This window comes from Paenibacillus turicensis, assembly GCF_050461185.1.
Lineage (GTDB): Bacteria > Bacillota > Bacilli > Paenibacillales > Paenibacillaceae > Fontibacillus > Fontibacillus turicensis_A.
The window spans coordinates 264,065-379,407 of the sequence record NZ_JBCMOR010000005.1 but is presented as its reverse complement, the minus strand read 5'-3'; the positions used below and the strand labels follow the sequence as shown (position 1 = coordinate 379,407).

The window sequence follows — 115,343 nt, the reverse complement described above, 5'->3', positions numbered from 1 at the left end:
GCCACAAATTTTATTTTTAGATGAACCTACAATTGGACTTGATGTCATTGCAAAGGTTAAAATTCGCCAGTTTGTCCGAGAGATGAATCGTAAGCATAATATGACCTGCATTTTAACTACACATGATCTGGAAGATATTGAAGAATTAGCTCATCGCGTCATCGTCATTAATCATGGCACAAAAGTTTTTGATGATTCATTATCACAGTTCAAGCTTTTTTTAGGTGATAAAAAACAGGTCAGTCTGACATTTACAGACCCCATTGATGGATCCATTTTTGATAATCACTATACGAGAGTTGTTGATCAACCCTCTGAATTGCAAATTACACTTGAAGTGGATACTGCTTTAATTTCAATTAGTGATTTTATCGAAAATATTTCTAGAGATCACCGTTTTTCTGATATTTCCATTAAAGAACTGCCCATTCAACAGGTGGTATTGAAGCTGTATGAGTCAGAGCAATCTGTAGTATAAAATGAATGTAAAAAAAAGATTTGAGGTGACAATATGCCAAAGTTTTTAGATGTTACTGGTAAAATTACAATCGTGCTGGGAATTATTTTAGGTATTGTGTATGGGAATTCTACGAACTACTTAACTGGTGATGACTCCTTTCAATGGCTATCTGCCATCGTTTATTGGATTAGTAGTATCATCTCAGGCTCAGTCCTGATTACACTTGGATTGATACTAGATTATGCAGAGGAAAACAATGCATTTTTGCGTGAGCTAGTTGCTAAGTCTAGAGCCGCAGACCAAGAAAACAGAACACCCAGAAAACCTTTAGGAAATAGTAAGGCATCCTTAGCCGCAATCACAGACTATAAATTTAAAGCCAATGATTAAGGATTTAAATTTAGCCATAAATATGGTTTAAAAACAGTACTTGATAATGACTTAGGTGGCAGCTACGATACAGAGAGTTCTTACGATTGTTGTTAAAATCATATTCCTTTTTATTTAAGTAGGTTTGTTGGTGGAATTTGATTTTAAGAGACAATCTTCAGAATCTCTCTGTCCCTTCGCTAGTTTGGGTTAGTTATCAAGTACTTATTTTAAGGTTAAGCCATATAATTATGGCTAATATTTAAATTAGGAGATGACAAATACACCAAAATTGCAAAGGGATAAAGGATTGTGAGGAAGTGAAACGTTCGTATTAAAAACTAGATTTTATCCATATTTATTGGCTCAACTTAGAAATTAGTGGTTGAGAGGAAGCAAAACTAGCGAAGGGGTAGAGGGATGGTGGAGAAGTGAACACGTCCGCCTTTACAGACTGTTTTTCAACCGATAAATATCTAGTTCAAGAAAATCAGGCTGTAACAGGGGTCGAAGCCACCCTCTGCGCAGTAGCTGCTTTCCTCAGAAGTTAGCAACCACTAATTTGGTTTTGAGCAATTTTTAGCATAAAAAATCTAGTTTTAAAAACGATCGGTAGAACCTTTGTTCCGTAGCCTCCATCACGCTTAATGTCATCCACTAATTTAAATTATGTGAAAATTATATCAATGTGCAATTTATGTTATTGACAAAATAGCCGCTAATGATTAGTATTGTGAATTAATAATTGAAAGACGGGATTACTTAAAAATTTAATAATCAGCAGGCTATGATTGTTACGGATCACACTGTAACAGGAGCAGCTTCTGGAGAGATCATGATTGACTTCATGACGCCGAAGGGTTCACAATCTCAGGCAAAAGGACAGAAGAGTATGAAATAGATGATTTGTTTTATTTATTTTAGTTTAAAATAACAAATTATTACTATTTATGCTTTTATGACCATGAGATTGGATACTTCCAATCTCTTTTTTTATTTTTAAGCATCAAAATTTATTGAATTCCGTACTGTGTAGATGAATTAAGGGGGAGCTTATTTTGGCAGAACAGGAACTAAAAAGAGATCTAGAAAACAGACATGTTCAACTTATTGCGATTGGAGGAACGATTGGTACAGGACTCTTCCTTGGTTCAGGAAAAGCAATTCAGCTTGCAGGACCTTCCATCGTTTTTGCTTATTTAATCGTTGGGATCGCAGTATTTTTTGTCATGAGAGCTTTAGGGGAGCTGTTGTTATCCAAGGCAGGTTATCAGACTTTTACTGACATTGCTGAAGACTATCTTGGACCAAAAATTGCTTTTGTTACAGGCTGGACCTATTGGTTTTGTTGGATTATGACTGCTATGGCAGACGTAATTGCTGTAGGCATGTATGTGCAATATTGGTTTGATATTCCGCAATGGGTACCTGAAATCTTATGCTTAATTATTTTGTTAGGCTTAAACCTGTTGACGGTTAAAAATTTTGGAGAGCTAGAATTTTGGTTCGCTTTAATTAAAGTTATTACGATTCTTGCCTTAATTGGTATTGGTATTGTTCTACTCGTTATCGGCTTTCGTACTGAATCTGGCGTTGTTAGTGTCCAAAACATTTGGGCACATGGTGGTATTTTTCCAAATGGCATTACAGGCTTCTTACTGTCGTTTCAAATGGTTGTCTTTGCATTTGTTGGTGTAGAGCTTGTTGGTGTCTCTGCCGCGGAAACGTCTAATCCCGAAAAAAATATTCCTTCTGCAATAAATAAAATTCCATTACGTATATTATTCTTCTATGTAGGTGCAATTTTAGCGTTATTATGCATTAACCCTTGGACTCAGCTTAGTGCATCTGAAAGCCCTTTTGTCAAAACCTTTGCGTTAGTGGGTGTGCCAATTGCGGCGGGTATAATCAATTTTGTTGTATTAACCTCTGCTGCGTCTGCGTGTAATAGTGGTATGTTCTCAACTAGCCGTATTTTATACAATTTAAGCAAAAACAAACAAGCTTCTGCCTCCTTTGGCAAACTAAATAAAAACCATGTGCCTCGTAATGGCTTATTAATTTCTACCCTTGTTTTATCTGGTGGTGCTTTACTTAGTAAGCTCATTCCTGAGCAAGCATTTGGAATTGTGACAACCATTAGTGCCATCTGTTTCATTTGGGTGTGGGGCGTTGTTGTTGTCTCCCACTTAAAGTATAAAAAAACAGCTCCACAGCTCCATGCCACATCAAAATTTAAAGCGCCTTTAACTCCTTTTATTAATTATGTGGTTTTGGCATTGTTTGCAGCTATTTTAATTATTATGTTGTTTGCAGGTGAGACGCGTCCTGCTTTACTATTAACTCCGTTATGGTTTATTTTATTGTTTATTTTGTATCATATAAGTACACGTAATAAGAGTAAAAGTACTACAACAACCTTCAAAAGTTAGATAACTCCATAAATAGTGAATCGTTATAAAAAAGCCATCACTGATATTTGGCTGATTAACAATCAAATATTCAATGATGGCTCATTAAATCTAAACAACATCTATAACACCAATTATTTTTTAATCGCAACGTAACCTTCAACCATATATGAGCCAAAATAACGTGTAACGTGTTCAAAACCAGCAAGCTCTAACCATGTAACAATCTGCTCGGAAGGTTCTGGGTAGGATGTGTGTCCAATAGAAGCTTGGAACTTCTCCCAATGCTCCTCACTAATACCAGCAGATAACATACTTGAACGATAAGCAGACATCAAAATTGGATAAATCTTGGAAGAAGGATCGGCACTCAGCGTTGCCATAATAAACATTGCGCCTGATTTCAATCGGCTTGCAATTTCTTGAAGCATGTTTAGCTTCGTTTGTTCATCTTGTATGAAATGAAGAACTAACATACAGGTTGCACCATCGTATTGATTGGATTGTGGCAGGTCTGTTACAGTGCCTTGAAGTAATGTCGTTTGCTCTAAAATTCCCGCTTCTTTTATGCGTAAGCTCGCTTCCGCCAACATTGATTCCGAAGGATCAATGCCTGTAAATCTCCAGCTTTGATTAAGCTGACCTAAGCTTATTATTTCTTGTCCCCCACCTGCTCCAACAATTAAAAGCTTGTGATCCTCTCCATTTAAATGCGCATGCATCATAAACGCCATTTGCTCATGTAACAGTCTGTAACCTGGTATTTTGGCCGCTATACTTGTGGTGTAATGTTGACCATTTACCTCTTTCCAGCTCATTTTTTCTGTAGAATTTATCGACACTGCAATACACTCCCCCTGCCCATGCTTTAACCCTACTTATAATATCGTTGAAATCTGCTTTATTATTAATCCGTTATATTGTACAATTAAGAATCATTCTCAATTATATAGAAATAATAAATAATAACAATCCCATTTACTTGGGATATCCTTAATAATTCTAACTACAGAAGGTAGTGTGCATGAATGGTGACACCGCAGCAGTCCTCCTATCAATATCGGGAAGATATATTAAAACAAATAAAAAAACATATTCCTTTTGATGCATATTGCTTTAGCTTAATTGATCCTTATCGATTGTTATCTAGTGGAGCTGTTACACATGAGGGTATTGAATTAATCCATGATTCATTATTTTCTAATGAGTACCAAGTAAATGACTATAACCAATTTATTGATCTTATGATGGAGAATCGTCCTGTAGCTTCTCTATATGAAACAACACACGGACAACCTGAAGTAAGTGAGCGATATCGTACTATTCTAGAACCAGCTGGATTTATTGATGAATTAAGGGTTGTTTTTATGGATGAGGGAAAATGCTGGGGACAACTTGCTTTGTTTCGCAGTAAAACACAAGTACACTTCAAACCCGATGAAATTAAATGGCTTTATTCGATTCTCTCCTCAACTACAGCTTCCTTAAAGCAATTTTATTTGCAAGGTGTAGAGAAGGACTGGAGCCATGCTCCATCAGAGACAGGAATAATGATGTTATCAGAGCAATTAGAGCTAATAGGGGCAAATGAGACCGCATTAGAGCTACTTGAGCAGTTAAGAGCAGAAGAACAAATCGTAGGTCCTACATTACCACGTTCTATACGTGTATTATGTAAATCAAGTCATGGAGAAGAGAAAGCAAACTCACCTTCTCGTTCTAATCTACTTGTTTATGTACCAACAGGATTTTATGTTTCTATTGAAGCAAATGCACTTTTAAATTATGAGGGCAAATTGCAATTTGCGATCTCATTTCAAAAGGCAACTGCGAATGATCTGATCCCACTACTATCTGATGCATATCATTTATCCTTGCGGGAAAGAGAAGTATTAACCCATATTTTACGTGGGAGCTCAACCAAGGAAATTTCTCAAGCTTTATATATTTCACCTTACACTGTACAAGATCATTTAAAATCAATTTTCACCAAAACAAAAGTGACAACTCGGCGGGAATTAATATGGAAATTTCTTTCTCAGTTTAATTTCAGTTCATCTTTACAGTGATTCAGTTAAAAAGATCACATTTGCTTGCATAATAAACCTTTATAATCACTATGGTCGATGTTTTTTTATGAAACACAAGTTGACGATAACGTGATAAATGGAGGTAACATAAGAAAAATGAACAAGCTGAGTGAAAAAAAATATAAATTTCTTGAGCTAGTTAAGCCTGAAACCTATGCGCTAGAGGCATTAGAGGTAGGGGTTACGTCCAGTTGTAACTTCCGTTGTGATTATTGCTGTGCATATGAACGTAACGATGGAAACTCAATAAACGGCAAAGAAGTCATTTCGATTTTAGAGGACATACCTACAATTCGCCGCGTACGTCTATCTGGTGGGGAAGTGACACTGAAATATGATGATTGTCTTGAAATTGTTGCCTATTGTGCATCTAAAGGTATCGAAACACAATTAAATTCTAACGGTAGTCTTCTAAATAAAGAGCGGATTGATGCGCTTGCTGAAGCAGGTCTCACCACGATTCATATTTCCTTTAATTTTACAGAGGCAGATAAATTCTCGAAGTACTACAATATCCACCCAACTGTATACAAAAAAATTCGTGAAAACATTGCTTATTGTGCCCAAACTAGCATTGATACTGTATTAGAAACTTTATTGTTTGCTGAAACAGAGCATCATATGCATGAAATTAGTGAGCATGTATATGCGATGGGTGTAAGGACTCATGAAATCCAAAACAGTATTATTATGGGGCATACCGGCTGGAAGGCCATTGCGGCTCGTGATGCTTTAAAAAAATCAGTTGAAGATTTAATTGCGAATAAAAAAGAAGATACTACCTTGTATTTTACTTGTATGGATCGCTTTGCGGATGCCATGGGCTTTAAAGAGCAGCCTGGCGTGTATTTCTCCCACTGCATTGAAGGAATGAAACAACTCCATCTTCATGGTAATGGCGATATCCTAATTTCTGAGCTGTGCCATCCTGTTATTATCGGAAATATTTATAAGGGTACTTCCTTAAAAGACATTTATTCCAACATGCCTGCACCATTAGAACGCTATCTTGATAAGCGTCCTTGTCCTGCGCTGGACGCACTATTTCCTCAGGGTGTTAACCTTTAAGTACCTACGTGAAAAGAGGTATACCTTCATTCCTAAATGTTAATCCTACATAACAAGGAAGGAGGTGAGTTCACATGGCCGCTGATGTAAAATGCGAAGTGAACAGTTGTAACTTCCATGCAGCAGGTAATAAATGTACTGCTTCATCCATTTATGTTGTTTATAACAAAGGTAATCATGCTCGCAGTTCCGAAGAAACAGATTGCAAAACGTTCCAACCTAAAATGTAGACATGAATAAACCTCCGTCCATATATAATGAACGGAGGTTTTAAAATTGCGAACTGCTTATTCAAACGGTAGGGATTAGATAAATGCTCTAGAAACAATAACTAACAAGATGAACAATACTAAAATTGTTCCAGTAGAAGTCCATAATGCTGCTGCACCCAAACCTGCACCATTTCCGCCATAACATTCTGACATTCGTTTCGCCTCCTCTGTGAGTATGTGATATCATATTGCAGTCCCTCCTATTTAGCCACGGCGAATGCACATTTCTGATCCGAAAAACCTTATGCCACACTTGTAGATATGCGCCTATACAAATTCAACCTCTTTATGCATATGATAATGTACATACGGTGAAAAGCAGGTGATTCCTTTGGCAAAAAACAAAACAAAAACAAAACAACCAGAGCAAAGCTTATTAGCAGACGAAGTTTCCGCAGAAGATCTTGCTTTAATCAGTGCTGCATTCAGCACCCTTGCACAAGCATTTACATTTCTTTCATTACTTAAGGTAAGAGAGGACACCCAGCAGTCAGAAAATCAAGAGGGCTGGGGTGGGCTAGAAATTAATTTACCCCCTTTCCGTCGCAAATCGTAAGTAGTTACTCCCACATTTAAAATAAAATCTCTATGTCTAGGCACTTCCCCAGTTCATCCTGCATAACATAAACACAGAGGGAAAATACGACGATGGAGGTATATAATATGGCATTGCAAGAAGGACGCAACGAAGTGGTTTATCAAGCCAATGAACAGACGGTTAAGGTGCTACAACAGGTTACAACGGAAGTGCACACCATTTGTAAACAACACACAGGTAAATTCGTACGAGTACAAACTGTGGATGGACTCACGTATGAAGGTAAAATTTTGTATACACATGCAGGATACCTACATTTAATCGTAGCAGGACCAGAGGTAGAGGCAAATCGTGGGTTATTCAATCCATATTGGAACAACTACAATAGCTATAATAATGTAGTGTTACCGTTAGTTTTATATAATTTATTAGTGATTTCATTATTATAATAATAAATGACTCATTTAGAATAAGTACTTGATAACGACGGTCGGTAGCTACGATCCAGAGAGTTGTTGCGATTGTTGTTAAAATCATATTCCTTTTATTGAAGCCATTTTATGGATGGAATTTGATTAATTATTGGTAATATAACTAAAACTTTAATAAGCGTTAAGTTTTAAGGGTATTATTAGTTTCTACCTTTCCCCCTAAAGCTTAACGCTTTATTTTCTTAACTGCCAAATCAGTGCTTAATAACGATAAAACAAAGAGATAGATAGCTTGTGGAGAAACAACGCTCGGACAAACTCTCTGGAACGTAGCATGTTACCAAACCTTGATATCAACCAAACCTACCCGAAATATAATCCGCAGTCCGTTGATCACTTGGATTAGTAAACATAACTGGTGTTTCTTCAAATTCAACCAGCTCACCCATGAGGAAAAAGGCTGTTTTGTCTGATACACGAGCTGCTTGCTGCATATTATGTGTCACAATAACGATACAATACTCCTCTTTCAGCTCTGTAATTAATTCTTCAATCTTTGAGCTAGACACGGGGTCAAGTGCAGAGGCTGGCTCATCCATTAATATAATTTGCGGATTTACCGCAATCGAACGAGCAATACACAACCGTTGCTGTTGTCCACCAGATAGGGAAAGCGCTGATTTATGCAAACGATCCTTCGTTTCATTCCAAATCGCCGCTTTTGTTAAAGACTCCTCTACAATTTGATCCAACTTCTTTTTATCCTTAATTCCATGGTAACGTGGACCAAAGGCAATATTGTCGTAAATGGATTTATGAAAAGGATTAGGCCGTTGCCAGACCATGCCTATTTTTTGCCGTAGCAAAACAACATCGGTTTTAGAGTCATTAATATTTTCGCCCTCAATCCAAATATCCCCCGTAATTTTAGCACCATCAACAAGGTCGTTCATGCGATTTAAGCTACGTAAGAAGGTTGATTTTCCGCAACCAGAAGGTCCAATTAGCGCGGTCACTTGCTTTCCTGCAAAATCAAGTGAAATATCCTTTACGGCATGCTTTTCGCCATAAAATACATTTAAGTTTTTTACTGACAAGGCAATATCTAGATTTGTCTTTGAGACACGCTCTAATGTAGCATTTTCCATCCCTTTTCCCTCCTATTTACCTGCTGTAAATTTCCGATGCATCCATCTGCCAAGTAAACGAGCACATACATTAAATAGAAGCACAGTAATAATGAGCACTGCCGAAGCACCTGCAGCAATTTCTGCAGCATCTGGTGCTAAGCCTTCTGCATTTATTTTCCAAATATGCACAGCTAACGTCTCAGCAGGACGAAATGGATTTAAGGGAGATGTAGGATTAAGTGGATTCCAATCACTAAAATCTAATCTAGGACTACTCATCCCCGCGGTAAATAATAACGCTGCAGCTTCACCAAACACACGGCCTGCTGATAAAATTGTGCCAGTCAAAATCGTTGGCATAGCAATTGGAAGCATAACTGATTTGATCGTTTTCCATTTAGACAAGCCAAGTGCAAGGCTTGCTTCTTTTTGAGGTAAAGGCACACCAGCTAACCCTTGCTCTGTAATCCGCACCATTAATGGTAAATTAAATACTGTTAACGCCAACGCACCTGAAAATAAGGAAAACCCAAAATCAAACATGTTAACAAAAACTAATAGTCCAAATAAACCTACAACGATAGATGGAAACGAAGATAACACTTCTACAATTAAGCGAATAAAGTTTGTCACTTTCCCTGGCTTAGCATATTGACTCATATAAATACCTGCACCTAAACCAAGAGGGATCGTAATCATCATCGTTAAAAATAATAAAAAAATTGAATTAAATAATTGCGGCCCAATTCCGCCACCTGCATTAATAGATTGAGGTGCTGATGTCAGGAAATGAAAGCTAATATGGCCTACACCACGAAATAAAATAAACCCTAATAAGCCTGCCATAATGAGTACAATTATGCTAGCAATAGCAATAATGACTGTGGTAGCGATTTTATCTGCTGTTTTTGCATTCATCGTCTCGCTCTCCTTTCCAGCCATCTAACTAAGAATACAAAAATGAAGGTCATTAGCATCAAAATTAAAGCCAACGTCCATAGTACGTTATTCTGCACAGAATCTGTAACTGTGTTCCCCATACTTAATGTAATTACACTAGTTAAGGTTGATGTCGATTCAAACAAGGAGCTAGGAATATGAGGTGCATTACCGATTACCATCTGTACAGCCAATGCTTCGCCAAAAGCACGAGCCATCCCCAATACAACACCTGTTAATAAAGAAGGCATCGTAGTTGGAAGAACTGTACGATACAGTGTTTGCCATCTTGTCGCGCCTAATGCGTAGGAAGCTTCTTTTAAACCACCTGGCAAGGCTGATAAGGCATCAGAGGCAATCGATGTTATCGTAGGTAAAATCATGATGGATAATACGGTTGCCCCTGCTGCAATACCAAGCCCTTGACCTGGAAATACACTGCGATAAAAAGGTACAATTACACTTAAGCCTACAAAGCCATATACAACCGAAGGAATACCTGCAAGTAATTCAATGACAGGTTGCATATATTTTTTACCGACCTTCGGCATAATTTCAACCATAAATAAGGCTGCACAAATACTAAGAGGTGCCGCAATTAGTGCTGCTAAAATGGAGGTGCTAAATGACCCAAAAATAAATGGCAATGCACCAAAAATAGGATTATCACCTTCCGGCATCCACTCTACACCTGTAAATATTTCTTTTAAGCTAACCCCGTTTGTTATAAATGTACTTACCCCTTTAGAGGCAACAAAATACACCATAGAAAAAATGGTAATGATCAAAAGGAAAATACAGATTGAAGCAAATATCTTCCCTCTCCACTCTTCAATTATATGATGTTGTAACTTATTTTTTTGGCCGGACTGTGCCATCATACCGCTCCCTTTATCCAGCGCAGAAAAGAGGCGGCTAATTTGCGCCTCTTTTCCTGCAACATTGATGTAATGCAGGTCATGCTAATATGCTAATTTTACTTTTGTTATAAGCTTTATTACTTGTTCGTAATTTTACCTTCAATGTCACGTTCAATTTGCATTTTGCTTACTGGAATGTAACCCAACTTAGTTACAGCGCCATCTTGTACTTCATCAGATACCATGTAATCTAGGAAAGCTTTGGCTATTTCATTTGGCTCACCTTTTGTATACATGTGCTCATAAGCCCATACTGCATATTTTCCGCTAGCTACATTATCTACAGTTGCTTCCACACCTTCATATTTCACTGCTTTAACTGTATCGTTCAAGTATGACAATGCAAGGTATCCAATTGCCCCTGGTGTATCAGCAACTAACTTTCTTACGTTACCTGATGATTCCTCTTGTACGGAACCTTTAATATCGGCAGATTTTGTACCAAGCGCATATTTTTCAAAGGTAGCACGTGTACCAGAGCTAGAAGGACGGTTAATAATTTGAATGGCTTGATCTGGACCGCCAACTTCTTTCCAGTTAGTAATTTTACCTGTGAAGATACCAACCAACTGATCTTTTGTTAAGTTATCTACAGTGATTGATGGATTAACTACAGCAGCCATGGCTACTACAGCGACCTTATGGTCTACTAGTTCTTTTGCTTTATCTGCATCAAGCTTTTCTTCTGCGAATACATCTGAGTTACCAATGTCTGCTTGTCCGCCAGAAACTTGAGTTAAACCAGTACCACTACCACCTGCTTGAACTTGAATAGATACTTTCGGATTTTTATCCATAAATGATTTAGATGCTTCGTCCACTAATGGCATTAAAGCAGAAGAACCTAAAGATAATAAGTTGCCAGATAGCTCTGAGGTAGTATTTTCACCTTTAGCTGTATTTTCAGTTTTAGACCCATTTCCATCCTTTGCAGTCCCATTTTTGGATGCACCATTGCTTTGACCACAGGCTGCCAAAGTCACGCTTAGGATTAAAGTTAAAACTAACATTAACGATTTTTTCATTTCAAGTGTTGCCCCCTTGATTTATTTGTTACCTTGATTATAAAAACCATGCATTAACTCCCTGTATTCGTTTTGTAAACGCAATGTAAAAAATAAAAAAAACACATCCGCTTATCGCAAATGTGTTCTTTTAGTATTAAGTTTGCCGTTAGTTTTTGGCATTTGAGTTTTTGGAAGCTAACCGCTCAAGCTCCTGCATAAACATGTTGATATCCGTGAATCTACGATAAACAGAAGCAAATCGTACAAAAGCAATTTCATCAACAGGGTATAGTTGCTCCATAACTAGCTCACCAATATCTTTACTTTCAACCTCAGTGCTACCATTTTGCCTCAGCGAAAGCTCTGTCTGAGAAGAGATTTCCTCAAGCTGCTCCATTGATACGGGACGTTTCTCACAAGCTCGTATTAATCCACGCAATAACTTTTCACGACTAAATTCTTGCCGGCTTCCATCCTTCTTCACAACGATCAACGGAATTTCTTCTACCATCTCAAAGGTTGTGAATCTTCGACTACATTGCTCACACTCTCGTCTGCGACGAATCGATCGATTATCATTAGAGGGTCTAGAATCTAAAACCTTCGTACCGAAATAATCACAATAGGGACATTTCATATGCACACTCCTCTCTATATAGTCCACAAATCACTGGCGAATTTCCCAAAAAATATTCATCCTTTTATTTACCAATAAATAACTCTAAAAAAACGTAATGAAGTTTGCATTCTTGGCACATAATACTTTTACCAACCGCAAGGAGGTGAACATACATGAGCCAAAGTAATTCTTCTTCTAACAACTTAGTAGTTAAACAAGCTTCTGGAGCATTGGAGCAAATGAAATACGAAGTTGCTCAAGAGCTAGGCATTAATTTCCCTAAAGACGGATATGCTGGTAACTTGACTTCTTACGAAAACGGTTCTATTGGTGGTTACATCACTAAAAGATTAGTAACCCTAGCTGAACAACACTTAGCAGGACAAGCTGGTCAATTCTAAAAATGTTTATCTAGAAAGCACTTGAGAAAATTCTCCAGTGCTTTCTTCTTATTATACACAGATTACAGCTCCTTATAAATATCACAATATTGCTTGTAATAATGAGAAACACGTTGAACATAATGTCTTGTTTCTCCAAAGGGGATATTTTTACTTGATTCCAGCGTCCCATCCCATGTTCCTTTTTTAATCCAATTCATCACATTGGTAGGTCCTGCATTGTATGCTGCAATGATTGCAATTTCATTACCATCAAATTTTTGAGATAAAAATTCAAGATACCAGGTTCCCATTTTTATGTTTTCATCAATTTCATTTTTAATTCTGTTAAGGGGTACGTTTTTAAATTCAGCTTTTTCCATAATCCATTTTGCTGTATCAGGCATAATCTGCATAACCCCTAACGCACCTTTATGTGATTCAGAGCCTGGTTTAAAATCCGATTCGACTTTAATAATAGCGGCTACCAATAATGGATTAATGCCATGAGTTTGAGCATGTTGACGAATTTCATCTTTATAATAAATCGGATAAAACAAAGTTAACCATTTTGAACTAAAAAAAAGAAGAACTAAAAAAGATAAAAAAAGCAGTAAAAAGGTTCTTTTCCTTTGAAACCATCTCATAATAAAACCTGTTCCTGCCAAAAACGGTCTATTTGAGTCTCTAAGTGTGGTACACCTAAGCTATTATCAATCAAAATATCCGCCCTCTCTTTTTTAATCTCAATATCCATCTGAGCTGCTAAACGCTTCTCAGCTTCATTTCGTAATAGTCCATCTCGATTCATCAATCTTTGAATTTGAATTTGTTTTGGTACATAAACAACCATCACAGCATCAAACATTTCCTCCATTTGAAGCTCGTACAATAATGGAATGTCGCTTACAATAAGCCGATCTGGATGTTGTGCTAAATATAAAGCTTGTCTATCCTTTATTTCACTGCGGATCGCAGGATGAGTAATTTGATTTAGCTTCTCCCTTGCTGCCGCTTTACCAAAAACAAGGCTTCCTAATTTCTTACGATCCAATTCGCCATTGTTAAGTAGGATCTCTTGACCAAAGACATCAACAACCTGCTGTAACACAGCATGTCCTGGTTGCATCACTTCTCTCGCAATGAGATCTGCATCAATAATAATCGCACCACGATCTGACAATATGGTAGACACCGTGCTTTTGCCTGTGGCAATGCCACCGGTTAATCCAATGTTTCTGAGGTTCCTCATTGAGCTTCCCCTAACCCAACCATCGGTGCAATTTGACACTGAGCACAATAATGTGTGCCACGTCCTCCAACCACTGTTTTTTGTACTGGGGCCCCACAATGAATACATGGCTCGTCCTTTCGTCCATAAATCTTAAGAAGATGCTGGAACATGCCCATCTCACCTTGTCCATTAACATAGGATTTTATGGAGGAGCCACCCGCATTCACTGCTTCATTTAATGTACTCACAATTGCATCAAACAATCGTTGTAACTGATCATCTTCTAGCTTGCCTGTGATTTGCTCAGGATGTACACCTGCACGAAACAAGGCTTCATCCACATAAATATTGCCAAGCCCAACGATATATGACTGATTCAGCAAAAATGGCTTGATTTTGGTTTGCTTGCCTGTAGCTAATTGCTTAAATACGTCTAAGGTAAATGTAGGGTCAAGTGGTTCAACACCAAGCTTTTTAAGAGGATTTATTGTAAATTCTTCACCTGGAGCAAATAAATGCATCGTACCAAACTGTCGAACATCCTTATATCTTAACTCTGTGTCATCATCAAAATGGAAAATGACATGGGTATGCTTCTCCACAGGCTCATCACTGTGATATAAACCATATCTGCCTTCCATTCGTAAATGAGACACTAAGACTAAATCATTCATCACAATTCGCAAAAATTTTCCACGACGACCAATTTCCACAATATGCCGATCTATCAATTCAAGCTCAAATTGTTTATAATCTGTAGGCTTTTGTATTATACGTGGGAGCGATACAGTCACTGACTTGATGCGCTTTCCTACGATAAGCTCGCTTAACGTTCTACGAACCGTTTCTACCTCTGGCAATTCCGGCATCTCTCTCACCTCATTTTTTTATTTTAATTTTTTGCTTTAGGCTCGATTTTATATAGACTCCCTTAAAAAAGTCAGTTCATCTATGAAGCTCAAAGTGAAGTGTAGGGGGATTGTGAAGCTCGCCTCTTAAAACTAAATTTTTACAATGTATCTTTTATCTTAATAAATTAAATTTAGTTTTAACAGAGAGTGTAACAACCCGCTACACGTAACGTCAGTTATTTATAAGCTCTATTTTTGAGACTATTAAAATCACTTCGCCTCGTACCAATTGGTCCCACTACTCACTTCTGCTTTTAAAGGCACAGATAACTCAATCGCCTTTTCCATCGTTTCAGGCACTAGGCTCTTCATGAGCTCTAACTCTTCTGGCGGAACCTCAAATACAAGCTCATCGTGTACCTGAAGTAACATAACACTTTGAAGCTTCCGTTCCTTCAATTCTTTATCCATCAATACCATCGCTAATTTAATAATATCAGCAGCGGTCCCTTGAATCGGTGTGTTCATCGCAGTCCGTTCTGCAAAAGAACGCAAATTAAAGTTAGACGCATTAATATCCGGTAAATAACGACGACGTTCTAGCAACGTCTTAACATAACCGTTTTGCTTCGCTTCACGTACGATATCATCCATATATTTACGTACCCCTTCAAAAGCATCAAAGTACTGGTCAATAAACCTTGCTGCTTCCTTACGGGTAATATTTAAATTTTGAGATAATCCATAATCACTTATACCATATACGATCCCAAAGTTAACCGCCTTAGCAGAACGACGCATATTGCTGTCGACTTGCTCAGCAGGAACGCCAAACACATCCATCGCTGTTTTAGTGTGAATATCCATATCGTGCAAAAAGGCTTCCTGTAAGCCAGCATCACCAGAAATATGTGCCAACACACGTAGCTCAATCTGAGAATAGTCAGCAGCAACAATCTTCCAGTCTTTTTGAGAAGGAACAAAAACTTTACGAATTTTCCGTCCTTCCTCCATCCGAATTGGTATATTTTGCAAATTGGGGAATTGGCTACTCAAACGTCCTGTAGCAGCAATCGTCTGACGATAATAAGTGTGTACCTTACCTGTAATTGGAGATATTTCCTTCATTAAACCTTCAACATAAGTGGATTGTAGCTTTGCAAGCTGTCGATAATCCAAAATATATTTCATGATCTCATGATAAGGCGCCAGCTTTTCTAAAACCTCTGCATCTGTGGAATAGCCTGTTTTTGTTTTTTTAATGACAGGTAACCCTAACTTATCAAACAATACTTCTCCTAATTGCTTTGGTGAGTTTAAATTAAACTCCATTCCGGCAATTTCATATATTTTAAAGATCAAATGTTTAATTTGAGTTTCAAATTCTTGACCTAATGCCTGCAATTCCTGCTCATTAACCGCAATTCCTTGCTTCTCCATATTTGCTAAAATGATCGATAACGGCATTTCCATTTCCTCAAATAAAGCCGTCATTTCATTTTTCTCAAGCTCTTCACGCTGTAGAGGAACGATATTAAGTAAAGTAACTGCTTTACGTGCCAAATGCTGACTTAACACTGCTTCATCAGGCACTTTAAATTTTGCACCTTTTCCATATACATCATCATCTGAAGCAACATATGGCAAATTATATTTCACTGCGAGCGCACTTGGACTCTGATAATTAGATTCAGTTGGATCAAGCAAATAGGCTGCCAATTGCACATCATGTGCTTCTCCAGCAAGCTTAATGCCTTCCCAATGGAGGACTAAATTTGCCCGATGTAAATCAAATCCATATTTCGGGATTTGGTCATCGCCGAGCCAATCAAGCACTGGTTTGCTAACCTCATTTTTTAACATTGCCCGAGAAATATAATAGTTTATCTCATGTGTCGCAAGCACAAGTCCAATTAGATCGGCACGATGAGGGTTATCCCCATGTGATTCTACATACATCATCTTAATTTGGGATAAGCTTGTCAATAGCTGATCGATGGTGTCTTCATTTACGATGACTACCTCTACATCCATATCTACATTTTCAATTTCATTGGCTCCACCGTCGTCTTTAAACAACGGAGCCATTCTTTCCAAAATAGATTTAAATTCTAACTTCTGAAGCATCGGTACAGCTGTACTTTTATTGACACCCTCATAAACTAAGCTGTCCCATTTCTGCTCAACAGGTACTTCACGATAAATTGTAGCGAGTTGTTTACTCATGACAGCATCATCCGCATGAGTTTCAATCTTCTCTTTCATCTTACCTTTTAATTCTTCTATGTTAGCTAACACACCTTCAACTGATCCAAATTGATGTAGTAGCTTTAATGCCGTTTTTTCTCCCACACCTGGAATTCCAGGGATATTATCTGAAGCATCACCCATCAGCCCTTTTAAATCAATAATTTGTAATGGCTTGAGCCCATATTTTTCATTTAACTGTTCAGGGTCATATTTATCGACCTCACTAATTCCTTTACGCGTAAGGGCAACACTAACACGATCCGATACAACCTGCAATAAGTCCTTGTCCCCTGTAACAACAAGTACTTCAAAACCTTCCTCTTCACCTTGCTTGCTTAATGTGCCGATAATATCATCTGCTTCATACCCTGCTAGCTCAAACCACGATACACCAAAGCTTTCAAGTAATTGTTTTAGCAAAGGGAATTGCTCAGACAGCTCACTTGGAGTTTTGTCCCGTCCACCTTTATATTCTTGATACGTTTCATGGCGAAACGTCTGTTTTCCCGCATCAAATGCAACTAATATATGACTAGGCTTTTCTTCCTGTATCAACCGTAAAAACATATTCGTAAATCCATAAACCGCATTGGTGTGAAGCCCACTACTATTATTTAAAGGCGGCATGGCAAAAAAAGCGCGATAAATAATGCTATTTCCATCTATAAGAATTAATTTATTCATTAGACACCTGCTCTTTCATAAAACTACATTTTCACTTCTTCCATTCTAACACAAGCGTTCCCTATAACAAAAAGGTTAAACACCGTTAATTCAAGGAAAAAGACAAACAAAAACACAAGGAAAGGTAATTCCCCTGTGTTTTGCTCTGTGTAACTGTGCTATTTTTTCTACTCTATTTTTCACCTTATGCTACTACTTCAATTTCTACACTGTTTTCTTCTTAACTACTGATTCAAGTCAGGTCGATGTCCAGTCACTAAATAGACTGCACTCTCGCCAATATTAGTGGCATGATCTGCGATGCGTTCAATATATCTACCAACCAATGTCAGTGACATCGATTGCTGCAATGTCGTTGGATTATCGATCATAAACGTATACAATTCACGAATCATCTGGCTATATAAGCGATCTACCTCATCATCATCTTGCGCCATTTTATAAGCTAAATCTGTATTTTCATCTAAATAGGATTGAAGAGATTCACGAATCATTAAATTGACATATTGCTGCATTTTCGGAATATCAATAAGCGGTTTTATTAGCTTTTGTCCTTCCAGACGCATCGTGACCTTCGCAATGTCTACAGCTAAATCGCCCATCCGCTCTAGATCACTGGAAATTTTAAAGGCAACGATAATTCTGCGCAAATCTTTGGCGACTGGCTGCTGTGTAACAATGAGCTTAGAGCCCATCTCCATAATTTGCTCTTCCATTTTGTTAAGTGTGATATCATTTGCAACGACATTTTTGGCCTTTTCAATATCCATACTTTGCAGAGCAGAAACAGCATCCTCTACAGCACGCTCAACGTGTTCACCCATTTGCCGAAGTAGCTGTCGCAATTCCTCTAAGCTGTGGTCAAAATCTCTTCTTTGAATCATGAATCATAATCCTCCTGTCATTAACCGAAACGTCCGGAAATATAGTCTTCTGTACGAGAATCAAAAGGTGTTGCAAATAATACCTCAGTGTCGTTGGCTTCCACAATTTCACCATTTAAAAAGAAAACCGTTTTCCCAGATACACGTGCCGCTTGATGCATATTATGCGTCACCATCACGATGGTATAACTTGCTTTTAATTCTTGCACTAATTCTTCAATACGAAGGGTAGAGATAGGGTCAAGCGCAGAGGTGGCTTCATCCATTAATAAAATTTGCGGTTCAACTGCAATTGCTCTGGCAATACAAAGTCGCTGCTGTTGCCCTCCTGACAAGCCAAGTGCCGATTTTTTCAAGAAGTCCTTCACTTCATCCCACAATGCTGCCTGACGTAAGCTACGCTCTACAATTTGATCAAGCTCCTCCTTACGCTTAATGCCATGAAGTCTAGGTCCATAAGCGACATTATCATAAATCGTTTTCGGAAAAGGATTAGGCTGCTGAAATACCATCCCTACTTGCTTACGGAGCTGTTCTACATCGACATCCTCACTATATATCTCTTTTCCTTGGATCTGAACCGAACCTACAATCCGAGTTCCTGCGATCATGTCATTCATTCGATTCAGAGAACGTAGCAAGGTTGATTTACCACATCCAGAAGGTCCAATGAACGCCGTAATCGTTTTTTCGGGTATTTCTAGGCTTATATTTTTTAGCGCATGAAATTGATCATAATATAAGTTTAAGTTTTTCACATGAATTAAGGGTTGAGTCTGCATATGATTCCCCTTCTATAATTTATCTGTTATTTAATTTTGCATTCGTATTTGACAATGATTGAAGTAAGAGGCTACGATGCAGAGAGTGGCTTCAACCGCTGTTAAGGTCCCATTTTCTTTTATAATATGTGTTAAATTGTTGAAATTGTAACCTTAAAGGCGGACGCTCTCGCTTTTCCACCATCTCCCTGCCCCTTCGCTGAGTAAGTTTATTGTCAAATACTATTGTTGAAACCATTTATATAAATTCTAAATCTATAAATTAATAAGCACTTCATCTAGTCTAGCTAACGTATGTTAATGCAAGTGATGATGAATGTAAAAACTATGTAAAAAAACATCCATCATTGCTAGACCTGAATGGTGGATGTTTTCTTTTTATTGATGACTAATTTATAACCTACACCACGAATGGAATCGATATGAACAGACCCAGGGTCAAGCTCTAGTTTTTTACGAAGGGAGCTGACATGGACATCCACTGTTCGTTGACCACCAATGTAATCAAAACCCCAGACTGCATTCATCAAATCATCACGTGTCATTACTACGCCAGGCTTGCGGGCAAGATATAGCAAGACTTCAAATTCCTTAGGTCGAAGAGTGATCTGTTCCCCGCCAAGTGTAACTTCATATTTTTCTGGGTAAATTTTCAACTCACCTAAAGTAATGTTAGAAGCATTCTCTTCTTCGTGCACCACGGGCTCTTCTATTGGAGCGCCCGATACTCTACGTAAAACTGCACTTACTCTCGCTAACAGCTCAGCAACTCCAAATGGCTTCGTAATATAATCGTCTGCTCCAGACTTTAAGCCCTGAACAACTTCTTCTTCCGCCGTTTTAGCCGTCAAAATAATAATAGGTGTTTTTACACCTTCCTGTCGCACTTTAGACATGACCTCAAAGCCATTCATACTAGGAAGCATCAAATCTAATAGGATAAGATCAAACTGCTCCTTAATTGCTGTATCACAACCAGCTTGTCCATCCTCTTCAACAGTAACATCATAACCTTCTGTTTTTAAGTTGTATGATAATAACCGAGATAATGTAGGTTCATCTTCAATTACTAACAGTCTTTGCATGAATGCGCCCCCTTCACAATAATAGCTATTAATAGCTAACAAAAAGCTTTCTTTGCACAGCATATCACGGAAATGTTAACGCCATGTAAAAAGTGAATAACATTTTGAAATGAAATTACAGCTAGATTACATCTCTTTAATCTATATTATGCATCACAGGTAAATCTAAAATAAATGAGGAGCCTTCTCCTACTTTACTTTCTACTGTAATGGTTCCATGATGTAATTCAACTAGATGCTTCACGATGGACAACCCTAGCCCTGTTCCACCTGAGCTTCGTGATCTTGCCTTATCCACACGATAAAAGCGTTCAAAAATACGCGGCAAATCCTTTTTAGGAATACCAATCCCTGTATCACTTACTGTAATAATAATCCGTTCATTTTCCTCATTTTCATGATCAATTTTAGCTTCAACACGTACACGTCCACCTTCTGGCGTATAACTAATCGCATTGGACAGCAGGTTCATAAATATTTGCCGTAAACGATCCTCATCTCCTTCAATGAAAATGTAGTCCGCAATGCTATGCTGCATGCTTATTGATTTTTTAGAAGCAGAGGAATGTAAGACCTCAAAAATACGATCGAATAAATCCTTAACATGAACAGGCTCATACTCTAACAATACTCGTCTAGATTCAATTTTGGATAAATCAAGAATATCTCCAATAAGCCGATTTAAGCGATCCCCTTCATCATAAATAATTTTGAGAAAGGAACGTGCTGTCTCTTCGTCCTGAACACCACCTGTAAGTAAAGTTTCTGCAAAGCCTTTAACCGCAGCAATTGGCGTCTTAAGCTCATGGGATACATTGGCGACAAACTCACTACGCATGACTTCCAATCGACGTATATCAGTTACATCCTGTAGCAAAAATAACATGCCCTTAAACACACGGACATCACCATTACTTTCATTTCCCTCATACATCGGTACACCATCAAAATGTAATATACGATCCTCTGGATCATACACATGGCGTTCCTCCTGCAATCGTTCCTTGCTTTCTAGCCCTGCCTCTATAAATTTCGTAAACTCATAATTTCGCTTAATCGCTTGATAAGGCTTACCTAACAATTGATGCTCCTTCATCTTTAAAATTTGTTGCGCCTCAGCATTAATTAAGACGACGCGATTTTGCGGGTCAATCATTAAAATGCCACCTGTCATGTTAGCAAGGACACTTTGTAATAAATGCTCATTTTCACGGATTCGTTTTAACTGCTGTTGCAAGCTATCTGCCATTCCGTTAATCGCAAGCCCAAGCTGTCCAATTTCATCGGTTCTTGTAAGCTTTACACGTGCGTCATAATCTAATTTAGAAATATCGTTGGCTACTTTTGTAATGTGCTCTAACGGCTTCGTTAGGCTTGCCGCGATCCGATAGCTAACGATGGCTGCTGCAAGAAATAACACGATCAATCCACCTACCATAAGCATCCAGCCTTTATTTAGACCTTCACTTACATTAGATAAGCTCATCGACAACCGAATGTATCCCTCAAATCCATTGCTAGATTTTACATAGTCCGCTACATACAGCATATCTTCACCAATCGTATCGCTAAAACGAATCGCACTGCCGATTTTTCCATTTTTGGCTGAAATGATTTCCTTCCGACTTAAATGATTGTCCATTCGTATTGCATCCATTTCTGAATCACCAATGACTACACCATTTAATCCAATAAAGGTTACTCTGGAATCAATTAATTTTTCTAGCTCCATTGCTTTAGACGTATAGTATTCAGTAACCTGGGGGGAGCCATCAACAGGATGAAAATCAAAGGTAGTTTCGAGTAGCTTAATTTCACGACCCATGTTCAGTTCTAACGCTTCAATGTGAGAATTTTTAAAGATTTGTGCCAAAATAAGTCCAGAAGCTAGCATTGACAAGCCAATCAGCGCCATAATAATTAACGTTAAATTCGTTCGGAACGTTCTCATGAGTCACATTTACACCTTTCTATCATGAATAGGACATGTCAAAACACATGTGCATATAAACAACTGCAATAATGTAAATAGTATCATAGCTATATTAACGTAGTGTCAAGTCTGTCAACTTAACTTTTTTTAGGCTGAACATATTAAATCAGTGCTTGACAATCTTTGGGGTGGGAGGCTACGTAGCAGAGGGAAATTTATTAAGTTATCATTTTGAATTCTCTATAAAGTTTAAAAATCAATAGTTGGAAAAGAAACAGATAAGCTCGATAATCGTGAAAGTTATGGGCTATATGCTCATGATCAAGATAAAGATGCTGTCCACTATTTTGATGATATCGAGTTATACTCTAGACTCAAAAATTAAATTGTTTACTTTATTTTATAGTGCTTGATTAGAGAGCTAAAATCTCTCTTGTGATCAAGCACTATTTTTTATTACCCGTTTACAACTTCTCCACCATTCACATGTAGCACTTGTCCACTCATATAGGAGGAGTCGTCAGACGCTAAAAAGACATAAGCAGGTGCAACCTCCTCTGGTTGTCCAGGGCGCTTCATTGGCGTATCTCCACCAAATGTACTAACTTGCTGCGCGTCAAAGGAAGCAGGGATCAGTGGCGTCCAAATTGGGCCTGGGGCAACTGCATTCACACGAATACCTGTACTGCCAACAATGTTCATAGATAACGCTCTAGTGAAGCTAACAATCGCTCCTTTTGTAGAGGAGTAATCAATCAGTAATGGATTGCCCCGATAAGCTGTCACCGAAGCCGTATTAATAATAGAGCTTCCCTTTTTCAAATGTGGGATGGCAGCTTTGACTAAATAAAACATAGAAAAGACGTTCGTCTTAAATGTTTTTTCAAGCTGTTGAGCTGTAATCCCGGTTATATCCTGCTGTGGATGTTGTTCAGCTGCATTGTTTACCAATATATCAAGCCCGCCTAGCTCTTGTACCGTGCGAGAGACGGCTTGTCCTGCAAATGCTTCATCCCCGATGTCACCTGCAATTAAGATACATTTGCGTCCTTCCTGCTCTACCTGTTCCTTTGTCTTGCTTGCGTCTTCATGTTCATTTAAATATACAATCGCCACATCTGCACCTTCCTTAGCATAAGCCACAGATACCGCTCGACCAATACCGCTATCACCGCCTGTAATTAGAGCCACTTTTCCTGCTAATCTCCCCTGTGGGTTCGGAAAACGCTCAAATTGAGGTGCAGGATTCATTTGTTCCTCACTACCAGGTTGTTTACTTTGTTGCTGTGGAGGCAAGGTTTGCTTACTTTGTGATGAAGATTGTCCTTGTGATGGCATGAATGATACTCCTTTCTTGAATGCGTACACATTGTATGGTGTACCGACTATAGGAATTTGTTGTAATACTTAGCTTTAACCTTTCCTATTTAATCAAGAATATGCCTATCACCTAATTTAGCCCAATTCGCTTGGCATGCATTAAGACCTTATCAATCTCAAATTTATGACAATACCAATCATCATCATAACATCGTCTAGCCTCATAATATTGTCGTCTTTGTATCACTTTTTCAGTGACCTCCTGCGGCTTGCAGTACTGTATAAAATAGGATTTCACAATAGTTTGACAGTATTGATAACGTGTTTCATTAAAATGAAGCTTCGCCATCAACAATAAATCTTCGCCCCAGCTTTTCTCTAATGAATCTTCAGGAAAATTAACCCGAAATACAGAGGTGAGCACCGCACTTGGCTCATAATAGCAACTTCCACCAAATAACCATATTCTCATCGAAAATTCGTAAATTTCAATTTGTTTATTGTTAAAATGAAAATCAAACCCACCCACATCTAAATAAGCCTCTGCTGAAATCGCAAAGCATTCCTGCGATAACGTAGGCACAACCTGTGCAGAAGGGCCATTCAGAAACTGATCTATGTACTTCGTGAAACCGTAAGGAAGACAGCTTGTTATATCCCTTTCATTTCGTCCCATTGCTTTAAGTAAAGGGGAGACTGCCCACACCTTCCCTTTAACTAACGGTTTAATTAGCTTAGTCATCCACCCATCATCAAAATACAGCCTTGGACTACAAAATATGTAATAATCACCACGTGCTTGACTAGCACCTAAATGACGTGCATTGGCTCCTTTTGTTGCCTTCACCTTTTTTATTGGATATGCAAAGTTATAATCTAACAAAAAATCGCAGCAACCATCCACTGAACCTTCATCCACGATAATAACCTCGTAGTCATAGCCACTGTGACATACCTTCATTGTCTCCAAAGCCATGTACAAATCAATTCCTGCATTACGGACTGTAAAAATTACCGACACGATGAAATCTTGTTGAAAAAACATCACGTTATTTCGCTCCTTATCATTGGTCATAATATAATGATGGATTTCATGTTGTTTTGTCATAAATACAATATTAGACCAAACAAAGCCAATAGTAAACATAAATAAAACTATTAGTTTATTAAATTTCATTCTTAATCTAACTAAGGTAAATATAGGAGGGGTGTTATGGACTATGATGCATTAGGGAGCAGGTTGCGTCAAGAACGACACAAGATGCACTGGACCCAAGAAAAGCTCGCTGAAAAGATTGACGTTTCAGATGCCTACATAGGTCAGATTGAACGTGGTGAACGTAGCTTATCACTAGAAACATTGGTTAAATTAGCTAACCAGCTAGGCGTAACCGTAGACTACCTTCTACATGATTCAATCGAGATCAACGATGATCACTTCATGCAACAGATTCATCAGATTATGGCAGAACGAACACCAAAAGAAAAACAGCTCGTATTAGACCTCATTAAGTTAATGTTAACTCATTTAGATGATATGAAGGAATAAAAAATTTAGCAGTAAACTCCAAAAATAAGACCCGAATTCTATGGAAAGGGAAATTCCCCTCTAGAATTCGGGTCTTTATAATTATGTGATAAATCAAATAATTTTGCTGTAAACCATAAAAAATGAAATAACAATCACGGTGATGGATAGACCTGTGCTTAACATTTTTAGTTTCCCTAAATGGGCTTGTACATTACTTTTTTGCTTAATATTTTGAAGTGCTAAACGAAGTGGTTTACCCATCATACCACTAAGCGCGCCAATAATGAGGAATAAGACAACGACCACAACCATCCATGCAATCGAAAACTTTCCTTTGCCAACCATATATCCGCCAGTCAATAATTGAATAACAAGCCCAATCTGTGCATAGCGGTTTAATGAGGATATTAATGAAACCGTTCCTTCCTGAGCAGGATTAGAAAGCTTATTCACTTTAGCAAATATAAAAGGTAACACTAAATAAAAACCTAAAGCCAACGCACCAATAATGTGTACAAATAACATCGCTTTAAACATGAAAAAATACTCCCTTCATTTTTCAATTTTAATTAATTGAGCTAAAAGCAATTAAAACAATTTCTAATTAATATTCATTATTATATTATACAATCTATTATAACGATGAAAGCTAATAATGAAAAGAAGCCCTCTATTTTTCGTAGAGAGCTTCCTGTTGTATGTGTACAAGTTTTTTAAGCAAATGGATGCTCAAACTACAATCACATATTTTCGATAACATGATCCGCAAACTGGGAGCATTTCACTTCTGTTGCATCTTCCATTAGACGTGCAAAATCATAAGTTACTGTTTTATTGTTAATGGATGTCTCTAACCCTTTATAAATTAAGTTAGCCGCTTCATGCCAACCAAGATGCTCAAGCAACATCACACCAGACAAAATAACTGAACCTGGATTTACAACATCCAAATCTGCATATTTTGGTGCAGTTCCATGCGTTGCTTCAAAAATAGCATGTCCTGTTACATAGTTAATGTTAGCACCTGGTGCAATTCCAATGCCACCAACCTGTGCAGCTAACGCATCGGATAAGTAATCTCCGTTTAAGTTCAACGTTGCAATCACATCAAAATCAGTTGGGCGAGTTAAAACTTGCTGTAACGCAATATCTGCAATCGCATCTTTAATTAAAATTTTACCGCTATCTAATGCTTCCTGCTGTGCTTTATTAGCAGCCTCTACACCTGATTGCTCTTTAATTACATCATATTGGTTCCAAGTAAACACTTTATCACCAAACTCAGCTTCAGCCACTTCATAACCCCAGTTTTTGAAGGCTCCTTCAGTAAATTTCATAATGTTGCCTTTATGAACTAAAGTTACACTCTTACGGCCATGATCGATAGCGTATTGTACCGCTGCACGAACAAGACGTTTAGAGCCCTCTTCAGATACTGGCTTAATACCAATACCAGAAGTTTCAGGGAAACGAATTTTGTTTACGCCCATTTGCTCCTGTAAGAAGGACAATACCTTCTTCACTTCTTCAGTGCCTTCTTGATATTCAATTCCTGCATAAATATCTTCTGTATTTTCACGGAAAATGACCATATCTACTAACTCAGGACGTTTTACAGGAGAAGGTACGCCGTCGAAGTAACGAACAGGTCGCAAACATACGTATAAGTCTAATTCTTGACGAAGAGCAACGTTTAAAGAACGAATTCCACCACCAATAGGTGTGGTCAAAGGACCTTTAATTGCTACGATATAATTACGGATGGCAGTTAGTGTATCAGCAGGCAACCATTCCCCGTATGTATTAAATGCTTTTTCACCTGCAAACACTTCATACCAAGCTATTTTCTTTTCACCTGCATACGCTTTGTCTACTGCAGCATCCAACACTCGCTTAGAAGCTTTCCAGATGTCTCTACCTGTACCATCGCCTTCAATAAATGGAATAATAGGATGATTAGGCACATCAAGCTTACCATTCACGATTTGAATTTGTTCACCTTCAACAGGCAATGCAAACTTTTCTAACTTTAACATATATTCAGACATCCTCCCGGCAATATTTATTTGGATTTATGCATATCTCTTGTATATATCCTGATCTATATTCTAACACAATTCATGTCTTTATATCATAATTACATTGCGATTTGCATGATGTAAGTTTATAAGAATAGTAATTAACGTAACTCCAACGGTACATATTTCTGTCCATCTACACCTATATATTCAGCACGCGGGCGAATAATTCGGTTATCATCCAATTGCTCAATAATGTGCGCAGTCCATCCTGATAGACGACTAATTACAAATAAAGGTGTAAAAAGATCACGCGGAATACCAAGCATAGAATATACTGAAGCTGAATAAAAATCCACATTAGGCTTAAGCCCTTTATGTTTAGTTACTAACTCTTCAACACGAACTGAAATATCATACAAGGTTGTATCCCCTTGCAGCATTCCTAATTGATAAGACATTTTTTGCAAATGTTTTGCTCTAGGATCACCATTTTTATAAACGCGATGACCAAAGCCCATAATTTTTTGACGATTTCTTAGCTTTTGTTCAATATAAGAATCTACATGATCAATAACTTCGATTTCATCTAACATTTTCATAACCGCTTCATTGGCACCACCATGTAAAGGGCCTTTCAAAGTCCCAATTGCAGAAGTCACTGCAGAATAAATATCAGTTAAGGTCGCTACAGTCACTCGTGCAGAAAAAGTAGAAGCGTTAAATTCATGATCCGCATGCAAAACAAACGCTTTATCTAATGCAGAAATCGCAATTTCTGAAGGTTGTTCTCCTGAGAGCATATACAAAAAGTTGTGTGCAATTGACACATTAGGTAACGGTGCTACCGGTTCCTTCCCATCACGAATACGAGCATAGGCAGCTACAATCGTAGGAATTTGAGCCTGCAATTTGATTGCCTTAGCTTGATTGCTTTCTTTAGATGTATGATCTGCATCCTCATCATAAAAGGCAAGTGCAGACACCGCAGTCCGCAACACAGCCATTGGATTAGCATCCTTTGGATACATTTTTAATTGTTGTATGATTTGTTCTGGCAATGCCGAATGATGGCTTAAACGAGCCCGTAGTTCAGTAAGCTCCTCTTCATTTGGCAAATGTCCATACCATAATAAATAAGCTGTCTCTTCATAACTTGCATGCTCTGCCAATTCATCAATATTAATACCTCGGTAAGTAAGTATACCGGCATGAATTGAGCTAATGGAGGAAGTTGCGGCTACAATACCTTCCAAACCCTTCATAGCTGTCATAATACATCGCTCCCTCATTGTTTATTATGAGCAAATAGTTAAAATATAAATGTCTTAATGTATAATTAACCGAATTCCCTTTTAAAATATCATACTGGATTTTTTTTAGCATGTGAACAAAATTGCATATCAAATTATTTTTTCACTCTGAACTAAAAACATAATAACGCAAGCAAAATAAGGAAAAAAGCGCCCTCCTATCAGAAAATATGACGAGAGAGGCGCTTAATAAACTTATACAATATTCAAATTATACAAATTCTAAAGGTTAATACAGAAGCTATACAGCTATACTTTAAATTTGTTTACATGCTCTTGTAGCTGCTCTGCCATCTGGGACAAGGAGCTTGAAGATGCAGCAATTTCTTCCATAGAAGCAAGTTGCTCTTCGGTAGCCGCAGATACGTTATGAGCTCCTTCAGAAGCACCCATCGCGATGCTAGAAATTTGCTCCATATATTTAACAACCTCATCCGAGCTGGCCGCCATCTGTTCTGCGCCAGCTGATACTTCTTGAATTTCTCCTGCTACCTTATTTACTGCATTTAAAATTTGTTCAAATGCATGACCGGCTTTGGTAACGACCTCCATTCCATTTTCAGTCTCAACACTGTTTTCTTTTACCGCAGCTACCGCTTGGGAAGTATCCTGCTGCATGAGGTGTACCAGATCTGTAATTCTCTGCGCGGATGTTGATGATTCTTCAGCTAATTTCCGTACTTCATCTGCAACAACCGCAAAACCTCGACCATGCTCTCCTGCACGAGCGGCTTCAATCGCAGCATTTAATGCAAGTAAATTAGTTTGACGCGCAATCCCGTTAATTACCTCTGTAATTGTTCCAATTTCGGCGGAGCGCTCACCTAGACCCATCATAAGCTTGGACAACGAAGTAATTGATGCCTGAACTGATCCCATTTGCTCTACTGCATCTTGAATAATAACATTACCTTCTGCAGATTGATTAGCGGCATCAATCGCTGATTCAGACACGCTTTGTGCCAATTCTGCAATTTGTCCTGAACCCGTTGCCATTTCATTCATCGCTTGGGAAGAACGAGATACGATATCAACTTGTCCAGAAGTGCCCGTAGCTAACTCCTCTACAATCTCAGAAATTTGCTCAGATGCCTTCGTGTTTTGCTCCGCACTAGCCTGTAGCTCTTCTGAGGAAGCAGCAACCTGCTCTGATGTTGCCCCAACCGCTTCGATCATTGTCCGGAGATTGGTTGTCATCGTATTAAAGGAAATAGCTAGGTCATTGAGCTCATCCCGATTACGTAATGTGATCTCTTCTCCTGTTAAATCTCCATTCGCAATCTGATTGGCAGCGTCACTAATTCTTTTAACAGGTTTTGAAATCATAATCGAAATTACAAAGGCAATAATTAGTGCAATCACAACCGCTACAATAGTTAAAGCAATAATTGCTATAAATGCTTGCTTCGCTAATTCAAGTGCGCTATTGCTTGTTTTACCTGCTTCTTCATTCACAAGCTTAATTAATTGAGTAATATTATCATTTGCTGTATTCCACAGTGGGTAAGCTTCCCCATGTAATTTGCTTGCTGCATCATAATTATTTTCCACACCTAACTTTACAAACTCAGGCATTTTGATCAAATATTCATCAAATTTACTATTAAATTCGTTCAACAGGCCCATAATTTCCTCATTGCCCTCATCAACCAGAGGCACTAACTGTTTCAACTGCTCTCGCTCCATATTAATCTTTGTAAGTAACTCATCCAGTAATTTTTTCGCTTTTTCAACTTCTGCAGCATTTTGTTCTACAATTATATTTAGAGCGAAACGTTCGACATCTGAAACGTCCCCATTCATTATGCCTAATAAAGTTACTGTAGGCATCATCGTACTGTTAATTTGATCTGATTTTGAAGTCATTCCCTGAATTTGATTCACGGAATACGCGCTCACGGCCGCTAACAATACTACAATGGATAAAAAGCCTAATAACATTTTAGTACGAATTGTCATTTTAAAATTTCTTTGCTTGGTTTCTTTTTTATTTCCCATGTTGACCACTCCTACGCTGAATATAAAACTAATATAAGTAAAGTAACTAATAGTATATCGACATATTTTTGATGAAATTTAGAGTGGGATTAAAATATTTAATAAACTTTATTAATAATATTGATAGACATGGTACAGCATCCTCTAAATGTAAAAAGATGGACCTCCCTTTACCTAATTTGGGAGATCCATCCTCATTTTATATTAAACCCATATAAATCCATTCGCCTTGTTTTGTGGGATGTAATCCCAACCCTACCCGATCACCAATACGTGGAATTTGTAGCTTAGAAACAAGCGTCTCTAACGTTATGTCATGACTTTTACCATTTCGATCTGTGACCTTTAATTTTAATACAACTATCGGATCAAAATTTATTAATTTTCCGGTGTCCATAACTTCTTCAACTATCGCGGTAGCTTCGACTGGAATACCACTTGAGCCAAGCTGTGCATTTCTCGCTGAGTTTAACCCTTCATTAATACGATCCCGGTGCTCCTTAGGTACAAAACCTTTCATCATCAAACCAGTTAAGCCTTTATTCATTACTTTATCTGCGTGATCAATTGGATTTTCATCTTTTTTCTTTTTACCAAATAAATTAAACATATACAACACCTCTTTACTCGTATTGGGGAATCTTGAACCCTGTAACATAAGTATAAGGTGCCTACGAGGGAGTAAACAATGGGTTTACGGCGATCCAAAACTTTTCAAAAAAATCTTAAATGAGATACTTCTTAACCAAAAAATTTATGAAAAAGGATCGTTTTTCACAATAAATCTTAATTTTACGATTACTCATTTTAAAAAAAAGGTCTTTTTATTTATTTTTTAGCAAGTAAACTAGTTTACGATAATACAATGCAACTTCCTTGTAACGTCTTTTTTCCTCACAGGCAACTGCCAATTCCTCATAAAGCTGCTCTAATCTCATCTTGTGACTAATTTGCTCAAAGTAAGGTAAACACTCAAGTGCTAAGGTCATAAAAGCATCCATATCATTTTGTCCAAATGAAAATTGGCTCTCGTAAAATAATAACGCCATACCTTGATCTGTAGATAACGACGAATAGTTTTTTAATTGCTTAATCCCGTGTGCTAAAAGACCCCACTTTTTCTCCATACATGCAATTTCACAATAATATATGATGATGACTGGCATCAGCTTAAGCTGTGTTTCCTCTGGTTCCTGCTGTACAAGCTGCTCAAAGCGCTCAATTTCTAATTTGGCTTGATCCAATCTCTCCACTAATGTAAGCATTACAATTCGATTGTTCAAAATTGTCGTCATTAAGTCACCTTGATTAGGTGAATACACAAGGTTCGCCTCTGCCATTGATAGAGTAAGTAATGCCTCCTCATACAGTCCAATGGCAAAGCAACTGCCACTATAAGCGATATACAGCCCAGATAAGCGGTGAAACCAACGATTTTGATACAACAGATTTAAGGTGAATTCAAAACGCTGCTTTGCCTTTTCAAATTGTCTTGTAGATACATAAGCTTCAATTAAAATATGCTGCAAGGTAACCCATGCCTCACTACCTTCTAGCATAAGCCCCTCAAGCTTCTCAGCATAAACTACAACCTCATAAAAACGGCTTTGTGAACGGCCCTGTTGTATGTAGTAGTATAGTAGTGCTCTCCGTAATGAAGCTGGAAGTGTTGAATCATTGAGATCCTCATATTTACTTAAGTAAAATTGAAGATAAGACTGATGTATGTAGTTAAATGCATCTACCTCATTGATTTGCTGATAATATATAGCCTTCATTAACGCAACTGTTAATTCAATCAACAACGGATCATGCCGATCAGGGATACTTTCGATCATACTTTCATCCATCAGAGTTGCAGGCTGGAATAGAGACTCGAAAATGGCGTTTGCTTCAGCCTCTGTTGCATCATCCACCTTATCTGCCAGTAGTAAATATGTGGGCGTAACATCCAACCTCTTGGCTATTTGTTCGGCAATATCCTCGGCAAGAGGGTAGCGCCTTGCCAAAATATTAGCAAAATGAGTCTGAGTCACTAATCCCTCTACCAACTCCTTACGACTAATCCCCTTTTTTCGGCACAAATAATCAATTCGTTCCTTTAGCACAATAGCTTCACTCCCTACAATCTATCATCTAGTTAATATCAATTATCGATTATTAGTTATCCAATGGTCACAGTAACTGTATTATAAAGGATTGGAAGTATATCGAGCCAATTTCATTAATATGATAACTAATAAAGAGCTTGTACGGAATAGGAGGTGACACAAGGTGCAACACCAAATAACTAAACGTTTGTTACGTTTTACTTGGATAAGTGTTGTTGTCGTTGCAGTTGCGCTCACTTTTTTTTATTCGTTACCTTATATTTATCCATTTATCATTGCATGGGTCATTGCTTATGCAATCCAACCTTTTGTTGGTTGGCTTAATCAATCTGCTAAATTACCTAGGTGGTTAGCAATTATGGTTGCACTCCTAGTATACTTTGGCGCAGCTATCATTATTTTGGCAGCAGCCATTACAAAGCTGATTAGAGAGCTAGTTCACCTTACAAGTACAATTGAGGTCCAGCTATTACATTGGAAAAATGCTTTTATACATTGGAGTCAGCAAGAATACATTCAAAATTTGATTGCAGAGATCAATTTATTTTCTACTAACAACTCAGGATACGGTTATACTGTGACTAAAAATATAGATAATACTACTGCAAAAATTAGTGAATTTATTAGTTCTATGATCTCCACCTTACTTGGGAGTATTGTGAATATCATTACTTCCTTACCTAATCTTCTCTTTATTGTAGGTGTGGTTTTATTAGCAGCTTTTTTTATAAGTCAACATTGGGAAAATTACCGTGAAGGAATCAAAAGCTATATTCCACTTGATTATCGTGTAACTTCGGGGATGGTACGAGGTGATTTACAGAAGGCTTTTTTTGGTTACTTACGTGCACAGTTAATTTTTATTTTTATTACAGCCTCCTTAGTTTTTATTGGATTGTTAATACTACAGGTAGATTCACCTTTTATTTATGCTTTATTTATTGGCTTAGTCGACTTTCTCCCCTATCTTGGGGCGGGAACCATCATGTTGCCATGGAGTATTTATCTTATCGTTACAGGGAGCTTGCAGCTTGGATTAGGGCTAGCTGTTTTGTACGCTGTCATTCTTGTCGTTAGACAAATCATCGAACCCAAAATACTAGCAACTAATGTTGGTCTGAAGCCCCTGCCTACACTTATTTCATTATTTGTTGGGCTTAAAATGTTTGGTATTTTAGGCTTTGTTGTTGGACCTGTATTTCTTGTAGTTACGGGTGCTATATATCGAGCTGGTATTTTTGAAAATATACGAAACTATATTTTACATGGCAAGCTACGCTGACTAATACTAACCCTAACTAACCCCTAGCGACGATAATATGTAATTGAACCATCTTTCATTTTTTTAGCTAGCCATTTTAACAAGAAAAAGCGATAAATCGGACGGGTTAATGGAAATACAAGCGTGAATCCGATCACATCTGTAACAAAACCTGGGATAAGCAATAAAATACCGCCACCAAAAATACAAAGTCCATCTAGCATCGTACGCCCTGGAATTTGTTTGTCGCGTATTTGATGCTGGGCATCTGCAACCACTTTACGTCCTTCAAATTGCATCATTACACCACCAATAATCGAAGTGGCTAAAGTTAAAAATAGTGTTTTACCGATCCCAATCCGTTCACTTACCTCCACATACCCCCAAAACTCTAAGATTGGTAATAGTACGACAATTGCAATCATCCATTTACGCATATAAGAACTCCTTTATAATGTCTTTATTGTCTTTGCTTTCTCAAATGCAGCATACCAGTCAGGGAATACCTTTTTAAACTGAACAGGCTTGAAATCCTCACGTCTCACAATATAGTGAGAAGACATGCCTTCTACTCGAAGCTGTCCTTCTCCATCGAGCACTTCATAGGCATATGTAGTTTTAACACCACCATTTTCATGAATACGTGTGCGAAGTATTACTTTTTCTCCATATGTAATGCCACGCTTATAAATTACATTCATCTCATGAACTGGGGAAATATAACCAGCTTGCTCCATATCAAAATATAAAAATCCTAAATCAGCACATAATTTCGTTCGACCCATTTCAAACCAATTTAAATAATTCGCATGATAAATTATACCCATCATATCAAATTCTGAATACTTAGGTTCAATACTTAATTCGCTGACAAACACTTGAGCTTCACTCCTATCTAACGCTTCTTTCTTTCATATCATAACCTATTAGCCCCCATTTTGCCAAAAAAGCAAAAAACAACAGCACCCATTTAAGGATACTGTTGCTTCTTAGAAACCGATCACTTTTCCAAAAAGGATAGGTTTATATTTATTTTCTAATTTGTCCAATTTTAATTAAGTTCGTAGAACCCGAACGACCTAATGGTACACCTGCTGTAATGACAACAAGGTCTCCTTCTTTAACTAGGCCAGACTCAAGTCCACCCTTCATTGCATAATCAAACATTTCGTCAGTTGAGGAAGCAAAGTTTCCTTTAACAGGAGTTACCCCCCAAGTTAAAGCAAGACGACGTAGAGTTTGATCTTCTGTAGTCACTGCGATAATTGGAGACTTAGGACGATATTTAGAAATCATACGAGCAGTATAGCCAGTTTCTGTTGAAGTTACAATGGCTTTAGCATTGAGCTCCAATGCAGAATTCGCTACAGCTTGACTGATTGCTTCTGTTACTGTTGTTTGTTGCGCATTTGCTTGCTTCATAAAAATTTCATGATATTCTAATGCAGATTCAGCTTTTTCAGCAATACGAGACATTGTTAATACAGATTCGATTGGGTACTTCCCTGCTGCTGTTTCACCAGACAACATAATTGCATCTGTACCATCAAAAATAGCGTTTGCCACGTCACTTGCCTCTGCACGTGTAGGTCTTGGGTTACGTTGCATAGAATCCAACATTTGAGTTGCTGTAATAACAGGTTTACCTGCAATATTACATTTCTCAATCATCATTTTTTGTGCTAAAGGTACATCTTCTGCTGGAATTTCTACACCAAGGTCACCACGAGCAACCATCAAACCATCTGAAACTTCAAGAATTTCATCCAAGTTGTCAACACCTTGTTGGTTTTCAATTTTGGAGATGATTTGAATGTGGGATGCATTATGTTTTTCAAGCAATTGGCGAATTTCCAAAACATCACTTGCTTTACGAACGAAGGATGCAGCAATAAAATCAATGCCTTGTTCAATCCCAAATTTGATATCGTTAGCATCTTTTTCTGTAATGCCCGGAAGTGAAATTGCAACGCCTGGAACGTTAACACCTTTTTTACTCTTGATTGTTCCACCATTCACAATACGGCATTTAATTTCTGTGCCTTGGATATCAACAACAGTAAGACCAATTAATCCGTCGTCAATTAAAATAGTAGAGCCTACTTCTACATCATTAGGAAGATTTTCATAAGTAATAGAGATACGATCCTTATCACCTTTAATCTCTTCTGTAGTTAGAGTGATAAATTCATCCTGCACAAGCTCTAATGAATCTTCTTTTAATACGCCGGTGCGGATTTCAGGGCCTTTTGTATCAAGCAGTATGGCTACAGATTTCCCTAATTCTTCACTCGCCTTGCGGATTGTATTAATCCGATTGCCATGCTCCTCAAAATCTCCATGGGAGAAGTTTAGACGAGAAACATTCATTCCGGCCATAATCAGCTTTTTGATGTTTTCTAACGATTCGCTGGAAGGACCGATCGTACATACGATTTTTGTTTTGCGCATTTGTGTTTCCTCCGTTTTTTTGTTCTCTCTATATGTTCTGTTCCAACAATTAAATTTACTATAGTTTTTAACATTTGTATAGGAAATTCATCATAGTTCTATAATTATTTCTAAGATTCTTCACTTTCTGCTTCCGCAACGTCTTCATTCTCATTATTTGTCATGTTGAACGGGACTTCTTGACTAGGTTGACTTGCATCTGCAAACTGACCTATTTTGCGGAATTTTAGATAACGATCCTCTAATAATTCATCACTATTCATAAGAGATAACTCTTTCAAATGAATCAACAGCGCTTTCTTGATTTCTTCCGCAGTAAACTGATAGTCGTTATGTGCGCCGCCACGAGGTTCTGCAATTATTTCCTCAATGACCTCCATCTCAAGCAAATCGTCCGCTGTTATTTTCATTGCGGCTGCAGCCTCATCCGCTCTCGAGGCATCTTTCCATAATATAGAAGCGGCACCGTTTGGTGAGATCGCTGAATAAATAGCATGCTCTAGCATCAGCACCCGATTGCCAACTGCCAACGCCAAGGCACCACCGCTACCTCCCTCGCCGATAACTACACATATAACAGGAACACGCAACAAAGACATCTCTCGCAAGTTACGAGCGATTGCCTCAGCTTGTCCTCTCTCCTCTGCTGCACTACCTGGATAAGCACCCTTGGTATCAATGAATGTAATAATAGGTCGCTTAAACTTATCGGCCTGCTGCATTAATCTAAGCCCTTTACGAAACCCTTCAGGATGTGCGCTACCAAAGAAACGAGCGATGTTATCTTTCGTATCCTTCCCTCGTTGCTGTCCAATCACTGTGACAGGTATGCCATCTAGCTTCGCTAAACCACCAACAATAGCAAGGTCATCTCCGTATAAGCGATCACCATGCAACTCGATAAATTCGTCAAAAATTAATGAAATCAAGTCAAGCGAGGTTGGACGTTGGTGCAAGCGAGATAAATACATTTTCTCTGATGGAGAAATATTGCTATATATTTCTTCCTCTAGCTGCTTATAACGCTCTTCCAATCGTGCAATTTCATCGCTAAAATCAATTCCCTTTTCATTGCCAAACTGCTCCAACTCCTGAATTTTTTCCCGAAGCTTCACAAGGGGGCTTTCAAAAGGTAAATCTCCTGCCATATATACTATTCTCCCTTCCCGCCATGCAAATCAAGCAATTTAGACAACATGGATTTCAATTCTTTGCGGTGAACTACTAAATCAATTTGTCCATGCTGTAGGTTAAACTCTGCCGTCTGGAAATCCTCCGGCAACTTTTGACGAATCGTTTGCTCGATAACAATTCTTCCAGCAAAGCCTAACACAGCACCTGGCTCTGCAATAATAATATCACCAAGCATAGCAAAGCTGGCCGAAACGCCCCCTGTTGTAGGGTCTGTTATGACCGAAAGATACAGGCCTCCTGCCTCGCTTAATCGAGCTAAAGCGCTGCTTGTCTTTGCCATCTGCATCAGACTCAAAATACTTTCTTGCATTCTAGCCCCACCTGAGGTGGAGAAAATAATCATAGGTAATGATTTTTCGATAGCTGCCTCAATGGCACGCGTAATTTTCTCACCTACAACAGAACCCATACTCCCTGTGAAAAAATCAAAGCTCATGACAGCAACAACGGTTTCAAAGCCACCTATTTTGCCTTGGCCTGTCACTACGGCTTCACGTAATCCAGATTTGAGTGTTTGCTGCTCAAGCTTGGTCGCATATCCCGGAAAATTAAGCGGGTCAACCGATACTAAATCCGCATCATATTCAATAAAGGTGCCTTCATCTATTGTATATTTAATCCGATCCATTGCATTTAGCCGCATATGATATCCACAGGACGGACATACCTTTAGATTTTTTTCTAATTCTTTACTATATTGAATACTCCCACATTTATCGCATTTGCTCATTAAGCCTTCTGGTATTTCACGCTTTGGTCGATCAGTTAACTGTGACTGATCGTCACCAACCATACGCTCTGAAGGAATGGTCGCATACTTTCTTTTTTTCTGGAATAAGTCTTTAAACACAACTACACCTCTTCAGCCGTAAATTTATTGCCTACTTCCTACAGTTAGAAATGATTAGGATGTAAAATTGAATTCAATACCTCTTGAATTTCATCCAATTCCCCTGAAGGAACTAAAATCTCAAACTGTTGCTTGGATAAACCTGCAGGACGTGTCTGGACGAGGAACCCTTCTTCCGATAATTTATGTTTAATGATTTCCGCAGCTTTAGCGGTAGGCGCGATATATATAACAGTCCACATGTCCTTGACAATGCCCCCTAACCTTTACTTCCTGTGCCCGTTTAATAGAGTAATGATAACATAATTTTCAAATTCACCGCAACAGAAGGAGAATTAGCTAAAAGCTAACAACTAAGCAGTAAAGGCACTCTTTTCATTCTAAGGCTTGTCTTGACATCATACCATATTTCTAAGAAACATAGGTGTTTAAGTCTATGCAAGTCCAATCCTAAATTTGCTTACTTTTTAAATATTCCTTAATGACATTATCCTTTATTCTACTTTACTCTCACCGTTCCTTCTCCCAACATGCTTTCGATTCGACTAAATAAAACAGGAGAAGGTTTAATACTGTACTCACTATTTAACGCTAACAATTTCCCAGTGCTTTCGTAAAATAGCACCGTTTCCATTGTACCATGATGTTGTTGCAACAATGCTCTCAAGCTGGAGAGCATATCGGGATTTTCAGCCTCCTGCTTAATTTTGATGAAGACACGTTGATTGTCTTGTTCTTTTGCTGCCTGCTGAATTGTTGTCCCTTGAGTTGTTGTCTTTTGACTTGACTTCTGAGCTGTAGTTTTCTGAAATGTTGGCTTCGAGCGTTTATCAGATTGCTTCTGCTTATAATTACGCCGCTCGATTAATTGATGCAAATTGGAGGGCTCAAGTGGCAATACTTCATCCGCTAACAGCTTAAAGCCTTCATCCTGCTGTTGAACATTTCCTAATAATATGAGCAATTCACCTTTCGCTACGTATTTAGCCCCACGCTTCCATACTTCAGGAAATAAAACAACCTCTACCCGCTCAATTTGGTCTTCAATTTCGATAAATGCCATCGCTTTGCCTTGCTTTGTCGTAATTTCCTTCAAAGACACGACCATACCTGCCACAATTACTGAGCTATGATCACTTGCATCTCCTAACTCCATTAAGCGGTCTATTGAAGATGCTTCTAGCCACTGTGCATGATCATCCAATGGATGTCCTGATAAATACAAACCAAGTAACTCACGTTCAAGCTCCAATTGCTGCCCCATTGTATAGGGTGAGATTTCAGGATAATTAATTTCCCAATTTAGATTTTCTGCAACATCAAAATCAAATAATTGCAGTTGTAAATCATCACGATCCTTACGCCATTTTAGTGCTGCCTCGACAGTTTCATCCACCATCGCAAGCAACTGTGCACGGTGACCACGTAAGGAGTCAAATGCCCCCGCCTGAATTAGGGATTCAATCACACGTTTATTACATACACGTAAATCAACACGACGACAGAAATCAAGCAAGCTGTCAAACGGTCGCTCCGCTCTTTCACGTAAAATACTTTCCATCGCTTGTGTGCCTACATTTTTTATCGCAGCTAACCCAAAACGGATGTTACCATGCGTACCCTGTTCCTCTTGGGCTTGATCATCAAGGTTATCATGTGATGTATGACTCAGTTCAGGTGTAAAATAAACCCCACTGACATTGACGTCTGGTGGCATCACTTCTATTCCCATACGGCGACACTCTACAATATATTCTGCAACTTTACGATGACTGCCCATGACAGCGGTCAACATTGCCGCCATAAAATAGACAGGATAATGTGCTTTTAAATAGGCGGTCTGGAACGCAAGCACACCATAGGCAGCCGCATGAGCACGCGGGAATCCATAATCTGCAAACCGAACGATCATATCATATACTAAATTTGCTTCCTGCTCACTATAACCTTGGTCTAAGCTACCCGACACAAAATGCCCACGTTGCTCATCAAGCACTTCCCTTTTCTTCTTCGACACTGCTCTTCTTAATAAATCTGCTTCACCTAAGGAGAAGCCCGCCATTTTAGAAGCAATCTGCATAATTTGCTCCTGGTACACAATAATACCATACGTATCACTTAAAATGGGTTCTAAGTCATTATGAGGATATTTAACCTTTGTTTCTCCATGCTTTGCTGAAATGTAATTAGGGATAAATTCCATTGGTCCTGGGCGATATAATGCCAAAACTGAAATAATATCCTCAAATGCAGTTGGCTTCAAATCTCGCAGCACACGCCGCATACCCGCCGACTCTAGCTGAAAAATACCTGTCGTTTCTCCGCGTCCAAGCATTTCATACGTTAACTTATCATTATCTGGAATCACCTTGAAATCAGGAATAAGCTGATGCTCTTCCTTTATCCATCTCATACAACGTTCAATGATAGAAAGCGTCCGTAATCCCAAAAAGTCCATTTTAAGTAGCCCAATCGCTTCAAGATGCTCCATGGAATACTGCGTAAGTGCCGCTTCTTCACTCCCCGCCTGAAGTGGCACCGCATTTGTAAGCGGATCACGTGAAATAACTACCCCTGCGGCGTGCGTAGAAGCATGTCTTGGCATTCCTTCTACCTTCATTGCCATCGTTAGCAACGTTTTTATCCGATCATTTGTTGTGTAAAGTGTGTTCAACTCTTGATTTAGCTGCAATGCCTTTGTAATCGTCATACCGGGATTGCCTGGAATCAGCTTCGCAGCCTTGTCCACTTCCCCAAAAGGAATCCCTAAGACCCGCCCTACATCTCGAACAGCCGCCCGCGCGGCCATCGTACCAAACGTAATAATCTGGGCAACATGCTCGGCACCATATTTTTGCGAGACATAAGTGATCACCTCATCTCGGCGCTCATCACTAAAGTCAATATCGATATCTGGCATCGTAATACGTTCTGGATTCAGAAATCTCTCAAACAATAGCTGATACTTAATTGGATCTACATCTGTAATATGAAGCACGTAAGCAACTAAGCTCCCTGCTGAGGAACCACGTCCTGGTCCTGTTGCGATTCCTTGACTATGTGCATAGCTAATAAAATCCCAAACAATTAAAAAGTAATCACTAAAACCCATATCTGTAATGACAGATAACTCATACTCTAGGCGTGCTACTAGCTCCTGACGTTGCTCATCATTTTGCCAAATCGTTAATTGCTCATACCTTTCCTGTAGCCCTTTAAAGCATAATTCTTTTAAATAACTTTCTGCATTATGATTTTCGGGGATGGGTCCATATCGCGGCAAAATATGTTGGTCAAACTGTAATTCGAGCTGACATTTATTTGCAATCTCTATTGTATTTTGGATCGCCTGAGGTACATGTGGAAATATTTTCTGCATTTCCTCGCCAGTTTTCAAATAGAGCTGATTATTGTCAATTTTGAATCTATTTTCATCATCAACGGACTTTCCTGTACCAATACAAATTAGTACATCCTGCACCTCAGCATCTTCTGTCTCTAAATAATGCACATCATTAGTTACCACAAGAGGAATGGAGAGCTCCTCTGCCAGCTTCATAAGCAATGGATTTACCTGCTTTTGCTCCCTGATCCCATGATCCTGTAGCTCTAAGTAATAATCATCTCCAAAAATTGTTTTGTACCATAGAGCTGACTTCTTCGCTTCCTCATATCTTCCTTGTAGCAAGTGCTGAGGAACCTCTCCACCTAAGCAGGCACTGAGGCAAATAATCCCTTCATGATACTTGTCTAGTACCTCCCGATCGATCCTAGGCTTGTAATGAAAACCCTCTAGATGACCAATCGAGCATAACTTCATTAAATTACGGTATCCTGTTTCGTTTTTGGCAAGTAAAATCAAATGATAAATCGGCTGATCCTTTCGGCTCCCCCGTTCCTTACGTGAATTGGCGGTAAAATAAACCTCACAGCCAAGGATCGGCTTAATACCATGTGACTTACATAATTTATAAAAAGGGATCGCCCCATACATAACGCCATGATCAGTTAATGCTAAGGAAGTCATTCCAGAAGCAGCAGCTTTAGCCACTAATTCTTCTAATCTGGCGGCGCCATCTAATAGGCTATATTCACTATGCACGTGTAAATGAACAAAACTGCTCATGGTTTACCTTCCTTCAAGTAGAATTTACAAAAAATTAAGCTACTACATAAAGATCAATACTTAATAATCATAGAGGTGGAAGCTACGGTACAGAGGGTTGTTTCGATCGTTGTTAAAATCAGATTCCTTTCCTTACACAATACTCATAGTTGAAATCCGATTTTAAATACGAACGCTTTCGCTTCTCCACAATCCCTCTGTCCCTTCGCTAGGCTGGTGTTGTTTATTAAGTATTGATTGAAAGTAAGGGCTTTATTTTTTAAAGTTAAGTCACTCTTTAATGGGGAGTCCCCCTAGATTTCTACTACCTTCTGTCCTAGTCTTACTCCGCTCGGACATAAGTATGGCCTTTCTAAATAGAAGCCAAAATTGAGAAAGTGCCCGATTGTCTATATTGTATCATTAAGCGTTATAAAGCAAAGGAGTAAAATGAACAATGAAATTTCATCATCTATACCTCCCCACCTCATGAAAACACATCAGTGGAGTTTTGAAGGAATGTGGACAAGCGAACGCGGTCGCCTTTAAAAAGTAGATTTCTTCCTTATATAAAGGCTCAACCTTAAAATCGGTACTTGACAATAAGCAAACTAAGCGGAGGAGCAGAGAGATGGTGGAAAAGCGATAGCGTCCGCCTTTAAGGTCCCACTTTTATCATTTCAAGACAGGTTATAAAAAAAAGTGGAACTTTAACAGCGGTTGAAACCACTCTCTGCTACGTAGCCTCCCACCTCAAAGATTGTCAAGTACTGATTAATATGTTGAGCCTATATAAAAAATCATTTATGAAATCTACTTTTAAGAGCGATGGGAACACCCTTCAAAATGTAACGCTGTTTTATTAAATATTTTATCATATAACACCAACCTCCGCCCATACAATGATAGTAAGGGAAAGGGGGGACAAGCAACATGAGTACATTTATTTCAAAAGCAATTATGGATTTTTTTGTTGCGTTTGGCATTGTGTTAGGCGGTGCTTTAATTGGAGGCATAGGGGCGATCGTATCGTTACAGCCACCTACACAATCGATGCTTGATATTGCTGATCGCATTAAAATTTGGGCACTTGCTACAGCAGTTGGCGGAACTATTGATCCGATGAGAGTAATTGAAAGCAACTTTTTTGATGGTAATCTATCTCCTGCTATTAAGCAGATTTTATATTTGTTGTTTGCTTTTGCGGGAGCTCACTTAGGATCATTACTTGTTAGATGGGCATGTGGGGGAAGTCGGGGATGAACGATAATAAGTCGTCCTGGAAAATAAAAATTCAGCGCTTTATGCATCTCACTTCGATATTTATATTAGGAATAATTGCTGGAACCCTTATTTATAATCTTATCTACCAAGCTAGCTACAACACGTTATGGATACAAAATAAAGATCTGCAAATTCAGCTTCATCAAGCAGAAGAAGATAATAAAACGCTTAAAAAATATAATAAAAGAGCAACAATTATTAAGGAAATTAAAGTGCGAATTGAAGAAAATGACCCTCCTTTAGATGAATTGGCGATGAAAGAAGTGACAAAGCAGCTTCAAGAGGAGCTTGAGGTTTTACGCGGACGAAGTATTTTTGAAATTGATGAGGATGCTAAAATGGCACGCACATTGTTAAATCGCAAGATTTATGATGTACGGGACAAAGAATATGCGATTCAAATTAAAACGATGCTTGTGAGCGAAGGTGTCTTGCAGGTATGGGTATCCATGCGTCCTTATATAAGAAACTAAGGCAAAAAGCACCTTAGGGCGTGTCTGAAAACTCACTCAGGGTCATCTATTCCCGCCTTTTCGCCTCCTACTGCGTTACTTTTCCTTGACTTACCCCGGTAAGCCTGCGAAAAAGTGCCTTGTATGAAGCGAAAATTCGCCAATATCTACTCCATGCTGACTTTTTAGACACGCCCTAGTCCCTTGTTAGGATATAATTTTTCTACTTCTTTCATTAAGAATGATCTATAGATTGTAACGTAATCATCGCTTTGGTGACCACATGCTCCTGATAAGTCATTGCGATTTCTAGTTTACACGCTCTCCGACTCATTTCTAATACGACAGGGGCAATAACCACTGGATTTTCAATTTGCAACGGTCTTACAAAAAAGGTCGTTAAGTTATCAACGACATAGTCGCCACCCGTAACATCCTTTGCGGCACGAATCGCTGCTTGTGTTAACAAAGATGTGATTACGCCATGAGAGATTGTGCCTAATTCACTGGACATTTGTGGTGTAATCATCCCATGGAAAATAAGCTTACCACTATCATCACGTTCCTCAGCAAAACCATTCCACATTAGATGCTCAAATGTTTCACCAAGCTGCGGCTGATTACGTGCATCTCGCATAGCTTGTAATACCTCACGTCTTGTGACGGAGGAAACTAACTTACGATTACGATCAACTACAGGTAAAAAATCAATGCCTTCCCATACCATAATTTGCGCGGCAGAAGCTAGTGATGTCTGCAAACCAACTGTAATGGGATGTCTTGTTACATATTTTTCTATGCACTGATCCCCATGAAGCTGTTCAATATCTTTACGGCTAATAATACCAATTACACGATTCCATTCGTCTACGACAGGAAAATGATATAGACCCGTTTCAATCGACAATTCATCAAAGTCTGAAATATTACTCGTCATTTTAAGCAAATTCACACGTGGCTTTAAGGAAACGATATCTTCAATTAACATAATTTTTTTCTTAATCAACCGGTCAAATAAAGCCCGATTAATCATGGATGCAACTGTAAACGTATCATGGCGAGAGGAAATAATCGGTAATGCGAGCCGATCAGCTAATGCTTTTACCTCACGGCTTGTACCAAATCCCCCTGTAATTAGCACGCCTGCCTGCTGCTGCAAGGCAAGTGAATGTGCATTTTCTCTATTCCCGATAATAAGCATACTTCCAGCATCAATATATCTTGCCATTGCATCAATTTTCATCGCACCAATTACGTATTTATGCAATGTTTTATCCAGACCTTCAGCACCACCAAGAACATGTCCCTCTACAATTTCTACGACATCCGCAAAGGAAAGCTGATCGGAAATATTGCGAGGTTTCTTCTCAATTCGTATTGTACCAATTCTTTCCTTGGTGACAACAATACCCAGGTTTTCAGCTTCCTTAAGTGCACGATATGCAGTTCCTTCACTGACAGAAAGCGATTTTGCTAGCTTTCTCACAGAGATTTTAGTTCCAATTTGAAGACCTTCTATATATTGAAGCAACTGCTCATGCTTGGTGACAGTCTCTTCATACCCTTCCAACTGTTATACCTCCTAGTTAAATCTGTACTATTCTGTACCTATTATACACCAACCTTTACTCTATTTTATACCCATGATTTATTGTTAGAAATCTTATATAAACATACTGTAAAATATAATTCATCTATAAACTATAATTTAGCAATTCATTAATCCATTCATTCAATAGCTATTAAAAAAAGGAATACACCGTATATACTGACGGCGTATTCCTTTTGATTTAAATTTTCGATTACATTATCATTTGAGTTTTTTCAAACTTGCAGCAATTCTATTATTCAGCATCATCTGCTAGCTTATGTTGCCATTGTCTTGCCTTTTCACGTCTAATCGCATCCAAGGCACGCTCTTTTTCCTCGTTTACACCTAATAAATAATATAAGTGTGCACCAATAACAAGAAATGCAAAGGCAGCCCACACAATACCAAATATAGAAACAAAGGTAGCTCCAGATGTAAATGTAATCATCGGAAGGGCATAAACTAACATGGCAAGTGCCAAAATTAAATATACAGCGTGTTTGAATTTACTTGGTTTTTTGACCGTTTTCATCGCAAAACAGCTCCTTCTTCTCTTAAACTATATTTCTATTCTATGAAGTAAATCCTGAAATATGAGCCAAGCTTCTCTATTTTATGAAGTAATTCATAAAACTTTAGCTAGGCTTCTCTATTTTTAAAAGCAATTCACAGATTATGAGCCACGTTTTAAGAAAAAGAAGGTGTGAATAATTTCGTTTATTGCATTTCTCCACCGTAAAGGTGCGCTAAGCTATCAGTAATGATTTTGTTTACATCTTGAATAATAACGCTAAGTCTACGTTCTGCATCAAATAGTTTATGAATATGTGGATTCTGACTGATCAGTTCGAATTGCTTCTCCATCTTTTCCATTTCCTCAGGAGCTGGCATTTCGCCTGTCATCATTTTTTGTTGTACTTCATTTTGACGCAAGCGGAAATTATCTAGCATCTCTTTACTTTGAACGTCTGCCTCAATCAATTTCATCGCTTCACTAATTTGTGTAACCTCTTCGCTTTCCTTCAAAGCACGTGCAAGCTCATGTGCGTGATCATAAATTTTCATATTAAACTTCCTCCTCAAAATATTAAATATAACATCCCTAGGTTAATCACCAAGGTTTCTACGTCCTCATATGATGCATTACATGCAATTAAGCAGAGTAAACCATAGCCCAAGACGAAATGCCTTGATAATTGGAAGGAGTCCCTCTTCATGTCCTCCAAAAAAATGATATTACAGATCATGAATTCAGGATTACTGGAAGATGACTGCCTTGTGCTCGGAGATTCACACATCAAGCAATGGAGAATTCCGATCCATCGTCCATTGATGCTGAGCTTTGGCGCATCTCGCCACAGAGTTAAAGTTATTCCCTTAAGCAAGTCTCAAGAAGCCAAAATCAGTCCAAGACTTGCAAGCAAGCTAGGTATATTATCAAAAACTACGTTGAGACTTCACTATCAACCACAATCTTCGACGCTTAAACTCGGACCCGTTATCGGTGTACTCATCAGCAAAGATTATCCCGCGACACCTGAAAGACCATTTGGTCAAATCACGATGTTTTGTCAAGAGCTTGTTAACGCCTGCAAGCAACAAGGCCTGTATGTTTACTTTTTTACCCCAGATCATATCGGCACAAACGCAAGTCAGTTATCAGGCTGGGTGTATGACAATGGGTGGAGGAAAATGACAGTACCTGCAGCAGATGTTTTTTACAATCGATTAACCTCACGTAAATTAGAGAACAAACCTAGCGTACAGCATTTTTTAAAAGAAGTAAAATCTAGCTTCGGGAGTCAATTCTTTAATGAAAAGTTTCTCGATAAAACCGAGGTATTTGATGCATTAGCACATGACCCTTCATTAAGCCGTTACTTGCCAGAATCACATCTATTTAAAAACTATGCCATGCTCAAAACGATGTGCGCCAGGCACCCTGTTGTATTCCTCAAACCTATCCGTGGCAGCTTAGGCAAGGGCATTATCCGCATTTCTAGAACTGAAGGTGGATATCAGTCCTTAACTGCTCAGGTTGGAGGAACACGCAAGCAAAGCTATACGAGCTTAGCCAAGTTATTTGCTTCCCTATCTGGCAAAATGAAAACAACACGTTATCAAATTCAGCAAGGCTTAAATCTCATTGAAATTGAGCATCGTCCAGTTGATTTTAGAGCCCTAGTGCAAAAAAATTTAACGGGTAAATGGAATATTACTTCTATTGTAGGTCGTACTGCCGGTAGTCAGCATTTTGTATCTAATTTAGCACGAGGCGGCACGTTAAGCACCGTTAAAGAAGCGGTTGCTCGCGCTACACTTCCTGCTCAGGTCAAGGGTAAAATTGCCGGACGCCTACAAAAAACTGCGCTAGATATCGCTCAAGGGATTGATAAATATATTCCGGCTCATTTCGGGGAATTAGGGATTGATCTCGCAGTCGATAACACAGGGAAAATATGGCTCTTAGAGGTGAATTCTAAACCATCAAAAAATGATAATACACCGATTGGAGCAAGTAAAATTCGCCCCTCAGTGAAACAAGTTATTGAATACGCTCGATACTTATCTGGCTTCTAGGGGGGACTTAGAACAATGAGCAAATTACAGCTAGGCTCGTTAGGCATCTTAGTTACAGAAAGCAACGGCTCTCTTCCCTTTACTGAAGGCCAGCTATGCCGAAGATTATGCTTGCTAGGACACAAGCAGCAAATACAGGTATTTGTGTTTTGTCCAGAATGGTTTAAACCAGGAGAACAGTCCATCAAAGGGTACAGTTATGGAGAGCAAGGCTGGCGCAAAGGTAATTTCCCTTTGCCAGATGTGGTATATGATCGATATTTTTCCCGTAACGCCAAACAACATCAGTCCAAAGTGATGTGCCTTACTCAGTTAAAGGAAGCTCACGAGTTTATGTATTTAACGCGAGGATTAGCAGGGAAATGGATTGTACATCAAGCTTTGTTACAAAACAAAGAGTTAACCCCTTATTTACCTGAAACGCTATTATTCGAGGGGAAAAATCAATTGGGAGACTGGTTAACCATTCATCAGGGGGAAGCTTTTTTAAAGCCACAATGTGGCACACATGGTAAACGAACACTATATATTAAAGCCATAGGGCATAAAGACCAATTATTTATAAGAGGACGTAGTGGGGCAAATACCGTTTTTACACGTTATTTAAATACGAGTGCAGGTTACAGCTGGATTGAACGATTTACACAACACAAAAATTACTTATTACAGCCTTATTTACATTTAACTAACATACAAGAGGAGCCGTTTGATATCCGTGTCTTAATGCAAAAGGAGCAAACAGGGACTTGGAATCTTACTGGTGCCGCTGCCAGGATTGGAAGAAAAAACTCGCTTACCTCCAACCTGCATGGCGGAGGCAAAGCCCATAAAGCACGCTCTTATCTTATTCATGAATTTGGTAAAGTCAAGGCGACAGAAATTATGGATACCATTACACATTTATCAACCATTATCCCTTTTACATTAGAAGCTAATTTTGGACGTCTTGCAGAGCTTGGTATTGATTATGGTGTAGATAAGCAAGGCAAGGTATGGGTGCTTGAGGTCAACTCTAAGCCAGGGCGATCTGCCTTTTTCCAGATTGGAGAAGCCGACAGTGCTAGGAAATCAGTAGAAAATCTGATTGATTATACTCATTACCTGCTTACACACAGAATGTTTAGGAGGATAAATTCATGAGCTTGACTTTTGGCAACGTTCATTTCACACAGCAGCCCCAGAAGGTCGTATATGTATCTGGTGCTTTAATGAAAAACTTGAATTTGTCAGGAAAAAAATCAGTTCAGCTTCGCTTAGGTGGCGAGCGGATGCCTGCAATGCTTAAGCCCATCAACAAATCAGGCAAACACTTATACCTACCCACTAGTGTTAGAAAAAAAATGAAGGTGCCTAGCTCTGGTAGCGTATTTTTGCGAAGCCTACAAGAAGGAGAAGTACAGATCGGTCCCTTAATTGGAGTTTTATCAGATGGCCCAACTTCTTCTGCCCAAAACCCTTTTGGCTCTAGAACGGACTTTATTAAGCAACTCCTTCGAGCTGGAAATAAAAAATCTTATATTTTTGCCTTTACACCTAAAGATATTCATTTTGAAAATGATACCGTAAACGGATATTTCCTTAACGAAGCTGGTAGGTTTATACGTAAGACCGTCCCTCTTCCCGATGTCGTTTACAATCGTCTTCCTAGTCGTAGAGCAGAAACCTCTAACTCCATTAACCAATTACGTGAAAAGCTAGCTCGTCGGAGAATTCCTTTTTTCAACTGGAGCTTCTTTAATAAATCAGATATTTATCGTTTGCTTGAAAATGATAACACTGTGAATCGTTATGTTCCGGAATCGATTATGAATCCAGCCCCAGAGCAAATAAAGGAAATGCTAGAACGACATTCAATCGTTTATTACAAACCAAATAGCGGTAGTCTCGGTAAAGGTATTTATCGTCTCTCCTATATTCCAAAAAGTGGATACTACGCTCGTTATCGCAACAAAGATCGCAATGCACTGCTGAGATTTAAATCGTTTCAGAGTCTGATGCGTACATTGCAGACACGTCATGGCGGGCAATTGCGTGGATATGTAGCACAACAAGGAATTCGTTTAATTGAAATTGATAGTTGCCCCATTGACTTTAGATTCCACATGCATAAAAATGGTAAAAATCAATGGGTTGTTGTAGGCATTGGCGCTAAAAAATCTGGTAAAGGTAGCGTGACAACACACCTTAAAAATGGCGGCTCCCTTTTGACTCCAGAACAGGCACTAAGCCGCACATTCGGCGCTCGAAGTGACGAAGTATTACGAAATGCAAAGGCAGTAGCAATACGACTTGCAGAAGCCATTGAACTCCATCATCAACATTTAATCGGCGAAATTGGATTTGACTTAGGGATTGATCAAGACGAAAAAGTGTGGATGTTTGAAGCTAATGCGAAACCAGGGCGATCTATCTTCAAGCACCCTTCTCTTCGAGCCGAGGGAAAAGCATCTGTTGAGCATATTCTTGAACATTGCTTGTTCCTTAGCAAATTTCGGAGGAGGGAGGTATAATGAACTACCCTGTTGATGAGCAAAGACCTGTCATTGCAATTTTGACTGTGTCAGATAAAGTAAAGCTATTTAGGGGTAACCATGCTAATTTTCGGGATATCGTTAAAACAGGTCGTGAAATGAATACTTTAGTATATGTAGTCACCGTGAAGGATTTAAAGCTACATTCACCAAAGGTTCAAGGTTATGGTTATGATCCAAATGAAAAAACATGGATTAGAAACTGGTTTCCATTACCTGATGTTATCTATAATCGGATCCCATTACGCGAAGATGAAAATAAACCTAAGGTGAGACAAAAAATTGAGGAGTGTTTAGAGCACCCTTCGATCCAACTGTATAATCCGTACTTTTTTAATAAATGGCGACTATTTGACTGGCTCAAAAAAAGCCAAAGCACAAAGGCACTTGTACCCGATACAAAGCGTCTTCTTTCCTCCAAGTCACTTGCAGCTATGCTTAAACAATATGGTTCGTTATATTTAAAGCCTGAAAGTGGTAAGGCAGGAAAAGGGATTATGCTTTTGCAGTGGGATGAAGCCAGTCCTCGTCCCTTGTGCCTAATCATTCAAGGTCATCACCACAAAAATATCGTATACCGGACTGCCTCGCTACCGAAGCTATGGAAAAGAATACGTAAGGAAAGTGGAACTTGTGCCTATATTATGCAGGAGGCGATTGAATTATCCTCCTATCGTAATCGTCATTTTGACCTTCGAGTACTTGTACAAAAAACAGGCAAAGGGAATTGGATGATTACAGGCATTGGCGCAAGACTGGCAGGACTAAAAAGAATTACGACACATGTCCCTCAAGGGGGAAGTATTGAAGAGCCTGAAAAACTGCTACTCTCCTCCTTTGGTCAGGAAATGACCAGTTTATTAATGAATAAGCTGAAATCTAGTGCCATTCTTATCGCAAAACATTTAGAGAAGTCTTGTGGTTATATGCTGGGGGAAATGTCGATGGATCTAGGGATCGATCGAAACGGGAAGCTATGGTTTTTTGAGGCTAACGCCAAGCCGATGAAATTTGATGAAACACATATTCGTAAAAAGTCACTTGAGAGAGTGATTCAGTACAGTCATTATTTATATCGGAATGCCAAGCAAATACAAAATTAAAATAAGCTCATTTAAAGTTTAAGGTACATTGACACAAAGACTTGATTTAATGGAATGGGAGGGGAACTCTACATGAACATAAGAGCGATGAATATAAATCAAGATGGTTCTTGGGAACAAATTCATCAGCATATTTTATCCTTATATAAGAAATACGCAAAATGTAATGAACTAGATTCACACTCTATATTCCCTTCCCTATACAAATTATCATCTGCCAAACTACATCAAAAAGACTCTTCCTTCTTACTAGCTACGGTTAGAACCGAAGAGGGGGAACGAATTGCAGGCTTCGCCATTACAACAAATTATGGTCAAGATATCGGACTAATTATTGTCCACCCCCTGTATCGCAATATGGGCATAGGTACACAGTTATTATCTAGACAACTTATAGAACTAGGAACTGTATGTTATCAGGTCCCCATGTGGAATAAAGCTGCTGTAAAAATGTGCTTTAATAGTGGGCTTATAGCTACGCAAATGATTACTTTTTCTAAACATTATTCTTTTCTTATTATGGAAGCTTCTCACACCAACTTTAAAGCAGCAACCACCATCCAATAATAGTTAAATCGTAGTTTGATTACTTAAGCTTGAATGAACTTGAAGAGGTGATCGTGTGTGCCACAGCCTTCATTAGGTATACTAACATTATACCTGAACGATAAAAAGCAACTTGAAGAGAGGCAAATTTATCAAAAAATGATCGTAGAAGGTCAAAAGCTGGGCTTAGATATTTTTGTATTTACCCCTATGGATGTTCATAAGAATAAGGACATGATTTGGGCACTTGTTTACAATCCCAGCACAAAAAAGTGGTCTAGGAAGTGGCAAAAGTTTCCTCAATTAATTTTTGACCGCTGTCGTATTCAAAAAAGCAAACGCTTTGAGCAACTCAAAACATTCCGTGTCCGTTATCGTGATAAACTATTTTTAAACCGTCCCCTACGAGATAAATGGACCATACATCAAACGTTATCTCAAAAGAGTAAATTCCGCCCCTTTCTTCCTCAAACAAAACTATTTTTAAATATAAATAATGTTTTGGAAATGCTACAGGAGCATCAATGTGTGTATGTTAAGCCCATAAATGGAACCGGTGGCAGAGGCATTTTAAGAATTGAAAAATTGTCTCCGAATCAATACCGTATTCAAGGTAGGAAACCGTCAAGACAAATTATTCCTGAACGTAAAGTGAACCTAGTGCAGCTTAAATCGTATTTGCTTCATTGGCGAGGCGATAAACGTTTTCTAGTACAGCAAGGCATACAGATCAAGTTGCCTAATGGAAGAGTACATGATTATCGCATGCTAGTTCAAAAAAACGGAAATGGAAAATGGCAGGTCACAGGTTGTGCAGGTCGTATGGGCCCTGAGCGAAGTGTAACCTCCAACCTACATGGCGGGGGTAAAGCCATTCCGATGGATAACTTATTAAAAGAATGGAAATTTACTGAGGTAAAACGCGAGCAAATTAGAACAACCGCTGAGCAGCTTAGTCTTGAAATTGCTGCTTATTTAGAAGATACGTATGAAGCATTATGTGAGCTTGCTTTGGATTTAGGGATAGATCGCCAAGGTCGAATTTATCTAATTGAGGTCAATCCTAAACCAGCACGTCAAGTGTTCCTGCAATCTGGGGATACGGAGGCTTATCAGCAGGCGATTCGCAGACCACTGGAATATGCATTATGGTTGCATAAACAAAATAATACCGCCTCATCTTAAATTAGATCGAGGCGGTATTTTAATGCTGTATTACAGCTTTTGTATTACAAAATATTCGCTTTATGCTTCAAACGATAACCTGCATGGAAAACAGGTCCTACGTATTCGTTAAATTGATAACCACTAGCAATCGCTTCAGTAACGAAATCTTTTGCTTTGGCTACAGCTTCTTTGACATTTAAGCCATTTGCTAAACCACCTGTGATCGCAGCCGCAAATGTACAACCTGCACCATGATTATGTGCTGGCTCTATTTTTTGTGTCTCAAACACAGTAAACTCTTGCCCATCATAATATAAATCGATCGCATGATCACCGTCTAATGCTTTACCGCCCTTAATAACTACATTTTGGGCACCAATTTCATGAATTTTAATCGCAGCTTGCTTCATATCATCAAGACTTGATAATTTGCCCAATCCGGACAATACGCCTGCTTCAAACAGGTTTGGTGTTACAACTGTAGCTAGCGGCAACAACAAATCACGAATAGCATCTGCACTTTCTGGATTTAATACCTCGTCTTCCCCTTTACATACCATAACAGGGTCAATGACAACATTTTTCTGATCGTTAGCCTTGATCATCGCTTCAACAACCTGTATGATTTCCACACTACCTAACATCCCTGTTTTCATCGCTGCTACAGGACCACCAGCTAAAATCGTTTTTAGCTGCTCTGCCACTAACGCCGCATCAATCGGATAAACACGATGGTGCCAATCTTGATCAGGGTCCATCGTCACTATGGTCGTAAGTGCACTTAAGCCATACGTACCATATTCCTCAAAGGTTTTTAAATCGGCTTGGATTCCTGCTCCACCACTAGAATCACTACCGGCTACAGTTAAAGTTTTAAGTACACTTCCCAAAATAATTACTCCTTTTCAAAACGCAAATTAGCAACGTCAAGTCGCAATGTTTTTATATAGTATAATACATTTTTGTGTGTGCTCAAACTTTTTTTGCACAAATTTCGCCCTATTTCGCTCCCTTTATCGCGGCAAGAGGTAGGCATTTAGCAACAACACTGGCAAGTGATGCTCCAGTTACACTATTAATGATATCATCTACATTTTTATACGCTTGTGGTGACTCATCCAAAATCGATTCTAAGGAGTTCTGATTTACAACAATTTCATCCTCCTGCCCTACTCTTAACGCACTTGCAAACTCATCTACCGTAATTAATCGCTTCGTAGCTGAACGCGAGCGTACACGGCCTGCACCATGGCAAATGGAATAATAATTATCCACGCCACTTGGCTGACCTACCATAATATACGAAGCTGTGCCCATCGAGCCAGGAATGAGTGCAGGGTGCCCAGTAGCTACATAAGGTTTAGGATTGCCTTCATGCCCAGCAGGTAATGCACGCGTAGCCCCTTTACGATGAACAAATACATCTCCGTATTGCTCATGATGTTCTTCTAAAGCATAATTATGCATTAAGTCATAAAGGGTAGCAAACTTCGTTTTTGGGCCAAATATATCTAAAAAGGCTTCACGAATAGCATAAGCGATTAAATGTCTGTTCACGATCGCATAATTTAAAGCCGAATACATTTGGTTGACATACTTTTGTGCCTCGGGCTCATTCATTGGGGCAAACACTAAACGTGGATCACTTGTCCCTAAGCCAAGACGTTGCATTGCCTTCTGTACCTGAGTAAGTCCTACCTGACTTACATATCCACCCCAAGCTCTTGAGCCAGAATGGATCATGACCACGACTTGACCATCAAATAACCCCCATTTTTCAGCAATCTCACGTTGCTCTGGTGCAATTTCTATCGCTTGGATTTCAGCAAAGTGGTTTCCTCCTCCAAGTGTGCCAAGCTGACGATGCGCACGATGCCACGTCATATCCTCGATATCATTAAGCACTTCCTCGTCAAAAGCATACTTACTGCTCTCAACATGACTTAATGAGGTTGCCTTTTTAGGCGTATAGCCATCAGGAACATATTTAGACGGAAGGCCATGCAAGCCTTTTTTCACAATATGCTCTAAGCGAATATCACTAAAATGTCCACGTTGATGTGCCTCCATCGGTAAAAACTGTTCAATTCTACGAACAAGCTTGCGCCGAAGTCTAATGTCCTGTACATCCTCTTTATGGAGATTAGTCAAATGAACCCTCATACCACAACCAATGTCACTCCCAACAATTGACGGAGATACAACCCCATTATCCATGTTCCAAGCGGCTGTTGTACCAATACATGTTCCTACTCCTACATGCACATCAGGGGTGTAGCTCATATGTTGGATATTAGGGATCTGCAAATTGTTATTTGCCATCTCTAACACTTTGTAATCCAGTGTATTAAACATATCTTCATTCATATATACTTTTAATTTTCCAGCAGGTAATTGTACCTCGTGAATGTAACTCATAAATTACTCATTTCCCTTCTCGGCTCAAACCAAAATTAGGGGTTAAAAATCCTTAGCAACACCTAATTTTTAGATTGAGCCACCAATTGTATTATTATTTTCTTTTAGGGGTCTGATAACAAATGTTGTATATGGACGCAAAAAAACCATGGAATTAAGCTCCATGGCGATATATTCTGATATTAAATTACACCCATTAACAAGATATAGAAAATAATGGAACTACATTTAGTATTATGTCGTACGTATCAGACCCATGAGAACGGTTCTTGCATATTCAGATTGATTGTGTAATTTCGTATTGTTTGTCATGATTCTCATGGCCTCCTTTGTTATAATTTAGAAATATAATACCTAATTTTTCTACATGCTGTCAATCCTTTTAAAAGGAATAAACAACTATAATTAATTTTCTAACAACCTTTTCCATGCGGTGTGCATCTTTTGAATATATTTAGGATCGTTGTTCGTACACATTAAAGAAACGGTTCCCTTATGCTCTGATAAGTGCAATTCAGGGTGTCCTAATACTTCACTTAGACGGTGAACAGTACCCGCGTTTCCATCAATAATTTTAATGTGTGTAGGGACAATTTGACTTAAAATATGACGGTAATAAGAGTAATGCGTACACCCTAATACAATCGTTCCATATTGATTTAAATCATATCCTGCAAGTTTATTGTTAAAGTATTGCTTCATTTCGTCTTCATCAAATACTAAGCTTTCACAATAATGAACTAACTCTGGTAGTGGCATTGAATCCACTAAGGACTCATCATCAATACTTGACACAAGCATATGATATTTTGGTTGTTTAAGTGTAAGTGGTGTTCCAAATACAAGTACTCTTAGCCCTGCACGCCGACTCATTTCAAGCGCTGGCTTTACTGCAGGCTCCATTCCAATAACAGGAAAGTGATATTGCTGCCTTAGTTCTTTAATTGCAATGCTAGTCGCCGTGTTACAAGCCACCACAAGGGCTTCAATCCCCTGCTCTGCTAAAATGGATGTGGCATCAAGAACATATTTTTTAACATCCTCAGCTTGCTTTGTACCATAAGGAACATGTAACGTATCCGCAATATATAAATAATCCTGATGAGGCATCGCCTTGTAAGAATCCGCTAATACTGTTAAACCTCCCAGCCCTGAATCAAAAAAACCGATCGACATAATACGTTTACTCCCAACATCATAAATTAATACTAACCAATCCATTAAACATTATAATAACAGCATAACGCGACATATTGCCCTATGGCAAGTAGCACTGACTAGCGCATTTTTGCAGCTTTCAGAAATTGCAGTAAAATTTCCTCCTGATATTGAACCCGCTTGTTAAAAGGTAAGCTCCAACAGGTCTCTACCGTTACCGATGCAGCCTTAAAGCTATGAACCATTGCCATCCGTGAGGAACCTCCTAGCGGCTTAACTTTTAAATTAAAATGGTGAGCTTTACTTGAAATTGTACCATTTAGGCGTGAAATTATTTTTTTGGCACTCCCCATTGCTTTGTTGCCTTTATTCACAATTAACGTTTGCCCTAAATATTTTGCATTTAATTGTGATAATCCATTTGCTTCATGGAGATCAAGATACCACGAGGGCTTATATTTTCGAGCTAATGCCATCCAATCCTTAGCGATCGGGTGAGTAGCAAAACCACCAGCGTAGTACGGAAAGGTACGATTTAAATCAGGTACACCTCTAATTCGCTTTGAATAAGCTTGCTTATTCATAATTGGAGCAACAACCAAAGTGCCCTGACGAAGACCCCATTTTCCTGTATTTAATTTGGCGATCAAGTTTTGGGCTGCTCGTATGCTTGCCGTTTCATTCCCATGTATGCCTGCTGCAATCATCATCACAGGCCCTGCTTGCGTGCTACGAAATAGAGTATAAGGTGTGCGATACGAGGTTTCAGGTGCTAATATCCCTTTTGTTATTTCCATCCCTACGGTCGCCTCCTTTTTCCTATTATTGTATGCACGTGGAGGTAGTGTGCATAACGTTATCAGTCCCGAAATTATAAAAAGAGCCTTCTCCCTAAGACAAAATAGGAAAGAAAGCTCTTGTGGTATCAAGTTTATGCAGGAAAAAGCTGATCTATTTTTGAAATTTCATCCGCAGTTAATTGGACATCAATCGTTTTTAAATTCGCCAGCACCTGCTGAGCATTTTTAGCACCTGGGATAATCGCTGGAATTGCTTCTCTTGTTAAATACCATGCTAATACGATATGACTAATTTCCACGCCTTTCGCTTCTGCCATCGGTCTGAGTTGCTCAATTTTTTCTAATGTAGGAATGAAATTTTCTTCTTTAAAGTAAGGAAGTCCTTTACGCAAATCCTTAATTTCTGTTTGGGGTGTATATTTCCCCGTCAACAGGCCAGATGCAAGTGGGAAATAAGGAATAAAAGAGATTTGTTGCTCGATGAGATAAGGAAATAATTGTTGCTCCGCGGAGCGATTTAGTAAGTTGTATTCGCCTTGGAATACATCTACATCACCATGGAGATTAGCTTGCTTTAGCTGTTCCAGCGAGAAATTTGAAACGCCAATGGCACGAATCTTACCTTCATCCTTTAACCGTTTTAAAGCCCCGATTGCTTCATCTTTAGGTGTAGCTTCATCAGGAAAATGGATATAAAACAAATCAATATAGTCTGTCTGTAGGCGCTCTAAGCTCCCATGAACAGATTCGGTTAAATACTCAGGGGAGTTATCCATGACGACATCTTGTCCAACAATTTTATGTGCCCCTTTGGTAGCAATGATGACATCCTCACGTTTTCCCCGTTCAGAAATTACCTCACCAATCAATCTCTCAGAATGACCTGGGCCATATATAAAGGCAGTATCGATAAAGTTAATTCCTGAATCTAAAGCCGTGTGAATTAACTGCTTCCCTGCTGCTTCATCCAAATTACCGTATAAATTATGTCCACCTACCGCATTTGCACCTACACCAATCGGGTGCACTAATAAATCAGATTTACCTAATCGTTTGAATTCAGTCATCCTTAACATCTCCTATTCATCCGCAAATTTTATGGAAAAGATCCATACAAAATAATAACCCAAAATAGCTTTGTTATACTTTGCAAAAACAAGAGTAAACCTATCGAAATTATACCATAAAACTGGAATAAAAAAACTTTGTATACAATAGACAAAAGGATAACACTATGGCAAGATATGAATGCTGACAAACAAAAATCAAATTAAGCAAAATTAGAACCTACAAAAATACGACGAATAAAAACAAAACTAATTAAAGAGGTAGAAAGATGATTAAAAAAATATTTACATTTAAATGGTGGAAGTTATTCCTTCTAATCCTATTACTGCTCGTCATCGGTGGAGCAATCTATTTACAGCCTTATCAGCCTGAACCCACTGCACTGCAAGCAATGCAAATGAAGCAAGAAGAGGGTATTGCCATTGATGAGCAAAGTCATTGGATTTCCTTTACCCCCATCCATCCTGTAGAACCTGCGGTAATTTTTTATCCGGGGGGACTTGTAGACGAAAAAGCTTATGCTCCTTTTGCACATGCCTTGGCACAGTCTGGACATCCAACTTATATCGTAAAAATGCCGTTAGATTTAGCTGTACTTGCTGGCGATCGAGCTGAAGAAATTGTTAAAAAAGAGCCTTATCAGCAATATGTGATTGGTGGTCATTCCTTAGGAGGGGTTATGGCAGCTAGATATACCGTTTCCAATCCAGACAAAATTTCCGGCGTGTTTTTTCTCGGCTCCTATGCCGATGAGAAAGGGAGCTTAGCAAATATGAAATTGCCTGTGCTCTCGATTGTGGCCTCAAACGATAAGGTGCTAAACTGGGCACGTTATGAAGAAAGTAAAGTTAATTTACCTGCGAATACTAAGTTTGAGCAGATTGAAGGGGGTAACCATAGTCAATTTGGCAGCTATGGCTTCCAAAAAGGGGATGGAACTGCAACAATAAGTGGGGAACAGCAAATGAAGCAAATTGTAGATCACATTTTGCAATGGTTGCCTTAATTTCCAATTGACCAATTTATAAAGGGGATAACTACATTGCAAGGCAATAAGGGAGTTTTTTTAATACTTATTATGTTTTTTAGTTTGATAACATCTGGATGCCAATCTTCTCAAAATAAAGCTGCTCTGGAGCAATACCGACGTGAGGGTTGGGATCTTGACCACTTTATAACTACAGCTTCAAGTGAGTTCTCACAACCAAAAACCGACTATCAACTATCGGCTGAAATTCAGTTACAGAAAGCTGAGAATGGCATAAACGAGTTAAGCTATCATGTTGTAATGCAATATAATAAAATTAATCTAAAGGGAGTAACATTAAGCTTTTCCTTACATCCTGATATGGCTGATAAGCTAGGTATTTATTCAATGAATGCTGTTGTGGCAAGTAGTATTCCATATCTTCCTAATGGCGGAACAAAGGTCATCGTATCAAAGGATTCCCTGTCAATCCGTAAGCCCTTTGGTCTTGCAGTAGCAACCGTTGATAACCATTTTCTTGCGATTTATAAGCTTCTTTACGTAAAAGTCACATACTCAATACAAAATGAACAAAAAATAGATTATTATAAGCTAGAAGTCACTCCCTCTACGGAGTTAAGTTCTTACTTAAAATCGCTTTAACTTATACATTTTATTTACACCAAATAATATAAATTAAGAAGCTTGTCACAGTTCACTTTGAACAATGACAAGCTTTTTTAATAAATCATGCAAAAACACCATAAAGGACATTTGTTAAGCTTCGTCATTGTTTATGTAAACTTTTCTTTTTGTAACGCTTTTAATCTGTCACTGTTTGGGGCAGGTTCACTGCCATCTGTCATAATCTCTATAATTACAGGTCCTTTTCTATCCTTTAAAATTTCGGGAAGTTTGGTGATCTCACTGTTATCCTCGATGACTAGGGTCTTAAGACCGCAGGTTGCCATCATATTTGCGATGCTGATTCTTTTCTGGTGAAAATCTTCAATGACTCTATTAAAGAGGAATTGATGACCATGTTCAACAAAGCTAAGCATAGCATTATTAATTATGAAATAGATAATAGGCAACTGATATTCAGCTGCTGTCAGTACTTCCATTCCATTCATAAAAAAGCAACCGTCGCCTGCAAAAACAGCTACGTTTCGCTGTGGATAGGCCATTTGCACTCCGATAGCCCCGCCGATCGCAGATCCCATAGCCGCATAGTTTAAGCCCGTCTCAAAATCTCCTTCCTCTGGGATTTGTAAATATTGAAATGCAAAATTCATAAATTCCCCCATATCCGCTACGTAAAAGGTATCTCTAGGCATATATTGGGGTAAATCTTCCATGAATTTTTTAATACTAACTCCAGTATTCATCTTTTTTGACGGTTGATTTATGGTCCCTCTTTGAAAGACTTCATTTTTTACTTTGGTATTTTTAATCAGATAGGGTATTGCCGTTGCTAAGTCAGCGCAGATTTTGAAATGCGTTTCATATACCTTTCCAAGTTCTCTCTCATCCCAGTCAATATGAATAACCTTCTTACCCTGAGTGAGCGCTTCGCTATAGTTATTCGTAGCACTCTCACCTAAACTTGTTCCCAAGATAAGAATGCAATCAACAGTAGGATCGTTTACGTAAGAAAAAGCGGCATGGGTGCTAGCAAAACCGTAATTGCCAAGGTTTAAAGGAAAATCCTGAGCTATGACGCCTTTTCCCTCAGGAGTAGTAATAACCGGCCAGTTAAGGTGTGTGCTTAACTCTTTTATTATATTAGTGTTACCTCTTGATCCCTTACCTACTAGAATCAACCCTTTTTCAGAATTATCTATAGCCTTGCAGGCATTAGCCATGATCTCTTCTGATTCAATGCAAGAATGATAGATAGGGGCTTGAAATTCGGGTATTTGCAGTGGCAGATCAGCATTTTGAATGTCAATAGGAATTGATAAATGAACTGGCCCCATAGGAACAGTTAAAGCTGTCTCTATTGCATATGCCAGTTCTTTCATTACATCTTCTTCCTTTAATATTGTTTTGCTGTATTTGGTAATTGGCTTAAAAATTTGTTCCGTATCTAGTTCTTGAATTGCCCCCTTACCAATCTGCCATCTATGAATATAGCCAGTAAGAAACAGGACAGGAGCCTTACCTCTATGTGCATCCCCTACGCCATTCATCATGTTATTGGCACCAACGCAGCCGGCACCAATACATACAGCAAGTTTTTTGCTTACACTGGCATATCTGGTAGCCATATAAGCGGCACCGCCTTCATTTTTAGTAACAATAGGTTGAATAGGAACATCGTTTAATGCATCAATAAGAGGACTTATCGTACCTGCCGGAATCCCGAAAACATGGTTTACTCCCACTTTTTTTAAATACATTAAAATTTGATTGGCAATTCTCATGTATAACCCTCCTTTTTATACAACTACATCTTTTAAGTAATATTTTGAAAGGCTCCAACAGACATCGATTTCTGCTTTTGTAAATGAATGTAGCGTACCAATGGAGACAATACTTATAATCCCCTTCACCTCATCCATTTTTACAACCGGAATAATCAAAATACTATCTACTCCAAATAGAAAAAATTCATGTGCTGATCTGGCATCGTTTTTGGTATCATAAATTTCAATTGGCTGTTTTTTTTGTGAGATTTCCCTTAATACAATCGTATCTTTAATCGACACAGGTTGCTGCTCATGTACTGCTTTCCATTTTTCCATTCCAAGAATATCGGTTTCAGTCTTATAAACAGGCTTTAAACAGCCATTTTCAAATTTATGGTATCCGATATCCGGTATAGCTACAATTTCTAAAAGTTCTTTAAATAACTGTTTTAATATGGTTGTATTCATATATCTTCCCCTCTTGGAATTGTCAATCTGATTTTGTTTTACAAAAATCATACAATTGTAGAATGGTAAGCTTTCAGTGATGTAAGATCACTATTACATGTCAGTTTTCAATATATGTTTCCAATCTTTGGTTAATAACCTCATGATTATTTAGAGATATCCGGCTAAATAAAAATTGCTTGGTGGGGATGCTGGGAAGAAAATTAAAACACCTTCAAGAAAATGATTGAATGTCGTAAGACAAGGAATCAACTTGAAGGTGTTATTGCATAGTGACAAAAGTGATTTATCACTTAGTCCCATACTATAAAAATGCATCTATTCAATTATAAACTATTAAATACGCAAGCTAGATTACTACAATTGAGAGGATTAAAAATTGCACAGCACCTACAATTTCCAGTACTCCTACCTTCATCGGCTTTAATTTTTTCCCTGCATAAAGGAAGGTACGTAAGGCTGGAAAAATAAAGGCAAGGATTACCCATGGCTGTCCAATCGCAAATGGTACCAATAACGCTAAGACATGATAAACTTTAGCATATACACGCCACTGTTTACTAAGTCGCTCTCTGAACACTGTTTTTACAAAAAAGGCGGTCCCTATGAAATACACGAAATTAACTAGAACAACTTGCAGCATGGTGAGGTTCCAAGTCCCTCCCCCAACCAAATAGGCTGCCGCTGCCGCCAAGGAGAAGCTAAAGATGGCACAGATGTCATTAAGCAATGCTCGTTCTTTCTTTTGTTTTGCATAGTAAATATTAATCATCAACAATAAGCAAAGTGGCACAGCAAAAATAAAAAGCTGTGGATAATACATTAGTGGAATAATTAAACAACATATCGCCGCTAACCCGTACCCTGCGCCCCACCGAAGCATTACATGCCGTTCTTTTGTCCTTTTAACCGCTTGCAACAATGGATATGATGCCAAATATAATAATAGCCAGCCTGCAAATAAGCAAATGTGTAGCCAATGAGGTTGTCCAGCCGCCATTCCAATGAAAAAGGGGACACTAACCATCGCCCAGCCGCCATGCTCATGGGGAATGACTATTTTTTTATTCAACGCAATCGCCCCCTAACTCATAGCCATAGCTAGACTATTTAATCATTTTAAACAATACTCAAAGGTTAAAAGAGAAACTTTTCCTCATCCCGACTATGGATTTCATTTACGATGATTAGTGACTCTAGCATTTTCATAATTTCAGGAACTAGTCCATCTGCTTCTCTAAGCTGACGAATATCCTTCACGATGATACGTAATAAATCATGATCGCGCATTAATTTAGTAATGGTATTTTGAAGGTCTGGTTTGCGTTCCACCACTTCCTGATAAAATCCATCCTCTTCTGCATCGGCATGACTAATAATTCGTGTCTCCCAGTAATCTAGCAATTCCTCTAGCGCTTCTCCAGCAAGCTCCTGCTCGTTTTTTTGAATAAGCTGCTCATAAAGCTCTGTTTTTTCGATTGCTCCAGCTATCCCACCCTCATGAATCGCATGATGTGCATGTAATTGTCTTAATGATGGTCCTACTGCCATAAGTATCAATCCTTTCTTAATTTAGAATAATTAGAATAATTTGTAATAATTCATAATAAATTGAATAGATTTTACCCTTAGCTTATCCGCCGATATAAGACATACCAATTTTTTTACGATGGATTGCTGTATATTCTGTTCTCTCATCTGAATAACGGTCCCCGCGGTTCCCCCAGACGCTGCGAATAGCTTCTACTAATTCCTGATCAGTTGCATCGCTACGCAACATATCACGTAAATCAAAGCCTTCTGAAGCAAATAAACACGTATATAGCTTTCCATCCGACGAAATTCTGCTTCTTGTACAGGTCGAGCAAAATGACTCCGACACAGAAGTAATAAACCCAACTTTTGCAGTGCTACCGTTATAACGATAATATTTAGCAACCTCGCCATAATAAGCAGGATCAAGTGGCTCAATCTGATAAGCTTGTGTTATTTGATCTAAAATTTCCTTTTTGGTCACTACTTTTTTGTAGCTCCAGCCATTATCGTTACCGACATCCATAAATTCAATAAATCGAAGTGTAATCTTTTTATGCTTGAAATATTCCATCATGGGGATGATTTCTTGATCATTAACTCCTTTTTGTACAACCATGTTTACTTTTATCTCAAAACCAAGTCTCTGTGCATAATCAATATTAGCTAAAATAGGAGCCGAATCTATTCCTCTACCATTCATCGTTCCAAATAAAACTGGATCAAGTGCATCCAAACTAATATTTAAACGTCGAAGTCCCGCTTCATATAGCTCAGCCCCATACTTATGCAGGAGAACCCCATTTGTAGTTAAACCTATATCCTCAACGCCATCAATTGCGTGTACTTTCTGAATTAATTCACTGACATTTTTACGTAAAAGTGGCTCTCCGCCCGTAATTCTAATTTTCTGCACACCTTGGCTTACAAATAATTTGACTAACCGAACAATCTCTTCATAGCTTAGTAACTCTTCTCTAGGTAAAAAGGCATAATGATCGCCAAACAGCTCCTTTGGCATGCAATACGTACACCGGAAGTTACAACGATCCGTTACTGAAATCCGCAAATCTCGCATGGGTCGTTGTAGCTTATCTACTATTTTGGCTGTCATGGCTACACCTCTTCCTTTATTCCTGTTCATTGCTCCACTGCGCACGACGGTTAATATTTCGAAAAATTTGCTCCGCTTCTGCTGTGAGTTGAAACCCATCAACCCAATACGTGTGCACTTGGTTAAGTAATCTCATAACACCAAGCTGATCTTGTAATAATACATCCTCTAACGATGACAAAACGCTTCTTTTCCACACACTCACAAGTGGATGAGCTTGTTCTTGGCATTGAACTGCACTTACATCGTAATTTTGTATAAAACATCGATCTGTTTTTTTTAATAAATTCATACTTATTTCCGCTGTAATCAAAGGCATATCGCAAGGCAATACGATGTATTGCTCACCTTCTATGTGTTTCATCGCTGTATATATCCCTGCTAGTGGACCTTTACCAACGAACTGCTCATGATCTGTTATTACTTCAAGATGAGATGGAAAACGTTCCATTAGCTCCCTATGGGTCACAATGATCACTTGCTCACTAACGGAGGTTAATGCCTGATAAGCCCACTCATAAAAGTACCTATTTTGCCTTACTGCAAAAGCCTTAGGTGAGCCAAACCGTCTTGATTGTCCGCCTGCAAGTAAAATCCCAACAGTTTTCATTACCCACCACTAACTGGTGGAATAAAGGCAACAATATCTCCAGATTGAATGCGATCCTCTGGTAACGCATATTCCTCATTTAAAGCAACCAGCACAGAGCTTGCGTATTGGCTAAAGCCTATATAGGTTTGACTCACCCATTCCTTTATTTCCTGAACTGTCATCGTTGTAATGGGAAGCACCTCTTGCTCCTTGCCTGTGAGTTCCTTTATTTTTGCAAAATACGTAATCGTAATCATTGCGAAACCTCTCCTTGCTCTGGTTTTCTTTTCTGAGACCCGATCCATTCCTCGCCGTCTTCCCATATTTCCTTTTTCCAGATCGGAACCATCTGCTTAATACGTTCAATGGCATATTCATTTGCCTCATACGAAGCTTTTCGATTCGGTGAGGAAACAGCAATAACCACTGCAATATCAGAAATGTGTAATTCACCAATGCGGTGAGCAATAGCAACGCGCGTGCCGGGCCAACGTTCCTGGATTTCATCACCAATTTGAGCAAGCTTTTTCTCTGCCATCGGCACATAAGCTTCATAGGATAAATAAAGTGTCCTAACTCCATTTGTCCACTCCCGAACATGACCTGTAAATACGGTCACTGCGCCAGCACCAGAATGAAGTACGGCATCCATATAGGGCTGAACCTCGATTGGCTTTTCTACAATTTCAAACATCTTCATCTGTCTCACCATCCATCCACTTCTGTAGCCATTGCTGGGTTGCCTTTATATCTTCTCTTTGAATAACAGTATGATTTGCAAGCTCGATCTTCATATCCACATCAATATCTAATTCAGTATTAATGGGTACAACTACCCCTACAATTTTGGACAACTGACTTAATGAATTCCAATCCTCCTGCTGACGAAGAAGAACGACCTTAGGGTACTCCGCTTGCTTATAGCCTTCAATAAAAATAATATCTGGCTTAGACCATTGAACCATTTCGATTAATTGAGTTAAGTCTACCTCCTGCTGCTGCATATGAAGCTGAATACATCCATCTCCATAAGCAAGGGAACTGATGGCTCCTGACTCTAGCATTACAACACTATCAACTTTTTGCTGTGGCAGTTCTAATGCCCCACCATGTCCATGATGCTTAATGACGGCTACATTTTTACCTTGTTGACTAAGCAGCTCTGTCCAAGCGGCAAGCAGTGTTGTTTTCCCGCTATTTTTGTAGCCAACAACCTGCAAAACTTTTAAATCCGCCATTGACTTACTCCAACCTCAGCACCTAGCAACAACACATCAACGATATCGCCTTTTTTATACCCTCTTGTTCCACCAGCAAGCACCATAAAGGCATTGCCACGAGCAATCGAGCTTACTGCATTGGATTTATTAAAGCCAGCAGGGGTGATCGTCGCCTCTGTGTCTTGGAACTGATATACCGCTCTAACGAAACGTGTGAATGGATTGGGTTTTGTGAAATCTTCAGTAAGTACCGCTTGTGTATAAGGTAAATACGGTTTATTGCAGCCCATGCTTTTTAAAATAGCGGGTCTAGCAAATAGTTCAAAGCCAGTGTAGCAAGCTGAGGGGTTGCCTGATAAACCAAATAAAAGCTTCCCATCCTTAGCTGCAACGGTAGTGACACTGCCTGGTCGCATCCCAACTTTATTAAATAACACTTCTGCACCTAACTCTTTATATATCGCAGGTAAATGATCGAAGTCACCAACAGATACGCCACCTGTTGTAATAACAAAATCAGATTGCTCTAATGCTTGCTTTATACTTTGTAAGCTATCTGGCAAGCTATCGGACATGCTTCCCATAAAATTCAAGGAGATTCCCATTCTAGCTAATTGAGCGGCAATCATCGGTCCGTTACTATTACGAATTTTCCCGTGCTCTAAAGGCTGATCCACCTCTAGCAGCTCTGAACCTGTCGCAATGAGGCTCACGATTGGTTTTTTAGCAACTTGGACTTGGCTGTACCCAAAGGTGGCAAGTAATGCAATTGTTCCCGGGTGAATCACTTCACCAGCCTCGATTAACATGTCCCCAAGCTTCGCATCCTCACCTTGCAGTGATACATTTTCCCATGGGGCAAATGCTTTACGGATCGTAAATGATGCTCCCTCTTGCTGTTCCTGAGCTTGCTCAAGCATAACTACAGCATTTGTTCCCACAGGCATGGCTGCACCTGTCATGATCCGCACGGCTTGTCCTTGTACAAGCTGACGTGTTGTTACACTGCCCGCTCCGATATGATCCACAACTTGAAAAGAGATACGATTGGCTTCACTTGCTCCAATTGAATCCTGAGCAGAAATAGCAAAGCCATCATAAGGCGCGCGGTGAAACGAAGGTACGTCGTGACGGGCGATGATTGATTCTGCTAAAATGGCGCCATAGCTGCCTGCAAGCGTAATCGTTTCAGTTTCACCTTTTGTTACATGTGACATTAAGCGTGAGATCGCTTCTTTTACAGAGATCGGTTGTCTATGTTCAAACAACATTCAACTCCCCTTTCATGTATGCTATACTACTATTACTGCTTTTTAAGACATCCCTTAAAGGGTCTATTGAAAGGAATATAATGATGACAGAACTTACGCATTTCAATGAACAGGGTCGTGCCAGAATGACCGATATTTCAGACAAAAAGGATACTGCACGCTCGGCTAAGGCTCACTCCTCAATTACAGTAAATGAACAAATCTATCAACAAATTAAAGCAGGCGCGAATCAAAAAGGTGATGTGTTTGCAGTGGCTCAGGTCGCTGGAATTATGGCGGCAAAAAACACTTCACAGCTCATTCCAATGTGCCATCCCATCCTACTCTCAAGCACCAATCTCCATTTTCAGTGGGAAATTGATGAGCAACGTCAGCATTATGTCATTTTGATTGAAGCAGAGGTTAAAACAAATGGCGCCACAGGTGTTGAGATGGAAGCGTTGACCGCTGCATCCGTCGCCGCATTAACGATCTATGATATGTGTAAAGCCGCAGGTAAAGAAATGGTCATCGGTCCTACGATGCTTATGAATAAAACGGGTGGAAAAAGTGGTGATTATACGCGTCAAGCCTAGTGCACTAGCGATAATCTCTTATTTCTTATTTCTTATGCTTTGTTGCTTCAAAAACGAGATGCTTTAGCTCTGGTAAAATCAATCGATTCATCGCAAGTTGAACAGCCTTGACGGAACCTGGGAGTGCAAATAAAACTTTGTCATTCACCGTTCCAGCTAATGCTCTGCTTGCAATGGCACGTGTCCCCACATCTTCTGTGAAGCTCAACCATCTAAAGCATTCTCCGAAGCCCACAATTTCCTTCTCCAATAGCGGTGCCACCGCTTCAATCGTAACGTCTCGTTTAGCTATCCCAGTTCCACCCGTCGTAATAATGAAGTCAATCTCGTCAGAAGATATCCACGTTGCTAATTTCTCCTGTATTTCTGTGATGGAGTCTGCACAAATGATACGATGCGCAATAATGTGCTGATTTTCTACTAGCAATTCATATATTTTCCCGCCGCCATGATCATTTTCTACTGTTCTCGTATCACTTACGGTTAAAATGGTACCGACCAGTGGCGACTTCATCTTAGTTGAGGACACAACGGACATTTCATTCACCTCTTTGCAACAAAATTCTTTGAGATTCTTTAGCATTCGTTATATGTTCTACATACGTCAATCAACCAAAAAATTGGTGATACAACCTACGAGCTAGATTAATATCACTTAAACCATGAATTAACAGCCGACCATTTTGGAATAAAATCATACGATAAGGTGAAGCTTGCAGTTCTACAAAATAAGGCGTGCGCCGCAGTGGAAGCTGCGCTAGCTTCGCCACAGTCTCCGCATCATCAAAACCAATGGTTCGATTGTAATCGGGAATTACCTGAACGGTATCCCTGCCACATAACACTACAAATTTGGTATGCTCTGATTCTGACAACGCTGGATAGGTGGGTAAAGCTCCACAGGATGGACAATCCTCCCTTTTAATTCGAGTTATCCCAACATCGATCACACTGTTGTTCCACAGGTCAAAATGGTGTACCTTCCGTATCATTGCAGCCTGATTACCCGTTAACCATTTTAATGCCTCTACACATTGAAGTGCAGCCGTGGTTTGGACAGCAGGACCAATAATTCCGACCGTATCACATGTTTCATTTAAGGAGGGGAGAACCGGCAACAAGCAACGAAAACATGCAGATTCACCTGGTATAAACGGAAAGACTACACCAGCGCTCCCTACACATGCACCATAAATCCACGGCCGTCCTACTTTAAGTGCGACATCATTGATAATGAGCCGCGTCTCAAAGTTGTCAGTGGCATCCATCAAAATATGACATTTTTGAGCTAGCTCCTCAATAAGCACGCCATCTGCATGATCCATATAGATCGATAGCTTCACATCTGATGAAATCTCACGAAGTCGCTGCTTAGCCGCCACGACTTTTGGCACCATTTCCATGGCATGCTGTTCACTAAACAGCACTTGACGCTGTAAATTAGATAACTCAACCACATCCCGATCCACGAGATGAAGATGCCCAACTCCTGCTCGAACTAGAGTTTCGGCAATGGCAGAACCAAGTGCACCACAACCAATTACAGCTACGACGGCTTGTTCTAATTGTTGCTGCCCCGCTATACCAATAGACCGAAAAAGGGTTTGCCTTGAATACCGATTCTCCATTGCTTTTCCTCCCTTGAAGTCAATTCTATTGCTGTTTCTTGTCTTCCTCTGTTAGCTCTGAAAAAGTACCCACGTAACGAAAATCATCCCCTGTTTCACTACGAACAACACTAATATGGAGCCATTGCAAATATTGTTCGCCATTTTTTCGTTTATTCCAAATTTGACCCTTCCAGCCCCCTGTTTCTTTGATGCTACTCCACATTTCTGTATAAAAGGAGTCGGATTGTCTGTCGGATCGTAAAATGTTAGGACGTTTACCCAGAATTTCCTCTTCGCTATACCCTGTCAGAGTGGTAAAGGCTGGGTTCACTCTTACTGTAATTCCTGCCTGATCCGTCACGATAATCCCTTGATTTGTACTATTAAACACCTCAGAGATAACGCCAAGACGGTCATGATAAATCATCCACACTACAAAAATTAAGCTTGCTAAGGAAACCTGTGACAATAACATAAAACCAATTGAATATTGGCCTGTGATGGAATGAATAATGGAAAGCAACAATGGCGGAAAAAATCCACCTAATCCACCCATCATCGATACAATTCCATTAACAATTCCAGCTTGATTTTTAAAATACTCTGGTACTAATTTAAAAATAACTCCATTTCCTGTTCCTGCTACAACAGCAATAGCTAAGCACCCTACGGTGTACAATTGCAATGTAGGTGAGAAGGCTAATAGAATCGCCGCTAATGTAAAGGCGGAGAATATAACAATTAAAAGATAAAGAGAATTAAAGCGATCTGCAAGCCAACCACCAACAGGACGCATAAAGGTAGCTAAAGCGATAAAACCAGCGGTTCTCATCCCTGCATCTACCTTGTCCAGCTCAAAGTTTGTCACCAAAAAGTTAGGCAAATAAACTGTAAAGGCGACAAATGAACCAAACGTAATAAAATACAGTAAAGAAAACAACCATAACTTTTCATTTTTATATACACTTTTGATTTGGCTGATCATAGATGTTTTAACTTTTGTTTCTTTACGATCGCCCAAAAAGATATTCAAAATGATAAATACAAGTAGAAGAATTAAATATAATTTAACAACTGTAACCCATCCCCACTGAATAGCAACAATAGGTGCCGCAAGTGAAGTGACTGCCGTTCCTAAATTACCTAATCCATAAATTCCGTTAATTAACCCATGCCGCTCTTTCGGATAATATTTTGGCAAAGACGTAACCCCAACTGAAAAAACAGAGCCGCCGATACCAAGAAATAAGCCCCCAATCATTAAATCTGTAGCCGAAGAGGCTTCACTAATAAAATAAACGGGAAACAACAACAAGATAAAGCTAATTAAAAAGACTAAACGTGCCCCAATAACATTGGCATAATAACCAATCGGAATACGCAAAATGGAGCCAAGTACAACAGGAATAGCTGTAATAATGGCAATCTGACTTTGAGGAATGTTTATATCCTCACGCATAAATGGCATTAAAGAAGAAATAATGACCCATACGGCAAAACCAACAATAAGATTCAATGTTTGTAATGGTAACTGTATTTTCTTAATCATCCATACACCTTTCTTTTCTATCAGAATTCGAAATGTGATTGGATTCCCCTGCGTTATTGTAAGTCTGTACACTATCAACGAACAATAAGGGGTTTCCCTAGACGTGGCGTTCAAATCCCTATATCTCTATAGATCATTGCGCTACCCTAGTGAAACCCCTTATTAAGCTATAATTTTTTATCCAAAGTCTTTTAAAGCTTTTTAAACATTTTAAAGCTCAAACTTGAAATCAATACTTGGCAGCTATCCTAAACTAGCGAAGAGACAGAGAAATTGTGAAGATCGTCTCTTAAAATCTGATTCTAACTTTTAAAACTTTATTCTAAAGAATCTGATTTTAACAACGATCGTAACAACTCTCTGTATCGTAGCTTCCACCTTCCAGTCGTTGGCAAGTATTGATTTTAGTTTTTTAAAAAATTAATAGCTTTTTCTTCAAAGCATATTCTACTAACTCTGGCTTAGATTTTAACCCAAGCTTATCCATAATTTTGGCTTTGTAAGCTTCAACCGTCTTCACGGATATATGCAATAATTCTGCAATTTCTTTATTTCCATATCCCTTTGCAATCAAAGGAAGAATTTCTAGTTCTCTTGCAGTTAGCTTTTCAAAAGGATCATTTTTTTCAAGCTCCTGATCTTTTTTTACAAACTCACGTACTAATGAAGTTGCCATACGAGGGTGGATATAAATACCACCTTGATAAACCATGCGGATCGCGATAATTAATTCCTCGTCCAATGAATTTTTCAAGACATAGCCTTTAGCTCCATTTTTTAAAACATGGAACAAATAATCCTCGTCATCATGCATCGTTAAAATAATAATTTTAGTGTCTGGGAAGTCCTCATTAATTTTAGCGATAGCAATAAGACCACTTTCTCCTGGCGGCATACTCAAATCCATGAGAAGAATATCCGGATGATGCAGGGATACCATTTTGTAAGCTTCAATGCCATCCACCGCTGTTGCTACTACTTCCATATCTTCCTGAAAGTTAATAATCATCGAAAATCCGCTTCTCACTACAGCATGATCATCTGCGATTACAATTCTCATGTCATGATCCCCCTTCTGGTGAAGTGGATGCCATACGCTGTTGCTTTTTAATCGGGATTTGCAAGTGAATTTTAGTTCCTTCACCTAACCCAGATACGATCGATAACAACCCTTGAACAAGCTCTGTTCTTTCCCTCATCCCATATAGCCCAAGTCCAGTTCCTTTGGAATCCATATTGTTTAATTGAAACCCAAGGCCAAAATCTTGAACAATAAGTTCGAGGTGATTTTCTGATTGGAACAGATGCACCTTAACCTCATCCACTTCTGCATATTTGACACTATTCAAAACCGCTTCCTGACATATACGATAAACGACCGTTTCGATTTCACTATTATACCGTGTCCCATTTAACTGAGCTAAAAACTCCACCTGAACTCCATAGCTTTTTTCAACCCATTTAAAATGCGAACGAAAAGCAGCCTCTAGTCCTAAATCATCTAATGAAGCAGGACGAAGCTCCACTGATAAATTACGAATTTGTTCTAGTAGACGATTTAGTGTAGCCTCAGTATGTTGTACTTTATTAAGCACTTCATCTTGCACATTTAAATATTTCAATAGTCTCAAATCAACAAGAGAACTAATAAGCTCCTGTGCAACGCTATCATGCAACTCACGAGAAATACGTTTACGTTCATCCTCTTGTGCTTTAATTGTACTTTTAATCATGGAGTTACGATACACAGTTTCCTGTGTCACAAGCTGATTGGTTAAATCTTGCAGCAAAAGCATTCTAATGCCTGCCGCATGATCTATTGTTTGCATACTTGCAGAATAGGGGACCGTTCCCTTATCCTTCGTATCGATATACACTTGGAATGAAGTAAAGTTTGCTAACGGATTAGACAAATAGCAGTTTACACATGACATAATTTCCTCTGTACTTGTATATCCTCGACAAATTAGGCAAAAGTCATCGGAAGGGTTCATTTTAATTTGTTCTAGTGAAAAGGCTGGATTAATAGCTTCAGCAGCAGGATTCATAGATAAAATTGCACCATGACGATCAAAAATAAAAATCGGCGCTAAGCTAGTATCGTAAAATTTACCAAGTAACGTGGATAAGGATGTCATAGGCAAGCTACTCAATTGAAGGTCAACTCCTTCACTTCAAAGTCACCAAACTTACCTCCTAAAAGCTGCTCTAGTTCCACAAATTCGGATTCTGTAATTTTATTCGCTTCTCGATAACCAACTAATAACACACCTGTGACCCGATCTAGTTCAAATAATGGAATCGCAGCTAAACTACACAACCGCTCCGATACGATGATCGGATACTGGAATCGTTCACTTTGTGCGAGTTGCTCTGAAACATCAAGCACAAGCATCGGTTTTCCCGTTTTAAACACCATCCCTGCGATGCCTTTCCCAGATTGGAGCTGAATGCGTTTATAGCGTTCATTCAAGTTACCAGAAACGTATTGCCACGTGATGACAAATTGATCTTTAGCAGATTGGGCAAAAGCAAGTGAGGCAAAATCGTAACCGATTGCCTCCCTAATATGGTCAAGTGTAGCTTGATATATAATTGAAGCTGAGTTGGTCATAGCGTTTCTCCTAATTAATGCTTTTTGCCATGTTGACGATGGCTTCTATATACAATATATCTTCTGAAAGCATAATTCAAGGGAACACTCCATACATGCACAAGGCGCGTAAACGGCCATAATGCAAAAATTAAAAATCCTAATACAATATGGATTTTAAAGGATAGTGGAACAGACTGCATAAGTGAAGCATCTGGACCAAAGATCATAAGACCTCTAAACCACACAGAAATTGTTTCCCGATAATCAAAATCAGGTTGTACTTTGTTAGTCACAAGTGTGGAATACATACCCATGATTACAATGAGTAAAAGTAACGTATTCACAATGAGGTCAGACGCAGAGCTAAGCTTACGCACCGTTTTAATAGCAAAGCGGCGGTAGGTCAACAGCAGCATCCCAATTAAAGTTGCAAAACCAAAAAAGCTACCGATATACACCGCACCAATATGGTACATATGGTCACTTACCCCTAAAGCATTCATCCATGACTTCGGAATACCAAGACCTGCAATATGTCCCATAATAACAGGCATAATCCCTACATGGAAAAGTAAGCTACCGACCATTAATTGTCTCTTCTCAACAAATTCACTAGACTTAGCTGTCCAGCCAAATTGATCATATCTGTATCTGTAAATATGACCCACAACAAAAATCGTCATACACAAATAGGGAAAAACGATCCACATAAACTGATCAAAGATCGACACTAGGTTGCACCTCCGTTTGAATACATAGTTTAAATATTTCGCGGAGGGCTTGTATCAAAGTATAATAAGGGCTGTTATACTTCTCCAATGATTTCATTAATGCATAGGTCCCATCTTCTAATACACCAAGCAACGTTTGGAAGCTCTCCTTCGCAAGAGGGTGTTCCGCCCACTCGGCTGCATACAAAAATTCACACATTAAAGGTAAAAAGTCAGACAGCTCTCCATTTGAAATTTCAAGTCCAAACATTTCATACGTAGCCTTTAGCTTGGCTAACATCTGTCCACGTTCTTTGCCATCCTCAAATTTCGCATATGTCATATGCAAGGTCGACTTTTTTTGAAAATCAAAGGTTTGCACATATAACTCTTCTAATTGGTCAAATCCAAGCTGCTGTACGTTTTCAATATACGCCTGAACCTTGGACACAACGGAGGGGGCACTTGGCCCCTCCCACTGCATCTGCCCGATTATCTCTTCATTTGGGTAAGCCAACTGTTGAGCAAAAAAGCCAAAGGAAGATTTATATTGTGACAGCTTTACTAAATCAATCACGCCAGATCCCCCCGTAATAATGCTCATCATATACTGGCTTGTCATCCTTCGCAGGTTGTGGTGAACCAAAGCTGCAACCACTGCAATCCATGCCAAAACCAGCGGAACCTTGCTCACGATAAGGATCTACATAGTTTTCCTTATGTGCCGTTGGGATTACAAAACGATCCTCGTATTTCGCGATGGCAAGTAGACGATACATTTCATCCATTTGTGTCGCTGTCATACCTACTCGTTCCAAGCGCTTCTCATCCTCAGGTTGATTGGCAAACTTAGAGCGCATATGAGAACGCATCATCGCCATACGTTGAAGAGCTACTTTAACTGTCGTTGTATCTCCTGCTGTTAACATGTTAGCCAAGTATTGAACAGGTGTCCGCATTTCCTCAATTGCAGGGAAAATCATGTCTGGATTCTCGATCGAATCTTTCCCTTCAAAATGGCTCATAATTGGGCTAAGTGGCGGTACATACCACACCATTGGCAATGTCCGATACTCTGGATGTAGCGGGAAAGCCAATTTGTATTCAATTGCAAGCTTGTACACAGGTGAATTTTGTGCAGCTTCAATCCAGTCCTCTGAGATGCCATCTTTGCGTGCTTGTTCAATAATAGCTGGATCATTTGGATCTAAAAATAAATCTAACTGTGCTTGGTACAGGTCCTTCTCATCAGGGACTGAAGCAGCCTCCTCCACACGATCCGCATCATAGAGCAATACGCCCAAGTAGCGAATACGCCCTGTACAGGTTTCCGAGCAAACCGTAGGTAAACCCGCTTCAATTCTTGGGAAACAAAACGTACATTTTTCTGCTTTATTTGTTTTCCAATTGAAGTAAACCTTTTTGTAAGGACATCCTGTCATACAGTAGCGCCAGCTACGACAAGCATCCTGATCAACAAGCACGATGCCATCCTCATCCCGTTTGTAAATTGCACCAGAAGGACATGAGGCAACACAGCTTGGGTTTAAGCAATGCTCACATAGACGTGGCAAATACATCATAAAGGACTGTTCAAAATTGAATCTGATCTCTTCTTCAATTTTCTCCATGTTCGGATCCTGAGGACCTGTAATATGTCCCCCTGCTAAGTCATCCTCCCAGTTTGGTCCCCAGTTCAAATCCATATATTCATCCGTAATGACCGATTTTGCACGAGCAACAGGCTGATGCTTCTTTTCGCCAGACGTCGTTAGTTTTTCGTAGTCATAGGTCCAAGGCTCATAATAATCTTTCATTTCAGGCATATCTGGATTGTAGAAAATTTTACCAAGTGCGATTTTGGACAGTTTTGTGCCTGCCTTTAATTGCAGCTTGCCTTTACGTAAAGTCCAGCCACCTTTATATTTTTCTTGGTCTTCCCAACGCTTTGGATAACCGATACCTGGCTTCGTTTCTACGTTGTTAAACCACATGTATTCCGCACCTTCACGATTCGTCCAAGTACTCTTGCACGTAACACTACAGGTATGACAGCCGATACATTTATCCAGATTCATGACCATCGCGATTTGTGCTTTAATCTTCAAGCCAATCAACCTCCTTCATCTTGCGAACTGCAACATACACATCCCGTTGGTTGCCAATCGGTCCATAATAGTTAAAGCCGTAGCTTAGTTGTGCGTATCCACCAACCATTTGTGTTGCCTTCATATGAATACGTGTAGGTGCATTGTGACTACCCCCACGATCTTTCGTAATGCTAGAGCCTGGAACCTGAATATGCTTGTCTTGGGCATGATACATAAACAGCGTACCTTGCGGCATTCTATGACTCACAACGGCTCTTGCAGTTACTACACCATTGCGGTTGTACACTTCAACCCAGTCGTTATCTTGAATACCATATGGCTCTGCATCCTCATTGCTCATCCAAACGGTTGGACCACCGCGGAATAAGGTCAACATATGCAGGTTGTCCTGATAGGTACTATGAATGTTCCATTTTCCATGTGGAGTTAAGTAGCGAAGCACTAGCGTATCTTCTCCACCTGCTACCTGCTTATCTCTAGGACCAAATACCATCGGTGGCAAGGTTGGCTTATAAACGGGCAACGACTCCCCAAATTGCATAAACAATTCATGGTCAATATAGAAATGCTGACGTCCTGTTAAAGTACGGAAAGGAATCAGACGTTCAATATTTGTTGTAAATGGTGAATATCTGCGTCCTGACTTGTTAGATCCTGTAAATACTGGCGTTGGAATAACCTCACGTGGCTGAGCCGTAATACTTGCAAAGGTAATTCGTTCTGCGGCTCGATCTGCTGAAATATCCTTCAGCGGTACACCTGTTTCTTCCTCTACAGTTCCCCAAGCACGTTGCGATACTTTTCCGTTCGTTGCTGATGATAGATGAAGTACAGCATTTGCTGCTTGCTTGGCAGTGTGTAGCTTAGGCAAACCATTTTTGATGGTATCGTCACTATATATACCGTTAATTCCCTTCATTTCCTCATATTCCTCATGAACAGGGAATTTAACTCCATGTGCACCCACCATATTTTTAGCAAGCAATGGGCCTAAGGTTACGAACTTATCATAAATTTGGGTATAGTCCCGCTCTACGATTGTAAAGTTAGGCATCGTTTTACCTAGCTCTGCTTTAATCTCGCCTTTTTTCCAATCCTTGATTTTACCAAGCGGTTGAGCAATCTCATTTGGTGTATCATGTGCAAGTGGCGTACTTACGACATCCTTATAAACCTCTGGCAGATGCGTTTTCGCCATTTCAGAAAACACTTTAGCTAAAGAGCGATAAATATCCCAGTCTGAGCGTGATTCCCATAGTGGATCAATAGCAGGGTTAAATGGATGAACAAACGGATGCATGTCTGTCGAAGACAAATCTGTCTTCTCATACCACGTTGCAGCAGGCAACACGATATCTGAATACATCGGGGTTGCCGTCATCCGGAAATCAAGGGATACAAGCAAATCTAGCTTCCCTTCTACCTCATCACGCCACACAATTTCCTCTGGTTTTTCCTCATCATTTGGCATAGAAAGTAAGCCTTCACCAACACCTAGTAGATGCTTCATGAAGTACTCCTGTCCCTTCGCAGAACTAGAAATAAGGTTAGAACGCCATACAAACAATGTACGAACAAAGTTTTCAGGAGCATCGGGATCCTCCACTGCAAACTTCGTATCACCACTAACTACTTGGTCATAGGCATGTTGAATAATTTCTTCATTAGTAACTTTGCCGTTTGCTGCGGCTTCTTGTGCAAATTCCAAGCTACTTTTATTGAATTGCGGGTAAGACGGCAACCAGCCTAAACGCGCGGCAAGCACATTATAATCCGCAGGATGCTTATAAGAAATTTCTCCACCGATTGGAGATTTTAAGGAATCATTGCTCATTTCTTCATACTTCCATTGATCTGTTGCAAAATAGAAAAATGAAGTTGCGTTTTGTTGACGTGAAGGTGCTTGCCAATCTCTTGCAAAGGCAATCGATGACCAGCCTTCGATCGGACGAAGCTTCTCCTGACCTACATAGTGAGCCCAACCTCCGCCATTAACACCTTGGGATGCGGTTAGCATAACTAAGTTCAAGATAGAACGATAAATGGTATCACTATTAAACCAGTGATTAATGCCTGCGCCCATAATAATCATGGAGCGACCGTTTGTATCAAGTGAATTTTGCGCAAATTCGCGTGCAATCTGTACGACAAGGGAAGCTTTAACGCCTGTAATTTTTTCCTGCCATGCAGGAGTGTAAAATGAGGTTTCATCCTCATAACTAGCTGCTTCTCCTGTGGAGCCATTACGTTTAACGCCATATTGACTCAGCATTAAATCATATGTTGTGGCAACAAAACGAGTTGTTCCGTCAGCCAATTGGATTTGTTTCACTGGAATAGAACGTGTAAAGGTTCCGTTACCACGATTATCGAAGTAAGGGAAAACAATTTCTAACCATTGATCTGCTTGACGATCTACAGACATTGCTGGGTCAATCACGGTTCCATCTTCATTTTCAAGGATGAGATTCCATTTCGTTTCTTTTTCCCAACGTTGTCCCATCGTACCATTTGGCACAATAATTTCATTGCTATTTTGATCGATAATGACAGGTTTCCACTCGGCATGAGGCGTTTCTTCTCCAAGATCACTTGCACGCAGGAAACGTCCTGCTTTGTAGGTATTTTCATGTGGATCAAGCATGATTAGAAATGGTAAATCGGTAAATTGTTTTGCATAGTTTATGAACATCGGCTCTTGCCGCTTAGCATAAAACTCATCAAGAATGACGTGTGTCATCGCTTGTGCAAGTGCAGCATCTGTCCCAGGGTGTGGGGCAAGCCAGTTGTCTGCAAATTTCACATTTTCAGCATGGTCAGGCGCAATAGAAACAACCTTTGTTCCTTTGTAACGTACTTCTGTCATAAAGTGTGCATCGGGGGTTCTTGTTAATGGCACGTTAGAGCCCCACATCATCAGATAACCAGAGTTGTACCAGTCTGAGGACTCAGGCACATCCGTTTGCTCACCCCAAATTTGCGGAGAAGCTGGCGGTAAATCTGCATACCAATCATAGAAGCTAAGCATTTCTCCACCTAACATAGAAATAAAGCGTGCTCCTGACGCATAACTTAACATGGACATCGCTGGAATTGGGGTAAAGCCTGCAATCCGGTCAGGTCCATATTTTTTAATCGTATAAATAAGTTGTGCAGAAATGAGTTGTAATGCATCCTCCCATTTCACACGAACATGTCCACCTTTACCTCTTGCTTGCTTATAAGATGCAGATGCTTCTGGATTTTCTACAATACTAGCCCAAGCGTCTACTGGATTAGCATGTTGCTTCAACGCTTCCTTCCATAAACGCCATAGCTTGCCCCGCATATAAGGGTATTTGACACGTAAAGGACTATATTCATACCACGAAAATGACGCCCCTCTTGGGCATCCGCGTGGTTCAAAGTCAGGCATATCCGGTCCACACGAAGGATAATCAATCTGTTGATTTTCCCATGTAATGAGACCATTTTTCACAAAAACCTTCCAGCTACAAGAACCGGTACAGTTTACACCATGTGTTGTACGCACGACCTTATCATGGGACCAACGTCCCCGATACATATTTTCCCACTCTCTACTTTTTTCTTCGAGAATAGACCAATTGTTGGAGTAATTTTCAATAGGTTTAAAAAAGGACAAACCAAATTTCTTTTTCATAATAATGTCCTCTCTCCTTTTTCTGCAGAATAAATAGGTTTGAATGGGGAATCCAATCTATTCATTCTTAGTAGGTTCATTATGTATTTTTTTCACTATTTCTTCCTATCAGGGAATCCCCCTCAACTTATTCATAAATCCCCTATAAACTAGAAAAAGCTGCAATGTAAAAATTTTAAATATATAAACGTATCAAAAGAGACAGTAGGAACTATCTAATTACCTGCATGTTATTCTCTAAATTAAATGAAATTAAAATGTTTGGGAGAATTTATAAAATATAAGGAAAATATTAGGTTGATGTGTTACTATATAACTACTTCTGTTTTAAGGAGGGGGCTTTGGAAGGAAAGTTACTAGGAATAAGGAAACAAAAGCAAGGCTAAGAAATAAACAAAAAAATATACTTATCAACAATGGAGGCTTTAAAAGAAATGAATTTAGAGGTACATAACGAAAAAAAGGAAAATAGTAGTTTTAATAAATCGGGATTAGGTGGATGGTTGATCGTAACACAGATAGGTCTGTTTCTAAGCTTAATACTAAATGGATTCCAATTGACTGATTTGATGGTAAAATTATCAGATGGGAATTCTTGGGGTTTTTTAACAGGTGAACTCAAAATATACCTTGTATTTATTATCGGGTATAGTATTTTACTACTTTTATTTATTATTTTTATTCTTACTCAATTTTATAAGAAAAAAGCACTCGTTCCTAAAACGATAATGATTATGTATGGTGTTAACTTGGCTGTTGGGATTATAAATCTTATCGTATTCCCACAAGTAACCTATGCAATGGAAGATGAGGTTGCAAGTTTATTAAAGGAAACCATACAAGCTGGGATAGCCGCTGCAATTTGGATTCCTTATTTTATAAAATCAAAACGAGTTAAAAATACGTTTGTGAATTAGAATTTTCACAAATACTTCAACTGTCCCAAAACTAGAGGCTGGGACATAACCTAAGCCTCTAGACAAAAAAACCGGTGAACGTTTACGATAGTAAATGTTCATCGGTTTTTTGTTTAAATAGTAATATTGTTATAGCTATTCACGGTGCTTATTCAAGAACTCTAGCATTTCACGGTATACATTAATTTCATTTTTTCGCTTAGAAAAACCGTGTCCTTCATCTTCCATCACGATATATTGTACTTCTACACCTTTCTCCTCAAGCAATGCAACAAGTTGATCAGACTCTGCCTTCACAACACGAGGATCATTCGCCCCTTGGATAATCATCATCGGTTTTATCATTTGCTCAGCATAGGTAATAGGTGAATCCTTTATCAACCGTTCACGGTCACGTTCAGGGTGACCAAGCCATTGATCCATCATCGGTTTCCAATCTTCAGGAACTGACTCTAAGAAAGTAAATAGGTTACTTGGCCCACAAATATCTACCGTAGCGCGGAAATAATCAGCATGACGTCCTGCCAGCAATAACGTCATATAGCCACCAAAGCTACCACCCACAACAAAAAGACGCTCAGGGCTTGAAATCCCTTGCTCAAATAGCCAGTCCATTCCAGCAACACAATCGAGTCTTGGACCTTCACCCCAATCTCCTTCGACCATTTTCTCAAATTCTGTACCGTATCCTGTGCTACCACGGAAATTGGGTGCAAAAATGTTGTAACCATGAGCAAGCATAAATTGGAACATTGATCTAAAAAACTTTCCTTCTGACGCTTGAGGACCACCATGCGGCCAAAAAATTGTATGCCCATTTGCCACGTCCTCTTTTGCTTTAAATAATAAAGCTTCAATCTCCAACCCATCAAAGGAATTATAGTGAACCACATCAGGGTAAACAAGTTGGTCTGGACCAAGCCCAATCACGATATTTTTAGTGAGCATCTCCCATTTTTGTTCTGAATAACGGTATATATTAAACGGATCAACTGCTCCTCTTGCTAAAATGTATACATTTCCACTTTCAGCAACAACCGCTTGCTCCACAATGTCCGTTGGTAGCTTAATTTCGGTCAGCTCTGCATGTTCCACATTTAAAGCATACATTTTATGTTCAATACCTTTATCCGTAAAAATGTAGAGTGTACCTGATTCTTCATGCCATTTTATATTTTCAATCTCTTCCCCACTAATTTGACAAACTGGCTTGAATATTCCTTCTTTCAAATCATATTCCATCACATACTTGTATTTACTCTCGTAGTTTGTAATGAATAGTAAAGTATCTCGCTTCGTAAAAATAAAATCTCGGGTAGTATGAATCTTATTAATATCGGGAGCAAGTGGAATAACCTTATTATCATAATGTAAATAACTAATCTGATGTGTATTAGAAAAAGATTTTTTGTAAACAAACTGCTCTTCAGAAGAGTTTACTGCGACCAGAAATGTAGTTGAAGTATCTCCCTCTAGCAGTAATTCATTTTCACCTGTCAGAAGGTTATATCTATGCGCATTTAAAAAATTCGGATTGCCAATAGAGGTCATATAATATAGACGTTCGCCGTCTTTGGACAAGTGTGAGAAATAAAATTTATCTCCCTCTTCACCCTGTACAAGCTTGAGTGGCGCTCCACCCTCTGGCGGAAGAGCATACAGATGATAGCTCTCATTGCCATGATGATCAAAATCCGTAATGATAAACCGTCCCTCACGATCAGGCTTGATGAAAGTAGAACGATCATCCATGAATGTTAATGGATAAGGATAACCGTCCGGCAGATCCATCGCCCATAAATTAGGTTGCCCATTCAGATTGCTACTAAAAATAAGTCTCCCCTCATCCTTAGTGACAGCAAATGAAAAAATACTATAACTTTGAAAAAATTGCTCTACATCTGGTTTTGGAAATTTTAGCATCGCTAACTTACCTCCTGTATTTTGAACAATTTTAATACTTTTATTTCTTTTTATATCTTTATATATGAGTATAAAAAACAACTGGATTCAATGAAATATATCATAAGAAGGAAATAGTTAAATTAATAGATGTAAATTTAATAATGATATTTACTTAGGTCAAGCAATGTATGGGAATGATTAAGAGAATATATAAAAGATAAGGAAAATATTAGGATAACGTGTTACTATATAACTATTATTTTTTTAAGGAGGGGACTTTTGAACGGAAATACAAGCAAAAATAGACTTAGAACATGGAGGCTTTAAAAGTAATGAATTCAGAAATACATAGTGAAAATATGGGTAATGCTAAACTTGGTTTGATCTCGGGATTAGGTGGATGGTTAATCGTGACGCAAATTGCGTTATTGCTAAGCCTTTTTTCGATTGGAATTAGCCTTATTAAATTTTGGCAAGAAATATCCGGTACAGATGCTTGGGAGTTCTTAACAAGTGGCGATAAAGGATACATTATATTAATAATTACCTATAGTACTCTTCTTTGCTTATTTCTTATTTTTATTATTATTCAATTTTATAGAAAAAAAGCTATGGTTCCTCGGATGATCATGATCATGTACTCTATTAACATCGCTATGGGAATTATAAACTTTATTATGTTCCAGCAAGTCTCTTATGCAACGGATGCAGAGTCCACAAGTTTAATGAGACGCATGATAGGAGCTATTATTTCAGGTGCAATTTGGATACCCTATTTTCTAAAATCAGAACGAGTTGAGAATACGTTTGTGGCTTAGATTGAAAAGCGACGTATAAGCTGTTGAATATTTAAACACTAAGGTTAAACAAAAAAGTCTAAGGACACAAATAAAATCCTTAGACTTTTAATTCAATTTTCTAAAACACCTTCTTCGTCTCCCGATCCTCCTTCAAAATTTCCACCGCTTCTCTAAATCTAAGTGAATGTATAATTTCACGCTCACGCAAAAATTTCAAGCCATCTTGCAAATCTACGTCATCCGTCATGTCGATTAGCCATTGATATGTAGCACGTGCTTTTTCTTCTGCGGCTATATCTTCATACAAATCAGCGATCGGGTCGCCCTTGGCTTGAATATAGGAGGCGGTAAAAGGTACCCCCGCTGCATTTTGGTAGAACAACGCATGGTCATGACTAACATAATAATCCCCTAAACCTGCTTCCTTCATTTGCTGAGGACTAGCATCTTTAGTAAGCTTATAGATCATCGTGGCAATCATTTCGAGGTGGGCAAATTCCTCAGTCCCAATATCATTTAACAACCCGATGACTTTGTCAGGAATCGTATACCGCTGATTTAAATACCGAAGTGCCGCCGCTAACTCCCCATCTGCTCCCCCATATTGCTCCAATAATAGCTTTGCCATTCCTACATCACATTTTCCAACTCGTACAGGGTATTGTAGCTTCTTTTCATATATCCACATAAGCTCTATAAAACCTCCTTTAAATGTTGGTTTGTATTAAACTGAGGTGTCTGATTAAGCTATTATAGGGTTAAACCTGCCAAGGCCAAGGGCTTTTAGACCATTCCCAAGGAAATTTAGAATAGGCTCGACCAAAGTTTTGAAGTGGTCCATACAACTGCTGAAATTCATTAGCCAAAATGGTTCGATCTCGTGTCAACTGGTTAAACTGTTCAATTGCTTTTAAGTCATTGGGGTGAGTATCTAAGTACAAATTGAGTTCAACTAAAACAAAGTCCAAAGCCTGTAGGTTTTCCAGCATTTCATAATATTGCTTATCATAGTTTGGTTTAGAGGTCATTGTCGTCATTCTCCTCTCTATAGCTATGTCGTGGGTTGTAAGGACTGTAAAGTGCTGGCCATAACGTTCCTAAGCGAAGAGCTTCCTGTGGAGTAAATTGTGGGAGATTCATCGGTTGAAAGGTGATAAACAAGTGGGGTGGAGTGCTGTACGTTTTACATTTTACAGGTGGACATGGATCAAATGGGCCGATAAAGGGCGCATATTGCCGTTCCTGAGGTTGATTCATTGAACTGCCTCCTATCGAAATAATTTCCTTATATTAAACATATGATGTTCGCCCAAATAATGAACCTAAAAATGGAAAAATAAAAACAGGTCAATTACAGCTTTAATTAGCCATAATTAGCCTGTTCGATAATAAAGCCAATTTTGTCTTTTCACCGCACTCACCTACTAAGATTAAAAAAGACGCTCCGATTGGAACGTCCTTTTTAATGAAATAATATAATTTTGAACAAATCCGTATTTAGAACCCTAAAGTATCTCTCAAATTACTATCAAGCTTAACTGCTTCTTCATAATTTTTTGCACTAGTAACGATAAACATATGCTTATTCCCCTCATTTTTTTCCAAATTATCAGAGGGAACTAACCTCACCTGATTAAAATCTTCATTAAAAACAACGGAGACAAGTCCTACTATTTCCTGAGTTGAAGTATTCTTTGTATACAAAATACTCCCCCAATTAAACTCCATTTTTCTTTTCGGAAATATATAAGCTCGTACATGCTAGATTGGGTTTAGTAAAGTCATACCCACCAATCTCTATGTTTCCCTCAAAGCTATGTTGCTTGAAAACCGGTCTATACAAGGTACCCTTTATCTTTACTGTAATCGTTTCGACAGAACTGGAATCCCCCTCAAAAAAACTTTTGCGCTTGATGTTCTGCGTCAATCTCTTTTGGAAATGAATAGAGACACATAAATATAACTCCAGCCAATAATGAAACCTATAATAGCAGTAATTTTTTAATTTTACTCACATGATACCTCCCGAAATTTTGAAGGATAAAAAAAGTCCTATGCAAATTCACCGTCAAGAGTTTTCCACTTTAGGATAGCTTGTTCCTGCACTGTACTTAACTTATGTATAATTTATATAATATACTATAATAATCCAACCAAAATAATATATAGTATATGTATCCCCCAACGATAGCTTATAGTTATTTAATTATTATTATATAGAGGCTAATCTCCTAATTCACAAAAGATAAAAGATATTGTATATGGTGATTTATATTAAAACCTTAGAATATATTAAAAGAAAAAGGAGTTTTTATGACTAATCCAATCTCGATCCAACAACTTTCAACTATTCAAGAAGCTTCTTTATTAAGACTTGAATTGTCTAGTAGATACCCTTGGTATGAATCAGATTATTTTTTTAAGTGCTTAGAAGAAAATACACAGGAGAAAAGAATTACTATATTTGCTTACTACGAAGGGATTTTGGCAGGCTGCTCTCACCTTTTATTTACTTCTGATTATCCTAATTTCAAAAAAGATAATATTCCAGAAATCAATGATTTAAATGTTTTCCCCGAATTTAGAAGAAAAGGCATTGCAAGTGTACTATTAGATGAGCTAGAACATTTAGCCTCCAAGAAATCAAAACAAGTTGGTTTAGCAGTAGGGCTATATAAAGACTATGGAAATGCTCAAAAGTTGTATAACAATCGTGGTTATGTGATGGATGGTCACGGAGTTTTCTATAAGAACGTTGAAGTTACGCCTGGAGAGACTGTGACTGTCGATGATGACTTGTTGATTTATTTGACTAAGAAATTGGACCATAATTAATATACGGTTATTATAGGATTTATATCACTTCTAGCTTTGAAGGAACATTTTACATTTAATTATTAAAACTTATTAGTCAATTAAAACACCTTCAGAGGATTAAAATTCTACCACAAGCATGTAAAATCCCTGAAGGTATTTTACACTATTAATTAGAAAAACAAGCTTCTAACTTAGATTCCAAAAGAGCTGAATTCTATTGTTTTATACGAATTTTTTCCGCACAAGAAAATGATACCACTCATCATCTATAGCTGCATGCCTTCAACGCCCATACAAAAATCGCCTACCCTGACAAATCAGGATAGGCAATTTCTATTTCTTTATTATTTCAATTTTACTGTCATTTCTAATTCCTTAATATAATGCTTTATTAGGTTGCCGTTTTCATCTACCTTGAATTGACCAGATGTTTGTTCAGGGTTTACTAATTCACCTTTAAATGGCTTGATCGTAATAGATTTAACGTCCTTATTTACTCCTTCAACTACATAGTTATGATACCAGTCACCCGCTTTGTTGTGACTATTTGTTCCAAACCCACTAATCCGATCAAGTACAACACCTTTATCGTCCACAAATTCATACATGAGGTTAGATGACTTATTTTTCTCAACACCTTTTTCAATCAGTTGAAGGCGTGTAGAACTTGTATTTGCATTCACTTTATTAACTGTAACACTTAGTCCATCATAACTTTTTGTAATTTTAGGCTGAAGCGTGTTTGCTTTATTCGTTAACTGCATTGGAAGCTCCAATGTAAATGGTTGCTGGGTGCCCTCTAATGTTATTTTAGCGGTAAGCTTAAATTTATTTGGAAAAGCATATAACTGATCACCAAGCCAAGAAGGGTCAACTAGAGTGATTTGTGCTGTATCAAGGTCAGCTCCCTTTGTCCAACTCAAACTTGGTCTTTGGCCAAGGCCGCCAAAATCATTAATCGATTTACCGTCTATGAAAATTTGAATGTTTTTGATTGCACCTTTAGACAAAATATACTCTTCTTGCTCGTTATCCCATACACCTTCAGTAATTCCAGATGAAAGTCCTCCACCACTACGCTTTACTTCAAACTGCACATGGTTTCCATCAAAAATACTTTTTGTTGCCGTTAATGTAATCCCATTTTGTGTCATACTCACTTTTTGAGCCTGATTTTGTACGTTTGCTTTAGTTACAGTTGTTGCTTGTTTCTTACTTGCGGCATACATCGTTGTTGGTTCAAATACCGCTCCCCCTAATAACATTCCCGCAATCGCTGTTGTTGCCATCACCTTAATCATTTTAGAACCCTTAGTACCATTATTTAGACTTTTATTCATGTTAATATCCTCCAATAATTTAGTTATTTGATTTATACACTTTTTCTAATTCTTCTGACTGGACTGGAATTCTGATTTCCAATTCCTTCAAATAATGTTTTACAATTTCCCCGTCAGCCTCTACTTTGAATTGTCCTGTTTCTTTACTTGGATCAACTAATTCAGGGAGGAATGGTTTTAATATAATTTCCTGTGGTACTTCCTCAAACCGATCAAACAATAGTTCTTGAGTAATAGTACCTTGATCTCCCATCCTTCCGATTCCACCACTAAAGTGCTGTAACCTTGCTCCTTTGTCATCCCATAACTCAAATAGCAAATTATTTTTTCTTAACCGATCTTTTTCAATTACGTTCTCCAATAATATATTTAACTTCACCTTGGTTGTCATTGGCGTAAACTGAATCGTTGCTATCTCTAGCTTGTAGTCTGCAGATTGTTTGGTCACAGATAACGGATATGTTAATTGTTCCGTCTGCTTCTGTACAGGAAATTCAAAGGTAAACGGCGTTTTAGCGCCCTCAACCCCAAGTATAAGTGTAAGAGTAAATTGATCAGGTAGTTGTCTTTTTTGCGCTCCAGTATCTTCAGTTACTTGAAATATAGCCATATCAGGATCGTTCGTTCGCATTCCAAATAAAGACAATTTTGCTGACTGGAAGGTAGGTTTACCGTCAATTAGCATTTTAAAGTTATTAATAGCTCCTTTTTGGTAAATATGCTTCGTATCGAAGCCTTTCCCTACGACTTCAACATCAAATATCCCACCTGAATAGTTATTTGCCTCACGCTGTACTGCAACAGATAAACGTATACCATCGTAAATTACCTGTGGAACATGCAAAGTAATACCATCATGAGTTTGACTTAGGTTTACTTCATTTGTTAAGCCATTTTCTTCCGCAAATTGAAGACCCATATCCTCGACAAACCTGAATACCCCACCGATAATTGGCATTTCTTTAAGCGTGGACGCCATCACTGGAGAGATCATCGCACTGCTAATCCCTACTGTAAGTGTGATTGTAGCTGCAATCGCTGTTACAATAGAAAATTTCCGTAAATAACCTCTTTCATTTCTTACCTCAGATCGACTTGATGTGGGCATTTCCAGTAGTGAAGCGTAGACGGCATCTTGGCGCGCTCGAAGCTCATCAGGAAGCTCCATCGTTTTAGATGCACCAATGTCCCTAAGCTCCTTTTCTAGATTAAATTTTCCCATACTCTAGCTCCCTTTCTCTTCTTTGCTTCACTTGCTGCGCCAATAATCCTCTAGCCCTATGCAGGCGTGTTTTGACTGCACCTTGAGAAATATCCAGCACATCCGCAATTTGCTTAATCGATAGATCCTGAAAATAAAACAAAGAAATCACAATACGTAAATTTTCATCTAAATTTTCTACTGCTTCCTTCAAATCTACATCAGTGTGATTGTTATACGGCTTGGACATCGGCGCTTCTTCAGGAACATCTGCCATCACGACCGTTCTTTTACGCATGCGTAATAACTGATTACATTCATTAATTAAAATTCGAAAAACCCAGGTTTTAAAATAATTTGGTTTTCTTAATGTAGACAAAGATTTATACACCTTAAGTGTCGTTTCCTGTAATACATCTGCACAATCTTCATCTGTTTTGACAATCGATTTTGCTAAGCTATATAGCTCCTTCTCCAGTTTGCGGAAAATCTGAATGAAGGCTTCGCGATCTCCTTTTTGTGCACGTTTTACATCTTCTACATCGATTTGTTGCTGCAACAATTTCAACTCCTTTTGAGGACCCTCTGCCAATTAGATGGATGACTATGTCGAAAGGTTACATCACATATATTTTGCATTCTAAATTCATGAATTAAAAAGAAAAGTTATATCTCATTATCAATGACTTTGCTCTTCAAACAAACTATATCTTGACAGTGTCAAGATTATGCTGTATCTTTACACTGTAAAGTTCAAGAAAGGAGAGAGGATTTTGAAATCTAAATCCTATCATCACGGTGATTTAAGAAATACATTAATTGAATCAGGTATTGAGTTAATAGGCAAAGAAGGCATCGGGGGATTCTCCTTACGTAAGGTCGCAGCCAGTTGTGGTGTCAGTCACGCAGCTCCTTATAGTCATTTCAAAGATATACAAGAACTATTAACCGCAATGGCAGATCATGTCACTGAACAGTTCACAGTTTCCCTGCAACTCTCCATTGATGAACAAGATGATCCGATGAAGTCGATGGAAAAGCTTGGCACAGCATATATTACTTTTTTCGAAGAGCACCCTACTTATTTACCATTTTTGTTTTTCCAATCAGGTATTATTATTCAGGTTGATGACGAGCCAGTTGATGTTCCAACTTATCCTCCATTTGCAGTATTTAAAGAAACAGGTTATCGGTTGTTCCGTAGTTTAAATCTTCCAATTGAAATGGATGGTAACATGTTAATGGCATATTGGTCGCTTGTGCATGGTGTGGCATCCCTGTTATCTAGCAGTGGCATCCGCTATTCAGGCAATTGGCAAAAAGTATGGCAAACTATTATTCAATCGGGAGGAAAAAATGAATGAGACTAATTGTCCATGATCTAGCCGATCAGGAGTATGACACTTGGCTAAAAGGCTTCAGTAAAGATACAGATGAGGTAATTGGAGGGAATGCTCCGATTCGTCACTGTGTAGGCTGCTTTGGCTGCTGGGTTCGCACTCCAGGAACTTGTGTGCTCAAAGACACCTATAAAGATATGGGCGAACGTCTTGCTGCGTGTGATGAATTTGTACTCATTAGCCATAACACTTATGGAGGGTATAGCCCGTTTGTCAGTAATGTACTCAACCGAGCATTATCTTATATTCTGCCCTATTTTGTTATAAAAAATGGAGAAACGCATCACAAACAGCGGTATAAGCAACAGTTTAAGTTCACTGTCCATCTTTATGGAGAAGATATAACAGAAGCTGAACGCCAAACTGCACATGCTTTGATTAAAGCCAATGCATTAAATTTGGATGCATCTACATATCGTGTGTTTTTTCATAACACTCTTCATAGCTTAACGGAGGTGCAATAATGAAAATTGCTCTGATTAACGGCAGTCCCAAAGGTAGATCAAGCAACTCTGGGGTGTTACTTAATAGACTTAAACCCCTCATTGCGGAAGGAAATGAATTAACCTCGTACCGCGTTAATGTAAAACAGTTAAAGGTTGAGCATTTTCAGGAAATTAACGAAGCCGATGCTATCGTAGTGGCATTCCCAGTATATTTTGATGCGATTCCTTCACATCTACTAAGAATGATGGTTGAATTAGAAAATTACCGAAAGACAGAGCAATCAAACAAGGAAATTGTACTTTATGCTTTAATAAATAATGGATTTTTTGAAGGGCAACAGTGCAAAACTGCAGCTAATATTGTTGAAAACTGGTGTAACCGTTGTTCCTTCCGTTTTGGGATGGCAGTGGGTCAAGGGGCAGGAGAAATGCTTAGCTATTTTAATCAAGTCCCGCTAGGTAAAGGCCCATTAAAAAATTTGGGTAGAGCAATGGATCAGCTCTCCAATGCGATTCTTACCAGTAGTAGTGCGGAATCGCTGTTTATTCAGCCAAATTTCCCACGTATTCTTTGGCGTTTGTCCTCTACTTATTTTTTCTGGCACCGCCAAGCAAAGCAAAATGGACTAAAACCAAAGGATTTGAGGAGACAACCTTTTCAGGAAAATCAATAATACACACTCTATTTCTTATATTCAAGAAAAAAAGCTTCCACAGTCCCACGTTAGGTGGGCAGGAAGCAATGAATACAATCTAATCCTCATCCTCTACTTGTTCTTCAGAAACTTGAGGAACAAGCTTTGTCATTTTTACACGTGTAATTCTTAAACGACTTCCCTCTGCTACCTCGAACATGACGCCAGCAAACGGAACCTTTTTACCTTTCGTTGGTGTACCTTCTAGCTCCTTAAACAGCCAACCCCCAATGGAATCCACCTCTTCATCCTCAAGTAAAATGTCCATCAGTTCATTGACTTCTTCAATTAATAAGCGGCCGTCTACTGTATAGACACCTTCGGCGATTTTTTCAATTTCTGGGCGTTCATCCTCAAATTCATCATGAAGATCCCCTACGATTTCTTCAATAATCTCTTCTGCGGTTAATAGTCCTGCTGTACCACCATACTCATCAACAACAAGCGTCATTTGCACATGCTTTTTTTGCATCATACGTAACACATGACTAACTTCCATTGATTCAGGTACATTTAAGATCGGACGTACAATTTCAGCCAAATCAGGCTCCTGGTCTGATTCAGGTAATAATATATCAGTAATATGTACAAAGCCAATAATTTGATCCTTATCCTCTACCGCAACGGGATACCGTGAATGTCTCGTCTCGGTAATTATTTTCATATTTTCTTCCCAAGACAAGTGCGTGTATAAGCAATCCATGTCTGTACGTGGAAGCATAACCTCTCTCGCTAGCATATCTGCAAAATCAAATAAATTGTCCATAAGCTGCATTTCATCTTTATCAATCACACCACTTTTGGCACTTTGATTCATAAGAATACGAATTTCTTCCTCAGAGTGAGCCGAATCCCCTTCAGAGGCAGGTTCAATGCCAAACAAACGCAACATTCCATTCGCCGCGGTGTTAAGCAACCAAATGACAGGTAAAAATATTTTATAAAAATATAATAATGGAGCAGATAACCACAAGGAGGTTTCCTCGGATTTTTGAATGGCTAGCGATTTAGGTGCTAGCTCACCAACAACAATGTGTAAAAACGTAATGATCGCAAAACCGACAACAACAGATACAGTGGAAATTAAGGTAGTGTCTGTAACGCCTAGCTTATACATTAATGGTTGAACTAACAGCTCAGAGATGGCAGGCTCCCCTACCCAACCTAATCCTAGCGATGCGAGAGTAATCCCTAGCTGAGTTGCAGAAAGATACGTATCAAGCTTATGATTTACCTTTAGGGCATAATTCGCTCTTCGGTTCCCTTCACTGACCAGCTGCGTCAACCTCGATTGACGCACCTTAACTAACGCAAACTCTGCAGCAACAAAAAAACCATTTAATAATACAAGCACCAAAACAATGACCAAGTTAAAAATTAACTTTCCTATCTCAAATTCCTCCATAATACGAAGCCTTCCTCTTTCCTATAATTTAGTCACTTTTCGTGATTTAAAATCTACATCTTTATAATACATATCTTTTACTAATAAATTAGGACCACAACAGCTAACGACATCGCAATGACAATTAACGGTTTTATTTAAAGGATGATCATTTAACCATTCAGCAAAAATATCGTCCAGCTTCCCTTTATATACATTACCAAATGCAGGAATTGCAGCGAAATCCGTCACAAACACATCACCAGTAAATAGGTTTACATTGACACGGTTACGTCCATCTGGATCGTTACGAACAGTCACCATCGGTTCATTGTATAAACGACGAATTAAAGCTCGATCAGCTTCATTATCATTACAAGCAAAAAATGGCAACGTCCCAAACAGCATCCACAAACTTTGATCACGATGATCTAATAAAGAATGAATAGCAGTACGCATATTATCCAAAGACAAAACAGGCAAATTCTCTGCAAAATTAGAAGCATACATCGGATGTACCTCGTGTCTTTGACAGCCCATCTCAATAATTTTCTGGTGAATTTGTGGCAATTTATCGTAGGTACGATAATTAATCATCGTTTCAGCGGAAATAAACATTCCTGCTTCACTTAGACGCTTTGAATTTTCAATCATCTTATCATACATTTTATAAGCCACTTCCGGTTTAACGGGATGTCCACTTCTGGCAAAGCCAACCTCATGGAAATGCTTTTCATCTTCATAGTTAAAAGAAATATGCATGACATCCAAATAAGGAAGTAGCTTCTCATAACGTTCATAATCCAAAGTTAGATTCGAATTAATTTGAGAGCGTATGCCTCTTTCTCGCGCATACTTTAAAATGGGAACTATTTTCTCATCCACGGTCTGACGTCTAAAGGTTGGCTCACCACCTGTAATACTAATCGTACGCAAATTTTCAACCTCATCTAATGCTTTTAGCATCACTGACAATGGAATCTGATCTGGTTCACGCATGACAAGGCTATCTCCAACCGCACAATGCTCACAGCGCATATTACACAAATTAGTAACCGTCATCTCTACGCTTGTTAACACATGCTTGCCAAACTCTCGAAGCGAAACAATAGGGTCCCATGGATCATAGCTTGGACTTATTGGTGTTAAGGAACCTGTATTGTTTTCTAATATTCTCATCTTTCACTCACCTTATTTATTTTACTTTTTTTAAACTTAATTTATTTTGTTACGCACTTGGGCTTTGTTGGGAGCCCATCACGCCTAATCCGTCCACCTCAACAATCGTAATCGAGAGCTGTCTAGATAAATCAACATCAATAGGTGCCTTTAACGGCTCGCCATACTCATCGCTAATGATGCGAATAACTGGACGTTGAGGGATGTCACTACTAATTTTTGCAACAACTCCTCGTTGTCCTGTGCTTAGCTTCACCGTCAAACCAAGTGGATAAATCACTACACGATCACGAAATACTTCTAGCTTAGATTTCTCATACCAGGTACCTGAGCCAGTATATAGCACCTCTAACGCTTGATGTGGCAACATGGCTGAACGATAAACTCGGTGTGTTGTCATCGCATCAAAGGAGTCTACTATCCCTAACCAACGCGCAAACTCATGAATGTCGTTCCCACTAATGCCACGCGGATAACCTGATCCATCTATACGTTCATGATGCTGATACGCACAATGTGCCGAAAGTAAAGGAATACCTGCTTCGTCCTTTAACATGTTAAAGCCTGCTTCGGTATGTGTTTTCATTAATGTATATTCGTCGTCTGTTAGCTTACCTGGTTTGTTCAGAAGGGAAAGTGGTAATTGCGTTTTTCCAATATCATGTAGTAATGCTCCTAATCCTAACACAAGTAGCTCATCCTTGGAATAGCCATGAATCTGTCCTAACAACACAGTATAAATACAAACATTTAAGGAATGACGATACAAATAATGATCCATACTATTAATATTCATCATCATAATCATTACATCTTCTCTAGCACTAAGATCATCCATAATGGATTCAACAAGGCTCGAAAATGTTTTACCCAAATAAGGATACGTCATACTTTTCACAGCAGGACCTGTAAACTTACGAAAATTGTCACGTATTTCGCTCAGTGCTCTTCGTCTTGTCTCATCCTCAATCATATCATGAATAATAATATCTTCTGTACGCTCATCTGCAATATAAACTAAATCCAACCCATACATTTTTAAACGGCGAATAATTGAATCAGTTAACTCTGCATTTTCAGATAATAATATCATGCCATCTTCATTATAAATCTTTTTGCCTAAACGCATGCCAGGCAGTAAAGAATTTATAGATATTAAACGCAAATCAGTCCACATCTCTCTCTAAATATAATCACATCAATCAAAAGCATCTTTATTATTGCATTATAAACAACCAAAATAGTGCAGCAAGTATAAATCTGTAAATAGCAAAATGACGAAGCTTAATACGTTGAATAAATTTCAAAAAGATTAGAACAACAACATAGGCTACGATAAAGGCAACAATAAATCCAATTAGAAAGACACCCGCCGTTTGTCCTGTAATATAACGATAAGAATCCAGTAATTCATAGCCTGTTACTGCGCACATAATCGGAATCGCCATAATAAATGAAAAGTCAGTTGACGCTTTATAGCTTGCACCACTTAACATCCCACCCGCTATCGTTGAGCCTGATCTTGAAAAACCAGGCCAAAGTACGGATATACATTGATACAGCCCAATCGATAATGCTTGTTTATATGTTAGTCCATCTACCTGATTAGATACAGGTTTTTTTACATTATTAGCATACCATTCTGCGAAGATCATAAATAGACCACCAACGACTAGTGCCCACAGCACGGTAGAAGCGCTAAATAAGCTTTTTATAAAGTCTCTACAGAAAAATCCAACCAATAATGCAGGTGCAATCCCTAAAAAAATATGAATAACGTTTAGTTCATTTGCTGGTTTACTATTTTTAAAAAGCGTTGGCTTTTTGCCAAAACTTAATATTTGTTTTATTTTATCACGATATAACCAAGCAATGGCGAGAATTGCCCCTAGCTGTATAACAATCTCAAATGTTTTCATCTCCGCCGTTTGGTCATTAAAACCAAGCAGTTTAGTCGTCAAAATCATATGTCCAGTTGAAGATACAGGAATAAACTCCGTTAATCCTTCCACAATACCTAAAATAATCGCAACTATAAAGCTCATCTAAATCCTCCTAAATGGATATATTATATATCGGTCTTTACAAGCCAACGTTTTAAAGTGCTGTTTTCAACAGCATGAAGGGTTTGAAGCTCATTCTTTAAAAGATCACGTAAAAACTGAGGTAAAAAATAAACTTTATCTTCCCCCATCTGTAACCCCTCATAACCGATGCCAAACGTAAACATATCCAATGTGCCTACACTATATTGCTGCTCTAGCTGAAGAGGGACACCTTGTACAAAAATTTTCAAAATTTTATGATAGTCTGGAAGTTCAGGATTGTAAATAATTTCGATTCCATCTACACAAATTCCACCTAATACTTTCCCGCGAAATCCATATCCATAAATTTCTTTATCGTAATATTCTGAAAGCAAAGATTGTTCCAGTGCATATTTAATGTCCTGGCCCAGTAGTGTCATTTTACAAGCATTTATCGGTGACGGACAACGAGCATGTAACATCATTTCACTAATATCGCCCGCTGGCAACTCTTCTAATAGCTGTCCACTATTTATTATAGAAATTTGACTGCCTGTACAACGGCGCACAGCTTGGGCTAACAAATTACCAAAGGGTGATTCCTCTTTATAATCAATTGATAATGTCTGAGGAATAACAGCGATGGATTGCCCCATGGAAATTTCAGCCTGCTTATGATGAAAATCAATACAATCTTTCACCTTTTCATCCATTGGTCCATCCTCAACGGAAATACATCGAGCTTCAGTTATTTTTAAACTATCTCCAAGTTTAGGTTGGTCAAATACGATCCGTCCCATATATCGTCCAAACTTTCCAGCTGCCGAGATCGCAGTATGATTAATATAAAGCGGCTCTTCTAGTAAATGGTGGGTATGACCTCCAAGGATAACGTCAATACCTTCAACCGTCTCCGCTAACGTTTTATCAAAAGGTAAACCCATATGTGACATCACAATAATTAAGTCTACCTGAGATCGTAGGCGCTGAACTGAGCTAGCAATTGTATTGATAGGATCCGTAGCTTCGATCCCCAACAAGTCATAAAATAAAGTATAGGGTACTGTTGCCCCTATTAGGCCGATCCGCAGATTACCTTTGTGAATAATGACTTCAGACCTCATATAATCTGGAATGTGATTATTTTCTTTCTTCTTAATGTTTCCACAGACAACAGGGCAAGCCAAACGGCTATACACCTCTTCTAACTGATGTGGAGTAAAAGTAAGTCCTTCATTATTACCGATGGTAATCGCATCATAACGCATTAAATTCAACACATCTACGTTAACCTTGCCCATTGTACCTTCTGTCTCCAAAAAAGCACGATCCATATGATCACCGATATCCAGAAGTAAGACGTCAGTATGTTGTTGCTGACGTTGTTCTTCAACCATAGCTGAAATCCGAGGCATCACGTCAAAATGACTATGAAGGTCATTTGTATACAATATTGTTAATGATTGATGAATGTTATTTTCATCCGACACCTGTGCCCCTCCTTGCCTATCCACGTACGATCCTAGTTCTTTTTATTTTTTTGTTTACACCATATTATATACCTCCTATTAATATTTTGTCTTCTTATTAAAAGATATGTTGTTATGGAACACGACATTCATTCCTACACTGAACTAGACCTAAAAAAAGTACGAGCTGAAATGTTCATTGTCAATCTATTTCTTTCTTGATATTATGGAAGAAAATTCTTAATTCAAAGGTGGCTGTATTATTGAGAGTACATATTATGGACCTTGTTCCAGGCGATCAATTGCAGGATGATACGTTTAATCATGCTGGTGTATTAGTTCTTCGAAAAGATGCAACATTAAGCCATGAATCTATTGCTAGATTACTGCAGCACAGTATCGATTATATCGATATTATTGAAAGAAAAATTGATTTAGAGCACACTGCTGATAAACATCCCTCACATACAGCCTATACAAAAGTTAATCAGCAATTTCATCTTGCGATAGATCAATTTGAGCATCTATTCCTTACTGTTTTAGCAGAAGGCACTTATGAAGACAACAAGATGGAGCAATTGCTACAGCCTGTAGTTTCGACACTTGAAGAGCAAAAGGATGTTGTCTCCTTATTACTGCTCCTGCACGAGCAACAAACCGACGATTATACATACAATCATTCACTACAGGTCGGTATGCTGGCGTATTATATCGCTAAGTGGCTCCATTATAGTGACGAGGAAGCCTATATAGTAAGCAAAGCCGGATTTTTAATTGATATTGGGAAAAGCAAGCTCTCATCTTCAATTGTGAACAAGCCTGGGCGCCTAACCGACCAAGAATTTGCTGAAATTAAAAAGCACCCTGAGTATAGCTATAATATCATTATGGAATCAACAAAAGATGAAATCTCTGCACTTGTTGCCTTGCAGCATCATGAACGTGAGGATGGAAGCGGTTACCCAAAAGGACTTCATGGTCAAGACATTCATCCTTATGCTAAAATTGTTGCTGTAGCCGATGTATACACCGCCATGATCTCTAATCGTATCTATCAGACAAAGCAAGAGCTACTTACTGTTTTAAAAGAATTAAATACACTTAGCTTTGGCAAATTAAGCCCAGAACCTACACAGGCACTTATTAAACATTTGCTTCCTAACTTTATTGGTAAAAAGGTCTTATTAAGTACAGGTGAATCTGGTATTATTGTTATGACTAGTCAAACCGACTTTTTTCGTCCACTCGTACAAACTGACACCACCTTTATTGATTTAGCTCGAAAACCCGAAATTACGATACAAGAAGTATATTTATAATATGATATGAGTTTTTATTAATTTATAATAGTTTTGCTATAAAAGCAGGACCACAAGGATCTTCCTTGTGGTCTTCAATTTAAAATTAAAATAATTTTTTGTCTAAATTGCTGATTCATGACTAAATTAGGAGGATTTTTACACAATTTATCGAAAAAATATATACTTGACACCCGCCTGATGAGACCTGCGACGGAACGGGTCGAAAGCCTAACTCATGGCTCGCGGATATCCGTCATACGGACGCAGTGCACTGTGGACGTTTTACGTTTTTTGTATAAAGTACCGCAACCATTAAGCTCTATACAAAAGCAATAGATACGATAAAGGACTAGGGGCTGTTCAATTTGGAAAAAATGATGATCCGAAAAATTGAGGAACTCCGGTTGGAATTAAATAAACTAAGTGCTAGCAAACATTTGGCCGACCGGGAAGTGATACAAATGAGTCAGCAACTAGATGAAGCATTAAATGAATACAACCAACTCAGATCACAAGGACAGTTCAAATAGTTATCGGGACACCACAGGACACCTCCTGCTTGGTGTCCCCCTATCGTCGTTTCTACCCCTGTTTTACATTTTTTATATTTTTTGATATAAATTACAGCCCCTTTTATTCCCTTTTTCTAATTTCCCTTCACAAAACCTATAAACTGTTATATTTTTACACATTCTATTTGTTTTGTTCATATGTAAATGTTTCCAATTAAGTTACTGTAATAATAAGGAAAACACCTTAAATATAGGAGGATGATTCATATGAAGCATACAAACAGACAAGTGTATTTTGTTGGTGGCGGGCTTGCATCTTTATCAGGAGCGGCCTACTTAGTTCGTGATTGTAAAATGGAAGGTAAAAATATTCATATTTTAGAAAGTATGCACGTTTTAGGTGGCTCCAATGATGGGATTGGTACACCTGAGGGTGGGTTTGTCGCTCGTGGTGGGCGTATGCTAAATGAAGAAACCTATGAAAATTTCTGGGAGCTATTTTATACTATCCCTTCGATTCATCAGGAAGGCATGAGTGTGAGTGAAGAAATTATTGCTTTTGATGAAAAAAATCCTACTCATTCCAACGCACGTTTGGTGGATAAGGATGGTCAAGTGGTTGACGTGATGAGCATGGGGTTTGATAAACATGATCGGATCGCAATGGCGAAATTGATCGTAACACCTGAAGAAAAACTTGATTATGTTAAAATCTCCGACTGGTTTAGCCCTCATTTCTTTACAACTAACTTCTGGTATATGTGGCAAACTACATTTGCTTTCCAAGAATGGTCTAGCCTTTTTGAATTTAAACGTTATATGCTTCGTATGATGTTTGAATACTCCCGCATCCAAACGCTTGAGGGTGTGACAAGAACACCTTACAACCAATATGATTCCGTCATTTTACCACTTCAAACTTACTTAGAAAAAGCAGGCGTTGACTTTTCGATCAAATGTACCGTAACTGACCTTGACTTCGCAGATGGAGATGGAATTACAGTAACGGCCATTCATTGTGAAGAAGAAAGTGGACATAAAATAATTAAACTCCAGCCTGACGATCTTTGTATTGTGACGAATGGTTGTATGACTGATGCAGCCACGTTAGGAAACTATAAAACACCAGCACCTTATTCTCCTGAAAATCCAATCTCTGGTATGCTATGGACAAAAATAGCTAATAAGAAGCAAGGACTTGGTAATCCACAGCCATTTTTCGGTAATCCTGAAGAAACAAATTGGGAGTCATTCACAGTTACACTAAACGGAAATAAACTACTTAAAAAAATAGAGAAGTTCTCCAGAAATGTTCCTGGTAGTGGCGCACTAATGACCTTTAAAGATTCATCTTGGCGTCTATCCATTGTTGTTGCGGCTCAGCCCCACTTCATAAACCAACCTAAGGATCAAACGATTTTCTGGGGTTATGGATTATATACAGACCGAATTGGCGACTATGTAAAAAAACCAATGCGGGATTGCACCGGTGAGGAAATATTCACGGAGCTTATGCATCACCTTCATTTCGATGATGAGCTAGAAGAAATTAAGAAGGATATTGTTAATGTTATTCCTTGTATGTTGCCATATACAGATGCTCAGTTCCAACCAAGAGCCATGAGTGACCGACCTAAGGTCGTACCTGAAGGCTCCACTAACTTAGCATTAATAAGTCAATTCGTAGAAATCCCAGAGGATATGGTCTTTACAGAAGAATATTCGATCCGCGCTGCTCGTATAGCCGTATACACATTAATGGGGGTTAATCGTCCAGTTTGTCCTGTCACCCCACATGCTAGCAATGTAAATACATTACTGAAAGCACTTGTAACTAGCTACCGCTAGATCAGTAAGAATTAAACATTAAAATTCACAATTTTAATATTGGTTCTTTATTTAAATTAAGTGGTTGTCAACCAACTCAAGCTAGCGAAGGGACAGATTACATCTCCATTGTTGACAACCACTAATTTTTATTTAGAGCCTTAATATTTAAATACAATTTTAATTCTACAATAATCCTTGATAATATAAACCATCATTTGGATAAACGGCTACAGTCTGAAAATACATATACCGCTTTTCTTCCTCTTGATTTTCTTCACACATCTCCTGAAACCAAGCTTCCTGCATATCTTCTTCACTAAATGCGTGGGGACGCCATAAGCTTAAACCTATATTTTCAAGCGTACATTCCGTCTCATCCTCCATTTCTTCCTCACAACGCACAACCTCACTTAGCTTACTCACTACTTCCTCTGCTTTCGTACGGAACACATCTATGTCATAACATACACAATCAAAAAAGGTCATCAGTTCTCTAACAATTTCAATAAAAATAACAGTGCCTTGTTTACCATATTCTATTTTAATACCACTCTCAAAAATTTGCCCATAGTACAGCTCATTTCCATGTTCGTCACGATAGGATCTATTTTCATATTTTTCTTTATAATTATTTATGTGAGTCTCTATCTCTTCCTTACTCATGCCTAATTTAATAGTTCCAATACCTACGCCTGGTTCAATAACTAGTTTATTGTCACTCATCGTGTAATTCATAGGTTGCACTCCTTGTTGGTGTATTAAGATAGATGATACTAAATTATATCACCTGTTTATGCTGGTCAATAAACATTGGGAAATATGTCTCTATTGATTTATATATGGTATATTTTTGTATTCCCTTAGCTTGTTCAAGGGTTTGAAGAGATAATTGATAATAGCATAAAAAGGAATAAACAGCGCAACACCTACAATAAACCTTGTCCAATAAGTCATAGTTTCCTCTTTCCTCATGGTATATGTAGTGAATTAATTTAAATAAAATTACTTTATGTTATCTTTTTTCTTAATAAATATAACAAGCAAAAACCCCATTAAAAATACGGAATACCAGTTATTTAGATTTAAATAAATCTTATTAAACATAGTGTAAATTCCAATAAAAGCTCCTAAACATAAGCATACTATAAAAACAAAATCTACTTTAGTCATTTTAAGCTGTTTAAAACTAAGAATCACATAAATTAATGCAGCAATAACAAAAACATTTGATTTAATGCCTAAACATAAATTCAATATGGATAATGCAAAAAAATGATTATTACAGCAAATAAACTTTTAACTTTCATTTCCACGATTCCACCTTACTATCACCTGTACCCTAAGTTGTATTATTCCAGATTTTTTTCATTGATACACAATGCTTCTCGTTGTCTTTTTATTAATTCCACTATATAGTGTTATTTTACAATGGTCAATTTTATAAAAGATGATAAATTTAGTAAGGTAACTAAAAAAGAACCCGTACATTATTGTACGGATTCCTTTTTTAAAATCTAACTTCCCTTAACCAATCGAACCTTCCATCTCGAATTTAATCAATCTGTTCATCTCCACCGCATATTCCATCGGTAGCTCCTTCGTAAATGGCTCAATAAAGCCCATTACGATCATTTGAGTTGCTTCGGCTTCACTTAAACCCCGGCTCATCAAGTAGAACAATTGATCCTCGGATACTTTCGATACGGTCGCTTCGTGCTCCAATACGATGTTATCATTCATGATTTCATTGTATGGAATTGTATCAGAAGTAGATTGATTATCTAAAATCAAGGTATCACATTTAATGTTGGACTTAGCACCTTCTGCTTTACGTCCAAAGGAAGCTAGACCACGATACGTTACTTTACCGCCATGCTTACTAATGGACTTAGAAACGATAGTGGAAGTTGTATCTGGAGCTAAGTGAATCATTTTTGCTCCTGCATCCTGTAATTGTCCTTTACCTGCAACAGCAATTGACAATACGCTACCTTTTGCCCCGCGGCCTTTTAAGATTACAGCAGGATATTTCATCGTAAGCTTGGAGCCAATGTTGCCATCCACCCATTCCATGTTCGCATTTTCCTCAGCAACTGCACGTTTTGTAACCAAGTTATAAATATTTGGTGCCCAGTTTTGAATCGTTGTATAACGAACACGAGCATTTTTCTTAACCAAAATTTCTACAACCGCACTGTGCAATGAGTTTGTGCTATAGACAGGTGCTGTACAGCCTTCTACATAATGCACAAAGCTGTCCTCATCCGCAATAATCAATGTACGCTCAAATTGTCCCATATTTTCCGAGTTAATACGGAAATACGCTTGGAGTGGCACTTCACATTTTACACCTTTAGGTACGTAGATGAAGCTACCACCAGACCATACCGCACTGTTAAGCGCAGCAAATTTATTATCCGCTGGAGGTATAATCGTACCGAAGTATTCCTTCAATAACTCAGGATGCTCTTTAAGTGCTGTATCGGTATCCATGAAGATAACGCCTTGATCCTCAAGCTCCTTTTGCATACTGTGGTATACAACCTCTGATTCATATTGCGCAGACACACCAGCCAAAAACTTTTGCTCTGCTTCTGGAATCCCTAGCTTATCAAAGGTTTCCTTAATTTCGGATGGGACCTCTTCCCATGTTTTCCCTTGTCTTTCAGAAGGCTTCACATAGTATTGAATATCGTTAAAATCCAACTCGCTTAAATCTCCGCCCCATTCTGGGTTCGGCATTTTCTCGAATTGCTCTAATGATTTCAGACGGAAATCAAGCATCCATTGTGGTTCATCCTTCATACGTGAAATCTCAGTTACAATCTCACGCGTTAAACCCTTTCCTGATTGGAACACAGACTTATGCTCATCACGAAAGCCATATTTGTACTCTTCCATTTCCGGCGCTTTTTTAGCCATAGTGAACACCCTCCTTATAATTAGTTATTTTCATTGATCCCTTTTTTCAAGGCGTTCCATGCCAACGTCGCACACTTAATTCGAGCAGGGAATTTATTCACACCAGATAATGCTTCTAAATCCTCATAGTCGTCAAATGTAACCTCTTCACCCTGCATCAAATGTGAAAAGCGATCTGCGTAATCTAACGCCTGCTCAACTGTTTTTCCTTTTATTGCTTCTGTCATCATGGAAGCTGAAGAGATGCTAATAGAGCATCCTTCCCCTGTATGACGTGCATCCTTTACGATGTTATCCTCAACGACAAGCTGTAACGAAATGCGATCCCCACAGGTTGGATTGTTTAATTCAATTGTAACTGAGTTTTCATCCAATTTCCCGCGATTACGAGGTTTTTTATAATGATCCATAATGACACGGCGGTATAAATCATCCAGTTCCATTAGGCAAAATACTCCTTTGTCTGGATTAAAGCCTCTACTAAGGAGTCAATATCCTGTTTCGTATTGTATAGATAAAAGCTGGCTCTAGCCGTAGAACTAGCCTCTAGCCAACGCATTAGCGGCTGACAGCAATGATGACCTGCACGAATCGCTACGCCTTTAGTATCTAAAACGGTGGCTACATCATGTGGATGAACATCAAGAAGGTTAAAGGTAATAACCCCTACTTCGCGATGACGTGGTCCATACAAAGTAACTCCCTCAATTTCAGATAGACGTGACATTGCATAATTAGCTAGCTCTTTTTCATGCGCTTGAATGGCGTCCATACCAATGCTCTCTAGGAAGTCAATGGCAGCACTAAGTCCAATCGCACCTGCAATGATCGGTGTGCCTCCCTCAAACTTACCTGGAAGCTCCTTCCATGTAGATTCATATAAACCTACATCGTTAATCATTTCTCCACCAAATTCAATCGGCTCCATCGCTTCAAGCAAATGCTTTTTGCCATATAAAGCACCGATACCAGTAGGTGCACACATTTTATGACCAGACAACGTATAAAAGTCACAATCGAGTTCCTGTACATCTATCTTCATATGTGGAGTACTTTGTGCACCATCTACCGCAATTACAGCACCGTGACGGTGTGCAATTTCTGCAATGGCTTTTACGGGATTGACTACACCTAATACGTTAGATACATAAGCAATGGCAACAATTTTTGTTTTATCCGTAATTGTTTTTTCAACATCCTCAAGCTCGATGTGGCCATCGGGTTGCATAGGTATATATTTAAGTGTCGCTTTCTTTCTTAGGGCTAATTGCTGCCAAGGGATTAGATTACTATGATGCTCCATTTGAGTGATCACAATCTCATCACCCTCCGCAACATTAGCCTCACCATAGGATGAAGCAACTAAATTAATTGCTGTTGTCGTTCCTCTTGTAAAAATAATTTCTTCGGCATGCTTAGCTCCAATAAACTTCGCTACCTTAATCCGAGCATTTTCATAACCCTCTGTAGCTCTACTCCCTAGAGTATGCACACCACGATGCACATTCGCATTATCCCACTCATAATAGTGCATGAGCGCATCAATTACAGCCTTAGGCTTCTGAGAACTCGCCGCGCTATCCAAATATACAAGCGGGTGTCCGTTAACCTGTTGATGTAATATCGGAAATTGCTCCCTAATTAGTTCAGCATTCATTACGCTAACTTCCCTTCAATTAACCCTTGTAATTGCTTTTGAAGTTGCTCTAACGGGATATCTGAAACGACAGGTGCTAGGAATCCATAAATAATTAGACGCTCTGCATCTGCACGTGAAACACCACGAGACATTAAATAATAAATCTGCTCTGCGTTTACTTTACCAACCGAAGCGGCGTGACCTGCAGTAACATCGTCTTCGTCAATAAGCAAAATTGGGTTGGCATCCCCACGTGCTTTAGGACTTAACATAAGCACTTTTTCAGTTTGCTCCCCATTTGCTTTTGTCGCACCCTTTTCAATCTTCGTGATTCCATTAATGATTGCAGTTGCTTCTTCTCTCATTACTGCGCGAGTAATCATTTGACTATCAGAGCTTTTACCGAAATGAATCGCTTTTGTTGTATAATTCAAACGCTGTGAGCCAGAACCAACAGCAATAATTTTTGCGTCAGAAGTAGAACCATTTCCATTTAATATGGATAACGTTTCGCTCATTGCATCACCGTTGTTCATTTCACCAACAATCCACTCGATGCTACCATCATTGTCAACGATCGCGCGACGATACGTTAGGTCAGTGACAGCAAGCTCAAACTGGTGTACAGAAGCAAATCTTACCTTTGCACCCGCACCAACAAAAACTTCTGCAACACCATGATGGACAACCTGCTCCACATTACCTGCAGTAATATAATTATCTACATAAGTAATTTGACTGTTTGCTTCTGCAACAACGATAACATGAGGTGCAAAACCTTTACTACTATCATCTAACACAAAAATGCTTTGAAGTGGAACTGAAATCTCGACATTTTTAGGTACGTATAAGAACACACCACCATGCCAAAGTGCTGAATGTAACGCACTAACTGCATTTTCGTCCGTCTTCACTGCTGTATGCAAATATTTTTGAACAAGCTCAGGATGGTTAGCTACAGCACTTTGCAAATCTGTAAATATAACACCCTTTTCTGCTAATTCATTAGACAATGCTGTGTATACTGAACCAGAGTTACGGAAAACAACTAAATTTGTATGTTGTTCTTCATCTATCAATGAGCTTGCTTCAGCTGGAATTTCTGTTAACTTAGACAAGGCTGTCTGCTGAAGACTCCCGTAGTTTTGTAGGTTCCAACGCTCCAATTTTGTTTTTTCAAGTTTAGGTAATTGAAGCTCACCTGCCAAGGTGATGCCTTTAACTCTTGATTCTGTCAACCAAGCTGGCTCGCCTCGATTAGCAGAGGCTTGTTTAATTTCCTCTAAAGTGGTTGGCAGAAGTATTGATGTTGTCATATCGATTCTCCCCCCCGCTTAGTTTTCTTGTCCTACAGTTTCATCAACAATACCTAATTCTTCTTTAATCCAATCATAACCATCTTGTTCAAGACGTTCAGCAAGCTCTGGACCTCCAGATTTAACGATACGTCCTTGCATCATAACGTGAACAAAATCAGGTTTTACATAGTTCAATAAGCGTTGATAGTGAGTGATGATTAAAAATCCACGTTCTTCACTACGCATTGCATTTACACCGTTAGCAACAATACGAAGAGCATCAATATCCAGACCGGAGTCAATCTCATCAAGCACGACAATTTTAGGGTCAAGCAACATCATTTGCAAAATTTCGTTACGTTTCTTTTCACCACCAGAGAAACCTTCGTTTAAATAACGGTGTGCAAATTCAGGATTCATTTCTAATTCCTTCATTTTGCCTTCCATTTGGCGGATAAATTTAATTAAAGAGATTTCGCTGCCTTCTTCTCGACGTGCATTAATCGCACTACGCAAAAAGTCAGAGTTCGTTACACCCGCAATTTCACTTGGGTATTGCATAGCAAGGAACAGTCCTGCACGTGCACGCTCATCAACTTCCATCTCAAGTAGATCTTCACCATCTAACGTTGCTGTACCTTCAGTTACTTCATATTTAGGATGTCCCATCAATGCAGAAGCAAGTGTACTTTTACCTGTTCCGTTAGGACCCATAATCGCGTGGATTTCTCCGCCCTTAATTTCAAGATTAATTCCTTTAAGGATTTCCTTACCTTCAATTACTGCCTTTAAGCCCTCTACCTGAAAATGTGTAGACATAAGTTAAGCCCCTCCATTTTTATGAGTATGATAAATAATATAGTTTCCTATATTGATTACTTATATTGCTTTAAGCTATCACCTATATTATCATAATAATTATTAAATTATAATAATTCTAGTTGATTATCATTGATTCTCACATCATATTAACTCTTTTCGGTTATATTATCAACTTTTTGTGCGGAATATCACTTAAAATTTTGCACAATTCGTCGATTTTTACCGTTATTTTATTTTAGCTCATTCCTTTAGAACATTCCAACCAACCAGTAATTAATTTAGAACCTAAATATGAATTGATATAGTAAACTTTTTACATTATTTTATATAAAAATAAATGCTTTAGGACTATGCGCCTACTCCTACTGGTGATATTATTATTTATATATGTTTTTTTATTAAAGGCATTTGATTTAAATCAATTTTTTGCATTTTTTTGCATCATGAAGTAATTATTGAAAATGTTTTTTTGGGGGAAATATGGATAATAACAGCGACAATACACAAGACGGATTAGGCTATCTATTTAATGTTGAGATTTTAGTGAAGGATTCCTCTAATGCCAAAGCCTTGCAGGAACTACTAAACGTATTAAATCAAGCCGACAAAATTATCGATTATCGTATCAATTCTGGAATGGAGTTAGGGAAAATTATTGAGGGCTTATTAGCTGAACAAAAGCAGGTCAAATTAAACAACGGTCAAAAACAATCTGCAAGTAGCAATGATGTCAAACAAAAAAACAATTCTTCTTCTACATCTAAACCTAAAAAAGAAGAACAAGCAAAAAAAGAAGCTGCTGGCGATTTTACAATGAGTAATGACTTTAATGAGTGGCTTAAAAAAATCATTTCGGAAAATAAACTTATTAGAATCGTTTATGATAAAGGTGGAAAAAGAGTAAGTATTCCTTGTCGTATCCTTAACTTTTTACCTGAAAGCTATGCAATTAATGTGTATCATGTGGATGAAAAACAAGTGTATACGTTTAATCTTAATCAAATTATTGATTTTATTGAAAAATAACTCAAAAAAGCTATCATTCCTTCACTTATAAGGCTAGCCCCTGTTTGTGAGACAGGGTTAGTCCCTTGTGCTGGATGATAGCTCTTTTTATAAAATTAAGTTACGTTATGTTTTTATTCTTAATTATTGCAACGGCAAACATAAGCCATCCAGCAATAAAACTAACTCCACCTAATGGTGTAATGGGTCCAAACCATTTAGCACCAGTTAAGGACAAGCCGTACAGACTACCCGAAAATAAAATTATACCACTTAAAAATAATCGGTTTGCCCATAACAATTTTTTATTGTCTGTCCGCCACTGTGCTGCAACTAGCGTAGTCACTAATATCCCAATGGAATGAATCATATGATAATGAACCCCTGTTTTAAAAGTTTCTAACGATTTTGGACTAAGCATGGAACTAAGGATATGTGCCCCAAAAGCACCTAATCCAACTGCAAGTGCCATTAAGACGGCACCAATAACAAAATATTTCTTTTGCATCCTCTTATCGCCTCCCTAGTGAATTACTTTGCCAGAACCTTTATAAAAATGCAACGGAACGAGGATTAAAATAGTATAATAATAGAAAATAGCTACAAATCGCTTTTTTTGGTAAAATGAAATTTGATATATTTAAAAGGCTCTATTCAGAAATTAGTGCTTGACAATAGGATTCTTGTAGCTACGCTCCAGAGCGTTCTTGCGATTGTTGTTAAAATCATATTCCTATTATTGAAGTATATTTATGGATGGAATTTGATTTTAAGAGACAATCTTCAGAATCGTTCTATCTCTTCGCTAGTTTGGGTTAGCGGTCAAGCACTGATTTCAAGATTGAGCCGTTTAGAATATGCTTTTGCTAGGTTAAAACTGAATCATCTAATTGCTAAGGAGATACTTATGTCTAAAACTAAAATATTTACAGACAGCACCTCAGATTTACCGTCATCTTGGGCATCTCAATATGATATTGGTATTGTTCCGCTTTACGTTGTTTTTAATCAGGAAAGCTATAAAGATGGAATCGAAATTTCACCTAATGATATTTATAAAAGAGTAGCCGAAAGTAATCAATTGCCAAAAACATCTGCACCAACACCTAAAGATTTTATGGATGCATTTGCACCAGTCATTGAGCAAGGCCATGATATCGTGTATATCAGCTTATCCTCACAAATCTCATCCACGTATCAAAACGCAGTGATTGCGGCAAGCGAATTCCCAGAGGGAAGAGTACAAATTGTAGATTCACTAACGTTATGTACAGGGATATCCCTGCTAGTCATGAAGGCAGTGAAGGCGGCAGAGGAAGGAAAAAGTGCTGATGAAATAGTGACAATGCTAGAATCACTGCGTCACCAAGTAGAAACTGAGTTTGTCATTGACACATTAGAGTATTTATACAAAGGTGGTCGATGCTCAGGAATGCAGCACTTTATAGGTAGCCTTTTACAGATTCGACCTGTGTTAAGACTTGTTGAAGGAAATATTATTCCTGCTCATAAAGTAAGAGGAAAAAAGGAAAAAGCAGTTCAGCAAATGCTTAATAATGCATTAGAAAATCGCCATCACATGGACACTGATCTAATTTTTGTTGTCCATACATTAGCCGAAGAAGAGGCGCTAAAGGTTGCTGCAATTTTAAGAGAACAAACAAATGTCAAAGAGATCGCAATTGCAGAAGCAGGATGTGTCATTTCTAGCCATTGTGGACCTCATACGCTTGGACTTATGTATATTAAAAAGGATTAACATCATACACTTTTGTTACATATCCTCTCACAGGGACGAATATACTGATGTACAGTGATTGTACATCGGTAGTCACCCTAGGGAGGTGTTTTTGTTATGTCATCATCTTCTCGTAGCCCCTATAGCTTTATCGTCTCAAGAGAGGACTGGTCTTTGCATCGCAAAGGTTATCAGGATCAACAAAGACATCAGGAAAAAGTCAGAGAAGTCATCAAAAATAATTTACCTGACTTAATTACAGAAGAAAATATTATACTGTCAAATGGTAAGCAAGTGATTAAAATTCCATTACGTAATTTGGAGGAATATCGGTTTATTCATAATTACCAAAAGCACAAGCATGTTGGTCAGGGAGATGGTCATAGCGAAGTGGGTGATATTTTAGGCAAAGACACCCCTAGCCCAGATAAAACGCAAGGTGGGGAAGCGGGGAATCAACCTGGCTACGATGTTGTTGAAGCTGAAATCGAGGTTGAAGAAATTGAAGACATGATCTTTGAGCAATTTCAGTTACCTTTTATAGAAGAAAAACAAAAGGATGAAATTGAAACGATCTCGTATCAGTTTAATGATATTCGCAAAACAGGTATTTTTTCTAACATCGATAAAAAACAAACGATACTCCATAATTTACGCCGTAATGCGCGTCAAGGCAAACCAGGCATACACGGCATTTCTCCCGAAGATTTGCGATTTAAAACGTGGGAGGATGTGGTGGAGCCTAGATCAAATGCGGTCATTATTGCGATGATGGATACCTCTGGCTCGATGGGGAATTACGAAAAATATTGCGCACGTAGCTTCTTTTTTTGGATGGTTCGTTTTTTACGGCGGCAATACCAGCAGGTTGAAATTGTTTTCCTTGCCCATCATACCGAAGCAAAGGAAGTTAATGAAGACGACTTTTTTAATCGAGGTGAAAGTGGCGGAACGATCTGCTCGTCAGTGTACAAAAAGGCACTGGAGATCATTGATGAGCGCTTCCCTCCTTCCTCCTACAATATTTATCCTTTTCACTTTTCGGATGGGGACAATTTAACCTCTGATAATGAACGTTGCGTCAAGCTCATTCACGAGCTATTAAAGCGTTGTAATATGTTTGGTTATGGTGAAGTAAACCAATACAATCGGGGAAGCACCTTAATGAGTGCTTATCGACACCTTAAGCATGATCACTTTATGCACTACATTATTAAGGAAAAAAGTGATGTATATCGTGCATTAAGCCACTTTTTTGGTAAGCAGGAAGAGGAGGTTGGAACGTGAGAACAGAGCTTGCTGAGCTAGAATATGCCATTTCAGAAATTATGGAAATTGCGGACGGCTTTGGACTTGACTATTTTCCGATGCGTTATGAGATTTGCCCTTCTGATATGATTTATACGTTTGGTGCGTATGGTATGCCCACTCGATTTGGACATTGGAGCTTTGGCAAAGCGTTTCATAAAATGAAGCTGCAATACGATTTAGGTCTAGGTAAAATTTATGAGCTAGTTATTAACTCTAATCCTTGTTACGCCTTCTTATTAGAAGGAAATTCCTTAATCCAAAATAAAATGATTGTGGCTCATGTGCTTGCCCATTGCGACTTCTTTAAAAATAACTGCCGCTTTGCCGCAACGAATCGGGACATGATTGAGACGATGTCTGCCACGGCTGAGCGGATCAAGCACTATGAATTAAGGTACGGTAGAAATCAGGTTGAGCAGTTCATTGATGCAGTAATCGCTATTCAAGAGCATATTGATCCTGGGCTCATCCAACCTCACCATATGAATAAACGCCGCCAAATGGAGAAATTAATTGAATTAGCGAAAAAAGATAATCAAGATCAAGGCGAAATTCCCCTCTTCCCACCTAAACCTGAAAAGGATGTCGTTTGGTTTATTCAAGAGTATTCGTCAACATTGGAAGAATGGCAACGAGATATCATGAGTATGCTTCGCAATGAAATGTTGTACTTTTGGCCACAAATGGAAACAAAAATTATGAATGAAGGTTGGGCATCGTATTGGCATCAACGTATTATACGGGAGCTTCCTTTATCCAGTGAGGAAACGATTGAATACGCTAAGCTCAACTCCTCTGTCGTCCAGCCCTCCACTCATACGCTAAATCCGTATTACTTAGGGCTGAAAATTTTCGAGGATATTGAACAACGTTATAACAACCCAACCCAAGAAGAACAAGAGCGACTGGGATGGAAACCAAACCGTGGCAGGGATAAAATATTTGAAGTCCGTGAGCTTGATAGCGATACTTCCTTTTTACGCAATCATATGACAAAGAAATTAGTCGAGGATTTAGATTTATACGTATTTGAAAAGCAAGGCACAGAATGGAAAATTACTGATAAAGCTTGGGAACATGTACGTGACGAACTAGTAAATAGCCGAATCAATGGTGGTTTTCCTTATATCGTTGTGAGTGACGGAAATTATATGCGCAACGGCGAGCTATTATTGCTTCACCAATACCAAGGAACAGAGCTTGACCTTAAGTATCTGGAGAGAACACTCCCCTATGTGCATGTGCTGTGGGGAAAAACGGTTCACCTTGAAACGATGGTGGAGGATAAAGGGCTGTTGTATTCGTATGATGGGGTGAAGGTGAGTAAGAGATTTCTATGATGTTTGGGCAGCGTGGCGTTTTGAAGGTTGTTTCGAGCGCTTTTAAATCTGGATTCCTCTGTTTGAAGGGGTTAGGGAAGGAATCCAGATTTTAAATGCGCCGCTCCGCTTCTCCACAATCCTTCAAACCGCCACTGTAGCTGAACATAATAAGGAAATTCCTATCTCACCTCGGAATTTAAGTAATGGTAATAAAAGATTTCAAACTTAATCTTTTATTAATTTAGTGCTTACTGTTGTTTCGTTTCATGGATGCCGCCAGCGCTCTTAAATCTGGATTCCTTTCATTGTACTATAATTTAGTAGGAATCCAGATTTAAATGCGCCCGCTCCGCTTGTCGACCTCCTTCTCAACTCCACATTAGTAGGGCGATTCCTTGTATTCAGGAATCGCCCTACTTGCTTGGAGGGATTGTACTATCCCACAATCCCTCCAAGCTTTAATAATAGGTATGGAATCTGTGTTCACT

The 115,343-nt window shown here is 38.6% G+C and carries 113 protein-coding genes and 1 riboswitch (1 of these 114 cut by a window edge); of the genes, 35 read left to right on the top strand and 78 right to left on the bottom strand.

What is annotated here, in order from left to right; all coding sequences use genetic code 11:
- The 3 genes from ABE099_RS03830 to ABE099_RS03820 all read left to right on the top strand — a co-directional run.
- Nucleotides 1-478, top strand: partial view of an ABC transporter ATP-binding protein gene (locus ABE099_RS03830; protein WP_430027533.1) — the 3' end only. Its footprint begins 524 nt before the window's first position; the window shows 478 of its 1,002 coding nt (coding positions 525-1,002); the start codon falls outside the window, past its left edge; its stop codon occupies nt 476-478.
- 33 nt (nt 479-511) lie between these two features.
- The gene (locus ABE099_RS03825) at nt 512-850 is read left to right on the top strand and encodes a hypothetical protein (protein WP_430027531.1); all 339 of its coding nucleotides are present in this window, start codon (nt 512-514) and stop codon (nt 848-850) included.
- Between the two features lie 793 nt (nt 851-1,643).
- Nucleotides 1,644-1,725, top strand: a riboswitch (glycine riboswitch).
- Between the two features lie 162 nt (nt 1,726-1,887).
- The gene (locus ABE099_RS03820) at nt 1,888-3,261 is read left to right on the top strand and encodes an amino acid permease (protein WP_430027529.1); all 1,374 of its coding nucleotides are present in this window, start codon (nt 1,888-1,890) and stop codon (nt 3,259-3,261) included.
- 113 nt (nt 3,262-3,374) lie between these two features.
- Here ABE099_RS03820 and ABE099_RS03815 read toward each other — a convergent pair whose 3' ends face one another.
- On the bottom strand, nt 3,375-4,058 hold the full coding sequence (locus tag ABE099_RS03815; RefSeq protein WP_430027527.1) for a class I SAM-dependent methyltransferase: 684 nt from the start codon (nt 4,056-4,058) through the stop codon (nt 3,375-3,377).
- A gap of 210 nt (nt 4,059-4,268) precedes the next feature.
- On the opposite strand from ABE099_RS03815, the gene ABE099_RS03810 reads away from it, so the two are divergent.
- The 3 genes from ABE099_RS03810 (at nt 4,269) to ABE099_RS03800 (ending at nt 6,628) form a co-directional block, all read left to right on the top strand.
- Nucleotides 4,269-5,309: a helix-turn-helix transcriptional regulator gene (locus ABE099_RS03810; RefSeq protein WP_430027525.1), complete on the top strand. Its 1,041-nt coding sequence runs from the start codon at nt 4,269-4,271 to the stop codon at nt 5,307-5,309.
- 117 nt (nt 5,310-5,426) lie between these two features.
- Nucleotides 5,427-6,398, top strand: a complete 972-nt coding sequence (locus tag ABE099_RS03805) for a radical SAM protein (RefSeq protein ID WP_430027523.1) — start codon at nt 5,427-5,429, stop codon at nt 6,396-6,398.
- Between the two features lie 74 nt (nt 6,399-6,472).
- Nucleotides 6,473-6,628 (top strand): DUF1540 domain-containing protein, encoded by a 156-nt coding sequence (locus tag ABE099_RS03800; protein WP_210091144.1) that lies wholly within the window; start codon nt 6,473-6,475, stop codon nt 6,626-6,628.
- A gap of 75 nt (nt 6,629-6,703) precedes the next feature.
- Here ABE099_RS03800 and ABE099_RS03795 read toward each other — a convergent pair whose 3' ends face one another.
- Nucleotides 6,704-6,823 (bottom strand): YjcZ family sporulation protein, encoded by a 120-nt coding sequence (locus ABE099_RS03795; RefSeq protein WP_430027521.1) that lies wholly within the window; start codon nt 6,821-6,823, stop codon nt 6,704-6,706.
- A 178-nt stretch (nt 6,824-7,001) separates the two neighbouring features.
- Here ABE099_RS03795 and ABE099_RS03790 point away from each other — a divergent pair, with 178 nt between their 5' ends.
- Together ABE099_RS03790 and ABE099_RS03785 are read left to right on the top strand one after the other, a co-directional pair.
- Complete coding sequence (locus ABE099_RS03790; protein ID WP_430027519.1) at nt 7,002-7,226, top strand: hypothetical protein; 225 nt, start codon at nt 7,002-7,004, stop codon at nt 7,224-7,226.
- Nucleotides 7,227-7,333: 107 nt separating this feature from the next.
- Nucleotides 7,334-7,657: an acetyl-CoA acetyltransferase gene (locus tag ABE099_RS03785; protein WP_210091147.1), complete on the top strand. Its 324-nt coding sequence runs from the start codon at nt 7,334-7,336 to the stop codon at nt 7,655-7,657.
- A 335-nt stretch (nt 7,658-7,992) separates the two neighbouring features.
- On the opposite strand, the gene pstB (ABE099_RS03780) is transcribed toward ABE099_RS03785, so the two are convergent.
- The 5 genes from pstB (ABE099_RS03780) to nrdR all read right to left on the bottom strand — a co-directional run bounded on the left by pstB (ABE099_RS03780) (nt 7,993) and on the right by nrdR (nt 12,272).
- On the bottom strand, nt 7,993-8,787 hold the full coding sequence (gene pstB / locus ABE099_RS03780; protein ID WP_430027516.1) for a phosphate ABC transporter ATP-binding protein PstB: 795 nt from the start codon (nt 8,785-8,787) through the stop codon (nt 7,993-7,995).
- A 12-nt stretch (nt 8,788-8,799) separates the two neighbouring features.
- A complete protein-coding gene (gene pstA, locus ABE099_RS03775; RefSeq protein ID WP_430027514.1) occupies nt 8,800-9,687 on the bottom strand; it encodes a phosphate ABC transporter permease PstA in 888 nt (295 codons plus the stop codon).
- Nucleotides 9,684-10,586, bottom strand: coding sequence for a phosphate ABC transporter permease subunit PstC (gene pstC, locus ABE099_RS03770; protein WP_430027512.1), 903 nt, complete (start codon nt 10,584-10,586; stop codon nt 9,684-9,686). Before pstC ends, pstA begins: the two co-directional genes overlap by 4 nt.
- A 119-nt stretch (nt 10,587-10,705) precedes the next feature.
- A complete protein-coding gene (locus tag ABE099_RS03765) occupies nt 10,706-11,653 on the bottom strand; it encodes a phosphate ABC transporter substrate-binding protein PstS family protein (RefSeq protein WP_430027510.1) in 948 nt (315 codons plus the stop codon).
- A 148-nt stretch (nt 11,654-11,801) separates the two neighbouring features.
- Nucleotides 11,802-12,272 carry a transcriptional regulator NrdR gene (gene nrdR / locus ABE099_RS03760; protein ID WP_210090299.1) on the bottom strand — a complete coding sequence of 157 codons (471 nt, stop codon included), beginning with the start codon at nt 12,270-12,272 and terminating at the stop codon, nt 11,802-11,804.
- A 155-nt stretch (nt 12,273-12,427) separates the two neighbouring features.
- Here nrdR and ABE099_RS03755 point away from each other — a divergent pair, with 155 nt between their 5' ends.
- Nucleotides 12,428-12,655 carry a small, acid-soluble spore protein, alpha/beta type gene (locus tag ABE099_RS03755; protein WP_430027507.1) on the top strand — a complete coding sequence of 76 codons (228 nt, stop codon included), beginning with the start codon at nt 12,428-12,430 and terminating at the stop codon, nt 12,653-12,655.
- Between the two features lie 62 nt (nt 12,656-12,717).
- Here ABE099_RS03755 and ABE099_RS03750 read toward each other — a convergent pair whose 3' ends face one another.
- From ABE099_RS03750 to ABE099_RS03705, 10 genes are all read right to left on the bottom strand, one after another.
- Nucleotides 12,718-13,281, bottom strand: coding sequence for a lytic transglycosylase domain-containing protein (locus ABE099_RS03750; protein WP_430027505.1), 564 nt, complete (start codon nt 13,279-13,281; stop codon nt 12,718-12,720).
- A complete protein-coding gene (coaE, locus tag ABE099_RS03745; RefSeq protein ID WP_430027503.1) occupies nt 13,278-13,886 on the bottom strand; it encodes a dephospho-CoA kinase in 609 nt (202 codons plus the stop codon). The genes ABE099_RS03750 and coaE overlap by 4 nt, the downstream gene beginning before the upstream one ends.
- A complete protein-coding gene (gene mutM / locus ABE099_RS03740; RefSeq protein WP_430027501.1) occupies nt 13,883-14,737 on the bottom strand; it encodes a DNA-formamidopyrimidine glycosylase in 855 nt (284 codons plus the stop codon). Before mutM ends, coaE begins: the two co-directional genes overlap by 4 nt.
- A gap of 252 nt (nt 14,738-14,989) precedes the next feature.
- Nucleotides 14,990-17,653, bottom strand: coding sequence for a DNA polymerase I (polA, locus tag ABE099_RS03735; RefSeq protein WP_430027499.1), 2,664 nt, complete (start codon nt 17,651-17,653; stop codon nt 14,990-14,992).
- A 224-nt stretch (nt 17,654-17,877) separates the two neighbouring features.
- Nucleotides 17,878-18,537, bottom strand: coding sequence for a phosphate signaling complex protein PhoU (gene phoU, locus ABE099_RS03730; RefSeq protein ID WP_430027497.1), 660 nt, complete (start codon nt 18,535-18,537; stop codon nt 17,878-17,880).
- 20 nt (nt 18,538-18,557) lie between these two features.
- Nucleotides 18,558-19,319, bottom strand: a complete 762-nt coding sequence (pstB, locus tag ABE099_RS03725; protein WP_430027495.1) for a phosphate ABC transporter ATP-binding protein PstB — start codon at nt 19,317-19,319, stop codon at nt 18,558-18,560.
- Between the two features lie 350 nt (nt 19,320-19,669).
- Nucleotides 19,670-20,404 carry a response regulator transcription factor gene (locus ABE099_RS03720; protein ID WP_430027493.1) on the bottom strand — a complete coding sequence of 245 codons (735 nt, stop codon included), beginning with the start codon at nt 20,402-20,404 and terminating at the stop codon, nt 19,670-19,672.
- Nucleotides 20,405-20,540: 136 nt separating this feature from the next.
- A complete protein-coding gene (gene pnpS / locus ABE099_RS03715; protein ID WP_430027491.1) occupies nt 20,541-22,355 on the bottom strand; it encodes a two-component system histidine kinase PnpS in 1,815 nt (604 codons plus the stop codon).
- Between the two features lie 438 nt (nt 22,356-22,793).
- Complete coding sequence (locus ABE099_RS03710) at nt 22,794-23,675, bottom strand: SDR family oxidoreductase (protein ID WP_430027489.1); 882 nt, start codon at nt 23,673-23,675, stop codon at nt 22,794-22,796.
- 112 nt (nt 23,676-23,787) lie between these two features.
- Entirely contained in the window at nt 23,788-24,804 is a 1,017-nt protein-coding gene (locus ABE099_RS03705; RefSeq protein ID WP_430027487.1) for a glycosyltransferase family 2 protein, read from the bottom strand.
- 66 nt (nt 24,805-24,870) lie between these two features.
- Here ABE099_RS03705 and ABE099_RS03700 point away from each other — a divergent pair, with 66 nt between their 5' ends.
- Nucleotides 24,871-25,206, top strand: coding sequence for a helix-turn-helix domain-containing protein (locus ABE099_RS03700; protein ID WP_430027485.1), 336 nt, complete (start codon nt 24,871-24,873; stop codon nt 25,204-25,206).
- Between the two features lie 93 nt (nt 25,207-25,299).
- On the opposite strand, the gene ABE099_RS03695 is transcribed toward ABE099_RS03700, so the two are convergent.
- The 6 genes from ABE099_RS03695 to ABE099_RS03670 form a co-directional block, all read right to left on the bottom strand.
- Nucleotides 25,300-25,725, bottom strand: coding sequence for a hypothetical protein (locus ABE099_RS03695; protein ID WP_430027483.1), 426 nt, complete (start codon nt 25,723-25,725; stop codon nt 25,300-25,302).
- Between the two features lie 203 nt (nt 25,726-25,928).
- On the bottom strand, nt 25,929-27,224 hold the full coding sequence (icd, locus tag ABE099_RS03690; RefSeq protein WP_430027481.1) for an NADP-dependent isocitrate dehydrogenase: 1,296 nt from the start codon (nt 27,222-27,224) through the stop codon (nt 25,929-25,931).
- A 143-nt stretch (nt 27,225-27,367) separates the two neighbouring features.
- On the bottom strand, nt 27,368-28,480 hold the full coding sequence (locus tag ABE099_RS03685; RefSeq protein ID WP_430027479.1) for a citrate/2-methylcitrate synthase: 1,113 nt from the start codon (nt 28,478-28,480) through the stop codon (nt 27,368-27,370).
- A gap of 288 nt (nt 28,481-28,768) precedes the next feature.
- Nucleotides 28,769-30,517, bottom strand: coding sequence for a methyl-accepting chemotaxis protein (locus tag ABE099_RS03680; protein WP_430027477.1), 1,749 nt, complete (start codon nt 30,515-30,517; stop codon nt 28,769-28,771).
- Between the two features lie 199 nt (nt 30,518-30,716).
- Nucleotides 30,717-31,127 carry a hypothetical protein gene (locus tag ABE099_RS03675; protein ID WP_430027475.1) on the bottom strand — a complete coding sequence of 137 codons (411 nt, stop codon included), beginning with the start codon at nt 31,125-31,127 and terminating at the stop codon, nt 30,717-30,719.
- A 214-nt stretch (nt 31,128-31,341) separates the two neighbouring features.
- Nucleotides 31,342-32,625 (bottom strand): helix-turn-helix domain-containing protein, encoded by a 1,284-nt coding sequence (locus tag ABE099_RS03670; protein WP_430027473.1) that lies wholly within the window; start codon nt 32,623-32,625, stop codon nt 31,342-31,344.
- A 166-nt stretch (nt 32,626-32,791) separates the two neighbouring features.
- On the opposite strand from ABE099_RS03670, the gene ytvI reads away from it, so the two are divergent.
- A complete protein-coding gene (ytvI, locus tag ABE099_RS03665; RefSeq protein WP_430027471.1) occupies nt 32,792-33,910 on the top strand; it encodes a sporulation integral membrane protein YtvI in 1,119 nt (372 codons plus the stop codon).
- Between the two features lie 23 nt (nt 33,911-33,933).
- Here ytvI and ABE099_RS03660 read toward each other — a convergent pair whose 3' ends face one another.
- The 7 genes from ABE099_RS03660 to ABE099_RS03630 form a co-directional block, all read right to left on the bottom strand.
- A complete protein-coding gene (locus ABE099_RS03660; protein ID WP_210090319.1) occupies nt 33,934-34,326 on the bottom strand; it encodes an FxsA family protein in 393 nt (130 codons plus the stop codon).
- Nucleotides 34,327-34,338: 12 nt separating this feature from the next.
- The gene (locus ABE099_RS03655) at nt 34,339-34,767 is read right to left on the bottom strand and encodes an acyl-CoA thioesterase (protein WP_430027468.1); all 429 of its coding nucleotides are present in this window, start codon (nt 34,765-34,767) and stop codon (nt 34,339-34,341) included.
- Between the two features lie 151 nt (nt 34,768-34,918).
- Nucleotides 34,919-36,340, bottom strand: a complete 1,422-nt coding sequence (gene pyk, locus ABE099_RS03650; RefSeq protein WP_210090321.1) for a pyruvate kinase — start codon at nt 36,338-36,340, stop codon at nt 34,919-34,921.
- 110 nt (nt 36,341-36,450) lie between these two features.
- On the bottom strand, nt 36,451-37,488 hold the full coding sequence (locus ABE099_RS03645) for an acetyl-CoA carboxylase carboxyltransferase subunit alpha (RefSeq protein ID WP_430027466.1): 1,038 nt from the start codon (nt 37,486-37,488) through the stop codon (nt 36,451-36,453).
- Nucleotides 37,489-37,493: 5 nt separating this feature from the next.
- A complete protein-coding gene (gene accD / locus ABE099_RS03640; RefSeq protein WP_430027464.1) occupies nt 37,494-38,384 on the bottom strand; it encodes an acetyl-CoA carboxylase, carboxyltransferase subunit beta in 891 nt (296 codons plus the stop codon).
- Nucleotides 38,385-38,428: 44 nt separating this feature from the next.
- The gene (locus tag ABE099_RS03635) at nt 38,429-38,626 is read right to left on the bottom strand and encodes a glutamate decarboxylase (protein WP_210090324.1); all 198 of its coding nucleotides are present in this window, start codon (nt 38,624-38,626) and stop codon (nt 38,429-38,431) included.
- 257 nt (nt 38,627-38,883) lie between these two features.
- Nucleotides 38,884-42,510 carry a DNA polymerase III subunit alpha gene (locus ABE099_RS03630; RefSeq protein WP_430027462.1) on the bottom strand — a complete coding sequence of 1,209 codons (3,627 nt, stop codon included), beginning with the start codon at nt 42,508-42,510 and terminating at the stop codon, nt 38,884-38,886.
- A 912-nt stretch (nt 42,511-43,422) separates the two neighbouring features.
- Here ABE099_RS03630 and ABE099_RS03625 point away from each other — a divergent pair.
- Complete coding sequence (locus ABE099_RS03625; protein ID WP_430027460.1) at nt 43,423-43,752, top strand: YtrH family sporulation protein; 330 nt, start codon at nt 43,423-43,425, stop codon at nt 43,750-43,752.
- A complete protein-coding gene (locus ABE099_RS03620) occupies nt 43,749-44,246 on the top strand; it encodes a hypothetical protein (protein ID WP_430027458.1) in 498 nt (165 codons plus the stop codon). Before ABE099_RS03625 ends, ABE099_RS03620 begins: the two co-directional genes overlap by 4 nt.
- A gap of 214 nt (nt 44,247-44,460) precedes the next feature.
- Here the strand turns inward: ABE099_RS03620 and ABE099_RS03615 are convergent, their stop codons facing one another.
- The 3 genes from ABE099_RS03615 to ABE099_RS03605 form a co-directional block, all read right to left on the bottom strand.
- A complete protein-coding gene (locus tag ABE099_RS03615) occupies nt 44,461-45,795 on the bottom strand; it encodes a DRTGG domain-containing protein (protein ID WP_430027456.1) in 1,335 nt (444 codons plus the stop codon).
- Nucleotides 45,796-46,069: 274 nt separating this feature from the next.
- Nucleotides 46,070-46,348 carry a hypothetical protein gene (locus tag ABE099_RS03610; protein ID WP_430027454.1) on the bottom strand — a complete coding sequence of 93 codons (279 nt, stop codon included), beginning with the start codon at nt 46,346-46,348 and terminating at the stop codon, nt 46,070-46,072.
- A 185-nt stretch (nt 46,349-46,533) separates the two neighbouring features.
- Entirely contained in the window at nt 46,534-46,881 is a 348-nt protein-coding gene (locus tag ABE099_RS03605) for a YlbF family regulator (protein ID WP_430027452.1), read from the bottom strand.
- A 150-nt stretch (nt 46,882-47,031) separates the two neighbouring features.
- Between ABE099_RS03605 and ABE099_RS03600 the strand changes: the two genes are divergently transcribed.
- The 6 genes from ABE099_RS03600 (at nt 47,032) to ABE099_RS03575 (ending at nt 53,761) form a co-directional block, all read left to right on the top strand.
- On the top strand, nt 47,032-48,396 hold the full coding sequence (locus tag ABE099_RS03600; RefSeq protein ID WP_430027450.1) for a YheC/YheD family protein: 1,365 nt from the start codon (nt 47,032-47,034) through the stop codon (nt 48,394-48,396).
- Nucleotides 48,397-48,411: 15 nt separating this feature from the next.
- On the top strand, nt 48,412-49,536 hold the full coding sequence (locus ABE099_RS03595; protein ID WP_430027448.1) for a YheC/YheD family protein: 1,125 nt from the start codon (nt 48,412-48,414) through the stop codon (nt 49,534-49,536).
- Nucleotides 49,533-50,906 (top strand): YheC/YheD family protein, encoded by a 1,374-nt coding sequence (locus ABE099_RS03590; RefSeq protein ID WP_430027446.1) that lies wholly within the window; start codon nt 49,533-49,535, stop codon nt 50,904-50,906. The genes ABE099_RS03595 and ABE099_RS03590 overlap by 4 nt, the downstream gene beginning before the upstream one ends.
- Nucleotides 50,906-52,030, top strand: a complete 1,125-nt coding sequence (locus ABE099_RS03585; protein ID WP_430027444.1) for a YheC/YheD family protein — start codon at nt 50,906-50,908, stop codon at nt 52,028-52,030. The genes ABE099_RS03590 and ABE099_RS03585 overlap by 1 nt, the downstream gene beginning before the upstream one ends.
- Nucleotides 52,031-52,117: 87 nt before the next feature.
- Nucleotides 52,118-52,597, top strand: a complete 480-nt coding sequence (locus ABE099_RS03580; RefSeq protein ID WP_430027442.1) for a GNAT family N-acetyltransferase — start codon at nt 52,118-52,120, stop codon at nt 52,595-52,597.
- 57 nt (nt 52,598-52,654) lie between these two features.
- Nucleotides 52,655-53,761 (top strand): YheC/YheD family protein, encoded by a 1,107-nt coding sequence (locus ABE099_RS03575; RefSeq protein WP_430027440.1) that lies wholly within the window; start codon nt 52,655-52,657, stop codon nt 53,759-53,761.
- Between the two features lie 44 nt (nt 53,762-53,805).
- Here ABE099_RS03575 and thiD read toward each other — a convergent pair whose 3' ends face one another.
- The 5 genes from thiD to ABE099_RS03550 all read right to left on the bottom strand — a co-directional run bounded on the left by thiD (nt 53,806) and on the right by ABE099_RS03550 (nt 59,186).
- A complete protein-coding gene (gene thiD, locus ABE099_RS03570) occupies nt 53,806-54,633 on the bottom strand; it encodes a bifunctional hydroxymethylpyrimidine kinase/phosphomethylpyrimidine kinase (protein WP_430027438.1) in 828 nt (275 codons plus the stop codon).
- A gap of 109 nt (nt 54,634-54,742) precedes the next feature.
- Complete coding sequence (locus ABE099_RS03565) at nt 54,743-56,161, bottom strand: RtcB family protein (RefSeq protein ID WP_430027436.1); 1,419 nt, start codon at nt 56,159-56,161, stop codon at nt 54,743-54,745.
- Between the two features lie 405 nt (nt 56,162-56,566).
- Entirely contained in the window at nt 56,567-57,382 is an 816-nt protein-coding gene (gene murI / locus ABE099_RS03560) for a glutamate racemase (protein ID WP_430027434.1), read from the bottom strand.
- 56 nt (nt 57,383-57,438) lie between these two features.
- Nucleotides 57,439-58,116: a succinylglutamate desuccinylase/aspartoacylase family protein gene (locus ABE099_RS03555; protein WP_430027432.1), complete on the bottom strand. Its 678-nt coding sequence runs from the start codon at nt 58,114-58,116 to the stop codon at nt 57,439-57,441.
- A gap of 134 nt (nt 58,117-58,250) precedes the next feature.
- Nucleotides 58,251-59,186, bottom strand: a complete 936-nt coding sequence (locus tag ABE099_RS03550; protein WP_430027430.1) for an aldo/keto reductase — start codon at nt 59,184-59,186, stop codon at nt 58,251-58,253.
- Between the two features lie 269 nt (nt 59,187-59,455).
- On the opposite strand from ABE099_RS03550, the gene ABE099_RS03545 reads away from it, so the two are divergent.
- Both ABE099_RS03545 and ABE099_RS03540 read left to right on the top strand, forming a co-directional pair.
- The gene (locus ABE099_RS03545; protein WP_430027428.1) at nt 59,456-60,193 is read left to right on the top strand and encodes an alpha/beta hydrolase; all 738 of its coding nucleotides are present in this window, start codon (nt 59,456-59,458) and stop codon (nt 60,191-60,193) included.
- 72 nt (nt 60,194-60,265) lie between these two features.
- Entirely contained in the window at nt 60,266-60,817 is a 552-nt protein-coding gene (locus ABE099_RS03540; RefSeq protein ID WP_430027426.1) for a hypothetical protein, read from the top strand.
- Between the two features lie 131 nt (nt 60,818-60,948).
- Here ABE099_RS03540 and ABE099_RS03535 read toward each other — a convergent pair whose 3' ends face one another.
- From ABE099_RS03535 to ABE099_RS03490, 10 genes are all read right to left on the bottom strand, one after another.
- Entirely contained in the window at nt 60,949-62,580 is a 1,632-nt protein-coding gene (locus tag ABE099_RS03535; RefSeq protein ID WP_430027424.1) for a thiamine pyrophosphate-binding protein, read from the bottom strand.
- A 15-nt stretch (nt 62,581-62,595) separates the two neighbouring features.
- Nucleotides 62,596-63,033: a GAF domain-containing protein gene (locus tag ABE099_RS03530; protein ID WP_430027422.1), complete on the bottom strand. Its 438-nt coding sequence runs from the start codon at nt 63,031-63,033 to the stop codon at nt 62,596-62,598.
- Nucleotides 63,034-63,382: 349 nt separating this feature from the next.
- Complete coding sequence (locus ABE099_RS03525) at nt 63,383-64,105, bottom strand: YwiC-like family protein (RefSeq protein ID WP_430027420.1); 723 nt, start codon at nt 64,103-64,105, stop codon at nt 63,383-63,385.
- Nucleotides 64,106-64,170: 65 nt separating this feature from the next.
- A complete protein-coding gene (locus tag ABE099_RS03520) occupies nt 64,171-64,584 on the bottom strand; it encodes a hypothetical protein (RefSeq protein ID WP_430027418.1) in 414 nt (137 codons plus the stop codon).
- 82 nt (nt 64,585-64,666) lie between these two features.
- Entirely contained in the window at nt 64,667-65,680 is a 1,014-nt protein-coding gene (gene moaA / locus ABE099_RS03515) for a GTP 3',8-cyclase MoaA (protein ID WP_430027416.1), read from the bottom strand.
- A 16-nt stretch (nt 65,681-65,696) separates the two neighbouring features.
- On the bottom strand, nt 65,697-66,290 hold the full coding sequence (locus ABE099_RS03510; RefSeq protein WP_430027414.1) for a molybdenum cofactor guanylyltransferase: 594 nt from the start codon (nt 66,288-66,290) through the stop codon (nt 65,697-65,699).
- On the bottom strand, nt 66,290-66,529 hold the full coding sequence (gene moaD / locus ABE099_RS03505) for a molybdopterin converting factor subunit 1 (RefSeq protein ID WP_430027412.1): 240 nt from the start codon (nt 66,527-66,529) through the stop codon (nt 66,290-66,292). The genes ABE099_RS03510 and moaD overlap by 1 nt, the downstream gene beginning before the upstream one ends.
- Nucleotides 66,526-66,972, bottom strand: a complete 447-nt coding sequence (locus tag ABE099_RS03500) for a molybdenum cofactor biosynthesis protein MoaE (RefSeq protein ID WP_430027410.1) — start codon at nt 66,970-66,972, stop codon at nt 66,526-66,528. The genes moaD and ABE099_RS03500 overlap by 4 nt, the downstream gene beginning before the upstream one ends.
- On the bottom strand, nt 66,959-67,510 hold the full coding sequence (gene mobB / locus ABE099_RS03495; protein ID WP_430027408.1) for a molybdopterin-guanine dinucleotide biosynthesis protein B: 552 nt from the start codon (nt 67,508-67,510) through the stop codon (nt 66,959-66,961). The genes ABE099_RS03500 and mobB overlap by 14 nt, the downstream gene beginning before the upstream one ends.
- Nucleotides 67,498-68,760: a molybdopterin molybdotransferase MoeA gene (locus ABE099_RS03490; protein WP_430030435.1), complete on the bottom strand. Its 1,263-nt coding sequence runs from the start codon at nt 68,758-68,760 to the stop codon at nt 67,498-67,500. Before ABE099_RS03490 ends, mobB begins: the two co-directional genes overlap by 13 nt.
- A gap of 86 nt (nt 68,761-68,846) precedes the next feature.
- On the opposite strand from ABE099_RS03490, the gene moaC reads away from it, so the two are divergent.
- Nucleotides 68,847-69,338: a cyclic pyranopterin monophosphate synthase MoaC gene (gene moaC / locus ABE099_RS03485; protein WP_430027406.1), complete on the top strand. Its 492-nt coding sequence runs from the start codon at nt 68,847-68,849 to the stop codon at nt 69,336-69,338.
- 25 nt (nt 69,339-69,363) lie between these two features.
- Here the strand turns inward: moaC and ABE099_RS03480 are convergent, their stop codons facing one another.
- From ABE099_RS03480 to ABE099_RS03435, 10 genes are all read right to left on the bottom strand, one after another.
- Complete coding sequence (locus ABE099_RS03480; protein WP_430027404.1) at nt 69,364-69,876, bottom strand: MogA/MoaB family molybdenum cofactor biosynthesis protein; 513 nt, start codon at nt 69,874-69,876, stop codon at nt 69,364-69,366.
- Between the two features lie 70 nt (nt 69,877-69,946).
- Entirely contained in the window at nt 69,947-70,966 is a 1,020-nt protein-coding gene (locus ABE099_RS03475; protein WP_430027402.1) for a ThiF family adenylyltransferase, read from the bottom strand.
- A 25-nt stretch (nt 70,967-70,991) separates the two neighbouring features.
- Nucleotides 70,992-72,497: a nitrate/nitrite transporter gene (locus ABE099_RS03470; RefSeq protein WP_430027400.1), complete on the bottom strand. Its 1,506-nt coding sequence runs from the start codon at nt 72,495-72,497 to the stop codon at nt 70,992-70,994.
- 412 nt (nt 72,498-72,909) lie between these two features.
- Nucleotides 72,910-73,557: a response regulator transcription factor gene (locus ABE099_RS03465; protein WP_430027399.1), complete on the bottom strand. Its 648-nt coding sequence runs from the start codon at nt 73,555-73,557 to the stop codon at nt 72,910-72,912.
- A gap of 1 nt (nt 73,558) precedes the next feature.
- Nucleotides 73,559-74,635 carry a sensor histidine kinase gene (locus ABE099_RS03460; RefSeq protein WP_430027397.1) on the bottom strand — a complete coding sequence of 359 codons (1,077 nt, stop codon included), beginning with the start codon at nt 74,633-74,635 and terminating at the stop codon, nt 73,559-73,561.
- An 11-nt stretch (nt 74,636-74,646) separates the two neighbouring features.
- Nucleotides 74,647-75,111, bottom strand: a complete 465-nt coding sequence (locus ABE099_RS03455; protein WP_430027395.1) for a GAF domain-containing protein — start codon at nt 75,109-75,111, stop codon at nt 74,647-74,649.
- 14 nt (nt 75,112-75,125) lie between these two features.
- Nucleotides 75,126-75,824 (bottom strand): respiratory nitrate reductase subunit gamma, encoded by a 699-nt coding sequence (gene narI, locus ABE099_RS03450; protein WP_430027393.1) that lies wholly within the window; start codon nt 75,822-75,824, stop codon nt 75,126-75,128.
- Nucleotides 75,811-76,380, bottom strand: a complete 570-nt coding sequence (gene narJ, locus ABE099_RS03445; RefSeq protein WP_430027391.1) for a nitrate reductase molybdenum cofactor assembly chaperone — start codon at nt 76,378-76,380, stop codon at nt 75,811-75,813. The genes narI and narJ overlap by 14 nt, the downstream gene beginning before the upstream one ends.
- Nucleotides 76,373-77,911, bottom strand: coding sequence for a nitrate reductase subunit beta (gene narH, locus ABE099_RS03440; protein ID WP_430027389.1), 1,539 nt, complete (start codon nt 77,909-77,911; stop codon nt 76,373-76,375). The genes narJ and narH overlap by 8 nt, the downstream gene beginning before the upstream one ends.
- Nucleotides 77,901-81,575 carry a nitrate reductase subunit alpha gene (locus tag ABE099_RS03435; protein WP_430027387.1) on the bottom strand — a complete coding sequence of 1,225 codons (3,675 nt, stop codon included), beginning with the start codon at nt 81,573-81,575 and terminating at the stop codon, nt 77,901-77,903. Before ABE099_RS03435 ends, narH begins: the two co-directional genes overlap by 11 nt.
- A 434-nt stretch (nt 81,576-82,009) precedes the next feature.
- On the opposite strand from ABE099_RS03435, the gene ABE099_RS03430 reads away from it, so the two are divergent.
- The gene (locus ABE099_RS03430) at nt 82,010-82,492 is read left to right on the top strand and encodes a DUF2569 domain-containing protein (protein ID WP_430027385.1); all 483 of its coding nucleotides are present in this window, start codon (nt 82,010-82,012) and stop codon (nt 82,490-82,492) included.
- 135 nt (nt 82,493-82,627) lie between these two features.
- Here the strand turns inward: ABE099_RS03430 and ABE099_RS03425 are convergent, their stop codons facing one another.
- Nucleotides 82,628-84,415 carry a S9 family peptidase gene (locus ABE099_RS03425; protein WP_430027383.1) on the bottom strand — a complete coding sequence of 596 codons (1,788 nt, stop codon included), beginning with the start codon at nt 84,413-84,415 and terminating at the stop codon, nt 82,628-82,630.
- A 314-nt stretch (nt 84,416-84,729) separates the two neighbouring features.
- On the opposite strand from ABE099_RS03425, the gene ABE099_RS03420 reads away from it, so the two are divergent.
- Nucleotides 84,730-85,215, top strand: a complete 486-nt coding sequence (locus ABE099_RS03420) for a DUF2569 domain-containing protein (RefSeq protein ID WP_430027381.1) — start codon at nt 84,730-84,732, stop codon at nt 85,213-85,215.
- 100 nt (nt 85,216-85,315) lie between these two features.
- On the opposite strand, the gene ABE099_RS03415 is transcribed toward ABE099_RS03420, so the two are convergent.
- The 4 genes from ABE099_RS03415 to ABE099_RS03400 all read right to left on the bottom strand — a co-directional run bounded on the left by ABE099_RS03415 (nt 85,316) and on the right by ABE099_RS03400 (nt 86,901).
- Nucleotides 85,316-85,885, bottom strand: a complete 570-nt coding sequence (locus ABE099_RS03415; protein WP_430027379.1) for a manganese catalase family protein — start codon at nt 85,883-85,885, stop codon at nt 85,316-85,318.
- A gap of 70 nt (nt 85,886-85,955) precedes the next feature.
- Nucleotides 85,956-86,225: a spore coat protein CotJB gene (locus tag ABE099_RS03410; RefSeq protein ID WP_430027377.1), complete on the bottom strand. Its 270-nt coding sequence runs from the start codon at nt 86,223-86,225 to the stop codon at nt 85,956-85,958.
- Nucleotides 86,215-86,454: a spore coat associated protein CotJA gene (locus ABE099_RS03405; RefSeq protein ID WP_210090360.1), complete on the bottom strand. Its 240-nt coding sequence runs from the start codon at nt 86,452-86,454 to the stop codon at nt 86,215-86,217. The genes ABE099_RS03410 and ABE099_RS03405 overlap by 11 nt, the downstream gene beginning before the upstream one ends.
- Before the next feature lie 240 nt (nt 86,455-86,694).
- Complete coding sequence (locus ABE099_RS03400; RefSeq protein ID WP_430027375.1) at nt 86,695-86,901, bottom strand: hypothetical protein; 207 nt, start codon at nt 86,899-86,901, stop codon at nt 86,695-86,697.
- Nucleotides 86,902-87,510: 609 nt separating this feature from the next.
- Between ABE099_RS03400 and ABE099_RS03395 the strand changes: the two genes are divergently transcribed.
- A complete protein-coding gene (locus ABE099_RS03395; protein ID WP_430027373.1) occupies nt 87,511-88,032 on the top strand; it encodes a GNAT family N-acetyltransferase in 522 nt (173 codons plus the stop codon).
- 326 nt (nt 88,033-88,358) lie between these two features.
- On the opposite strand, the gene ABE099_RS03390 is transcribed toward ABE099_RS03395, so the two are convergent.
- Genes ABE099_RS03390 through ABE099_RS03380 form a run of 3 tightly spaced genes read right to left on the bottom strand, consistent with a single transcriptional unit; the run spans nt 88,359 to nt 91,114 of the window.
- Nucleotides 88,359-89,354 carry a DUF5643 domain-containing protein gene (locus ABE099_RS03390; RefSeq protein ID WP_430027371.1) on the bottom strand — a complete coding sequence of 332 codons (996 nt, stop codon included), beginning with the start codon at nt 89,352-89,354 and terminating at the stop codon, nt 88,359-88,361.
- Nucleotides 89,355-89,373: 19 nt separating this feature from the next.
- On the bottom strand, nt 89,374-90,576 hold the full coding sequence (locus ABE099_RS03385; protein WP_430027369.1) for a DUF4179 domain-containing protein: 1,203 nt from the start codon (nt 90,574-90,576) through the stop codon (nt 89,374-89,376).
- Nucleotides 90,563-91,114, bottom strand: a complete 552-nt coding sequence (locus tag ABE099_RS03380; protein ID WP_430027367.1) for an RNA polymerase sigma factor — start codon at nt 91,112-91,114, stop codon at nt 90,563-90,565. Before ABE099_RS03380 ends, ABE099_RS03385 begins: the two co-directional genes overlap by 14 nt.
- Before the next feature lie 214 nt (nt 91,115-91,328).
- Between ABE099_RS03380 and ABE099_RS03375 the strand changes: the two genes are divergently transcribed.
- From ABE099_RS03375 to ABE099_RS03365, 3 genes are read left to right on the top strand one after another with little or no spacing between them, the layout of a single operon-like run.
- Nucleotides 91,329-91,919: a TetR/AcrR family transcriptional regulator gene (locus ABE099_RS03375; protein ID WP_430027365.1), complete on the top strand. Its 591-nt coding sequence runs from the start codon at nt 91,329-91,331 to the stop codon at nt 91,917-91,919.
- Nucleotides 91,916-92,419, top strand: coding sequence for a flavodoxin family protein (locus ABE099_RS03370; protein ID WP_430027363.1), 504 nt, complete (start codon nt 91,916-91,918; stop codon nt 92,417-92,419). The genes ABE099_RS03375 and ABE099_RS03370 overlap by 4 nt, the downstream gene beginning before the upstream one ends.
- Nucleotides 92,419-93,075: an NAD(P)H-dependent oxidoreductase gene (locus tag ABE099_RS03365; protein ID WP_430027361.1), complete on the top strand. Its 657-nt coding sequence runs from the start codon at nt 92,419-92,421 to the stop codon at nt 93,073-93,075. The genes ABE099_RS03370 and ABE099_RS03365 overlap by 1 nt, the downstream gene beginning before the upstream one ends.
- 79 nt (nt 93,076-93,154) lie before the next feature.
- Here the strand turns inward: ABE099_RS03365 and ABE099_RS03360 are convergent, their stop codons facing one another.
- The 5 genes from ABE099_RS03360 to ABE099_RS03340 are packed head-to-tail and all read right to left on the bottom strand — an operon-like array spanning nt 93,155 to nt 99,176.
- Entirely contained in the window at nt 93,155-94,501 is a 1,347-nt protein-coding gene (locus ABE099_RS03360) for a hemolysin family protein (RefSeq protein WP_430027359.1), read from the bottom strand.
- Between the two features lie 21 nt (nt 94,502-94,522).
- Nucleotides 94,523-95,659, bottom strand: a complete 1,137-nt coding sequence (yfkAB, locus tag ABE099_RS03355) for a radical SAM/CxCxxxxC motif protein YfkAB (RefSeq protein WP_430027357.1) — start codon at nt 95,657-95,659, stop codon at nt 94,523-94,525.
- A gap of 49 nt (nt 95,660-95,708) precedes the next feature.
- Complete coding sequence (locus ABE099_RS03350) at nt 95,709-96,824, bottom strand: HD-GYP domain-containing protein (protein WP_430027355.1); 1,116 nt, start codon at nt 96,822-96,824, stop codon at nt 95,709-95,711.
- Nucleotides 96,825-96,876: 52 nt separating this feature from the next.
- Complete coding sequence (locus ABE099_RS03345; RefSeq protein ID WP_430027353.1) at nt 96,877-97,704, bottom strand: undecaprenyl-diphosphate phosphatase; 828 nt, start codon at nt 97,702-97,704, stop codon at nt 96,877-96,879.
- A 23-nt stretch (nt 97,705-97,727) separates the two neighbouring features.
- On the bottom strand, nt 97,728-99,176 hold the full coding sequence (locus ABE099_RS03340) for a bifunctional metallophosphatase/5'-nucleotidase (protein ID WP_430027351.1): 1,449 nt from the start codon (nt 99,174-99,176) through the stop codon (nt 97,728-97,730).
- Between the two features lie 242 nt (nt 99,177-99,418).
- Here ABE099_RS03340 and ABE099_RS03335 point away from each other — a divergent pair, with 242 nt between their 5' ends.
- From ABE099_RS03335 to ABE099_RS03325, 3 genes are all read left to right on the top strand, one after another.
- Nucleotides 99,419-100,474 (top strand): HD-GYP domain-containing protein, encoded by a 1,056-nt coding sequence (locus tag ABE099_RS03335; RefSeq protein WP_430027349.1) that lies wholly within the window; start codon nt 99,419-99,421, stop codon nt 100,472-100,474.
- A gap of 356 nt (nt 100,475-100,830) precedes the next feature.
- Nucleotides 100,831-100,986, top strand: a complete 156-nt coding sequence (locus ABE099_RS03330; protein WP_245251561.1) for an aspartyl-phosphate phosphatase Spo0E family protein — start codon at nt 100,831-100,833, stop codon at nt 100,984-100,986.
- A 240-nt stretch (nt 100,987-101,226) separates the two neighbouring features.
- Nucleotides 101,227-102,816: an oleate hydratase gene (locus tag ABE099_RS03325; protein WP_430027347.1), complete on the top strand. Its 1,590-nt coding sequence runs from the start codon at nt 101,227-101,229 to the stop codon at nt 102,814-102,816.
- A gap of 165 nt (nt 102,817-102,981) precedes the next feature.
- Here the strand turns inward: ABE099_RS03325 and ABE099_RS03320 are convergent, their stop codons facing one another.
- From ABE099_RS03320 to sufC, 6 genes are all read right to left on the bottom strand, one after another.
- Nucleotides 102,982-103,533: a hypothetical protein gene (locus ABE099_RS03320; protein WP_430027345.1), complete on the bottom strand. Its 552-nt coding sequence runs from the start codon at nt 103,531-103,533 to the stop codon at nt 102,982-102,984.
- Nucleotides 103,534-104,322: 789 nt separating this feature from the next.
- Nucleotides 104,323-105,720: a Fe-S cluster assembly protein SufB gene (gene sufB, locus ABE099_RS03315; RefSeq protein ID WP_430027343.1), complete on the bottom strand. Its 1,398-nt coding sequence runs from the start codon at nt 105,718-105,720 to the stop codon at nt 104,323-104,325.
- Between the two features lie 20 nt (nt 105,721-105,740).
- Complete coding sequence (gene sufU / locus ABE099_RS03310) at nt 105,741-106,163, bottom strand: Fe-S cluster assembly sulfur transfer protein SufU (protein WP_430027341.1); 423 nt, start codon at nt 106,161-106,163, stop codon at nt 105,741-105,743.
- On the bottom strand, nt 106,163-107,377 hold the full coding sequence (locus tag ABE099_RS03305; protein WP_430027339.1) for a cysteine desulfurase: 1,215 nt from the start codon (nt 107,375-107,377) through the stop codon (nt 106,163-106,165). Before ABE099_RS03305 ends, sufU begins: the two co-directional genes overlap by 1 nt.
- Complete coding sequence (gene sufD / locus ABE099_RS03300; RefSeq protein ID WP_430027337.1) at nt 107,377-108,675, bottom strand: Fe-S cluster assembly protein SufD; 1,299 nt, start codon at nt 108,673-108,675, stop codon at nt 107,377-107,379. The genes ABE099_RS03305 and sufD overlap by 1 nt, the downstream gene beginning before the upstream one ends.
- A gap of 18 nt (nt 108,676-108,693) precedes the next feature.
- Nucleotides 108,694-109,476, bottom strand: coding sequence for a Fe-S cluster assembly ATPase SufC (gene sufC, locus ABE099_RS03295; protein ID WP_210088917.1), 783 nt, complete (start codon nt 109,474-109,476; stop codon nt 108,694-108,696).
- A gap of 483 nt (nt 109,477-109,959) precedes the next feature.
- Between sufC and ABE099_RS03290 the strand changes: the two genes are divergently transcribed.
- Entirely contained in the window at nt 109,960-110,505 is a 546-nt protein-coding gene (locus tag ABE099_RS03290; protein WP_430027335.1) for a hypothetical protein, read from the top strand.
- 100 nt (nt 110,506-110,605) lie between these two features.
- Here ABE099_RS03290 and ABE099_RS03285 read toward each other — a convergent pair whose 3' ends face one another.
- Nucleotides 110,606-110,992, bottom strand: a complete 387-nt coding sequence (locus ABE099_RS03285) for a DUF423 domain-containing protein (RefSeq protein WP_430027333.1) — start codon at nt 110,990-110,992, stop codon at nt 110,606-110,608.
- 399 nt (nt 110,993-111,391) lie between these two features.
- Between ABE099_RS03285 and ABE099_RS03280 the strand changes: the two genes are divergently transcribed.
- From ABE099_RS03280 to ABE099_RS03270, 3 genes are all read left to right on the top strand, one after another.
- On the top strand, nt 111,392-112,243 hold the full coding sequence (locus ABE099_RS03280; protein ID WP_430027331.1) for a DegV family protein: 852 nt from the start codon (nt 111,392-111,394) through the stop codon (nt 112,241-112,243).
- 96 nt (nt 112,244-112,339) lie between these two features.
- Nucleotides 112,340-113,509 (top strand): sporulation protein YhbH, encoded by a 1,170-nt coding sequence (gene yhbH, locus ABE099_RS03275; RefSeq protein ID WP_430027329.1) that lies wholly within the window; start codon nt 112,340-112,342, stop codon nt 113,507-113,509.
- A gap of 41 nt (nt 113,510-113,550) precedes the next feature.
- Nucleotides 113,551-114,873 carry a SpoVR family protein gene (locus ABE099_RS03270; RefSeq protein ID WP_430030433.1) on the top strand — a complete coding sequence of 441 codons (1,323 nt, stop codon included), beginning with the start codon at nt 113,551-113,553 and terminating at the stop codon, nt 114,871-114,873.
- Nucleotides 114,874-115,343: the final 470 nt, after the last annotated feature.

Bases quoted from the DNA above. Each gene is read 5' to 3' on its own strand.
- ABE099_RS03465 (WP_430027399.1), bottom strand. From the start codon at position 73,557: ATGAGAATTGTAATCGCAGATGATCATGCTGTAGTGAGAAGCGGATTT.
- phoU (WP_430027497.1), bottom strand. From the start codon at position 18,537: ATGATTCAAAGAAGAGATTTTGACCACAGCTTAGAGGAATTGCGACAG.
- ABE099_RS03370 (WP_430027363.1), top strand. From the start codon at position 91,916: ATGAGACTAATTGTCCATGATCTAGCCGATCAGGAGTATGACACTTGG.
- ABE099_RS03785 (WP_210091147.1), top strand. From the start codon at position 7,334: ATGGCATTGCAAGAAGGACGCAACGAAGTGGTTTATCAAGCCAATGAA.
- ABE099_RS03415 (WP_430027379.1), bottom strand. From the start codon at position 85,885: ATGTGGATATATGAAAAGAAGCTACAATACCCTGTACGAGTTGGAAAA.
- pstA (WP_430027514.1), bottom strand. From the start codon at position 9,687: ATGAATGCAAAAACAGCAGATAAAATCGCTACCACAGTCATTATTGCT.
- ABE099_RS03280 (WP_430027331.1), top strand. From the start codon at position 111,392: ATGTCTAAAACTAAAATATTTACAGACAGCACCTCAGATTTACCGTCA.
- ABE099_RS03420 (WP_430027381.1), top strand. From the start codon at position 84,730: ATGAATTCAGAAATACATAGTGAAAATATGGGTAATGCTAAACTTGGT.
- ABE099_RS03545 (WP_430027428.1), top strand. From the start codon at position 59,456: ATGATTAAAAAAATATTTACATTTAAATGGTGGAAGTTATTCCTTCTA.
- ABE099_RS03580 (WP_430027442.1), top strand. From the start codon at position 52,118: ATGAATATAAATCAAGATGGTTCTTGGGAACAAATTCATCAGCATATT.
- yfkAB (WP_430027357.1), bottom strand. From the start codon at position 95,659: ATGAGAATATTAGAAAACAATACAGGTTCCTTAACACCAATAAGTCCA.
- ABE099_RS03705 (WP_430027487.1), bottom strand. From the start codon at position 24,804: ATGTTTACTATTGGCTTTGTTTGGTCTAATATTGTATTTATGACAAAA.
- ABE099_RS03585 (WP_430027444.1), top strand. From the start codon at position 50,906: ATGAACTACCCTGTTGATGAGCAAAGACCTGTCATTGCAATTTTGACT.
- ABE099_RS03550 (WP_430027430.1), bottom strand. From the start codon at position 59,186: ATGACTGAATTCAAACGATTAGGTAAATCTGATTTATTAGTGCACCCG.
- ABE099_RS03395 (WP_430027373.1), top strand. From the start codon at position 87,511: ATGACTAATCCAATCTCGATCCAACAACTTTCAACTATTCAAGAAGCT.
- coaE (WP_430027503.1), bottom strand. From the start codon at position 13,886: ATGAGGAACCTCAGAAACATTGGATTAACCGGTGGCATTGCCACAGGC.
- ABE099_RS03480 (WP_430027404.1), bottom strand. From the start codon at position 69,876: ATGTCCGTTGTGTCCTCAACTAAGATGAAGTCGCCACTGGTCGGTACC.
- ABE099_RS03520 (WP_430027418.1), bottom strand. From the start codon at position 64,584: ATGGCAGTAGGACCATCATTAAGACAATTACATGCACATCATGCGATT.
- ABE099_RS03685 (WP_430027479.1), bottom strand. From the start codon at position 28,480: ATGACAGCTATGAAGGGTTTGGAAGGTATTGTAGCCGCAACTTCCTCC.
- ABE099_RS03695 (WP_430027483.1), bottom strand. From the start codon at position 25,725: ATGTTTAAAGCGATGTTATTTGTACACATTATTGGTGCGTTGGCTTTA.
- icd (WP_430027481.1), bottom strand. From the start codon at position 27,224: ATGTTAAAGTTAGAAAAGTTTGCATTGCCTGTTGAAGGTGAACAAATT.
- ABE099_RS03305 (WP_430027339.1), bottom strand. From the start codon at position 107,377: ATGAATGCTGAACTAATTAGGGAGCAATTTCCGATATTACATCAACAG.
- ABE099_RS03610 (WP_430027454.1), bottom strand. From the start codon at position 46,348: ATGAAAACGGTCAAAAAACCAAGTAAATTCAAACACGCTGTATATTTA.
- ABE099_RS03475 (WP_430027402.1), bottom strand. From the start codon at position 70,966: ATGGAGAATCGGTATTCAAGGCAAACCCTTTTTCGGTCTATTGGTATA.
- ABE099_RS03405 (WP_210090360.1), bottom strand. From the start codon at position 86,454: ATGAATCAACCTCAGGAACGGCAATATGCGCCCTTTATCGGCCCATTT.
- ABE099_RS03595 (WP_430027448.1), top strand. From the start codon at position 48,412: ATGAGCAAATTACAGCTAGGCTCGTTAGGCATCTTAGTTACAGAAAGC.
- ABE099_RS03710 (WP_430027489.1), bottom strand. From the start codon at position 23,675: ATGCCATCACAAGGACAATCTTCATCACAAAGTAAGCAAACCTTGCCT.
- ABE099_RS03320 (WP_430027345.1), bottom strand. From the start codon at position 103,533: ATGAATTACACGATGAGTGACAATAAACTAGTTATTGAACCAGGCGTA.
- ABE099_RS03510 (WP_430027414.1), bottom strand. From the start codon at position 66,290: ATGAAAACTGTTGGGATTTTACTTGCAGGCGGACAATCAAGACGGTTT.
- pyk (WP_210090321.1), bottom strand. From the start codon at position 36,340: ATGCGCAAAACAAAAATCGTATGTACGATCGGTCCTTCCAGCGAATCG.
- murI (WP_430027434.1), bottom strand. From the start codon at position 57,382: ATGGATTGGTTAGTATTAATTTATGATGTTGGGAGTAAACGTATTATG.
- ABE099_RS03365 (WP_430027361.1), top strand. From the start codon at position 92,419: ATGAAAATTGCTCTGATTAACGGCAGTCCCAAAGGTAGATCAAGCAAC.
- ABE099_RS03500 (WP_430027410.1), bottom strand. From the start codon at position 66,972: ATGAAGATGTTTGAAATTGTAGAAAAGCCAATCGAGGTTCAGCCCTAT.
- moaC (WP_430027406.1), top strand. From the start codon at position 68,847: ATGACAGAACTTACGCATTTCAATGAACAGGGTCGTGCCAGAATGACC.
- ABE099_RS03435 (WP_430027387.1), bottom strand. From the start codon at position 81,575: ATGAAAAAGAAATTTGGTTTGTCCTTTTTTAAACCTATTGAAAATTAC.
- ABE099_RS03635 (WP_210090324.1), bottom strand. From the start codon at position 38,626: ATGTGGACTGTTATATATATCGCGCCTACCGCTAAAGCTGCGGAAATC.
- ABE099_RS03330 (WP_245251561.1), top strand. From the start codon at position 100,831: ATGATGATCCGAAAAATTGAGGAACTCCGGTTGGAATTAAATAAACTA.
- ABE099_RS03385 (WP_430027369.1), bottom strand. From the start codon at position 90,576: ATGGGAAAATTTAATCTAGAAAAGGAGCTTAGGGACATTGGTGCATCT.
- pnpS (WP_430027491.1), bottom strand. From the start codon at position 22,355: ATGAGAACGTTCCGAACGAATTTAACGTTAATTATTATGGCGCTGATT.
- ABE099_RS03290 (WP_430027335.1), top strand. From the start codon at position 109,960: ATGGATAATAACAGCGACAATACACAAGACGGATTAGGCTATCTATTT.
- ABE099_RS03810 (WP_430027525.1), top strand. From the start codon at position 4,269: ATGGTGACACCGCAGCAGTCCTCCTATCAATATCGGGAAGATATATTA.
- ABE099_RS03410 (WP_430027377.1), bottom strand. From the start codon at position 86,225: ATGACCTCTAAACCAAACTATGATAAGCAATATTATGAAATGCTGGAA.
- ABE099_RS03660 (WP_210090319.1), bottom strand. From the start codon at position 34,326: ATGCGTAAATGGATGATTGCAATTGTCGTACTATTACCAATCTTAGAG.
- ABE099_RS03680 (WP_430027477.1), bottom strand. From the start codon at position 30,517: ATGGGAAATAAAAAAGAAACCAAGCAAAGAAATTTTAAAATGACAATT.
- ABE099_RS03360 (WP_430027359.1), bottom strand. From the start codon at position 94,501: ATGGAGGAATTTGAGATAGGAAAGTTAATTTTTAACTTGGTCATTGTT.
- mutM (WP_430027501.1), bottom strand. From the start codon at position 14,737: ATGCCGGAATTGCCAGAGGTAGAAACGGTTCGTAGAACGTTAAGCGAG.
- nrdR (WP_210090299.1), bottom strand. From the start codon at position 12,272: ATGAAATGTCCCTATTGTGATTATTTCGGTACGAAGGTTTTAGATTCT.
- ABE099_RS03270 (WP_430030433.1), top strand. From the start codon at position 113,551: ATGGAAATTGCGGACGGCTTTGGACTTGACTATTTTCCGATGCGTTAT.
- ABE099_RS03765 (WP_430027510.1), bottom strand. From the start codon at position 11,653: ATGAAAAAATCGTTAATGTTAGTTTTAACTTTAATCCTAAGCGTGACT.
- ABE099_RS03535 (WP_430027424.1), bottom strand. From the start codon at position 62,580: ATGAGAATTGCCAATCAAATTTTAATGTATTTAAAAAAAGTGGGAGTA.
- ABE099_RS03825 (WP_430027531.1), top strand. From the start codon at position 512: ATGCCAAAGTTTTTAGATGTTACTGGTAAAATTACAATCGTGCTGGGA.
- ABE099_RS03430 (WP_430027385.1), top strand. From the start codon at position 82,010: ATGAATTTAGAGGTACATAACGAAAAAAAGGAAAATAGTAGTTTTAAT.
- ABE099_RS03600 (WP_430027450.1), top strand. From the start codon at position 47,032: ATGTCCTCCAAAAAAATGATATTACAGATCATGAATTCAGGATTACTG.
- ABE099_RS03755 (WP_430027507.1), top strand. From the start codon at position 12,428: ATGAGCCAAAGTAATTCTTCTTCTAACAACTTAGTAGTTAAACAAGCT.
- ABE099_RS03605 (WP_430027452.1), bottom strand. From the start codon at position 46,881: ATGAAAATTTATGATCACGCACATGAGCTTGCACGTGCTTTGAAGGAA.
- ABE099_RS03390 (WP_430027371.1), bottom strand. From the start codon at position 89,354: ATGAATAAAAGTCTAAATAATGGTACTAAGGGTTCTAAAATGATTAAG.
- pstB (WP_430027516.1), bottom strand. From the start codon at position 8,787: ATGGAAAATGCTACATTAGAGCGTGTCTCAAAGACAAATCTAGATATT.
- sufU (WP_430027341.1), bottom strand. From the start codon at position 106,163: ATGGAACTGGATGATTTATACCGCCGTGTCATTATGGATCATTATAAA.
- ABE099_RS03460 (WP_430027397.1), bottom strand. From the start codon at position 74,635: ATGACATCCTTATCCACGTTACTTGGTAAATTTTACGATACTAGCTTA.
- yhbH (WP_430027329.1), top strand. From the start codon at position 112,340: ATGTCATCATCTTCTCGTAGCCCCTATAGCTTTATCGTCTCAAGAGAG.
- moaA (WP_430027416.1), bottom strand. From the start codon at position 65,680: ATGACAGCCAAAATAGTAGATAAGCTACAACGACCCATGCGAGATTTG.
- pstB (WP_430027495.1), bottom strand. From the start codon at position 19,319: ATGCAGACTCAACCCTTAATTCATGTGAAAAACTTAAACTTATATTAT.
- ABE099_RS03530 (WP_430027422.1), bottom strand. From the start codon at position 63,033: ATGAATACAACCATATTAAAACAGTTATTTAAAGAACTTTTAGAAATT.
- polA (WP_430027499.1), bottom strand. From the start codon at position 17,653: ATGAATAAATTAATTCTTATAGATGGAAATAGCATTATTTATCGCGCT.
- ABE099_RS03285 (WP_430027333.1), bottom strand. From the start codon at position 110,992: ATGCAAAAGAAATATTTTGTTATTGGTGCCGTCTTAATGGCACTTGCA.
- ABE099_RS03750 (WP_430027505.1), bottom strand. From the start codon at position 13,281: ATGAGATGGTTTCAAAGGAAAAGAACCTTTTTACTGCTTTTTTTATCT.
- ABE099_RS03800 (WP_210091144.1), top strand. From the start codon at position 6,473: ATGGCCGCTGATGTAAAATGCGAAGTGAACAGTTGTAACTTCCATGCA.
- sufB (WP_430027343.1), bottom strand. From the start codon at position 105,720: ATGGCTAAAAAAGCGCCGGAAATGGAAGAGTACAAATATGGCTTTCGT.
- ABE099_RS03345 (WP_430027353.1), bottom strand. From the start codon at position 97,704: ATGAGCTTTATAGTTGCGATTATTTTAGGTATTGTGGAAGGATTAACG.
- ABE099_RS03565 (WP_430027436.1), bottom strand. From the start codon at position 56,161: ATGAGTTACATTCACGAGGTACAATTACCTGCTGGAAAATTAAAAGTA.
- ABE099_RS03470 (WP_430027400.1), bottom strand. From the start codon at position 72,497: ATGATTAAGAAAATACAGTTACCATTACAAACATTGAATCTTATTGTT.
- ABE099_RS03805 (WP_430027523.1), top strand. From the start codon at position 5,427: ATGAACAAGCTGAGTGAAAAAAAATATAAATTTCTTGAGCTAGTTAAG.
- sufD (WP_430027337.1), bottom strand. From the start codon at position 108,675: ATGACAACATCAATACTTCTGCCAACCACTTTAGAGGAAATTAAACAA.
- ABE099_RS03455 (WP_430027395.1), bottom strand. From the start codon at position 75,111: ATGACCAACTCAGCTTCAATTATATATCAAGCTACACTTGACCATATT.
- ABE099_RS03795 (WP_430027521.1), bottom strand. From the start codon at position 6,823: ATGTCAGAATGTTATGGCGGAAATGGTGCAGGTTTGGGTGCAGCAGCA.
- ABE099_RS03720 (WP_430027493.1), bottom strand. From the start codon at position 20,404: ATGCAAAGACTGTTAGTAATTGAAGATGAACCTACATTATCTCGGTTA.
- ABE099_RS03625 (WP_430027460.1), top strand. From the start codon at position 43,423: ATGAGTACATTTATTTCAAAAGCAATTATGGATTTTTTTGTTGCGTTT.
- moaD (WP_430027412.1), bottom strand. From the start codon at position 66,529: ATGATTACGATTACGTATTTTGCAAAAATAAAGGAACTCACAGGCAAG.
- ABE099_RS03325 (WP_430027347.1), top strand. From the start codon at position 101,227: ATGATTCATATGAAGCATACAAACAGACAAGTGTATTTTGTTGGTGGC.
- ABE099_RS03590 (WP_430027446.1), top strand. From the start codon at position 49,533: ATGAGCTTGACTTTTGGCAACGTTCATTTCACACAGCAGCCCCAGAAG.
- ABE099_RS03630 (WP_430027462.1), bottom strand. From the start codon at position 42,510: ATGAGCAGTTTTGTTCATTTACACGTGCATAGTGAATATAGCCTATTA.
- pstC (WP_430027512.1), bottom strand. From the start codon at position 10,586: ATGGCACAGTCCGGCCAAAAAAATAAGTTACAACATCATATAATTGAA.
- ABE099_RS03645 (WP_430027466.1), bottom strand. From the start codon at position 37,488: ATGGCAGGAGATTTACCTTTTGAAAGCCCCCTTGTGAAGCTTCGGGAA.
- ABE099_RS03620 (WP_430027458.1), top strand. From the start codon at position 43,749: ATGAACGATAATAAGTCGTCCTGGAAAATAAAAATTCAGCGCTTTATG.
- sufC (WP_210088917.1), bottom strand. From the start codon at position 109,476: ATGTCTACACATTTTCAGGTAGAGGGCTTAAAGGCAGTAATTGAAGGT.
- ABE099_RS03555 (WP_430027432.1), bottom strand. From the start codon at position 58,116: ATGGAAATAACAAAAGGGATATTAGCACCTGAAACCTCGTATCGCACA.
- ABE099_RS03675 (WP_430027475.1), bottom strand. From the start codon at position 31,127: ATGTTTAATTTATTTGGTAAAAAGAAAAAAGATGAAAATCCAATTGAT.
- mobB (WP_430027408.1), bottom strand. From the start codon at position 67,510: ATGGCGGATTTAAAAGTTTTGCAGGTTGTTGGCTACAAAAATAGCGGG.
- ABE099_RS03815 (WP_430027527.1), bottom strand. From the start codon at position 4,058: ATGAGCTGGAAAGAGGTAAATGGTCAACATTACACCACAAGTATAGCG.
- ABE099_RS03425 (WP_430027383.1), bottom strand. From the start codon at position 84,415: ATGCTAAAATTTCCAAAACCAGATGTAGAGCAATTTTTTCAAAGTTAT.
- ABE099_RS03700 (WP_430027485.1), top strand. From the start codon at position 24,871: ATGGACTATGATGCATTAGGGAGCAGGTTGCGTCAAGAACGACACAAG.
- ABE099_RS03540 (WP_430027426.1), top strand. From the start codon at position 60,266: ATGTTTTTTAGTTTGATAACATCTGGATGCCAATCTTCTCAAAATAAA.